Raw genomic sequence first — 113,812 nt, 5'->3', positions numbered from 1 at the left:
CACCCCGGCACGAGTACACAACTGGGTGATCTTCGCCTGCCGGAAGCCCGTCGAGGTGAACAGCTCCAGTGCGGCCGTCAGCAGCCGCTCCCGGCGCTCGGCGCGTCTCTGCTCCGGCGGGACGCCACCGTAGGTACGGGCCACCGGCCCTCCTTCCCGCCGCGCGCCGCCCAGAGGCGACACCGGCGTCCATCTTGTGAAAATCCCAATTACCGATCGAACGGACGCGGGAGCGCTCGAAAATTAATTCCGGTAATCGCGGTGGCCACTCCGCCGAGCACTCACGAAACGTGGCCCACGCGCACGGTCCGGCGGCCGGTCGCGCCGTCGAACCCGCGGCGATCACGGTATCGAGCAGCGGAACACCGGCTCGCGCAGGCCCCATCACAGGCGATCACCGAAAGCTAAGTCGTTGCCACGCCTGGGAATCGTCCCTGCACCTCGCGCTTGAACGCTGTTCTGCACCGGTGCGTCACGGCGGCACGCGCCGATCCGCGGTCCGGCGTGCACGACACAGCGCGGACGCCGCCGCGCGCTCGGTACCGACGTGGACTGGCAGGGCTTCCCCTCGCTGGAACACCGTGTCGGCGTTCCCGGTCGACGTGCGCTGGCTGGGCACGAAGTTTTAGCAGCCCAAGCGTTTCAAGGCAACAGTCGCAAGGCAACCACGGCGTCTTCCGCCAGCGCCGTGGTGAGCGTGACCCCGGCGGCCGGTGAGGTGCGCGCCCACCAGTCGCCCGAAGCCGTGGGACGCGCGGGAAAACCCACCTCGAGGTCCGTCGCGAGCACCCGCCTGCCCGCCAGCACGGCCAGTCCGCCGTCCAGCGCGAGGTCGCCGATCGTCTGCGTCTGGCGCAGCAGCGGCACTCCGCCGCGGAGCACGTGCGTGGACGTGGTGAGCCGGCCGGGCCGTTCGCCCGCGCGGCCCAGTACCAGGACTTCCCGCGTGTGGAAACGGGAATTTTCCCCCAGCCTCGCGCGCAGCACGGCCACGTGGTCCGCGCGGGCGGTGACGACCGTCGGCTCGGGCAGGTAGGCCAGCGAACCGCCGTCGGCCACCTCGATGTCCACAGTGGACGAACTGCGGCCGCCGGACGGCCCCGGCAACGCGAGCGTCGCGGCCACCCCGGACAGCCGCAGCACCGCGCCGGGCCCGACGTGGACGTCGAGCAGCAGCTCGTCGCCGCCCAGCGGCGCGGTGGCCGAACTGACGAGGTGCACCACGGCTTCCCGCCCGGTGCGGCGGCGCGGGAACAACGTCAGCGGCGCCATCGAGCGCAGCTCACGCAGCACCGTGCGGCCGTCCTCGAAGCACGCGACCACCCGCGCGTGGGCCTTCACCCCGCGCGCACCGGCAGCACCGACCGCACCCACTGCGCGACGGCGTGCGCGTCCGGCGTGTCCACGAGCGACTGCGCGATGACCGGCAGGTCGCCACGCATGCGGTGCGCGTCGGACGTCATCACGGCGAGGTCCGCGCCGACGAGGTGGGCGATGTCGATCTTGTTGATCACCAGCAGGTCGGCCGTCGTCACGCCCGGGCCGCCCTTGCGCGGCACCTTGTCGCCGCCCGCGACGTCGACCACGAACACCTGGCTGTCGGCGAGGCCGCGGCTGAACACGGCGGTGAGGTTGTCGCCGCCGCTCTCGATGATGACCAGGTCCAGCCCGGGGAAGCGCTCCTCCAGCTGCTCGACGGCGTCGAGATTGGCGGTGATGTCGTCGCGGATCGCGGTGTGCGGGCAGGCGCCGGTCTGCACGGCCGCGATGCGCTCGGGCGCGAGCACGCCGGCCTTGCGAAGGAAGTCGGCGTCTTCGGTGGTGTAGATGTCGTTGGTGACCACGGCCAGGTTGAGCTCACCACCGAGCGCGCGGCACAGCGCCGCCGTCAGCGCCGTCTTGCCGCTGCCGACGGGACCGCCGATGCCGATGCGGTAAGCGCGCCCGGCCGTCGGGGCCGGTTCGTAGTGGTCCGGTTCGGTCTCCGTCGGATCGAAGCTGACCGGATGGGTGTGACCGTGACCATGACCGTGGCCGTGTTCAGCTGGCAAAGAGACGCACCTCTTCCTCGTGGTGCCGGGCATGCGCCTCGGCGAACAGGTCCAATGCGGGTGAGCCCGGCGCGGGCAGGTCCGACGGGTCCAGCCCGGCGACGTCGGCGGCGGCCCCGGCTACGGCGCGCAGCTCGGCGCCGAGCCGGGCCACCACGGCGTTGACGGCGAACGGGTCGAGCCCCAGCAGCCGCACGGCCGCGCTCGCCGGCCCGCTCACGGCCAGGTACGCCACGGCCGCCGCGGCCTCGGCCGGCTCGCCACCGGCGATGCCCACCAGCGCTCCGCAGACGATCGGGTGGTGCGGCCGCGGCGTCTCGGCGAGCAGCGCGGTCAGCACCGGCGACGGCCACGCGACGGCCCCGGCCCGAGCGGTGCCACGGCCCTGGGCCCGCGACGACACGCGTTGGGCCAGAGAGGGCGTGCGCGCGTCGAGCTCCTGGTCCAGTCGCTGCCAATGTCCGCTATGGACGCCACGGCCGGCGGCGTGGGCCGAGGCCGCGGCGAACGCGGCTGACAGAGCGCCCGCCGTGCGCAGGCGGCTGAGCAGGAAGCCCGGCAGGTCGGCCTCGGTCGTCACAAGCTTGCGGCTCACGGCTTCCTCCAGGCCGCCGGAGTGCACGTGGCCGCCCCCGGGGAACCGGGAGTCGGCGAGAATCAGCGCGACTGAGTCCATCAAAGAAGCTCCATCAGAACAAGAAGTACCGTTGGGCCATCGGCAGCTCCGCCACCGGCATCGGCTCGATCAGCTCACCGTCCACGAGCACTGCGAAGCTGTCGGGCTCCACGCGCACGTCCGGGGTCGCGTCGTTGAGCACCATGTCGGCTTTGGTCCGCGCCCGCGTGTTCGCGACGGCGACCAGCGGCCGGTTGATGCCGAACGTCTCGACCAGTCCTGAACTGAGCGCCTCCGGCGCCACGAAATGGAGACTCGACGCGGCGGCCACCCGGGGCACGGCCCCGAACATCGGCCGCGCCAGCACCGGCTGCGGAGTGGGGATCGACGCGTTCGCGTCCCCCATCGCCGCCCACGCCGGGAAGCCGCCCTTGAGCACCACGTGCGGGCGCACGCCGAAGAACTTCGGTTCCCACAGCACGAGGTCCGCGAGCTTGCCGACCTCCACCGAGCCGATCTCGGCGTCCATGCCGTGGGCGATGGCGGGGTTGATCGTGTACTTGGCGACATAACGACGCGCGCGTAGGTTGTCGGCCGCGCCGTCGCCGGGCAGGGCGCCGCGGCGGCGTTTCATCACGTGCGCGGTCTGCCAGGTCCGGATGATCACCTCGCCGATGCGGCCCATGGCCTGCGAGTCGGAGCTCATCATCGAGATGGCGCCGAGGTCGTGCAGCACGTCCTCGGCGGCGATGGTGCTCGGCCGGATCCGGCTCTCGGCGAACGCCAGGTCCTCGGGCACCGACGGGTTGAGGTGGTGGCAGACCACGAGCATGTCGAGGTGCTCGTCGAGTGTGTTGACGGTGTGCGGGCGCGTCGGGTTGGTCGAGGACGGCAGGATGTGCGGCAGCGAGACGACCTGGATGATGTCCGGCGCGTGGCCGCCGCCGGCGCCTTCGGTGTGGTAGGCGTTGATCGAGCGGCCGCGGATCGCCTCCACAGTGGACTCGAGGAAGCCGGCCTCGTTCAGCGTGTCGGTGTGGATGGCCACCTGCACGCCGGACTCGTCGGCCACGGTGAGGCACGCGTCGATGGCGGCGGGCGTACTGCCCCAGTCCTCGTGCAGCTTGAACCCGCCGGCACCGCCGGCCAGCTGCTCGCGCAGAGCCTCGTGGCGCACGGTGTTGCCCTTGCCCAGCAGCAGGACGTTGACCGGGTAACCGTCCATTGCGGACAGCATGCGGCCGAGGTTCCACGCGCCGGGCGTGACGGTGGTGGCCTTGGTGCCCTCGTTCGGCCCGGTGCCGCCACCCACGAGCGTGGTCAGGCCGGCGGCGAGCGCGGTGTCCACGAGCTGCGGGCAGACGAAGTGCACGTGGCAGTCGATGCCGCCGGCGGTGAGGATTTTCCCGTTGCCCGACAGGACTTCCGTGGCCGGACCGATCACGAGCGCCGGGTCGACACCGTCCATCGTGTCGGGGTTGCCGGCCTTGCCGATGCCTACGATCCGCCCGTCGCGCACGCCGACGTCGGCCTTCACGACACCCCAGTGGTCAAGGATCACGGCGCCGGTGATGACCAGGTCGGGGGCCCCTTCCGCGCGCGTGGCCATGCCCTGGCCCATCGACTCGCGGATGACCTTGCCGCCACCGAAGAGCACCTCGTCGCCGGAACCCGACGAACCCGCCGACCGGTCTTCGGTCACCTCGATGAGCAGGTCCGTGTCGGCCAGCCGGATCCGATCACCGGTGGTCGGACCGAACAATTCCGCATAACGCTCACGATCGATTCGGGGCATTTCAGAACTCTCCAGCGCCTTCGACAAGCCGCCATTCGGCACGCAACCCAGGCACCCGCCGGTTTCCCCCCAGCGGAACAAGATCGACTTCTCGCTCCACGCCCGGCTCGAACCGCACCGACGTCCCGGCCGGAACGTCGAGCCGGTGCCCGCGCGCGGCTTCGCGGTCGAACTCCAGCCCCGGGTTCACCGCCGCGAAGTGGTAATGCGAACCGACCTGCACGGGCCGGTCACCGAGGTTGCGCACGAGCAGCCGCACCCTCTCCCGTCCGGGGTTCAGCTCCACGGGCTCGTCGCCGGGAATGATCTCGCCTGGCCGCACGCGCTTCTCCTAGACGATCGGGTCGTGCACGGTGACGAGTTTCGTCCCGTCCGGGAAAGTGGCCTCCACCTGCACGGAGTCGACCATTTCGGGCACTCCGGAAAGCACCTGCGCACGCGAGAGCACGCTGCGGCCGCTCGATGCGAGCTCGCTTACGGAAAGCCCGTCGCGCGCCCCTTCGAGCACGTGGTCGGTGATCAGCGCGACGGCCTCGGGGTAGTTGAGCAGCACGCCGCGGTCGAGCCTGCGGCGCGCGACATCGGCGGCGACGTGGACCAGCAGCTTGTCGCGTTCCTGCGGGCTCAGGTGCATGCGACAGGTGTATCACCGGCCCGCCGCGTCGCCGGGTTCGGAAACACAGGATTTACCTCCGGTACACCGCCCGTCTTCGGGCTCGGTCACAGCCCGTTGCCGAAGAACTTGCCGCGACACGCCTTCCTGGACTGAATCGTTCTCGGAATCGTGACCGAAACCACCACATCTTTCATTGCCCACGGCTCGGCGGAGGAGCAAAGTTTGTCCAACCGTGCGATGAGGCGCGCCGAGTTGCGTGTATCCCGTCAGCGCGAGTGGTCAGACAAAGCCGGGGAAATGCGCATCGAAAGGTTCGCGAAGTGACTACCTCCACCATCAAGCAGACGAACTCCGACCAAGCCGACGACGGCTTCCGCCCCGGCCTCGAAGGCGTGGTGGCGTTCCGCACCGAAATCGCCGAACCCGACCGGGACGGCGGCGCGCTGCGGTACCGCGGTGTCGACATCGAGGACCTCGCCGGCAAGGTGAGCTTCGGGGACGTGTGGGGCCTTCTCGTCGACGGCCGGTTCGGCAACGGGCTCCCGCCCGCCGAGCCGTTCCCGCTCCCGGTGCACACGGGCGACGTGCGCGTGGACGTACAGGCGGCGCTGCCGATGCTGGCGCCGATCTGGGGTTACGAACCGCTGCTCGACATCACCGACGAGCAGGCTCGCGACCAGCTCGCGCGCGCGTCGGTGATGGCGCTGTCCTACATCGCGCAGTCCGCGCGCGGCATTTCGCAGCCGGCCGTGCCGGAGTCGAAGGTCGACGAGGCCTCGACGATCACCGAGCGCTTCATGGTGCGCTGGCGCGGCGAGCCGGACCCGGCCCACGTGAAGGCGCTCGACGCGTACTGGGTCTCCGCCGCCGAGCACGGCCTCAACGCGTCGACCTTCACCGCGCGCGTGATCGCGTCGACCGGTGCCGACGTGGCCGCCGCGCTCTCGGGTGCCATCGGCGCGATGTCGGGCCCGCTGCACGGTGGGGCGCCCGCGCGCGTGCTGCCGATGATCGAAGAGGTCGAGCGGACCGGTGACGCCGCAGGCCTGGTCAAGGGCATCCTCGACCGCAAGGAGCGCCTGATGGGCTTCGGCCACCGCGTGTACCGCGCGGAGGACCCGCGCGCCCGCGTGCTGCGCCGCACCTGCCAGGAGCTCGGCTCCGAGCGCTACGAGGTCGCCGCGGCGCTGGAGCAGGCCGCGCTGACCGAGCTGCGCGAGCGCCGCCCGGACCACCCGATCGAGACGAACGTGGAGTTCTGGGCCGCCGTGATCCTGGACTTCGCGAAGGTGCCGCCGCACATGATGCCGGCGATGTTCTCCTCCGCGCGCACCGCCGGCTGGGCGGCGCACATCCTGGAGCAGAAGCAGACCGGCCGCCTCGTGCGCCCGTCGGCGAAGTACGTGGGCCCGGAGCCCCGCAAGCCCGAGGACGTCGAGGGCTGGGAAACCGTCACCAAGCACTGACCGGCGCTTGGCGTGAAGGGCATTTCGAGGACTCTCGAGGTGCCCTTCACGGCGTTTCACGGGGAAACGCGCGCCGGGTCGTGGGCGGCGGTCGTGGTGAGCATCGCCGTGAGCTGGTCGACGAGCCAGCCGTCGAGGATTTCGCGGGGCACGTCGCGTTCCTGAAGCCACGACAGCAGCGCGCCCTCGACCACGGCGGTCCAGCACCGCAGCGTGAGCAGCACCAGCGGCGACGGCTCGGCCAGGCCCAGCGCGTCGAGGATCAGCTCCACGGACCGGTTGCGCACCTCGTCGATGGCCGCGTCCGTCTCCGAGGTCGCGATCACGGAACCGCTGCGCAGCAAGGCGACGTAGCCCGCGCGGTAGTGGTCGGCCACGTCGATGAGCCCCCGCACGGCTGTACGCAGCCGGTCCTCCGGTGGCCCCTTCTCGAGGTGCGCGAGGCCGTCGACGAGGCCGTCGGTCACCGTGCGCAGCGCCTCGACCTGCAGCTCGCGCAGGCTCGGGAAGTAGCGGTAGAACAGCGGCCGCGACACCTCGGCGCGCGCGACGATGTCGTCCACCGTCACCAGCTCCGGCGCGCGGCTGCCGAACAGGTCCAGCGCGGCGGCGATCAGGTCGTCGCGCCGGGCCTGCGGGGTCATCCGGCGCGGGCGGCTCATGGCGTGACGTCCAGTTTCGCCGCCGCGCGCAGCAGGCCGGGCGTCAGGCGCGACAGGACCAGCGCGACCTTCGCTTCAGGAGTCGACGGCTGGATCGCGCGGTCGCGCTCGACGGCCCGCAGGATGTCGCGCGCCACCTTCTCCGGGCCGAAGCCGCGCCGCGCGTAGAGCTTCGTCGACGCCTTCTGCCGCCGCGCTTCCTCGTCCGGCGCGACGCCGACGAATCGCGTGGTGCTGGTGATGTTGGTGTTCACCAGACCCGGGCAGATCGCCGTGACGCCGATGCCGTCACCCGCCAGCTCCGCCCGCAGCCCGACGCTCAGCGCGAGCACCGCGGCCTTCGTCGTCCCGTACGCCGTGAGCACCTTCGACGGCAGGTACGCGGCGGCCGACGCGAGGTTCACGATCTGCCCGCCCTCGGCGCGCTCGACCATCATCGGCGCGAACGCGCGGCACCCGTGGATCACGCCCCACAGGTTCACGTCCACGACCTTCTCCCAGTCGGCGAGCGACGTGTCCAGAAACGGCCCGGACATCCCGATCCCGGCGTTGTTCACCACGATGTCGGGCACCCCGAACTCCGCGCGCACCTGCTCGGCGAACCGGGCCATCGCGTCGCCGTCGGCAGCGTCCACTGTGTACTCACCGGCTTCGACGCCCTTGTCCCGCGCCAGCTTCGCCGTCTCCGTCGCCGCGACCTTGTCCAGGTCGGTGACGATCACGTCGGCACCTTCGTCGGCGAACGCCAGCGCGGTCGCCCGCCCGATGCCGCTGCCGGCCCCGGTGACGACCACGAGCTGGTTGGCGAAGCGGCCACGCCCGGCGTCGCCGACGCGAGCGCGTTTCAACGCCCGGCTCTCCTCGCCGCCCTCGACGTGGTCGATCAGCTCCGCCGTAGCCGAGGCGATGACGTCCGGGTTGCTGCGCGCGATCCAGTGCGAACCCGTGAGCCGCCGCACGCGCAGGTCCGGCACCCAGCGCGAGATCTCCGTCTGCAGCGGCGTGGTCACGAACGCGTCGCCGGTCGGCGCGAGCACCTGCACCGGCACGTCGGCCGAACGCGGCGCGGGCCGGGACAGGCGCGTGAACATGTTGGCGCGGTAGAGCTTCAGGCCGTGCACGGCGTCGGCCGTCGAGACGTTTCCCGCGGCCGGGTCCAGCCGGCGGATCAACGCGGGCACGATCCCCGAGCGCCAGCCCAGCTCCGGCACGAGCGGGAGCTGGAAGAGCAGGATGTAGTACGAGTGCAGGAATTGCCTCAGTGCACGCGGCAGACCCGACGGCCGCCGCAGCTGCGCGCGGAACCACGCGCCGGCGTGGTCGAGGCTCGGGCCGGAGATCGACGTGTACGACGCGATCCGCCCGCGCAGCTCGTCGCCGGTGACCGCGTGCCAGGTCTGGATCGAGCCCCAGTCGTGGGCGAGCAGGTGGACCTTGCCGGTCGGTTGCACGGCGTCGATGACCGCGACGAGGTCGGAGGCGAGCTGGTCGAGGCGATACGCGCTGCGCGCCTTCGGCTTGTCGGACTCGCCCGCACCGCGCACGTCGTAAACCACGACGCGGTGGCGACGGCCGAGCTCGGCGGCCACGCCGTCCCACATCGAGCCGTTGTCCGGGTAGCCGTGGACGAGCACGACCGTGGGTCCGTCCGCGGCGCCGGTCACGCGGACCGAGAGGCGGACACCGTCACTGGCGGTCACCTGCTTGTGAGACATTCTGTCATGTTAGGCAATTTGTCAATAGTGGCGGTTCACCTCGGCGGCGGTTGCCGCTGCCGGGCGTTCGTGCAGCGGGTGATTTTCGGGGTTCGCAACGGCGTTTTCGCTGGTTCCACGGGAAACACCGGCTCTTGTCCACCGTTCGGTGGACAGCCGGATTCCACTGGCCGGACGTCCCGCGGCGACGGTGCGTGGCCGCAGGATTGACCCATGACCACAGCAGTGAGGGTGCGCGGACTGCGCAAGGAGTACCCCGGCCGCGTCGCCGTGGGTGGCCTCGACCTCGACATCCACCACGGTGAGGTGTTCGCGCTTCTGGGGCCCAACGGCGCGGGCAAGACCACGACCGTCGAGATCCTCGAAGGACATCGGCAGCGCACGTCCGGCGAAGCCGATGTGCTCGGCGAAGACCCCGGCAAGGCCGGGCGCGTATGGCGCTCCCGCCTCGGCATCGTGCTGCAGACCGCGACCGACGCGGCCGAACTGACCGTCACGGAAACCGTGCGGCACTTCGCGAAGTACTACCCCAACCCGCGAGACCCGGAGGCGGTGATCGACCAGGTCGGGCTCACCGAGAAGGCCGGCGCCCGCGTGAAGTCGCTTTCGGGCGGGCAGCGCCGTCGCGTCGACGTGGCGCTCGGCATCATCGGCCGGCCCGAGCTGCTCTTCCTCGACGAGCCCACCACGGGTTTCGACCCAGAGGCGCGGCGGCAGTTCTGGGGCCTGATCGAAGGTCTCGCGAAGGAGGGCACCACGATCCTGCTGACCTCGCACTACCTCGACGAGGTGGAGGCGCTGGCCGATCGGCTCGTGGTGATCGCCGAAGGCAGCGTGGTCGCCCAGGGGACCCCCGAAACGCTCGGCGGCCGCGGCCAGGCGGAGGCGATCGTGCGGTGGAGCGACGAAACCGGGGAGCACGAGGAACGCACCGCGTACCCGACGAAACTCGTCATGCAGGTGTCCGGTGGGACGAGGGAGCTCACCGGCCTCACCGTGACGCGCCCCAGCCTGGAGGACATCTACCTTGAACTGATCGGGGAGAAATCGTGAGCACCGCACTCGCCCTCCCGGGCACCTTCACCCTCGGCGCCGCGCGAGGCAGTTTCGAGCTGCGGCAGTTCTTCCGCAACAAGGAGCAGGTGGTCTTCACCTTCTCCCTGCCCGCGGTGCTGATGATCCTGCTCGGGTCCATTCTGGACGGACCGACCGGACAGGCCGGCGTCTCGTCGGGCCAGCTGCTCGCCGCGAGCATGATCGGCGCGGGCATCGTGTCGACGTCGTTCAACAGCGTCGGCATCGGGATCGCGGCCGACCGCGAGGTGGGCGCGCTCAAACGCCTGCACGGCACGCCGATGCCCGCCGCGTCGTACTTCATCGGCAAGATGATCATGGTGCTCGTGACGAGCGTGGCGCAGACGGTGATCATGTCCGCGGTCGCGATGCTGCTGTTCGGGCTGAAGCTGCCAACCGACGGCGAGAAGTGGGCCACGCTGGTCTGGGTGATGCTGCTCGGCGTGATCTCCTCGACGCTGCTCGGCATCTCGATCAGCTCGCTCACCCGCACGGCCAACGGCACGGTGGCCGTGGTGCAATTGGTCTACCTGGTACTGCAGTTCATCTCGGGTGTGTTCGTCACGCCGATCACGCACCTGCCGAAGATCATGGTCGACATCGCGTCCTTCTTCCCGCTGAAATGGATCTGCCAGGGTTTCCGGTCGGTCTTCCTCCCGGAGGCGGCCGCGAGTCAGGAGATGGCGGGGTCATGGGAACTTCCGACGGTGGCGCTGGTGCTCGGCGCCTGGTGCGTGGCTGGGCTCGTGCTCGCGCGGTCACGTTCCGGTGGACGAACGAACCGAAGTGAGCGCCCCGGACGACGCGTGGGAGCGCTCGTTCTGGGTCTGGGAGGTGCTGTTCGCGGTCGTCTACCTGGCGACCGCCCTCCTGGTGCTCTTCGACGACGTCTCCCTGGCGGAGAAGGTGGTCGCGGAGACGGCGCTCGCGGCGCTGCTGCTCAGCTATTTCGCTGCCGGGCGCCGGATCGTACGCACCGACGACAACCCCGTGCCCCGCATTGTCGCGACAAGTGTGCTGGTCGTGCTCGTGGCCACGGCGATCTTCTCGGACACCACGGCCTCGTTCATCCTGTTCATGGCGTGCCCGATGCTGTTCATGCTGCAGGAGATCCGCCCGGGCATCGTGCTCACGACGGTGCTGATCCTGCTGGACCCGGTGGCCGCCGTCGTCCGTGGCGGCTGGGAGAACCCGAGCCTGCCGATCCTGCTGCCGATGACCGCGATCCTCGTGGTGTTCAGCGTGCTGGCCGGCAAGTTCACCACCGACGTCATCAAGCAGAGCGCCGCGCGCGCCGAGCTCATCCGGCAGCTGGAAGACAGCCAGGCCGAGGTCTCGCGGCTCTCGCGCGAGGCCGGCACGGCGGCCGAACGCGAACGCCTGGCGCGCGAAATCCACGACACGCTGGCGCAGGGGTTCACCAGCATCGTCACGCTCACGCAGGCCATCGAGTCCGAACTGGACACCGACCTGGTGGCGGTCCGCCGGCACCTCGCGCTGGCGTCGGCCACGGCCCGCGAGAACCTCGCCGAGGCCCGCGCGATGGTGGCGGCGCTCGCACCTTCGGACCTCGCGGCCGGGACCCTCACCGACGCGGTGCGCCGCGCGGCCGAGCGCCTCGCCGACGAAGCCGGCCTGCACGTCGAGTACGAAGTGGACGATCCCCTGCCACCGCTGGCCATGGCCACCGAGGTCGTGCTGCTGCGCGGCGCGCAGGAGGCACTGGCCAACGTCCGCAAGCACTCGGGCGCGGACTCGGTGCTGGTGCGGCTGTCCGCTGTGGACGGAACGGTACGGTTGCGCGTGCGCGACGACGGCCGCGGCTTCTCCCCCGACGCGCCCACCGAGGGCTTCGGCCTGCGCGGGATGCGTTCGCGCGTGGAGCAGGTGGGCGGCCGGCTGAGCCTGCGCGGCGGCGCGGACGGCGGTACGGAACTCGAGCTGGAGGTGCCCGCGTGATCACGATCATGCTGGTCGACGACCACCCCGTGGTGCGCGAAGGCCTGCGCGGGATGCTCGAGGCCGAGGCCGATCTGACCGTCGTCGGCGAAGCGGGCTCGGGCCACGAAGCCATCGCGCTCGACCGCGTGAAGCAGCCCGACGTCGTGCTGATGGACCTGCGCATGCCGGGCCTCGACGGCGTCGGCGCGATCCGCGGCATCCTCAAGGAGACGCCGAAGCGGCGGATCGTCGTGCTCACCACGTACGAGACCGACGCCGACATCCTGAGGGCCGTCGAGGCGGGCGCGGCGGGGTACCTGCTCAAGGACGCGTCCCGCGCCGAGCTGGCCGGCGCGATCCGGGCGGCGGCGCGCGGCGAGACGGTGCTGGCGCCGTCGGTGGCGGGCAAGCTCGTGAACCGCGTGCGGAACCCGGAACCCGCGTCGCCGCTGTCGGCGCGCGAGGTCGAGGTGCTGCGGCTGGTCGCGAAGGGACTGACGAACGCCGAAATCGGGCGCTCGCTGCACATCGGCGAGGCAACGGTGAAAACGCACCTGCTGCGCGTGTTCGGCAAGCTCGGGGTGTCCGACCGCACCGCGGCCGTGACCACGGCGCTGGACCGGCAGCTGCTGGGCTGACCCGCGCGGGGCAGAATGGCCCGCATGCTCGCTTCCACCGAACTCGCCCTGTACCGCCGGCTCGCGCGGGAGCAGGCGTCCTCCCGCACGCCGTCCCTCCTCGCCGCCGTGGTGCGCGACGGGAACCTCGTGTGGTCCGGCGCGCGCGGCCGCGTCGGCTCCGCGCGCCCCGACGACGACACGCAGTACCGCCTCGGCTCGATCACCAAGACGATGATCGCCACGGCCGTGCTGCGCCTGCGCGACGAGGGCCGGCTCGAGCTCACCGACCCGATCGAGAAGCATCTGCCCGGCACGGCGTTCGCCACGGCGACGGTGGCGCAGCTGCTCTCGCACACCTCCGGCCTCACTTCGGAGTCGCCGGGCCAGTGGTGGGAACGCACGCCGGGCGGCGACTGGGCCGCGCTCGTGGCGAGCCTCGACAAGGACGCGACGAAACTGCGTCCCGGCTTCAAGTTCCACTACTCCAACGTCGGCTTCGGCGTGCTGGGCGAGCTCGTGGCTCGCCTGCGTGGGAAGCCGTGGTTCGACGTCGTGCGCGAGGAGATCCTCACGCCGCTGGGCATGACCCGAACGACGCCGCACCCCCAGGGCGCGCACGCCGAAGGCTTCGCCGTGCACCCGTTCGCCGACGTCCTGCTGCCCGAGCCCTCACCCGACGCCGGCGCGATGGCCCCGGCCGGCCAGCTCTGGTCGACGGTCAAGGACCTCGGCCGCTGGACCTCGTTCATCGGCGGCCACACCGGTGGCGTGCTGAGCGAGGACACCGTGGCCGAGATGCGGACGATGAACACCGTCGACGACGCCGAGGTCTGGACCACAGGCTTCGGCCTCGGCGTGATGGTGGTTCGCTACGAGGGCCGCCACCTCGCGGGCCACACCGGCTCGATGCCCGGCTTCCTCGCCGCGTCCCTCGTCGACGCCAACACCGGCACCGGCGCGCTGTGCCTCACCAACGCCACCGCGGGCGTCGGCATCACGCAGCTGACCCTCGACCTGCTCACGATGACCGACGAGCTCGAGCCCGCGCTGCCCGACGAGTGGGAGCCGTCCACTGTGGACCCGGCACTGCTCGCGCTCACGGGCCTGTGGCACTGGGGCCCGACGCCGTACCACCTGCGAGTGCTCGGGTCGGACCTCATCTCGCTCGACCCCGCCAACGGCGGCGGGCGCGCGTCCCGCTTCCGGTCCACTGGCCCGGACACCTGGCTCGGCCTCGACGGGTACTACGCCGGCGAGACCCTCATCGTCGGACGCGACGCGTCGGGCACGGCGAACCACCTCGACCTCGCGACGTTCATCTTCACCCGCACCCCGTACGACCCCGCCGCGCCGATTCCGGGCGGTGTCGACGAGAACGGGTGGCGCTGAGCGTTCCGGCCTGGGTGTGTCCCGTTCGCCGGGAGCGGCCGGGGTGTCCGATTCCACATGTCGGACACCTCCCCACCGCATTGAGCAGGCGCATCCCGACCTGAGAGACTGCCCACATGACCGACGCAGCGGAGTTGAGCATCCCCGAAGACCTCAAGCCGGCCGATGGGCGCTTTGGTTGCGGACCGTCCAAGGTCCGTGACGAGCAGCTCGCCAAGCTGGCTGAGTCCGGCCACACCTACCTCGGCACATCGCACCGCCAGAAGCCGGTGAAGTCGCTGGTCGGGCGCGTGCGCGCGGGGCTGTCCGAGCTGTTCTCCCTGCCGGAGGGCTACGAGGTCATCCTCGGCAACGGCGGCACCACCGCGTTCTGGGACGCCGCCGCGTTCGGGCTCGTGCGCGAGCGCGCGCAGCACTTCACCTACGGCGAGTTCTCCTCGAAGTTCGCGAGCGTCACGAACAAGGCGCCGTTCCTCGCCGACTCGATCATCGTGAAGGCGGACGCGGGCAGCGCGCCCGACATCGCGTACGAAACCGGTGCCGACCTCGTCGGCTGGGCGCACAACGAAACCTCGACCGGTGTCGCGGTGCCGGTGCGTCGCCCCGAGGGCAGTGACGGCGCGCTGGTCGCGATCGACGCGACGTCCGGCGCCGGCGGCCTGCCGGTGAAGGCCGAGGACTTCGACGTCTACTACTTCGCGCCGCAGAAGTCCTTCGCGTCCGACGGTGGCCTGTGGATCGCCCTCGCGTCGCCGGCCGCGGTCGAGCGCATCGGCGAGCTCGGCGGCGGTGACCGCTGGATCCCCGAGTTCCTGTCGCTCACCACGGCGCTGGACAACTCGCGCAAGGACCAGACGTACAACACCCCGGCCGTGGCCACGCTCTTCCTGCTCGCCGACCAGATCGAGTGGATGAACGGCCAGGGCGGGCTCGCCTGGACGACCGCGCGCACGCAGGACTCGTCGAACCGGCTCTACGAGTGGGCCGAGAAGACCTCCTACACCACGCCGTTCGTGAAGGACCCGGAACTGCGCTCGCAGGTCGTCGGCACCGTCGACTTCGCCGACGAGGTCGACGCCGCCGCTGTGGCCAAGGTGCTGCGCGCCAACGGCATCGTCGACACCGAGCCGTACCGCAAGCTGGGCCGCAACCAGCTGCGCATCGGCCTGTTCCCGGCCATCGACCCCGACGACATCACGAAGCTCACGCAGAGCATCGAGTACGTCGTCGAGCGGCTGGGCTGAGCTCCGCACCGCTGAGTTCCGCACACGACGGGCCCCTCTCACTCCGGGAGGGGCCCGTCGTGCGTTGCGCGACGAACACAGAACACCACTCATTCGTGACGGAACGTGGTCGGCGTGTCCCACGGGCTCCCGGTGAGCGGGCCCGGGAGGATGACGGAGACCGTCGCCAAAAAAGGTGACGGTTGGGTGATGCATCGGCGCGCCTCGCACGTCAAGCCGACGCGCCGTTCTAACGTGAGCACCCACAAAGGTGAAGATCGGGGAGGCGAGAAATGCGGGCGCTACGGGTGGTCGGGCTGCACGAGGACGGCAAGTCCATCGTGCTCGAGGACCCGGCGAGCCGTACCCGCTTCCTGCTCCCGGCCGATGAAACACTGCGAGCGGCGGCTAGGGGGGACATCGCCCGGCTGGGCCAGATCGAAATCGAGTTGGAGAGCCAGATGCGGCCACGCGAGATCCAGGCGCGAATCCGCGCCGGCGAGTCCGTCGAACAGGTCGCGAGCGGCGCCGGCGTCTCGGCGCAGCGCGTGGAACGGTACGCCTACCCCGTACTGCTGGAGCGCTCGCGCACGGCCGACCTCGCCCAGAGCGCCCACCCTGTCCGCGAAGACGGGCCCGACGTGCAGACGCTCGGTGAGGTGATCGCGTACGCGTTCGGCGTCCGTGGCCACGACTACAGCCAGGCCCGCTGGGACTCCTGGCGTGGCGACGACGGCAAGTGGGTCGTCGTGCTGCAGTGGAAGGCCGGGCGCTCCGACAACCGCGCCCACTGGTCCTTCTCGCCCGGCGCCCACGGCGGCACCGTGCACGCCCTCGACGAGAACGCCGAGGTGCTGCTCAACCCCAACTCCTACCGCCCGCCGCGCACGGTCCGCGCCCTCGACCCGGCGCGTGACGCCGTCGTGCAGCCGACGCTGGATTCGGCCGAGGACGAGCGGCTGGCGATCGAGGCGCCCGCCGAGCCGCACGAGGAGGACGACGACACCCGGGAGATCCCGCGCGTCCCGTCCGACGACGAGGCCGCCGACGACGACCAGCCGCGCGCGAAGCCCAAGAAGAACCACCCCATCGTGCCTTCGTGGGAAGACGTCCTGCTGGGCGTGCGTTCCCAGCGCGGCTAGTCCCCGAGGAGCACGGCCAGCGACTTCGGCGCGACCAGCCGGTAGGCGTCGCGCACGATGTGGTCGATCTCGGCCCAGTCGACGTCCACGTCGAGGCGCACGCCGAGCCAGCCGCGGTGCCCGACATAGGGCGGGCGGAAGAATCGTTCCGGCTCGGTGCGCACGAGGTCCTCCTGCGCACCGGGCGGCGCCGGGCACCAGAAGGCCAGGCGTCCGTCGTCGTGGTGGTGGTTCGCGAACGTCACGAACGTCTTCTTGCCGCGCACGAACCACGTCGGCTCGCCGTGGCTGAGCCGTTCGGTGGACTCGGGCAGCGCGAGGCACAGCTTGCGCAACTCGTCGAGGGGCGCCATCGGGCCAGTATCGGCCGGTCAGAGCACGATCGCCAGCACACCCAACCACGCCGCGATGATCCCCGCGCCCGCGCCGTACACCGCCCACCGCACGATCGGCAGCCGCCGCCCGAGCCACAGCGACGGCCCGATCCCGGCCGTCACCACGACCGACGCCACCACCGCGATCCACGCGCTCGTCTCGCGTGCGAGGGTTCCCGCCAGCGCGAGCATCGCCACGGCGACGAGCACCGCGGCGAACGCCGACACCGTCAGCCCGGTCAGCCAAGGCGTCGGCTCAGTCGCGGCTCCAGGCATCCCACGCCGCCGCGCCACCACGCGCGCGGGCGGGTCGATCACCGTCTCGACGCCGGACACCGGATCCACGAACCGCACCGTCGTCCCCATCACCGTCGCCAGCCGCCCGGCCAGCTGCCGCCCCCGCTGCGACACGACGGACGTCGCGACCTCCGCGTCGCCCCCCGCCCGCGACACCGCCGACGCGACGCGCGCCCACTCGTGCAGCGCCTGCGCCAGGTCCGGCCCGATCGCCAACCGCCGCGGGTCGACTTCGCGCGCACCCTCGCCACCCGGGCCTGCGAGCACTGCGCGCTCGCCCCGGATCCGCAGCTCCACTGACGTCCTCCCGCTGGGCATTTCCCACCCGCAGGTGCCTGCCGTCGAACGCGACTGCGTCTGCCCGCACCTGCCCGCAGCAGCGTAAGCCCCGCGAGCCTCCCGGCGGGACCGGCACCCGGCGCGGAAAGCGCCCGAACTCAGAGCCGCGCGTCGAGCAACTCCTCCACCGCCACCGGCGTGCCGCCCCCGCCGCCATCACACGCTGTGCTCGGCGTCGATCGGGTGCGCCGAGTTCGCGAACCCGGCCGCAGGGGCCTCGAAGTCGTCGGACTCCATGCCCAGATCAACAGCCGGCGAAATCCGGCTCACCCGAATGTTGATCACCGCGCGAAAATAGCCGCGCAGGCCCGCCGATGCCAAGGGTTGCCGCGCGGGCGAGGCCGGACGGACCAACGTCGTTGACCGATCGACATCTCCGCCGGTGGTTACCGGCGCGAAATGGGTATCCCGGAAGGGTGAGCACCTCCACGCGTGGCGGCGACCTCGTGGAACGCGACCGCGGCGGCGGTGGCGACGTTCAGCGAGTCGACGCCCGGCACCATCTCGATGCGCACGGCCAGATCCGCCGCCGTGATCGCCTCCTCGGTGAGCCCGGGTCCCTCGGCGCCGAGCATCAGCGCCACGCGCTCGCCGACCTTCTCGCGCAGTCCGCGCAGCGGAACGGATCCCGGCCGCGGTGTGAGCGCCGCCACGGTGAAACCGCTTTCCCGCAAGAGGTTCAGTCCGTCGGGCCACCCGTCCAGCGGAGCGAAGGGCACGCGGAGCACGTGGCCCATCGACACGCGCACGCTGCGCCGGTACAGCGGATCCGAACAACCCGGCCCGAGCAGGACACCGTCGACACCGAGCGCGGACGCGTTGCGGAAGATCGAACCGAGGTTCTCGTGGTCGCCGACTCCTTCGAGCACGGCGAGCACCTGCGCCCCGGCGATGATCTCCGAAACCGCGGGCGGCGCCGGACGATCGGCCACCGCCAGCACCCCGCGGTTGAGGTGGAACCCCACCACGGAAGCCATCGTCTCCGCCGAAGTCACATACGCGGGCGCGTCGACGCCGGAAAGGTCGAGGTCACGCACCCGCCGTTCCACGCCGAGCAACGCTCGCACGGGGTACCGCGAAGCGAGCATCCGCTCGACCACTACGGCGCCTTCCGCGATCACGAGTCCCCGCCCACCGGGACGGTCCGGTCGCCGGTCCGCAGTGGACAAGTCGCGGAAATCGTCGAGCCGGGGATCTTCGGGATCCTCGGTGAAGATCAGTTCAGCCACACCGCACAGTGTGACATCCGCATGCCGGGACCCTGCCCGGTACAAAGCTGGTCCGAACGACCGGATAACTCTGGTACGAATGGGCCATTTTTGCGCACAGTCAACCCCCCGTGACGGAGAGCACCAGTTTGGCCGCTAGCCCGGATGCGCCGCACTGTGCGACCGTGGGCGGCCTGGCAGTCCCCGCCCGGACACCTGCGGACAGCAGCCAAGGAGCGCGTCAGACATGGGTACCGATCTTTCGGCGAAACCGTTCGACCAGCTGGACCGAGGACGGTACCGCCGCAAGGTCCAGCGCTGTCTCGACACGCTCGCCCGGATGCTCACGGACGGCAGCTTTTCCTTTCCCCGCAAGAATATCGGGCTCGAGGTGGAGCTGAACCTCGTCGACGGGCAATTGCGCCCGTCGATGACCAACACGGCGGTGCTGGAAGCGCTCGACGACCCGTCGTTCACCACTGAACTCGGGCAGCACAACCTCGAGCTGAACGTGCCGCCGCGCCCGCTCGCCGGCGATTCGGCTCTGCAGCTGGAAGACGATCTGCGCGCATACCTCGGCAAAGCATCAGCCAAGGCCACCGACGCCGGTTCGACACTCGCGATGATCGGGATCCTGCCGACACTGCGTCAAGAACACTTCGATCAGAAATGGCTCACCAACAACGCACGGTATTCGTCGCTGAACGACCAGATCTTCGCCGCGCGCGGTGAGCGAATCGCGCTTTCCATGGACGGCGCGGCGCTTCCGGGCGAACAGCCGGAAAGGCTGCGCAGTTTCGCGGAATCCATCCTGCCGGAAGCCGCGTGCACGTCGGTTCAGCTGCATCTCCAGGTGGCGCCTGAGGAATTCGCCGCGCACTGGAACGCGGCGCAGTGCCTCGCCGGCGTACAGACGGCGCTGGCCGCCAACTCGCCCTTCCTGCTGGGCAAGGCGTTGTGGCACGAGACGCGCATCCCGCTGTTCCAGCAAGCCACCGACACCCGCCCGGAAGAGCTGAAGAACCAGGGCGTCCGCCCGCGGGTGTGGTTCGGCGAGCGGTGGATCACGTCGATCTTCGACCTGTTCGAGGAGAACGTGCGGTACTTCCCGGGCCTGCTGCCGCAGACCGACACGGAAGACCCGATCGAGACGCTGGAGTCGGGCCAGGCGCCGAAGCTCACCGAGCTGCGCATGCACAACGGCACGATCTGGCGCTGGAACCGGCCGGTGTACGACGTCGTCGACGGCCTGCCGCACCTGCGTGTCGAGAACCGCGTGCTGCCGGCCGGGCCCACGATCGTCGACATCGTGGCCAACGCCGCGTTCTTCTACGGCGCCCAGCGTGCGCTGGCCGAGCAGGAACGCCCGGTGTGGACGCAGATGTCGTTCCAGGCCGCGGAGGAGAACCTCTACGCGGGCGCGCGCAAGGGCTTCGATGCGCAGCTGTACTGGCCGGGCATCGGCTGGATCCCGCCAGACGAGCTCGCGCTGCGCGTGCTCCTGCCGCTCGCCCACGAGGGCCTGCGCCGCTCCGGCGTGTCCGACGAGGCCCGCGTGAAGTACCTCGGCGTGATCGAACGGCGCTGCCTCGCGCGGCGCAGCGGCGCCGCCTGGCAGCGCGACTACGTGCTGCGCGCGCAGGACCGCGGCGCCGACCGCGAGACGGCGCTCAACCGCATGCTGGGCCGCTACCTCGAGCTCTCGGCCGCCGGCGAACCCGTGCACACCTGGTCGCTCACCGACTGAGTACGAGCCCCCGTCCGGCCTTAGGGTGGCTGGAGCAGGTCTCAGGCAGGCAGGGGAACAACGGTGCCGAAGGTACTCGGCGGCTCGCTCGAAGCGCACCGGCGCGAGGTTCGCGCGCGGGTGTTCGAGGTGCTGCGCGCGCAGCTGTACGAGCGTGGCTTCGACGCGATCACGCTCGCCGGCGTCGCCGCCGAGGCCGGGCTGGGTCGGACCGCGCTGTACAACCACTTCCCCGACAAGGAAAGCCTGCTCGTCGCGTTCGTCGAGGACGAGGCGGCGCGTTACGTCGAGCGGCTGCGCGCGGCCGTGGAAGCCGAGACGGACCCGATCGCGCAGCTGGCGACGTTCGTCCGGCTGCAGCTGCACGTGCTCGCCGAGCACCACCTGCCGCCCGGCGGCGCGCTGGAATCGGCGCTCGCGCCCGCGGCCTACCGGCGCATCAGCGCCCACGCCGACCCGATCACCGGGCAGCTGCGCGCGGTACTGCTCGCGGGCGTCGGCGCCGGCAGCTGGCCCGCGCAGGACGTGGACGTGGTGGTCCCCATGATCACCGCGGCACTGGGGACACGGCAGGTGATCGACGTGCCCGCCGAGCGGCTGGCCGGCGTGATCGAGGCGGCCGTGCAGTTCGTCTTGCAGGCCGTCGGTTCGAGTGAACTTCCGGATCACGGTTCAATTTAGGGTAGCCTAAGCCCCCATCGTGGCCTACGCTCTATCTGACAGCTTGTCAGAAAGAGAGGTGCCGCCATGTCGGTGACCACTGAGCTCGAAGCCCGGCCGTTCTCCGGACAGCTGCGGGAGTCGACCAGGGGCGTGCACGACCGGGCCAACCACTCCACATACATGAACGCGCTGCTCGGCGGCGAGCTCTCGCTGGAGGGCTACACGCAGCTCGCGATCCAGTACTACTTCATCTACCAGGCCATCGAGCGCGTCAGCGACACGATGATCGATGACGCCGTGGGCCGCGAGTTCGTGTTCGACGAGCTGCGCCGGCTGCCCGCGCTCGAGCGCGACCTCACGCGCCTCGCCGGGCCGGCCTGGCGCACCGAGATCCGGCCGCTCGCCAGCACGGAGGCGTACGCCGCGCGCATCGCCGAAGCGTCGGCGTGGGCCGGCGGGTACGTGGCGCACCACTACACGCGCTACCTGGGTGACATCGCGGGCGGCCAGATCATCCGGCGGCTGCTGGAGAAGAACTTCGACCTCGCCCAGGCGGGTTCGCTGTTCTACCACTTCGACGAGATCGGCAGCGCGCCCGCGTTCCGCGACCGCTACCGCGCGAAGCTCGACGCCGCGCCGTGGGACGACGACGCCCGCGCCCGGGTGATCAACGAGACACTGGTCGCCTTCGAGCACAACGTCGCCGTGTTCGACGAGCTGGCACTCGGCCTGGACCGCTACCGGCTCGCCTGACGCCCGGGCGGATGAGGCTGATCACAAGAAGTTGACCTCCAGTTTGGTGGAGGTACAAAGCTCGGTTTCGCACAGTGCCCACCCGGGTACGCAGTGGCCGAACGAGTGGGTCCACCCAGTGGCACGGAGGCCGCCCCCGGTCGCCGCGAACCCGGGTGTGCTACTAGGTTCGGTAGTAGGAACTTGTGTCGAAGACTGAAGGAGGGCCAATGGCCCGGTACAACCTGCCCGATCTCGACTACGACTACGGCGCTCTCGCGCCCCACATCTCCGGTCAGATCAACGAGCTGCACCACAGCAAGCACCACGCGACCTACGTCAAGGGCGCGAACGACACGCTCGACAAGCTCGCGGAAGCGCGCGAAGCCGGCGACTTCGGCAACATCGTCGGTCTCGAGACCACGCTGGCCTTCAACCTGGCCGGCCACGCGAACCACGTCGTCTGGTGGAAGATCCTTTCCCCGGAAGGCGGCGACAAGCCGACCGGCGAACTGGCCGCGGCGATCGACGACGCGTTCGGCTCCTTCGACAAGTTCAAGGCGCAGTTCACCGCCGTCTCCACCACGATCCAGGGCAACGGCTGGGGTGCGCTCTCCTGGGACCCGATCGGCAAGACGCTGATCACCCAGCAGCTGCGCGACCACCACAACAACCTGATCCTGCCGACCACGCCGATCCTGCTGGTCGACGTGTGGGAGCACGCGTTCTACCTGGACTACAAGAACGTGAAGCCGGACTACGTCAAGGCCCTGTGGAACATCTTCAACTGGGGTGAGATCAGCAAGCGCTTCGACAACGCCGTCGCCGGCGGCAACGGCCTGCTGCTCGGCTGAGCCTGCCATCTCGGCAAAGCGGGGTTCTCCTTCTCGGAGGACCCCGTTTTTCGTTTCTCGCTTGACTTCGAGTGCACTCCAGGTGTGAGGCTGGGGTCATGGACGTCGACGCCTACCTCGCCCGCCTCGACCTCGCGTTGCCCGCCAAGGCCGACCTCGCGGCCCTTCGGCAGTTGCAGGAGCGCCACCTCGAACGCGTGCCGTTCGAAAACCTGAGCGTGCACCTCGGTGAACCCATCGAGCTGACCGAGGAAGCGCTGTTCGACAAGATTGTGCGCCGCCGGCGCGGCGGCTTCTGCTACGAGCTCAACGGGCTCTTCTCGGCCTTGCTGCGCGAGCTCGGCTTCGACGCCGCGTTGCGCGGCGCGCAGGTTTTCACCGACGAGGGCAAGCCCGGGCCGCCGCTGGACCACGCGGCCGTGGTCGTGGAGCTCGACGGCGAACAGTGGCTGGTGGACGTCGGTTTCGGCCGCTTCAGCCGTGGCCCGCTGCGCCTCTCGGCCGTAGAGGTCCAGGCCGATCCGGACGGTGAGTTCCTCTTCCTGGACGCCCCGTTCGGCGACGTGGACGTGGTCATGGACGGTGAGCCCGTGTACCGCTTGGAGGCGCGCACGCGGCCGCTGACGGACTTCGTGCCGATGGCGTGGTGGCAGTCGACGTCGCCGCTTTCGGGCTTCACCCGGCGGCTCACGTGCTCGCGCCCGACGTCTCAGGGCCGCGTGACGCTGTCGGGGAACCGGCTGATCGAGACGGTCGACGGCGTGCGCAACGAGCTGCCGCTGGGCACAGACGACGCCGTGCGCACCGCGTACCGCGTGTACTTCGGCCTGGAGCTCTCGCGGCTGCCGACCCCACCAGGTGAGTACCCCTTGACGGAGCCCGCGGCCGACCCGACCATGAACCCGTCCTGAGCCGGTGAAGGACGCTTTGCCCAAGACCCTCGTATATGAACGGAGCCCCGCTCCTGGGGTTCCCAGGTGCGGGGCTCCGTCCGTTCCCGAACTGACTGCCGCTCCCACCACGAAGCGGACGTGTATGAGGTTAGCCTAACCTCAGCAGCTCCGGCAAGCCCCCTCTTGCGGAGACCCACCTCTCACTCGTCCGGGTGAGGGCGTGAAAAGTCCCCGAAAAACGTGAAAGGCACCCCGGCGAACCGAGGTGCCCTTCGAAGCCGCAGGTCAGACGCGTTCGCGTTTGAGCACACGCAGGCCGTTGCCGAATCGGCGCACGGGCAGCGAGACGCCGCCGCGCCGGATGAGCACCAGCGCGCACACCACGGCGGCGATCAGGGAGATCGCACCGCCGATGTAGAACGGCGAGCGGCCGCCGAACGCGTCGGCCATCCAGCCGGTCATCGGACCGCCGATCGGGTTGCCGCCGATCAGCACCAGCACGTAGATGCCCATCACGCGGCCGCGCATCTCGGGCGAGACGGACGTCTGCACCAGCGCGTTGGCCGTGTTCAGGAACGTGATGGTGGCGAAGCCGAGCGGGATGAGGCCGAGGCCGAAGGTCAGGTACGTCGGCATGAACGCCGTGACGAACTCGAACAGGCCGAGCAGCGCGCCGGAGATCAGCATGAGCCGCACGCGGGGCCGGCTCTTGATCCCGCGGCGCGCGGACAACAGCGCGCCCACGAAGGTCCCCACGGCGACCAGCGTGGACAACAGACCGTAACCGTCGGCCTGGGTGTGGAAGACGTTGGCGGCGACGATCGGCAGCGACGTGAAGTAGGTGATCCCGAACGTGCTGACGAAGAACATCAGCACCATCACCGTGACCAGGTCGGAGCGGTGGCGCACGTAGCGCAGGCCCTCCATGAGCTGGCCCTTCGCGCGGGGGATCGCGGGGCCGCGGAAGAGCTTGGCGGGGTTCATCATCGCCAGCCCGGTGACCACGGCGATCGTGCTCACCGCGTTGGCGATGAAGAGCCAGCCGGTGCCCACCCAGGTGATCGCGAACCCGGCGATGGCCGGGCCGACGATGCGCGCCAGGTTGAAGATCGACGAGTTCAGCGCCACGGCGTTGGCGATCTGGTCGCGGCCCACCATCTCGGCCACGAACGACTGCCGCGTCGGCACCTCCATCGCCGAGGTGATGCCGAGCATCATGCACAGCAGGTACACGTGCCAGATCTGCACGACACCGGTCAGATTCAGTACGCCCAGCAGCGTCGCCTGCAAGCAGTTGACGCTCTGGATGAGGATCAGCAGCCGCCGCTTGTCCACGCGGTCCGCGATCACGCCGGCCTGCAGCGACAGCAGCAGTGTGGGCGTGAACTGGAACGCGACGGCGATCCCCAGCGCGACCGGGTTGTTGCCCGAGAGCTGGAACACCAGCCAGTCCTGGGCGATGCGCTGCATCCAGGTGCCGACGTTGGAGATGACCTGGCCGGTGAAGAACAGCCGGTAGTTGCGCACGCGCAGCGACGCGAACATGCCCTTGCCGCGCTTGGGCTCCGCGGGTCTGTCGGGTTCGGCCGGTTCCTTGCGCACGTGATCGGCGCCGTCGGGCAGGCTCGGGGTGCGCTGCGCTGGGGTGCCGGGTGGTCCGGACGCGGGCGGGCTGGCCGGCTGTGGCGCCGTGTCCCGGGTAGCAATGGTTTCGGTCGTACGCTCTGCTTCGCTACCCGTGGTCGCCACCGGTGTTAGTTCCCCGCCATCCTGTCGATGATCTCAGCGGCGCGGGAGAGCACTTCCAGCTCTTCCTCGCCGAGTTCGGCCAGTTGCCGATCCAGCCACGCCTCCCGGACGGAAATGGCCTTCTTCACGTAGGCCATGCCGCTGTCGGACAGCTCGACGATGGCCTGCCGGCCATCGGTCGGGTGCGGGCGCCGCTCGACGAACCCCATCTCCTCGAGCGCGGCGATGACCCTCGTCATCGAGGGCGGCTGGACGCCTTCCTTGGCGGCAAGCTGACCAGGCGTCAGCGGGCCGCACTTGTGCAAGGTGGACAGCGCCGCGGTCTGCGTCAACGTCACGTCGTCGCCCACGCGCTGTGCCCGGAGCCGGCGGTTGAGCCGGACCACCGCGAGACGCAGGCGGCTCGCTAGGGAGCGCTCATGCGTGTCGCCGGACATATAGTTAGCTTACCTCACGAAAATGGCGCCGAAGGGTGAACCCCGCCACCCTCCGCGATCACGCTCAGCTCAACGCCGCCTGGATCGGACCCACCGCGAAGTAGGCCACGAACGCCACCGCGATCACCCACATCAGCGGGTGGACCTGGCGGGCCTTGCCGGTGGCGGCGCGGATGACGACGTAGCTCACGAAGCCCGCGCCGATGCCGTTGGCGATGGAGTAGGTGAATGGCATGACGACGATCGTCAGGAAGGCCGGCAGCGCGATCGAGAAGTCCGTGAAATCGATTTCGCGGACCTGTCCCATCATCAGCGCGCCCACGACCACCAGCGCCGGCGCGGCGGCCTCGACGGGCACGATCTGGTAGAGCGGCGTCAGGAACATGGCGGCGAGGAAGAGCACGCCGGTGACGACGTTGGCGAGGCCTGTGCGCGCGCCCTCCGCGATGCCGGAGGCGGACTCGACGAAGACGGTGTTGGAGCTGGCCGAGCCGAAGCCACCGGCCGCGCCGGCGAGGCCCTCGACGAACAGGGCGCGCCCGACGTTGGGGAGCTGGCCGTCCTTGCCGATCAGGCCGGCTTCCTTGCCGAGGCCGGTCATGGTGCCCATGGCGTCGAAGAAATCGGCGAGCACGAGCGTGAACACGAGCAGCACGACGGTGATGATCGGCAGCCGCGTCCACGCGCCGAAGGACACGTCGCCGACCAGCGACAGGTCGGGGATGCCCAGAACGTTCGACGGAAGCGCCGGGTAGCCGAGGTTCCAGCCCTTGGGATTTGTGCCGTTCGACGGCCCGGCCTTCACGATCGCCTCGACGACGATGGCCAGCACGGTCGAGCCCAGCACGCCGATGAGGATCGCGCCCTTGACCTTCTTCGCCACGAGGATCGCGGTGAGCAGCAGGCCGACCACGAACACGGCCGTCGGCCAGGAGGCGACCGAGCCGTTGATGCCGAGGCCGACCGGGACGGTCGTGTGCGCGTCGTCGGGCAGGCGGCGCACGAAACCGGCGTCGACGAGCCCGATGAGGCAGATGAACAGGCCGATGCCGACCGCGATCGCCGACTTGAGCGCCGGCGGCACCGCGCGGAACACGGCCGTGCGGAAGCCGGTGAGGACCAGCAGGACGATGATCACGCCCTCGATCACCACCAGGCCCATGGCCTCGGGCCAGGTCATCTGGGGTGCGAGCGTGACGGCGAGCAGGCTGTTGAGGCCCAGACCGGTGGCGATGGCGAACGGGTAGTTGGCGATCAGGCCCATCAGGATCGTCATCACACCGGCGACCAGCGCCGTCACCGCGGCCACGGCCGGCACGGGCAGGATGTGGCCGAGCACGTCGGCATGGGCCGAGGGCGTGCCCGCGGCGAAGCTGCCGATGATGAGCGGGTTGAGCACCACGATGTAGGCCATGGTCACGAACGTGACGACGCCGCCGCGGATCTCCCGCCCGGCCGTGGAGCCGCGTTCGGTGATCTTGAAGAACCGGTCCAGAGTGGACACGGTCTCCCGCTCGCGCTGATCCGTCATGCCGTGCCCCTGTCTTGCTCGCTGCTGTCGTGCTCGTTCCGTGAACGCCCGGGGGTACCCTTCACCACGTGGATGAACCGATCAATCCCGCGGAGGTTACGGGCTCGTTGCGGCACACGCCGGACCTGCCCAAGCGCCTGACCGACCTGACCCCGGTGGTGATCGTAGGTACCTCGCTGTGGGCCGTCGCGCTGGTGGTGCTCTTTTTCGTCGCCGACGGGGTGTGGGTGTGGACGGCGTTCGCCGGGATCGTCCTGGGGTTCATCGGCTTCGGCATCATCTTCTGGCAGCGCGCGGCGGCCCGGCGGGGGTCAAAGTCGGCGCAACGTCTCTAGTTCGGCGCCACGTCTCCAGTTCGGCACCGCGGCTCCAGTTCGGTGCAACGGCTTGGTTCGACACAGCGCCTCTAGTTCAGGAACGTGTGCGGCGCCGGGTCGTCGAGCAGTGCGGTGATGCGGTAGCGCTCGGCCCAGTGGTCGGTGGCCCAGGCGAACGCGCGGGCCAGACCTTCCGACGTGTCGGCGGCGTGGAGCCGGTTGTCCTCGTCCGACCACCACGGGACGTCGGCGGTGGTGCCATCGACGGTCACGGTGAGCGCGTCGTGCAGCAGCGGGCCGCCCTCGGGCACGGTGAGGCCGAGCTGGTCGGCGACGAGGCGGATCGCGGGCAGGTCGGCCCAGGCCACGTACTCGCCGGCGCTGGTCACCTCGTTCGGCAGGGCGCCGGCGAGAGGGACGTCGAGCAGTTCGGCGAGGCGTTCGGGGTCTTCGGGGGCGGCGACGATCTTGGTCGCCGGCAGCGCGGACGCCGGCCACGGGACGTCGAGGACCACGGCTTTGTCGGCGTCTGCCACGCTCGCGTCGGCCGTGCGGACGCGGACCGGGGCGTCGAGGTCGTCGACGTCCACGGGCGATTGCACGAGCGCGCGGTGGGCGCGCGCGGCGAGGCCCGGCGTGAGCGTGCGGGCGGGGTCGCCGAGGCGGTCGAGCAGATCGGTGACGTCTTCGGCCGTCGCGAGGTCGAGCGTGGTCCGGACGCCGGCGGCCTGGAGCAGCTCGACGGTGAGCTCGAGGTCGGGCACCTCGTCGTAGAGGCCCGCGAGGTCGGCCGCGGCGGGCAGGCGCCAGGAGCCGGGGGCTTCGCCGGCGAGCAGGGCGTAGCGGGCGAGCCACCAGCCCGCGTGGCCTTCGGGCGTGTGCAGCGCCTGCCACGTCTCCGGGCGCGCGGCGATGAGGCGCAGCGCGGCGGGCCAGGCGTCGTCGGCGACGAGGTCGAGGTCTCTGATCGCCAGGACAGTCGTCGGTTCGGCCGAGTCCCACCACGTGTCTTCGTCGGGCAGACCGTGGTCGGGCTCGTGCGGCTCTTCGTCGCGGACGACGGCGAACGAGTCGAGCACGCCGACCGCTTCGAGTGTCGGCTGTGGCCAGTCCTCGGCGAACTCCTCGTCGAGAACGGACAGGGCACCGTCCTCTTCGAACACTTCAGGGTCGAACACGTCGAGAAGAGGAGACGAAGGCAGCACGAGCTCGTCGGCCCGGCGCCAGCCGTCTTCGGACGGGAGGGCGAGCGCACCGGCCCACTCCGGCGCGTCGTCACCGCACTCCGCGATCAGCCGCAGCACGGCGCCCGCGAGGTTCATCCCGTCCAAACCGGACCGGACGTCCTCCACGCTGCGTTCCACGGCGTACTGCACCTGCTCGGCTTCGAGCAGCTGGCGGGCGTCGGCGTGCTTGGCGCCCAAGCGTTCCAGCAACGGGTGCGCTGCGGCGGGGTGCACGAGCCGCAGTCCCGGAACGTCCACATCGGACAGGAGTTCGAGCAGCTCGTTTGACCCGTCGAGCAGCAATGTGCCGCGCGCACCGGGCAGCGTGCGTCCGTCGGACAGCGGCACCGGGAGCCCGTCGAGCTGTGCCGGCGACACGTCGTGCGTGTCCACGGCCACGGCGAGCGCCGCGTACAGCCGGTGCCACCAACCGGGTTCACGGTCGATCCCGGTGAGCACCTCCAGCACGTCCTCGACGCCGATCGCCTGCGCCGACACGGGCTTCAGCGCCCGCGCCGCCCCCGCCGGCGCGGCCACCAGGCCCGGCACGAGGTCGGCCAAGAGTGGCGGTAAGTCCGGCACGTCGACGTCGAGCACCTTCGCCTGCCGGCCGGACACCTCCTTGTTGTCCATTGTGGACAGCCATGGCTGCGTCGACAGCTCGGCGAAAACCTGATCTCTCAGCTGCGCATCCACTGTGGACCGCGGGAATCCGGCCTGGGGCACCAGCACGAACCGATGCTCCTGCGGCACAGCCCTGACGAGCCCGACGTATTTCTTCGCCGCCGCTGCGATCGCCTCGTCCAGCGCCGCCCCGGGCAACGCCCTCCGCCGCGACGGCTCCAGCGGCACGGGCGCGATCAACCGCGCCGGCAGCGACAACGCCTCATCCGTCGGCGTCGGCGCGTGCAACACGTCTTCGCCCAGCGGCTGCGGCACCCCGTCCGCATCGATCGGCACGGCCCAGCCCTCGTGCGTCAGCCACCTTCGGCTCTTCTCGGGCCCGGCGATCTCCACCTGATCCGTGCCGGTGCGCGTCCAAACGCGACCGTCCACTTCAGCCTCACCCAACCACGGCAAGGCGAGCAGAAGGTCGGAAATCTCTTCCTGGAGGGCGTCGAGCAGCGCCTTCCCACTCTCCGGCTCCCGCAGCGGCAGCCGCACCTCCGTGTCGAACCCCTCCGGCGGAGCCTCCTCGGCAGGCCACGGCAGCCTCAGCACGGGCACATCCCCGTCCCGCCCGGCCGCCTCCCGCGTGCGCTCCGCGGAGAACCGCACCCCACCTCGCGCCGAAACGACCCGCGGCTCGTCGGACACGGTCAACACCGCGGCAAACCCGACGCCAAACCGCCCGACCGTGTCCAGCCGATCCTTCGCCGACGCCCGCAACGACGCCAACGACTCCACACCGCGCGTATCCAGCGGCGCCCCGGTGTTGGCGAACCTCAGCTCACCGTCCACAACGGACACCCTGACCCGGCCGGGGGTCTCGGCCGCCTGCGCCGCGTCCGCCGCGTTCTGCGCCAGCTCCACGAACAGCCGATCGCGATACGCCCCAACCCTCAGATCGCGCTCGGCGTTGGTGTCCTCCACAAACCGCGTCGGCGAGTCCCGCCACGCGCGCAACATCGCCTCGCGCAGCCGCCCCGTCCCGAACGGATCCGCCCCCACGCCCTCACTCACCGGGGGCCGTCACCACTCTCAGCACCCAGGTCACCCTCGCCGGCCTGCACCTCGGCGGCCTGCACCTCGGCGGCGCGGTCCGCTTCGCCAACCTGTCCAGCTTCGGCGGCGTGGACTGCTTCGCCGGCTTCGACGGCTTCGGCGCCTTCGCGCGCTTCAGCGGCGTTGGTGGCTTCGGTCGCGTTCGTTGCGTCGGCGGGTTCCGCAGAATCGCCGGCAGCTTCCTCGAACGACTCCGCAGCCGACTCCTCGACCGTCGCCGCTTCCGGCGCCGCGCTGTCCGCGATCTCGTCTGCCGCGGAAACCGCCTGGGCCTCGGGCACCGCAAGGTCGGCGACCGCTGTGGTTTCCGCGCCCGCGCCATCCTGCGCTGCCGGCTCAGTGGCAGCGTCCTCAGAAGCTCCGGCGTGAACCTCGCCGGCCGGTTCCGAACCCTGCTCAGCGGTGTGATCAGCCCACAACCCCACCGCTTCCCAAGCCGCAGCAGCCGGCTTAGCGGGGGCAGCGGCCTCGGGCTCCGAGGTCACAACTGCGGAATCCTCAACCACATCGGCCGCCGGGGCAGCGGCGGGCTCAGCCGCCTGATCCGCCTGCGGCTCCGCAACTTCAGCGACCGAGTCAGCAGGCGCTTCTTCCACGGCCGACTCAGCAGCAGTCTCAACCTCAGCGGCCGGGGCAGCCGCAGCCACCGCATCGGCGGCGGGAGCCGCCTCCGAGGCCGCAGCCGCCGCGGCCGACTCGGTAGAGGCAGCCACCTCGGACTGCGAGGTCGCAGCCGCGGTCTCGGCGGCTGCATCCGGCGCAACCGGAGCCGACTCGGCCAAGGTCACCGAAGGCTCGGCGGCCGGTCCGGTGGCGGGAGCTGCCGCAGAAACCGGGGTCGCCGCAACCGGCTCGGTTGAGGCAAGCGCCGCAGGCTCCGAGGTCACAGCCGCGGCGTCGGCAGCTGCATCCGGAGCCGGAGTGACCGCAGTCGGTTCGGCGATCGAGTCGGCCGAAGCCTCCGCGAGCGACTCGGTGGCGGGAGCCGCCTGCGAAGTCGCAACTTCAACGGCCGAGTCCGCAGGCGCTCCTTCCACCGCCGGCTCGGCAGCCTCGACCTCGGGCAAGGCAGCCGGGGGCAACCCCGCCGCTTCGGAGGCGGAAGCCGCCTCCGGTGCAGAGGTCGTCGCTGCCGGTTCGGCCGAGGCAATCGCCTCCGGGTCCGCAGTTCCAGCCTCGGTCGAGGGAGTCGCCGTGGCCGACTCGGCAGAGACAGTCGCCTCAGGCTGCGAGGTCGCGGCCGCAGTGTCGGCGGGAGCCCCCGGAGCCGGGGCCGCCGCAGCCGGCTCCGCAGAGACAGTCGCCTCGGGCTGCGAGGTCGCGGCCGCAGTATCGGCGGGAGTCGCCCCCGGAGCCGGGGCCGCCGCGGTCGGCTCGGTGATCGAGTCGACCGAAGCCCCGGCGTCCTGTTCTGCGGGAGCCGCCGAGGGAGCTGAGGTCGTCGAAACCACCTCGGCTTCCGCCGGCACAGCCGCGGTGTCGGAATTTGCTTCCGGTGCCGGGGCAACCTCAGTCGGCTCGGCGACGGCGATCGAGTCCACCGCATCGGCGGCCGGCTCGGCAGAGACCGTGGCCGCGGGCTGCCCGGCGGCGGTCGTGTCCGAAGAAGCGGCCGAAGCCGTCTCCGCGGCCGCGTTCGTCGCGAGGGTTTCGGCGGCCGGGGTGATCCCAGCCGACGCAGTCTCCTCAAGCGCCACCTCAACAGCGGCAACCTCAGCAGCAGCCTCCGGCTCCACCGTCGCCACGGTGGAAGCCTCTTCAGCGGCAGCCGACGAAGCCTCCTCCGACGAAGCAGCAGCAGCCGCCGGCGAGGCCTCAGGCTCAGCATCCGAAACGAAGTCGATCAACGAGTCGTCATAAACCAGTTCCGCCACCGGGATCGACGAGGTGATCTCCACTTCCACCTCGGAATGCGCCCCGCACCCGTACTCGACGTCCACCACGTGGCCGTCGGCCGGGGCGATGTCGTTGGTGCACACCCCGAACGCGCCGCGCAGAGACCCGGCGAGCGGCACGAAAAACCCACAGGAGCCGCAAGTCGCCGGAGCACTCCGGGCCATGTCGGAGCGCGGGCCGAACTCGCCGCCGTGCCAGCGGGTGGCGGCGTCCTGGCGGCCGTAGCGGGACAGGACGTGGACGCGGCCCAAGCCGACGTCGTGGGCGACCTCTTCGACGGCCGGGTCGTCGGACAGCAGGTACGCGGGCGCGAGGCGCGGGTCGTCCTTGTCGGTGGGGAAGATGTCGCCCACGCCGAGGTCGCCGGCGCGCACGCGTTGCTCCCAGGGGACCCACGTGGGTGCGACCAGGGAGTCCGGGCCGGGCAGGAGGGCGAGCTCGCTCACGGTCACCGGCTCGTCCAGGCCGGCGACGGCGACCGTCACGGCCCAGCGCCAGCCGCGGTAGCCGGGCACCGACGCCTCGAACAGGTGGGTCGCCGAGACGGCGTCCTCGGAGGTCACGCCGACGTGCTCGCCGACCTGCTCGGCCGGGGCGTCCGCCAGCACAGCTTCGCGCGCAAAGTCTTCCGCGTCCGCGAGCTTCCGCTGGATAGAGCCGTCGTCCAGGGTCAACAGCAACGTCATGACGCCAATTGTGCCGCACGCATCCGCGCCGCCCGTGCCAGGCTGTTCCCGTGCGCACTCCCCCCACGCGAACCCGGTTGATCTGGCCGCTGCTGGCGGTGGCCCTGCTCGGCGGTTGCGCCGGCACGCAGGCGACACAACCCTCGCCCGAAGACCTCACTGTGCAGGTGCTGCAGACGCTGCCGCACGACACGTCGGCCTTCACCGAGGGCCTCGAGTTCGCCGGCACGACGCTGTACGAGAGCCGCGGCCTCTCCGGCGAGTCCGCGCTCACCGCCGGCCCCGCCGGTCAGACGTCCACCACGCGCGTGGCGCTGCCGTCGCCGCTGTTCGCGGAGGGCATCACGATCCTCGGGCCCAAGCTGTGGCAGCTGACCTGGCAGGACGGCTTCGCCATCGAACGCGATTCGAAAACCTTGGCGGAGCTGCGCCGCGTGCCCTTCAACGGCGAGGGCTGGGGCCTGTGCCACCAGCCCAGCGGGCGTCTGGTCATGAGCAACGGCACCTCGCAGCTCACGTTCCGTGACCCGCAGACGTTTGCGGTCACCGGGAGCGTCGACGTCGGAGTGGACCAGCTCAACGAACTCGAGTGCGTCGGTGACACCGTGTACGCGAACGTGTGGAAAACCGGCACCATCCTGCGCATCGATTCCAAAACCGGACACATCACCGGACGCATCGACGCCGGCGGACTTCGCACCCCGGTCAACCCCGGAGAAGACGTGCTCAACGGCATCGCGGCCGTCCCCGGCACCGACGAATTCCTCGTCACGGGCAAGCTCTGGCCCGCGATGTACCGGGTGAAGTTCGTACCCGCCGGCGCCGCCGGGACACAGAACGGCACGTGATCGGGCGGAACGGCACCCGGATGAGGCAGGATTGACGCGTGGCACTCTTCGGTTCGCACTCCGAACCCGACGGCACCTTCTCCGGGCGGTCGGGCAAGGGTCGCGGCCGGAAGTCCAAGCGCAAGTGGACGCCGGAGCCGAGCGCCGCCCAGGCCCGCTCCTGGCGCGACTCGCCGCAGCCCACCCACGTCGACCCCGCCGCGCACCCGGTCGAACCACCGACCCGGGGCGTCCCGGCGGAGCCCCCGACCCGGCGCGTCCCGGCCGACCCGCCGCGCGCCCGTCCTGAGCGATACGAAGAGCGGCACGAGCCCCGCGCCCGTCCTGAGCGATACGAAGAGCGGTACGAGCCCCGCCCCCGTCCTGAGCGCATCCCCGCCGAAGGCCGGGAGCCGCGCGCCCGAAGCCCGTTCTACGACGAACCCCGCACCCCGACGGCCGACGAGGCCCCCACCGGCACCGTCCCCCTCGGCCACCGGCCGCCGCCATCCAGGGGGGCGCGGCCGTACCCGCCGCAAGACCACCGCACCGAACCCGTCCGGCCACGCCAGGACAGTCCCCGGCCCGGCAGCGGCGAATACGAGCACTACGACACCGGCGGCTACGCCGGCGAGCCGCGCGTCGACCCCGAACGTGACGAAGAACTCCGCACCACCGCGGTCCCCGGTGCCGGCTCGATCCCGAAGCTGCCGAAGAAGATCACCGTCACGCGCGTCGCCGCGTTGCGCAGCCGGCAGCTGAGCGGACAGGCCATCGGCATGTTCCAGCGCGCCACCAAGGCCGACGGCGCGGACAAGTCGGGCCTCACGTCGCTGATGTACGCGGTGATGCTCAACTACGCCAGCGACGCCGCGATGGCCATCGCGCTCGCCAACACGCTCTTCTTCGCCGCCACCAGCGGCGAGAGCAAGGGCAAAGTGGCGCTGTACCTACTGATCACCATCGCGCCGTTCGCGCTCGTCGCGCCCGTGATCGGCCCGGCGCTGGACAAGATCCAGCGCGGCCGCCGGCTCGCGATGTGCGTGGCGTCGATCGGCCAGGGCCTCATGGCCGTGGTGATGGCGCTGCACTTCGACGACTGGCTGCTCTACCCCGCCGCGCTCGGGATGATGGTGCTGTCGAAGTCGTTCACCGTGCTCAAGGCCGCCATCACGCCCCGCGTGGTGCCGCCGGAGATCACGCTGTCGAAGACCAACGCGCGGCTCACGATCTTCGGCCTCGTCGCCGCAGGCGTGTTCGGCGGGCTGGCCAGCGGCGTCAACGCGATCAGCGGTTCCGCGGGCGCGCTGTGGTTCACCGCGTTGATCTGCGTGGCCGCGGCCGTGCAGTCGATGCGAATCCCGTCGTGGGTCGAGGTGACCGAGGGCGAGGTGCCCACGTCGCTGTCGGCGCGGCCCGAGCCGAAGCAGAAGAAACAACGCCAGCCGATGGGCCGCCACATCGTGGTCGCCTTGTGGGGCAACGGATCCGTGCGCGTGCTCACCGGGTTCCTCATGATGTTCGCCGCGTTCGCGGTGAAGGCGCAGACGGAGGGCACGGGCCACAGCCCGTTCATGCAGCTGCTCCTGCTGGGCATCATCGGCGCCGCGGCCGGAGCGGGTGGCTTCGTCGGCAACGCGCTGGGCTCGCGCCTGCAGTTCGGCGCGCCGGACCAGGTGATCGTGTGGTGCGTAACCGCGTGCACAGGTGTGACGCTCATCGCCACCCTCCTGCCCGGACTCGCGACGGCCGCGGTCGTCGGCCTCGTCGGCGCCACGGCGAGCGCGCTCGCGAAGATCAGCCTCGACGCCGTGATCCAGGAAGACCTGCCGGAGCAGTCGCGCGCGTCGGCGTTCGGGCGCTCGGAAACGGTGCTGCAGCTGGCCTGGTGCATCGGCGGTGCCGTGGGCCTGCTGCTGCCGCCGACGTACTGGATCGGCTTCCTCGTGGTCACGGTGCTGCTCGCCGTCGGCCTCACGCAGACCTATCTCGTGCAGCGCGGCGGTTCGCTGCTGCCGGGGCTGGGCGGAAACCGGCCACTGCGGCCCGAACCGACCGGCAGCTTCCCCGCGCAGGGTCTGCCGCGAGAGCGCCGGTAATCTTCGGACCATGCGACGTTCCCGATTGGTGGCCGTGCTCGCGGCCGGTGGTCTCGCCGTGGCCGGCTGCTCGGCGCCCGGGCCGGCCGAGGTGACGTTCTACGGCGATGGGCACACGATCAACGTCGGGCCCATCGGCAACTGCGACGTCAAGACCGGCATCTGCGCCGCCAACCCCGGCGCCGCGGGCACGCTGAAGCTGCGCCCGGGCAAGTCCGTGCAGATCTCCGTGCCGAAGGAGGTCGCGGAAGGTCCGTGGAAGGTGACGGTGCAGTTCGTCAACGGCAAGGGCCAGCCCCAGCCGTTGAAGGAAGACATCATCACCAGCGGCGACCGCTACGCCTACACCGCGACGCCGCCCACGAAGGACGACCAGATCGTGGTGGTGGAGATCGCGCAGGCCACCGTGGTCAGCCGCACGGGTGACCCCAACGATGCGGAGCCGATCACCTCGGCCCTGTGGTCGCTGCAGGTTCAGCCCGCCTGACGGCACGACGGGTGAAGGGCACCCGTCGAGATGCCCTTCACCCCAGCCTCCGACGCGGGTTTAGGGATCCAGGTCCCGGGCGACCGCGCGCAAGATCTCCGCGATCTGCTTGGTGTTCTTGCGATCCGGGTAGCGGTTGCGACGCAGGTCGGGCTGGACCTTCAGCTCGAGGAGCTTGATCATGTCCTCGATCAGGCCGTGCAGCTCCTCGGCGGGACGCCGGCGCGCTTCGGCGACCGACGGCGGCGGGTCCAGCAGCCGGACGGAGAGCGCCTGCGGCCCGCGACGGCCGTCGGCGACGCCGAACTCCAGTCGCTGCCCGGCCTTGAGCCCCTCGACGCCCTGCGGCAGCGCGGCCTTGCGGATGTAGACGTCGGCTCCGCCGTCCTGCGTGACGAACCCGAACCCCTTCTCCGCGTCGTACCACTTGACCTTGCCGGTCGGCACTTCCCTCACCAGTCCTTCTGCTGTGCTGCTCACGACGAACGCGCCCCGGGCGTACCCAGGGCGCGCGTCCGCTTAGCGTATCTCGCCACATGCCCTGGGGAGAAGCGGATACGGCCGTTACCCTCAGCGCCATGGACAACGCAGCAAAGCAGACCGCGGGCAAACCGATCCTCATGCGGATTGGGATCGGCCTGTTCGCCATCGGGCTGCTCGCCGTGCTGGCCGTGTTCATCATGTTCGCCGCCGGTCTGGAGAACCTGCCGGTGTGGCTCAGCGCGGTCGCCGGGGTGGTGACGCCACTGGGCCTGCTGCTCGGCCTGATCGCGCTGGTCCGCGAGGCGCGCGCCGGCAAGCACGGCTGAGCCTCAGAACGCGCCGGCGAACCACTCCGGGAACTGCGCCAGCGAGCCGAACACCACGTCGGCTCCCTCGGCGAGCAGTTCTTCCCTCGTGCACGGCCCGGTGGTGACGCCGACGGCGAGCGCGCCGGCCGCGCGGGCACCCCGGACGTCGCCGAGGTGATCTCCGACATACGCCCGCGCATCGTGCTCTTTGAGCGCCACGGCTTTCTGCGTGGACCACAGCTCGCCCACGAGCTCGTCGACCTCCAGCCCGAGCGCCTCGACGTGCAGGCGCGCGTTGGGCCCGTACTTGCCGGTGACCACGAGCGTGCGCCCGCCCGCCGCGCGCACGGCCTTCAGCGCTTCCGCCGCTCCTGGCAACGCGACGGTGCTCGGCACGACGAGGCCGGGGTACAGCGCACGGAACCGGTCCACGAGACCCGGGATCCGCTCCTCGGGCGCCTCGAAGCCGCGCAGGATGTCGTCGAGCGGCGGGCCGAGGTTGGCGGCGAAGTGCTCGCCGTCGAGCGACAGGCCCGACTCCACGCCCAGCGCGTTCATCGCCGCGACCATGCCCGGCCGCGGGTCGATCATTGTCATGTCCAGGTCGAAGCCCACGGTGATGCCCACGTCCGCCACGGTAGCGGGGACCACCGACAGAACCGCCCTGTACATCCGATCGTGGCCAGTAAACCTTCTTGACACGACCTCGATCTGTGTCAAGCTGGCGGTGTGACGAGCTTCACCGAGCGCACCAAGGCATCGCTGCGCGAAGCACTGCTCGACGCGGCCGCGGACCTGCTCCCCGACCGCGGCTACCAGGCGCTTCGCATGGCCGACGTCGCGGCGCGCGCCGGCGTGAGCAGGCAGACCGTCTACAACGAGTTCGGCAGCAAGGCGGCGCTCACACAGGCCGTGGCGCTGCGCACGGCGGCGGAGTTCCTCGACGGAATCCGCCGCCGCTTCGAGAACGCCGACGGGCTGATCCCCGGCATCCACGGCGCCGTCGTCTACACGATCGAGCACGCCCGCGAGAACCGGCTCGTCGCCGCCGCGCTCGGCACGGAGGCGGGCGAGGACCTGCTCCCCCTGCTCACCACCAAGGGCGAGCCCATCCTCACGGCCGCCGCCGACCTGGCGACCGAGCAGTACCGTTCGCTGGAGCCCCGCCTGTCGCAGAAGTCCGCCGCACTATTGGCGGAGACGGTGGTGCGGCTGTCCCTGAGCCACCTGGTGCTGCCGACGCACTCCGCGACCGAAGCGGCCGACGCCGTGGTGGCGGTTCTGGCGCCGGCGATCGAGAGCTTCCTGGCGGATTCGCCGACACGCTCGTCCACGAAATCGTCCACAGATTCGTCCACAACGGAGTGACACGAAAGGGCCGGACATGACGGACACGCTTCCCGAGCTGCGCAGCGGGTTTTCGTCGCTGCGCAAGGGTGGGCTCAACTGGGACTCGTTCCCGCTGCGCCTGTTCGTGAAGGGCAACAAGAAGTTCTGGAACCCCGCCGACCTCGACTTCAGCCGCGAACGCGAGGGCTGGGAAAGCCTGACGCCGGAGCAGCGCCGCTCGACGACGTACCTCGTGGCGCAGTTCATCGCCGGCGAGGAGGCCGTGACGGAGGACATCCAGCCCTTCATGCGCGCGATGTCCTCGACCGGCCGCTTCGGCGACGAGATGTACCTGACGCAGTTCTGCTTCGAGGAGGCCAAGCACGTCGAGGTCTTCCGCCGCTGGATGGACGCCGTCGGCCTCGACGACGATCTGCACCCGTACGTCGCCGAAAACCCCCACTACCGCAAGCTTTTCTACGAAGAGCTGCCGCGGTCGCTGCGCGCCCTGGAGGACGATCCCAGTCCCCTCAACCAGATCCGCGCGAGCGTCACGTACAACCACGTGATCGAGGGCAGCCTCGCGCTGACGGGCTACTACTCGTGGCAGCTCATCTGCACCCAGAACCAGATCCTGCCCGGCATGCAGGACCTCGTCCGCCACATCGGCGACGACGAACGCCGCCACATGGCGTGGGGCACCTTCACCTGCCGCCGCCACGTCGCCGCCGACGACTCGATGTGGGACGCCGTGCAGCAGCGCATGGGCGAACTGCTGCCCCACGCGCTCAACATGATCCAGTGGGTGCAGGACCAGTTCGAGGAAGTCCCCTTCGACAACGACCCGCAGGAGCTGCTCCAGTACGCGGCCGACCGCGCGCAACGGCGGTTGGGCGCCATCGAGTCGGCCCGCGGGACGCCGGTGGAGCAGATCGACCTGGACTACTCGCCGGAGCAACTGGAGGAGACCTTCGGGGAGGAAGACGAGAAGGCGCTGGCCGAGGCGGCCGCAGCGGCTTCCTGACGGACAGGCCGCCCCCGACCCCTTCGGGGACGGCCCGCCGCGTCACCTCCAGATCACGCCGTGCCAGATGACGCCGTCGGACATCTCCGCGGTAAGGCCGCGGGAGTTGATCAGCAGTGCCGCCGCGGAAGTGTGCCCGGGCCGCCGCGCGGGTTCGATCGGTCATGGCAGTGTCCGCTGGTGCGAGCACGGAGATCGCCGCCGCCACCCCCGCGACGAACGCTCTTCGACTGACCCTCACGTTGTTCCCCCTCCGTCGGTCTCCGAGGGAGGGGGAACGCGCGCGACTCTGTTGTCCGGTTGCCTGCCCTATGCGTGTTTCGCCGAAGCAGCGTCTTCGAGGCCCAGCAGCGTCACGGACTGCTCGCGCATCTCGACCTTGCGCACCTTGCCCGTCACGGTCATCGGGAACCCGTCGACGATGTGGACGTAGCGCGGGATCTTGTAGTGCGCCAGCTTGCCCTGCGAGAACTCGCGCACGGCCTCGGCGGTGAGCGGCCGCGCACCCTCGCGCATCTGGATCCAGGCCATGAGCTCTTCGCCGTACTTGACGTCGGGCACGCCGATGACCTGTGCGTCGAGCACGTCCGGGTGCGTGTAGAGGAACTCCTCGATCTCGCGCGGGTACACGTTCTCGCCGCCGCGGATCACCATGTCCTTGATGCGGCCGGTGATGTTGAGGTAGCCGGCCTCGTCCATCACGGCGAGGTCGCCGGTGTGCATCCAGCGCGCGGCGTCGATCGCCTCGGCCGTCTTGTCGGGCTGTTCCCAGTAACCGAGCATCACGGAGTAACCGCGCGTGCAGAGCTCGCCGGGCACGCCGCGCGGCACGGTGAGGCCCGTCTCGGGATCCACCACTTTGGACTCGAGGTGCGGCCCGACGCGGCCGACGGTGGACACGCGGCGCTCCACCGAATCGTCCGCGCGCGTCTGTGTGGAGACCGGCGAGGTTTCCGTCATGCCGTAGCAGATCGACACTTCCGTCATGCCCATCCGGTCGATCACCTGCTTCATCACCTCGACCGGGCAAGGCGAGCCCGCCATGATCCCGGTGCGCAGCGACGACAGGTCGAACTCGCCGAAGTCCGGGTGGTTCAGCTCCGCGATGAACATCGTCGGTACTCCGTACAGCGACGTGCACCGCTCCGCCTCCACGGCCTCCAACGTCGCGCGCGGGTCGAACGCCGGCGCCGGGATCACCATGCACGCGCCGTGGCTGGTGCACGCAAGGTTGCCCATCACCATGCCGAAGCAGTGGTAGAACGGCACGGGGATGCACACGCGGTCTTCTTCGGTGTAGTTGCAGAGCTCGCCGACGAAGTAGCCGTTGTTGAGGATGTTGTGGTGGGACAGCGTGGCGCCCTTGGGGAAGCCCGTGGTGCCGGAGGTGTACTGGATGTTGATGGGGTCGTCGGCGCTCAGGTTCTGCTGGAGTGCGCTCAGCTTGGCCGGGTCGCCACCCTCGCCCTTGGCCATGAGGTCCGTCCAGGCGTCGGTGCCCAACAGCACCACGAACTCGAGCCCCGCGCAGTTCGGCCGGACCTGCTCCACCATCGCCGCGTAGTCCGACGTCTTGAACTTGTCCGCCGCGACCAGCATCCGCACGCCGGACTGGTTGAGCACGTATTCGAGCTCGTGCGACCGATACGCGGGGTTGATGTTGACGAGGATCGCGCCGATCTTGGCCGTCGCGTACTGGAGGAGCGTCCACTCCGCGCGATTCGGCGACCAGATCCCGACGCGGTCCCCCTTGCCGATCCCGGTGGCGACGAGCCCGTGCGCGAGCTGGTCGACGTCTTTCCTGAGGTCGGCATACGACCACTTCGTGCCGGCCGCGCGGTCCACCATCGCGTCGCGCTCGGGGAACGCGGCCACGGTGCGGTCGAGGTTGTCCCCGATGGTGTCACCCAGCAGGGGGACGTCGGACGTCCCGGAGGCGTAACTGGGCAGGGCGGGCGCGTCGGGCATGGTTGCCTCCCGGTGGGGTCTTCGTCGACACCCGCGAGTCTAGGAACCCCACGGTTCGACGACCACCCGGCCGGAAACCCACCTTCCGCTACGCTCGGTGCGGGTTCGTTTCACGAGGGGTTGGGGTTGGGCCGTGCCGGAGGAGTTCTCCCTGAGCTGGACCGAAGTCGACGTCGCCGTCCGCCGGAGCGGCCTGCCGGCTTCGTGGCATCCCTTCGAGATCCGCAGCCCTGGCCTGACTCTTTCCGACCACGCGCGCCTGTCGGATGAGGCTTGGGACGCGCTGCGTTCTCGGGGGTTGGCTGTCTCCGACAAGCTGGACCATGACGTTCTGGCCACCTTGCAGGCTTGGACGCGGCCTGAGGTGTTGATCATCGTGCGTGCCGCGGAGCTTCCTTCGGGGACGGTGCTGTACCGGGCTTGTGTGGGTGAGGGGCTGGGGGTGTTTTCGTCCTCGTTTTCGGATGGGATCCGCTTCGAGCAGACGCGGCCGGATCGGCTGGTGGAGACGGTGTTGAGCATGTTCCCGGCTTACCCGCCGCTGCCGGTCGCTCCTGTTTCTCTTACGCAGGCGCCAGCTCGGCATTCATCTGCCTCGTCGGATGATTCGGACTTTTCGGACCGCGACTTCACCTCGGCTCCTTCTCGCCGCGATCGGGACGCTCTCGGCTCTTACTCCCAGTGGCCACTCCACCGTCACGGGACTGTAGAGCTCTCCTTGCGACCCCGCCACGGGGCGTTGCGGCCGGTGTCGACTGCCACCTTCGTCGACACCGACGGCGGCCGGTACGTCACGTTCTCGGAACCGCTCCGCGATGGCGGCTTCCGGCTGCGGTTCGTGCCTTCGGACGGGTCTCACCTGCGTAGGTGGCTGTTCGAGACGATTGAGGAAGGCATTCGCTGAGTCGTCTTATCGACTTGGCGCCGAGCCTCGTACCGGCCAATTCGCTCATCTTCTCGCGGGCTCTACGCGTCTACCCGTAGTGTTCACCAGGTGACTGGATCGATCACCCCACGCTGGTTTGGCCTCATCGGAGCCGTCGCGGTGGTAGCCACACTCTCGGCATGCGACAACACAGTGAACGGCAGCCCAACATCCGGAGCCACCACGCCGAGCAGCCCAACGTCGGCTCCATCCAGCAGCAATGGGTCGGATCCGTTCGTCGGCATGAACCCTTGCTCGCTTCTTGACCAAGCACTCGCTGGGCAAGGCTATCCGGCATCAGCACCGAGCACGGTGAACTCCGAGCACTCCTGCGACACCCACACCTCGGAGGCGACAGTCGGCCTAGCCCTTGAAAGCGACCGCACGATCAACGACGGGATCGCCAACCCCGCGAAGGCTCAGACCGGAGATGTAAACGGGCGGCCATCGGTCCTTGCTCCTGAGAACATCGGAGCCGAAGGTGACTGCGTCGTGATGATGGAGGTCACACACAGCGCACGCGCGACCATCATCGTAACCCTGACCAGCGGAAATACCGATCAAGCCTGCACCTCGGCCGGAAACGTGGCGACGAAGGTCGAGCCCCTCCTGCCTCCAGACCGGTGATCGCCCACACGTCGGTGAGCCAGCCAAAGCGCTGACATAGAGGCGTCAGCTCTTTACAGTGAGCAGTGAACGTTGAGGAGACAGGGAGGGTGGAGCACGCATGAGCACGGGAGCCCATTTCGGCGGACCGCCGCCAGCGACACCCGCGGCAAGCACCAGCGGCGCCAACTTCCTCGACACCCTCGCCGAAGGTGCAACGGATCCAGCCGCCGCCAAACAGATCAATGCCGGCGCCCAACAGTTTATGGACCTCGCCAAGAGCGGCGGGTTCGCGATCAATGAAGCTGGCCTCAAGAAGTACCTCAACGTCTGTGACACCTTTCTTCAGGGATATGACGAGATCAGGTTTCAGATGGAGGGCCTGGCGACTCGAGCAAGCATGGGTTCGAGCGACTACGCACAAAAAGTAGCCGCCTTCAACGTCAAGGTCGCAGTGGAAGACAAGCAATCGCTGATCCCGAACTTGGAACTACTCCGCAAGGGCATTGAACAAGTCAAACAAGCGCTGCAAATCGCACGCAACAACTACAACGAAACCGAGAACGCCCACGTTGACGCGCTGAACAGGTTCCGGAGCGCTGACTCATGACACGCGGACCTGCTGAGCATCGCCAGTACGAAGCTGACTACTACGCCGAAACGCAGCACACGCAACAGGAGGCCGCGCGGAGGTTCGGCGCCGAGGACCGCGCTGATGTCGAGGCCGGCGTCAAGCCCAGGACAGAACAAGCTGCTGCGCAATACTCAGTGTCGCAGGGCGACCACCTCCTGCAAGGCCAAAGCACACGAACCGACGCTCCGGCGCCAGACGCCAATTACGCGGCGCACGATCACCAGACCTTGTACAACATGGTTCACGTCGACATGAAACCAGGCGACCTCGACGACCGCGGCCATGTGGCGAACAACCTTGGAAACTGGCTCGCCGATGTCGCGAATGCCGTCAATGCAGCTGCTTCTTCGAGTGATGTCGATTGGCAGGGCTCTGCAGCCACCCAGGCCGGGTCGTTCTTCCAAAACACGGCGACATACGCCACGCAAACCGCGAACGCTGCCCAGCTGAGTTCCAATCGGTACTCCCAGCAAGCTGCCGCAGCCGACTACGCGCAGAAGAACATGCCGGAGCCCACCGGGTTCAACCAGCAGGCCGAGATGGACAAGGCGACGAAGCAGCTCGCCGGCGGGGACCCGACAGCCGCGGCGCAGACAATGACCGGCATCGCCGCGAAGCAGCAGCAGGCGGACGCCGCACATCAGCAAGCCGTGCAGGTGATGCAGGGGCTGGACAACACCTACCACGAAACAGCCTCGACGCAGCCTGCGTACACCGCACCCCCGCAGCTGGGCGGCGTGGACAACAGCACCCACGCCAGCAGCGCCACGCCCGGTGCCGGGATCGGCGCGCACGCGGGTGCCCTCAGCGGCGGTGGCAGCTTCGGCTCGCCCGGCGGTGGGGCACCCGGCGGAGGAGCGCCTGGTGGTGCAGGTGGTCCCGCAGGGTTCAGTGGCAACGCGTACACCCCGCCAGGAGTCAGCACCGGGGCTGGGTCGTTCGGAGGGCTCGGGACCGGCGGAGGTGGCGGAGGGTTCCGGCCGCCCATGAGTGGCGGCGGCTTCGGGCGGCTCTCGCCTGACGCGTTGGCGTTCGGCGGGGGCGGGCCTGGTGGTGGTGCCGGTGGCGCGGGCGAGGAGACACTGCGCGGCGGGCGGCCCGGGGCAGGCGGCGGTCGGTCCGGCGGCGGATTCGCAGGCAGCCGCGTATCAGGCGGCGGAGCCACAGCGAAGCCCGGCGAAGGCGAAGGCCCGGGGTCCGGCAAGGGCGCCGGCGAGCGGCTGGAGCGCGGGGCGACCGCGGCGGCCAACGCGGGCAAAGCCGGCAAGGCCGGTGCGGGCGGAGCGGCCGGCGCGGCTGGGGCCGGCAAGAAGAAGGAAGACGACAAGGAGCACAAGAACAAGCTCCCCAACCAGGAAGACCCCGACGAGGTGTTCGAGGTTCGCCCCGAACGCGGGCCCGACGGGGAGAAGATCACACCCCCGGTCATCGGCGGGTAAGTAGCGGCTGACAGAGCGCGGCGCCGCCTGCGGGTGGCGCCGCGTGGTGTTTCTGCCGCGGTCGAGCAGGCGCGGCAGGCTCGTGAACACAGCGGAACCGAGAGCCGAAGCCGACGGGGCCGACACTCGAACCTCACACAGGCGCCCACGACAGTCGCGCCGACCTGCGGCGGCGCGGCGGGCTTAACGGACGGTGTGGATCAAGCGCGAAAGGTGCGCGGCAACGCCTGACACCTCACAAATGACCCCTGCGGCGGCGAACCCGCGGCGTCCGCAAGGCGAACCTACAAAGCCAAGCTCATGCGCCGCCGCGGCGCAAAGCAGCGACCTGTGCGCTGCATAAAGCGAGGCCGCGACGTCGAGTGGTGCCACACAGGTCATCCCGCACGCGGGCGTGCGCGCCTGGGCGGCGAGCGAGCAAGCCAGGCACCTCAGCTCCAGCCCGAACCGCCCAAGTCGACAAAGCGACACCCCACAAAATCCAGGGTTAATCCCTGACACCCCCACCCACCCCGCCCCGGTACCGTCAACCCCATGCGGTTCTACGTGGTCGATGCGTTCACCGGGGAGGCGTTCGCCGGGAATCCGGCCGGGGTGGTGGTGCTGGAGGAGCCCCGGGACGACGCGTGGATGCAGCGGGTGGCGGCGGAGATGAAGCACTCCGAAACCGCGTTCGTCGAGCAGGGAAAAGGCCAGGGCACCACGAGCCTGCGGTGGTTCACGCCGGCCACCGAGGTCGACCTGTGTGGGCACGCGACGATCGCGGCGACCCAGGTCCTCGGCGGAACCCAGACCTACGAGACCCGCAGCGGCATCCTCCGGTGCACCAAGCACGAAGACGGCTGGATCGAGATGGACTTCCCCGTCGACGAGCCGCGGGAGACCCAAGAGGACGTCAGCCACATCCTCGCCGACGAGGGCGTGAAGCCCCTCTACGTCGGCCGCAGCAAGGAGAACCTGTTCGTCGAGCTCGAGAGGCCCGAGCAGGTCGCCCAGGCACAACCGGCGATGCAAGAACTCAAGAACACCTGGACCGGGCGCATGATCATCACCGCGAGCGGCGAAAGCGGCGACAACGCCGACTTCGTCAGCCGGTTCTTCGGCCCCGGCGTCGGCGTCGACGAAGATCCCGTCACCGGGTCCGCTCACTGCGCCCTGGCGCCCTACTGGGCCAGGAAGCTGGGCAGAAAAGACCTGACCGGCCACCAGATCTCCCGAAGAGGCGGGATCGTGAAAACCGAACTCGACAGCGACCGCGTCCGCATCAGTGGGCGGGCGGTCACTGTGGTGAGTGGGGAGCTGCACGTCTGATGCGCCTGCTGCTGAACATCATCTGGCTCGTGCTCTGCGGATTCTGGATGGCCGTGGGCTACGTCGTCGCGGGCATCGTGTGCTGCATCCTGATCATCACCATCCCGTTCGGGCTGGCGTCGTTCCGGATCGCGAACTACGCGTTGTGGCCGTTCGGCCGGACGGTGGTCGACCGGCGCGACGCGGGTGTCGGGTCGGTGCTGGGCAACATCATCTGGTTCATCTTCGCCGGCCTGTGGCTGGCGATCGGCCATGTGGTCACCGGCATCGCGTTGTGCATCACGATCATCGGGATCCCGTTGGGGATCGCGAACTTCAAGCTGATCCCCGTGTCGCTCATGCCGCTGGGCAAGGAGATCGTCGACGTCCCTACGACTCAGGTGTGAACGGCAAGGGCACCACGAGGCACGGGCCGCCCACGAACAAACCGCCGTCGATGCCCAGGGCCTTGCCGCCGGCGTACAGGTAAGGCCCCTCGATCTGCGCCGGGTGGATGCCCAGCTGGTCGGCGATCACGCTGTGGCCGTGGACGATCCGGGAACCGCCCAGGGCTTCCATCAACGCGTCCGCGTTCTCCTCACCGGCCGGGCCACGGAAGGCGTAGCGCGTGGTCATCCGGCGCCAGACGTCCCACCACGCCTCGATGTCGCTGCCGGTCAGGATTTCCCCCACCGACGCGTTGATCGACGTGATGTCCGAGCCCCAGTCGAGGTACTCCAGCGTGTCCGAGTGCATCAGCAGGTGGTCGTCGACCAGCGCCACCAACGGACGCGCCGAAAGCCACTCGATGTGTTCCGGCGTCAGGCGGTCCTGATCGGACAGCAGGCCGCCGTTGATCTCCCAGCTGCGCGCGAAGCTGCGCGGCCCGAAGTCCGACGGCACTTGGCGGTCGCCGAAGTGGTACATCCCCAGCAGCAGGATCTCGTGGTTCCCCAGCAGCATCTGCACGGAGCCGCCCGCCTCCGGCGCCTGTTCCTGCAGCGAACGCACGAAGTCGATCACGCCGACGCCGTCGGGACCGCGGTCCACGAAGTCGCCGAGGAACCACAGCTGGTCTTCGGCGCCGCTCCACTTGCCGTCGCTGTCGACGAGCCCCTCGGCGCGCAGTGCGTCGGCCAGGGCGTCGCGGTGCCCGTGGACGTCGCCCACCACATACACGCTCATCGTTCGACGATAGGCCCTGCTCCGGCGCACACGCCGGTCAGCCTTCGCCGAACGGGTCCAGGGTTCGCCCGATCAGGTCCGCGACCGAGTCGATCACCTTCGTCGGCCGGTACGGATAGCGTTCGGCCGACTCCGGAGTGGAAATCCCGGTGAGCACGAGGACCGTCTGCAGCCCCGCTTCGATGCCCGCGTGGATGTCGGTGTCCATGCGGTCGCCGATCATCAGCGTCGACTCCGAGTGCGCACCGAGCCGCCGCAACGCCGAGCGCATCATCAGCGGGTTCGGCTTGCCTACAAAGTACGGCGAACGCCCGGTGGCCTTCTCGATCAGCGCCGCGACGGACCCGGTGGCCGGCAGCGAGCCCTCCATCGTCGGGCCGGTCGCGTCCGGGTTGGTGGCGATGAACTTCGCGCCGCGGTCGATCAGGCGGATGGCGTTGGTGATGGAACTGAAGCTGTACGTGCGGGTTTCGCCCAGCACCACGTAGTCCGGATCGCGTTCGGTCAGCACGTAACCGACCTCGTGCAACGCGGTGGTCAGCCCGGCCTCGCCGATCACGAACGCCGTGCCGCCCGGACGTTGCGAGTCGAGGAACTGCGCCGTGGCCAGCGCGGAGGTCCAGATCGACTCCTCCGGGACGTCGAGCCCGGTGCGCAGCAGCCGCGCCCGCAGGTCGCGCGGGGTGTAGATGGAGTTGTTCGTGAGCACCAGGAAGCCGATACCGTTGTCCCGCAGCTCGCCGAGGAACTCGTCCGCGCGCGGCACGAGGTGCTCCTCACGAACCAGGACGCCGTCCATGTCGCTCAGGTACGTCCAGCCGCCTTCTGTCACCCTCGCCGTCCTCTGTTCTGCGGTACTTGATCGAAACAGGCGAACCGTACCACGGCACCCCGGCAGGCTGCCCCCGCAACGGATTTCCGTTGCGGCACAACGCAGTCAGGCTTGCGCGGGATGCACCGCCACCGTCGCGGCCTTCACCGACAGCGTCACGGACGAGCCCGGCTCCAGCTCCAGGTCGGCGACCGCCGCCGGCGTCAGGTCCGCGGTCAGGCCCTCGGCCCAGCCGCCGCCGGTCACGCGCAGCCGGATCACGGGCCCGTGCGGTTCCAGGGCCGCGACCGTGGCCTCGGCGGTGTTGCGCGGGCTGCCGTGGTGCTCGCCGTCGTGCGGGTACACGGCCACCGCGCTGGGCTCGAACACCGCGACCGCGGCCTCCCCCAGCACGGCGTCCGGCGAAAGCAGCCCCGACACCAGGTCACCCGACTTCGTGCGCAGCCCCTCGGCCTCCGCGACGCCCGCAACCAGGTTGAGCCCCGCGATCCGGGCCGTGAACGCCGTGCGTGGCGCGGCCAGCACCTCACGAGTGGGCCCGCGTTCGACGATCCGCCCGCCCGACATCACGGCCACGTGGTCGGCCAGCGCGAGCGCGTCGAGCGGATCGTGCGTGACCAGCACCGTCGTCGGCCCGTCACGCAGCACCCGCCGCAGCAGGCCGCGGATCGCGGGCGCCGCGTCCACGTCGAGAGCGGCGAACGGCTCGTCGAGCAGCAGCAACGACGGCGCCGAAGCCAGCGCCCGCGCGATCGCCACCCGCTGCTGCTGGCCGCCCGAGAGCTGGCCGGGCCGCCGGCGCGCGAACGCCGCCGCGTCCACCTCCGCCAGCCACATCTGGGCCACTTCCCGGGACTTCACCCTGCCCGCACCGGCCGAACGCGGGGCGAAAGCGACATTGTCCAAAGCGGACAGATGCGGGAACAGCAACGCGTCCTGCGACAGCAACCCGATCCCCCGCGCGTGCGGCGGCAGGTTCACCTTGTCCCCCGCCAGCACGCGGCCGGACAAAGTGATGTCGGCCGACATCACGGGCACGAGCCCGGCCAGGCCACCGAGCACAGTGGACTTTCCCGAGCCGTTCGGGCCGAGCAGCGCCAGCACCGTTCCCTCGGGCACGGTGAACTCGACGTCGAGGGAGAACGTGCCGCGCGAGAGCGCGATCCGAGCCGAGAGCGTCACCGGAAACCACCTTCGAACGACCGCGGCCGCGCCACCGCGATGACCACGATCGCCACCACGATCAGCAGCAAGGCGAGCGCCACCGCACTGTCGACGTCCACCTCGGCCTGCGTGTAGACCTCCAGCGGCAGCGTCCGCGTGACGCCTTCCAGGCTACCGGCGAACGTGATGGTCGCGCCGAACTCGCCCAGCGCGCGGGCGAAGCTGAGCACCACACCGGAGCCGAGCGCCGGCAGCAGCAGCGGCAGCGTCACGCGGCGGAACACCGTCCACGGCCGCGCGCCGAGCGTCGAAGCCACCTGCTCGTAACGGTCACCGGAGCCGCGCAGTGCCCCTTCGAGGCTCACGACCAGGAACGGCATGGCCACGAACGTCTGCGCGATCACCACGGCCGCGGTCGTGAACGGGATCTGCTGCCCGGTCAACGCGCCGATCAGGATGCCGAGGAAACCCTTGCGTCCCAGCAGGTACAGCAGCGCGAGGCCGCCGACCACGGGCGGGAGCACCAGCGGCAGCAGCACGATCGAGCGCAGCAGCCGCGTGCCGCGCACGCGCGAACGAGCCAGCACCACGGCCAGCGGCACACCGAGGATCACGCACGCCACCGTCGAGAGCAGCGCCGTGATCATCGACAGCCTGAGCGCGGCCAGCGAAGACGCCGAGATCAGGAGAGACGGGAACCGGGCGACGTCCGAGCGCACGAGCAGCCCGACGACGGGCAGCACCACGAGCGCGAGCGCCACCACGGCGGGGATCCAGAGAACAAGGGGAACCCGCGAATGCGGCGGCCGTTGCTCGGCCGCCACACCGCGTCGCCCCTTACTGAGCCGGGCCAAACCCGATCTTGGTCAGCTCGGCCTTGCCCTGCGCGCCGAGCACGAAGTCGTTGAACTCCTTGGCCAGAGCGGCCTGCGGAGCGTCCTTCACGACGGCGATCGGGTAGCTGTTGATCGCGCCGGAAGCCTCCGGGAAGTCCACCTTGTCGACCTTGTCCGCGGCCGAGGTCGCGTCGGTGACGTAGACCAGGCCCGCGTCGGCGTCACCCGACTGCACCTTCGCCAGCACCTGCTTGACGTCGGTCTCCTCGCTGGCCGGCTTCAGCGTGACGTGGGTGTTGTCCTCGACCTTCTTGGTCGCCGAGCCGCACGGCACCTGCTGCGCGCAGACGACCACGGTCAGGCCGCCCTTGTTCAGGTCCGCGAAGGTCTTGATGCCCTTGGGGTTGCCCTTGGCCACGGCGATCGCCAGCTTGTTGGTGGCGAACACCGTCGGCTGCCCGTCGATCACGCCGCCCTGCACGGCCTTGTCCATGTTGGCCTGGTCGGCGGAGGCGAACACGTCGGCCTTGGCCCCGTTGTCCAGTTTCTGCACGAGCGCCGACGAGCCCTCGTAGTCGAACTTGACGGTGACACCCGGGTGCGCCGCCTCGAACTCCTTGCCGAGCTCGTTGAACGACTCGGTGAGCGACGCGGCGGCGAACACCGTGAGCGTGCCCGTCGCGCTCGAGCCGGCGGGCGAGGGCACCGCCGGGCCGCCGGAGCCCGGACTGGTGCTGGCCTCGTCGTTCGCGCTGCACGCACCGGCCAACAACGCGACCGCCGCTACGGCGATGGCGAGCTTCTTCATCTGTTTCCTTCCGGGGTCTCCACCACGACGGTGGTCGCCTTGACAACGGCCACCGCGAGCACACCCGGGCGCAACCCGAGCTCGCGGACGGCTTCTGAACTCATCAGTGACACCACTCGGTGCGCCCCGCACTGCAGCTCGACCTGGGCCATCACCTTGTCGGCGATGACCTCGGTGACGAGCCCCACGAAGCGGTTGCGGGCGGAGCGGCCGACTGCCGACGGGTCCTCGGGACCGGCGGCCTGCGCGCGGGCGAACCCCGCCAGCTGGGCACCGTCGACGACCTTTCGGCCGGCGGCGTCGTCCGTCGCGGTCAACTGACCGCCGCGGACCCAGCGCCGGACGGTGTCGTCACTGACGCCGAGGAGCCGAGCGGCCTCGGACAACCGAAATTGCGGCATGACCGGAAGATTATCGCCGCAGTTGAGGAAAAGCTATGTGAAACGTGAATTGTCGAGCACTTCGTTGTGCAACTCCTTGATTATTGCGTTCTGATAACGCTCGAAGTTTTCACCGGGCCCGCCCGGAGAGCCCCAGGAGCCGTCCGCGACCGACCACGGCCACCGTCGCCCACGCGGGCGGATGACCCGCGTCACAGCCGGTGTGGACAGTCGCGGCGGCTGCGTAATCCACGTCACCACCAGGGGTTCTGCGGTGCATCCCGCGAGGCCGGAGGCGGTGCGGTCGATTCCGGCCAGTCCTCACGGAGCCGGCGCGCGCACCGTCTGCCGCGGCCCGTGCGCGGACCGTCACGCGCAGGTCACGACACGCCGCCGGAAGTCCGTTCCCGGGAGCGTCCGAGGATAAGGACGGGTCGGCTTTTCCGGCGTTCACGAGTTAAGCTGTGAGTAATGACGGCAGTACATCTCGGGTTTCCTCGCGTCCCCGGTACACGAGGTTCGTCCGGCGCGCCCTCGGCGCCCCGCCCCGATCATCCGGGCCTGCTCGACCAGTTCGGCCGCGTGGCCACGGATCTGCGGGTTTCGCTCACAGACCGCTGCAACCTGCGCTGCACGTACTGCATGCCCGCCGAAGGCCTCGACTGGATGCCCGGCGAGCAGGTGCTCAGCGACGACGAGCTGGTGCGGCTGATGCGCATCGCCGTCGAGACGCTGGGCGTCACCGACATCCGCCTGACCGGCGGCGAGCCGTTGCTGCGCCCGGGTCTGGAGGACATCGTGGCGCGCATCACCGCGCTCGAGCCTCGGCCGCGGGTTTCCATGACCACCAACGGGATCGGGCTCGCGAAGCGGGCGAAGCGCCTCGCCGAGGCCGGCCTGGACCGGATCAACGTGTCGCTCGACACCGTGGACCGCGCCCTGTTCGAGCAGATCACCCGCCGCGACCGCCTGTCCCACGTGCTGGCGGGCCTCGCCGCCGCGCGCGACGCGGGGCTGGCGCCGGTGAAGGTCAACTCCGTGCTGATGCGCGGGATCAACGAGCACGAGGCCGTGTCGCTGCTGCGGTTCTGCCTCGACGAGGGCTACCACCTGCGGTTCATCGAGCAGATGCCGCTCGACGCGCAGCACGGCTGGAACCGCGGCGAAATGATCACGGCCGAGGAGATCCTGCGCATGCTGGGCGAGGAGTTCTCGCTGTCGCCGTTCCCGGCCGCCCGCGGCGGCGCGCCGGCCGAGCGATGGCTGGTCGACGGCGGACCCGGCGACGTGGGTGTGATCGCGTCGGTGACCAGGCCGTTCTGCGCCGCGTGCGAGCGCACCCGGCTCACGGCCGACGGCGCGGTGCGCTCCTGCCTCTTCTCCAACGACGAGACGGACCTGCGCGCCCTCGTGCGCGCGGGCGCGCGCGATGAGGAGGTGGCGGACGCGTGGCGGGCCACGATGTGGGGCAAGCTCGCGGGCCACGAGATCAACGAAGCCGGGTTCGCGCAGCCGATCCGGCCCATGAGTGCGATCGGCGGATGACATGTCACCCCCATCCCTGGAACCGATGACCGTGCTGGTCCGCTACTTCGCCTCCGCCCGCGCGGCGGCGGGAGTGGAAGAGGAGAAGCTGAAGCTTCCCGAGGGCTCGACCGTCGCGGACGCCGTCCGCCTGGTGCGCGAGCTGCATCCGGGACCGCTGCCGCGCATCCTCGACGCGGCGAGCTTCCTGTTGAACGAGGTTGCCGTCCGTAATCAGAATCGCGCCCTCAGTGACGGAGCGCAACTCGACGTACTCCCGCCCTTCGCCGGCGGCTGACCCTCGCGAGACCCCGTCAGACCCGGCTCAGTGGCTCACTGGGCTCTCGAACCCTCCTGTCCGGCCATTTGGTCCGGACCACGCCGAGCGGCGCTCAAGGCGCCGTGAGCGGCCATTTTCGTCAATACCTACTCTCCGGAGTAGTTCGCTCACGGCGTATTCCCGGACCCCAACAGAACCACTCGGCGAGCACTGGCGGACTTCGCACTGAGTGGTTTAAGGTGCCCGACTCAATGGCTGCGCGAATGGACCGTTGACGCCTTATCGACGTGATCCAAGCCTCACGATCCGTGAAATATCCCTGGCAGAAAACGGGCAGATAACGGCCCTCTGACCTGCGCAAACATGCCGATCGCGAGAGGTTGCGTGCTGTTACTATGACGTAGGTCACATGCCGAATAATTTCCGATCACGGCTCTCATTACGTACCGTCGCTTTTCGGTTGGCCCCGACCGACCGAGCAAGACCGGGAATCCGTAGTGCCTAGCCCTGTCCAGCGGATCCCCGGACCCATACCCCGAGCGAAAGCATTTCCGGACAGGGACGAGGGGACGAAGACCGCGCGTCGTGCGCTGTCCGCGTCTGCCGCCCGGCAACGGGCGGACGGGCTCCCAACCCGGCCCTCAGCCTTCGGGCTCGTAGGCGCAGGAAAACCGAGAAGTATTCCCATGTCTTACCGAGGCAAGCACCGCAAGATGTCCGCCGCCACCCGCACCATCGCCCGCGTCGCTGTCGCGGGTATCGCGGTCGGCGCGCCCATCGCGATCGCCGCGACCCCCGCGTCGGCGACCAACTGGGACGCTGTCGCGCAGTGTGAGAGCAGCGGCAACTGGAACACCAACACCGGCAACGGCTACTACGGCGGCCTGCAGTTCACGCAGAGCACCTGGAAGGCCTACGGCGGCACCGGCAGCGCGGCGAACGCTTCCCGCGAGCAGCAGATCGCCGTGGCCGAGCGCGTTCTCGCGGGCCAGGGCGGCGGCGCGTGGCCGAACTGCTACGGCAAGGGTGCCGGCGGCTCGACCGCCGCGCACAAGTCGACGAAGTCGACCAAGTCGACCTCGAAGTCGACCACCAAGAAGGCGACCCCGAAGAAGAGCACGAGCGCCCCCAAGAAGGTCGCCAGCACTCCGGTCACCGGCGTGCCGAGCTCGAACCCGAACGGTGACTACACCGTCGTGTCCGGCGACAGCCTGTCGAAGATCGCCAAGCAGCTCAACGTTCAGGGTGGCTTCTCGAAGCTGCAGAACCTGAACAAGGCCTACATCCCGAACCCCGACCTGATCCTGGTCGGTCAGAAGATCGCCACCAAGTGACTCCTGACCTCCTCGTGAGGTCGTGAAGTCCTTCAGGGCGCAGCGTTCGGTTGGCTGTGATCCGACGAAAGGGCCCCACCGCGAATTTCCCCCGGCGGTGGGGCCCTTCGTGGGGTCTGACGAACGGCCACGGCCGCGGCGGATCAGGGTGAGTTGACCCATTCGTCGGAGCCGTCGGTGAAGTGCTGGTGCTTCCAGATCGGGAGCCGGGCCTTCACCTCGTCGACGAGCTCCGCGCAGGCCGCGAAGGCCTGGCCGCGGTGTTCGGCGGCGACAGCGCACGCCAGCGCCACGTCGCCGATGGCGAGCGGGCCGACTCGATGGCTCACGGCCACGGCGCGGACGCCCGTCCAGCCCGTGGCGAGCTCGGTGACGACCTGGGCGAGCACCTCGCCCGCGGTGGGGTGGCCCTCGTAGACGAGGTCGAGCACGCCCTTGCCGCCGTCGTGGTCGCGCACGACCCCGCCGAAGGTGACGACGGCGCCGGCCGCGTCGTCCTCCACGAGGCGGGCGTGGTCGTCGACGGACAGCGGCTGGTCGCTGACCTCCGCGCGCAGGATGCGGACCGCGGGTGTGCTCGGGGTTTTGGCTTCGAGCGGATCCGCCGGGAGCGAGTCCGCCGCGAGCGCGTCGGCGACGGAAGCCGAGTTTTCCGTGGACTCCGCGGCTTGTTCGGCCTTGGCCAGCTCTTCTGAAGCAGGCCGCGAGTGGTCGCCGCCGGCGAGCTGGTCCACGGCGTGGTCGAGGATTCCCTCCAGCACGCCCAACCCGTCCTTCACGCCGCCGCGCGAGCCGGGCAGGTTGACGACGAGCGTGCGGCCAGCGACACCCGCGAGGCCGCGCGACAACACGGCCGTCGGCACGTGCGGCAGGCCCGCGGAGCGAATCGCGTCCGCGACGCCCGGAAGCTCGTAGTCCAGCACTTCGCGCGTGACGTCCGGAGTGCGGTCCGTCGGCGAAATGCCCGTGCCGCCTGTGGTCAGGACCACCGCGACGCCCTCGGAAACCGCCGCGCGCAAGGCGATCCCCACCGGTTCGCCGTCCTCGACGACCGCCGGGTCGGGCACCGCGTAACCGTGCGCCGCGAGCCACTCCACGAGCACCGGCCCGGTTTTGTCCTCGTAGACGCCCTTCGCGGCGCGGTTGGACGCCACGATCACTCGTGCCTCGCTCATGACTTCCGCTCCCACGTGCCGGTCTTGCCGCCGTCCTTGCGGATCAGGCGGACGTTGTCGAGCGTCGCCGCCGGATCCACGGCCTTGATCATGTCGTGCAGCGTGAGCCCCGCGACCGCGACCGCCGTGAGGGCCTCCATCTCGACGCCGGTGACGTCGGTGGTCTTCGCCGTCGCGCTGATGTGGACGGCGCTCCCGTCCAGGTCGAACTCCACTTTCACGCCGGACAACGCGATCTGGTGGCACAACGGGATGAGTTCCGGCACGCGCTTGGCGCCCATGATGCCGGCGATCCGGGCCGTCGCCAATGCGTCGCCCTTCGGCAACCCGTTGGCGGACAACAGATTCACCACTTCGGCGGTGGTGTGCACCGTGCCGCCGGCGAGCGCCGTGCGCGCAGTCGCCGTCTTGCCGGATACGTCGACCATCCGCGCGGCGCCGGTTTCGTCGACGTGGCTGAGTTCACTCACCCCAGGAGGCTATGCCAGCGGTGTCCGGCCGACAAAAAGGCCCCGTCACCGCGGTTGGCGATGACGGGGCCTCCTGGGGTCTGAGAAGCTCAGCCAGCCGTGGCTTCCGCGCGGACGGCCGCCTTCACGGCCTCCGCGACGGCCGGGGCCACCGCGTTGTCGAAGACGCTCGGCACGATGAACGACGCGTTGAGCCGGCTCTGGTCCACCACGTCGGCGATCGCATCGGCGGCCGCGAGCAGCATGTTGTCGTCGATGTTGTGCGCGGCTGCGTCGAGCAGGCCGCGGAAGACGCCGGGGAACGCCAGCACGTTGTTGATCTGGTTCGGGAAGTCGCTGCGGCCGGTGGCGACCACGGCGGCGTGCTGCTGCGCCTCGAGCGGGTCGATCTCCGGGTCCGGGTTGGCCAGCGCGAAGACCACGGCGTCCTTGTTCATCGTCGCCACCTGGTCGGCGCCGAAGAGGTTCGGGGCGGAAACGCCGATGAAGACGTCCGCGTTCACAAGCGCCTCGTGCAGCGTGCCGGCCTGCTTGTCGCGGTTGGTGTGGTTCGCGATCCAGGTGAGGTTGTCGTCGAGGTTGCCGCGGTCGGGGTGGACGATGCCGTCGATGTCGGCGGCCACGATGTCACCCGGGTTCTTGCGCAGCAGCAGCCGGATGATCGCCGAGCCGGCCGCGCCGACGCCGCTGACCACGATCTTGCAGTCCTCGATCTCCTTGCCGACCACGCGCAGCGCGTTGCGCAGGGCCGCGACCACGACGATCGCCGTGCCGTGCTGGTCGTCGTGGAACACCGGAATGTCGAGCTGCTCACGCAGGCGCGCCTCGATCTCGAAGCAGCGCGGCGCGGCGATGTCCTCGAGGTTGATCCCCGCGTAGACCGGAGCGATCGCCTTGACGATCTTGATGATCTCCTCGGTGTCCTGCGTGTCCAGGCACACCGGCCACGCGTCGACGCCCGCGAACTTCTTGAACAGCGCCGCCTTGCCCTCCATCACGGGCAGCGCGGCGGCCGGGCCGATGTTGCCGAGGCCGAGCACGGCCGAGCCGTCCGTGACCACGGCCACGGTGTTGCGCTTGATGGTCAGGCGGCGCGCGTCCTCGGGGTTCGCGGCGATCGCCTGGCACACTCGGGCAACACCCGGCGTGTACGCGCGGGAGAGGTCGTCACGGTTGCGGAGCGCGACCTTGGGCGTGACCTCGATCTTGCCGCCGAGGTGGATCAGGAACGTCCGGTCGGAGACCTTGCGGACCTTCACGCCCGGCAGCGAGTCGAGCGCCTGGGTGATGTCCTGCGCGTGGTTCTCCGACAGCGCGTTGGCACTGATGTCGACCACGATCGTGTCGGCGTGCGACTCGACGACGTCGAACGCCGTGAGCACCCCGCCGACACGGCCGACGGCGGTGGTGAGGTCACCGGCGGCCGTGGAGGAAGCCGGGGCCTCGACCCGGACGGTGATCGAATACCCGGGACCGGGAACCGGCATGGCACTAACTCCCCGCTGGGAAACCTGTGGCTAGGACACTTCGAACACTAGCCCCGTGACCGCCGCCACCCGACCCCAACCGGGTGACCGACCAGTAACTACGGTCGTTTCCCGAGAAGTCGGGAATCAGCGGTTGATTTCCGTGTCCGGGTGCACGTAGGGCACCGTGTCGAGAGGGAAGGTCAGGTCGCCGAAGGGCGACAGCGCGCCCTGACGGTCGGACGCGAGCTCCGACACGGGGTGCTCACCGTCTTCCGCCGGCCAGGTGGGGTCGATGCCCTTTTTCCTGCCGTTCTCGCCCTTCGCCACAACGCCCTCCATTGACCTGGTGCCGCCGGTTCGCCCACAGTCTGCCCGAACACCCCCGGCGCCCGCTCACCCGCCCGGTATCCTGGACGTCTATGCCCGCGACCTCTCTGGCGGACTGGCTGCGTGCGGAGTCCGACGACGCACTCGCCGACCTGCTGCGCACCCGTCGCGATCTGTCGACCCCGCCGCCTTCCGACACCACCGTGCTGGCCACGCGCGCCGGCACACCGGGCTCCGTCGCGCGCGCTTGCGAGGACCTCGACACGTTCACGTTGGCCGTGCTCGACGGCTTCCTCGTGGCGGGAGCGGACACCGCGCCGGTTTCGCTGGCTTCTGTCGCAACACTGCTCGGAACAGACATTTCGGGCCCGCTGGCGCGGTTGCGTGCGCGGGCGCTGGTGTGGGGCGCGGACGACGAGCTGAGGGTGCCCCCGGCGGCGCGCGACGCGCTGGGGCCGTTCCCGGCGGGCCTCGGGGCGCCGTCGCCGGCGTTGGCGGCTTCGGACTTGGCCGCGCGGCTGGCGGAGGTCGGCGAGGACGAGCGCAAGGTGCTCACGGCGCTGGCCGCGGGCCCACCGATCGGGCGCACGCGTGACGCGAGCTTCGACGTCTCGCTCTCCGATGCGGCCACGCCCGTGCAGAAGCTGCTAGCGCGCTCGCTGTTGCTGCGCCGCGACGACCAGACGGTGGAGCTGCCGCGCGAGCTGGGGCTGTTGCTGCGCGGCGGGGTGGCGTTCGAGGCGGCCACACTGGTCGAGCCGGAGCTGCCCGTCCATCCACATCAGACGGACACTGTGGATTCCACGGCGGCCGGCGAGGCGATGGAATTGTTGCGGCAGACAGAAACACTGCTGCGTTCGTGGTCGGTCACACCGCCGCCCGTGCTCAAGTCCGGAGGGCTGGGCGTGCGGGAGTTGCGGAAGCTGGCGAAGGACCTGGAGTCCGACGAGGCGCGCGCTTCCTTCGTCGCGGAGCTGGCCACGGGCGCCGGCTTGGTGGCCGACAGCGAGGCGACGACGCCCGAGTGGGTGCCGACGACGCTCACGGACTCGTGGCTCGCGTCGCCGACGGTGCAGCGCTGGATGACCCTCGCGCAGGCGTGGCTGGAGCTGCCGCGGCTGCCCGGGCTCGCCGGCGGGCGAGACGCGAAGGACAAGCCGATCGCGCCGTTGTCGGAGGATCTGCGTCGCCCGCTCGCGCCGGTTTCGCGTCGCCGGGTGCTGGTTGCTTTGGGGGATTTGGCGCCTGGGTCCGGCGTGAAGAGCGTGGACGAGCTGGTGGCCGTGCTCGCGTGGCGCGCGCCGCGACGGGGCGGACGGCTGCGGGACGAGACCGTGCGCTGGACGATGGCCGAGGCGTCGGCGCTGGGCCTGGTCGGACTGGGCGCGCTGACCACCGCCACGCGGCTGCTGCTGGAGGACGACCGCCCCGGCGCCGTCGAGGCGATGCACGACGCGCTGCCCAAGCCCGTCGACCACGTGCTGGTGCAGGCGGACCTCACGGTCGTCGCGCCGGGACCGCTCGAGCCCGAGCTGGCGACCGCCATGGCCGCCGTCGCCGACATCGAGTCGGCCGGGCACGCGACGGTCTACCGCGTCACCGAGCCGACCGTGCGCCGCGCCCTCGACACCGGCCGCACCGCCGACGAGCTGCACGCGCTGTTCCGCGCCAAGTCCGCCACCCCCGTGCCGCAGTCGCTCACCTACCTGATCGACGACGTCGCCCGCCGCCACGGCCGCCTCCGCGGCGGCGCCGCCGGGTCGTTCCTTCGTTGTGACGATGAGGCCTTGCTGGCCGAGGTGCTCGCCCACCCCGTCGCCGCGGAGTACGACCTGCGCATGATCGCGCCGACCGTCCTCATCAGCCCCGTGCCACTCGGCGAAGTCCTGGAAGCCTTGCGCGGCGCGGGTTTCGCCCCCGCCGCCGAAGGCCCCGACGGCCGCGTCGTCGACATCCGCCCGTCCGGCCGCCGCCTCCCCGCGCGCGCCCGCGCGGCCCGCGCGCGCCCCGGCGAGCAGGCCGTCCTCACCGACGACCAGGCCACGCGCATCGTCGCCAACCTCCGCGCCGGCGACGCCGCCACCGCCCGCCGCCGAGGCTCCGCCGTCCGCGCCCCCTCCGGCGGCGGCGCCGACACCACCTCGACACTGGAACTGCTCTCCCGCGCAACCCTCGAACGCCGCGAAGTGTGGATCGGCTTCGTCGACTCCCGCGGCACGGCCAGCCAGCGCGTCGTGCGCCCGGTCCGCGTCGGCGGCGGCGTGCTGGAGGGGACGGATCACGAGCGGTACCCGTTGCACCGGATCACTTCGGCCGCGTTGGTGGAGGAGTAGGCCCTCCACCGCCCTCGCAGGTTGCGCAGGTCCTGCATCACACGGATGGTCTGCCCCGTTCGAGCAGTCGGCTCAGCTCGCCGGCGAGGGCGACCGATGCCTCGATCTCGGCCTTGCGGATGGACACGCTTTCAACCAGGAACCCGAAGGGCAGACCGAGTTTGCGGCAGAAGGCGATCAGGTCACGGGCGGTCGCCAGGCAGTGCTGGTAGGACTCGGCCAGCGTGTCATCGGCATGACGCAGCGAGTTTTCCAGCCAGCGCGGGACGTGGACGCCGAGCCACTTGAGGAAGGCCAGCGTCTTCACCGAGCCACACACCGAGAGCGTGAACACCACGGGCTTCGGTTCCAGGTGCTGCTCGCGGCAAGCGTAGAAGTAGTCGGAGACCATGCTCTTCGCCGCGTCGGAGCTGTAGATCACCTGCGAAATGAAATACGCACAGCCCGCCTGCTGCTTGGCGATCAGCCGCCGATGCTCGTCGCGGCGTTCAGTGATGGCGATACCGCCCAGCAGCAGGTCCGGGCGAGCGTCCCGGCGCAGCGCCTGAGCCCGCGACAGGCGAGTCCGCACCTCCTTGTCCTTCGAAGACGCACCGACGAACACACTGAGCACCCTGTCCGCCTCGGCCGTCTGCAACCAGGCCCGCAACTGCGCCTCGGTGTACTTGCCCACACAGCGGTAGACGACCACCGCACGGTTCCACTCGCCGAGGTATTCCGCGTGATACACAGCGGGATCAAGGGTCGGCAGGTACGGAAACGGCCGCTCCGCCGGGTTACGGTCACTCTCGTCGTCAATGTCGTACAACGCCAGACCGTCCACCTCCAAGGAGCCCAACCGCGCCAACGTCGCCGCGGTGATCTCCCGGATCCGCTCGGGATCAGTACTCAGACGGGGCGGCGTAATCCCGAACAACAAGATCTCGCTGCCCGCATCGGTCACCAACGTCCGAAGAGCCGCTCTGTCACTGTCGTCCACCATGCCCGGAAGCTAGCAGCTTCATCCGTCGCGCGGCGCTCCCCCGTCAGAGGTTGCGCAGGCCCTGCAGGACGCGCTCCATGAAGTCGCGCGAGGAGCGGTCGCCCAGGACGAGTTCGGTTTGGTGGATGAGGACCAGGCCGATGTCGGCCATGTCGCCGACCAGGATTTTCACCACGCCGAGTGGCAGGTGGAGGTGGGCGGCGATCTCGGCGACCGAGCGGGTGTCCAGGCAGAGGTCGCAGATGCGGCGGTGCTCGATGGAGCGCACGCCCCGGTAGCGGCGACCGTCGTCGCTGGTGGAGACGAGGGCTTCGAGGGCGAGGTTGTGGTCGGAGCGGGTGCGTCCGCGGGTGCGGGCGTAGGGGCGGACGCGGGATTTGGCCGGTTTTGCCGCTGGGGGCGGGTCTTCGCGGGACCACGTCTGTTCGGACTCAGGCGAGTACGGCCCGGCCGCGTACTGATCCTGTTGTGTCGTAACGGATTCAGCCGCGTACTGCTCGGCTTCAGGCTGGTACGCGGCAGGCTCGGGCGAGTACGGCTCAGCCGGGTACGAATCATGCTGCGGCGCAACGGGTTCGGGCGCGCGGCGGCGGCCGGTGGTGCGCTCCGGGGGTTCGGCGAGGCGGTGCTGGTTGTCGGCCGGCGGGAGGTAGCCGACGTCGGCCGGGGTGGGGCGGTAGGGCCGATCGCGGTCGGCGGTGTCGACGGCGGCGCGGCGGCCACGCTGGTCCGAGTGCGAAGGCGCCACGACGGCGTGGCGGCCGGTCGACTCGGAGGCAGGCGCTTCGAAGTAGCCCGAGGAGTACTCGGTGGCAGGTGCCTGGTGGCGCTCGGCGGGGTGCGAATCCGGTGCGACAGCACGGGTGTACTCCGTCGGATAGTCCACGTCAGCAGCAGGCAGCTGGTGGTAGCCAGCGGAATACGGCTCAGCGTGCTGGTACCCCGAGGCGTAAGGATCCGAAGCGGAAGCCTGGTGGTACCCCGATGCGTAAGCATCCGCAGTAGGAGTCGGCTGGTACCCCGACGCGTAAGCATCCGAAGCCGGCACCTGGTGATAACCCGAGGCGTACGCGGCATCCGAAGCAGGCGTCCGCTCGTAGCCGGCGGACTCCGGAACAGGCTGGTACCCCGACGCATGAGCAGCATCCTGCTCGTACCCGGCCCCACCAGCCGGCTCCTCCACCGCAGCCAAATGCCGCCGCTCCGGAGCCTGGTAATAAGCCGAGTCCTCCGGAACCTGACGGTCCTCGTGCGTCAAGTACGACTCGGCGTCGTAGTACCCCGAGGAGGTCCCGGTCTCCTCCCAGTACCCCGACTCGCCGTCCTCGACCCACTCGTACCCGTCATCGTCGTAGTAATCAGAAGACGAAGAAGACGAAGACCCGGGAGAAGCAGGAACAGGAGCAACCGGACGAACAGGCGCAGGCGGCGGCACAGCGGAAGCAGCCGGCCGCCGGTGCGGCAGCATCGTCTTCAGCGTGCTCAGCTCGAAATGGCTCGGCGAGTCCACGCCTTCGCGGTCGGTGCCCTTGTGCAGCGCGTCCCAGGCGCCCGTGTCCTGCTCGCCGAAGCCGGAGATCCTCATGTACTAACCACGCACCCCGCCCTGGAGCTGGGCGCGCAGTTCGGGCGTGATCTGCTGGCCGACGCGCTCCACGAGCAGCGTCATCTCGTACGCGACCGTGCCGATGTCGCACGTGGGGGCGGCCAGCACGGCCAGCGACGACCCGTCGGACACCGACATCAGGAACAGGTACCCGAGCTCCATCTCGACCACGGTCTGGTTCACACCACCGGCCTCGAAGCACCGTGCGGCGCCCTGAGTGAGGCTCACGAGGCCCGACGCGACGGCCGAGAGCTGCTCGGCGCGCTCCTGCGGCAGACCTTCCGACGGCGCGAGCAGGAGACCGTCAGCCGACACCAGCACGGCGTGGGCGGCGCCGGCCACCCGGCGCACGAAATCCGTGATCAGCCAGCTGAACGTGCCCTGGCCTTCCTGGCCGGAAACGGTCACTGTCCCTCCAAACTGGTCGAACACCGCCGAACACCGCCATGATCGCCGAGCGGGCGTGAAGAACCCGTTCCAGCGTATTCACCCGCCCGACACTGTCGAGCCCGCGTCGGGCGAGCGCCCGTGCACTGTGCGTACTCATACGCACGCGCATCGCGCGAACCCATACGGGACCACGCATACGTGGGTCACTCGGTGGTGGCGCCGGCAACTGTGCGCAGCGGGGTGTCTGCGCAGGTCACCGGCCGTTCGGCTGCCCGTTCGGGCCTTGCCGGCCCCGACCGTACCGAAGAGCGAGCGGGGAGCCCTACCCCGGTCGGAGGCACCACTCCCCGAAGCGGGTGAAGCACGTGGAGTTCACTCCAACGGCCGCACCCGGTTTCGGGTACTCGGGTTCTAGCCTGCCCTCAGTGCCGTGTCGTGAGCGATGGCGTGCTGCACGACCGAGATCAGCACCTGCTTGGCGGAGTCACGCTCGCGCGCGTCGCAGGCCATGATCGGCACCGACGGGGAGATCGTCAGCGCGTGCCGCACGTCTTCGATCTGGTGGTGCAGCAACCGGTCGAAGCAGTTGATCGCGACCACGTACGGCAGTTTCCGGTTCTCGAAGAAGTCGATGGACGGGAACGCGTCGGCGAGCCGCCGCGTGTCCACCAGCACCACGGCGCCGATCGCACCGACGGCGAGGTCGTCCCACATGAACCAGAACCGGTGCTGGCCCGGCGTGCCGAACACGTACAGCACGAGGTCCGAGTCGAGCGAGATCCGGCCGAAGTCCATGGCGACCGTGGTGGTCGTCTTGTTCGGCGTGGCCGAAGTGTCGTCGTGGCCGACACTCGCCTCGGTCATCATGGCCTCGGTGGTCAGCGGGTCGATCTCCGAAATCGCCCCGACCATTGTCGTCTTGCCCGAACCGAACCCACCCGCGACCACGATCTTGGCCGACGAGGTCGGACCTGTCACCTGCGGTGTGTTCGCGTCGGAGTCAAATTCTCCGAAGCCCACTGAGCACCCTTTCCATGAACTCGATACTGGGGCGGTCGCCCGAGGTCGTGCTGCTGCTCGTGTGCACCAGCACCAGTCCGAGACCCGCCACGTCACCAATGAGCACCCGCACGACGCCGAGCGGCAGGCGCAGCAGCGCCGCCACCTCGGCCACCGACCGGGTGTCGATGCACAGATCGCAGATGGACCGGTGCTCGGGCACGCGCACGCGGTCGAGCACGCGCCCCTGCTCGCTGGTCGAGACCAGTGCCTCGATCGCGAGGTCGTAGGTCGGCTTCGTCCGGCCGCGCGTGCGGAAGTACGGGCGCACGAGCCCGGACGTCTCCACCTCGGCCACCGGAGGTTCGTCCACGTACTCGCCCGCGGCCTGCTGCGGCAGGGCTTCGGCGAGCTCATTGGACGACGGTCCCGGCGAGCCGTCGCGCTGCGCGCTGAACGCCGCGAACTCCGCGGAGTCGTACAGCGGCCCGCTCGCGCCGCCGAACAGTTCGGCGCCCGGACCACCCAGGAGGCGGTCGCGGTACTCGCCGGTGATCGGCTGCTGCCCGGCGTTTGAGTCCGTCAGCCAGTTCGGCGGCTCCCGCACCGGGTCCGCGTCGGATCCCGTGGCGCGCCGGGCGCGCCACTCGCGGTCCACTCGATCCCGGAAGGACTTCCAGTCCTCCCGGCCATCGCCGGCCTCGGCCCAACCGCCGGTGAAATCGTCACCGAGCCGGCCATCGCCCCTCAAGCGCCCGTCGTCCACGGTCTGCTCCTGAAGTTCCCGATCCGCCTAGCGGCGGATCGCAGCGCCCTGCAGTTGCGCGCGCATTTCCGGCGTCAGCTGCTGGCCGACTCGTTCGACCAGCAACGTCATCTCGTATACGACGAGACCGATGTCGCTGTCCGGCGCGCCCAGCACCGCGAGGCACGAGCCGTCGGAGACCGACATCAGGAAGAGGAAGCCGTTGGCCATCTCGACCACGGTCTGCGCGACCGGGCCGCCTTCGAACACCTTCGCCGCGCCGCGCGCCAAGCTGGTCAGCCCGGAGGCGACCGCCGCCAGCTGGTCGGCCCGGTCCTTCGGCAGCCCCCGCGAAGCCGCGAGCAGGAGCCCGTCGGCCGAAACGACCACCGCGTGGGCCGCGCCCGGAACCCGGTGGACGAAGTCCGTGATCAGCCACGCGAAGCTGCCCGCCACGCCGCCGCCGGCCCTGCCGTTCGGCTGCGCCGAGCCGCCCCCCGGCTGCACTGCACCCGCCCGTGTCACTGTCGCTCCTCACTGCTGTCGCTCACATACCCGGACCCGGTGACTCGTACGCCTTCGTCGTCGAGCCGGGCTTCGTCGGCCGGCCGTTCCTTCAAACTGTGCCGTCCGGAGGTGTACCCACGCTGGAAGCTTGCCATCCTGTTGCGGGCCGCGGCGGCCGAGCGGGTGATAGCACCCGTTCCGGGCAGACCGGAAGTCGCGTCGGTGAACGAATTGTGCTGGTCATTCGGTGCGGAGTCACCGCCGATCGAGCCCGGCACGAGGTACGCGTTGGGCACCCGCTTGGGCAGGCCCGCCGGCGTGATCTCCTCGGCCTTCTTCTCCAGCAGCGACTGCGCGGCCTGCCAGCCCTCGTCCGACGCGCTGCTCCAGCCGTCGTCGGAACCGGGGTAGAGAGGCGTTGCTTCGATCGGCTCCTCCTCACGGCTGTCGAAGGCGCCGCCGATCCCGGCCGGCTCCTCAGCCGCCACCGAGGCAGCCGAGGATCCGTTGGCCGCTGCGGCCTCGCGGGCCCCGGCGGCTTCCGGTTCGACCGGAGCCTCGGCCAGAGCCGCTTCGGCTGCCGGGGCGCCGAGCTCGTCGGCCGCACCGGGTTCGCCGTCGTCGCTGCCCTCGCTGAACCACCGCGAAAGCACCGACTGGTAGATCGGCAGGCGCCGCGTGGGCACGTCGTCCTCGAGGGCCGACGCGCCGTCGTCCACGGCCGGCTCCTGCCGCTGCGGCTCCTCCGGCGCGACGTACTTCGGTTCGCGCTTCGGGAGCACCAGCGGCGGGAACTGGGTCTCCGCCAGGCTCGCACCATCCCCGTTGGGCTGCTGGGTGAGCGGGGCGAGATCCTCCGCCGTCGGCCACGCCGGCGCCTCGGGCAGCGACGCCTCCGGGCTCAGGAACGGCCCGGCAGCGCGGTTTCCGGCCACGAGGTCGTCGAGGCTGATCGGCTGGTCGAGCGGCACGAGGCCACCGTTGGACTGCGCCGGCACGGCCGGTGCGGGCGGAGCCGCGGGCGGTGCCGAAGGGAGCGGTGGCGTCGAGTCGAACTGCGAGTCGAACTGGTCGAACTGCTGCCGGTTGACCGGCGGCAGGCTCGGGTGCGAGACCTCGTTGCGGTTCAGCGGCGGCGGCGTGTGGCGCGGCATGGGGTTGGCCACGCGCAGCTGCGTGAGCAGCTCGGCCGGCACCACCACGCGGGCGATCACGCCGCCCTCGATGTCCTCGTTCTCGCGCAGCCGCACCTCGATGCCGTGGCGCTGGGCCAGGCGCGCGACCACGTACAGACCCATTCGCCGCGTCACCGACACGTCGAGGTCCGGCGGGTCGGCCAGGCGCTGGTTGACCTCGGCGAGGCGGTCCTCCGTCATACCGACGCCGTGGTCGGTGATCTGGATGGCCAGCGCCTTCTTGCGCGTGACGACCGCCCGCACTGTGACCTTCGTCTCCGGCTCGGAGAAGTAGGTCGCATTGTCGAGCAGTTCGGCGAGCACGTGCACGAGGTCGTGGATCGCGAGGCCCTGCACGGCGACCTCGGGGACGATGCCGACCTCGATGCGGGCGTACTGCTCGATCTCCGACACCGCGGCGCCGATCACGTCGGCCGCCGGCACCGGCTTGGGCACGGACTTCGCCAGGCCGGCGCCCGAGAGCACCAGCAGCGATTCACCGTTGCGCCGCAACCGGGTGGCGAGGTGGTCGAGCTCGAACAGGCTCGCCAAGTGGTCCGGGTCCTGCTCGTCGGCCTCGAGCCGGTCGATCACACCGAGCTGGCGTTCCACCAGCCGCTGCGACCGCCGCGAGAGGTTCACGAAGATGCCGTTGACGTTCTCGCGCAGCAGAGCCTGTTCGGCGGCCATCTTCACGGCCTGGCCGTGGACCACGTCGAACGAGCGCGCCACTTCACCGATCTCGTCGCGTGAGGTCACCGGCACCGGGTCGACGGCCTTCTTGGAGGCGTTGACCGGATCCGGATCGTCCAGAATGGACTGAACCGTCTCCGGCAGCCTCGTGTAGGCCACGTCGAGCGCCGTGGTCCGCAGCACGCGCAGCGGCCGCAGCATCAGGCGGGCGATCACGAGCATGAGGATCAGCGCCGCGATGAGGGCCGCGAGCACGATCACACCGCCGACCCACGCCGAGCGCACGGCCGAGCTGGCCAGGTCGTCGGCTTGGGTTCGCAGCTGCGTGAGCAGGTTCGTCTCGACCGCGCGCATCTTGTCGGAGGCGACGGTGCTGTCCTGCCCGAGCTGCGTCGGGTCGATGTTGAGCGCTTCGCCTTGCTGCGCGAAGGAGAACGCCTGCGTCTGGATGCGGCGCCGGTCGTCGACCTCCGGGCCCGAGACCGTGTCGGAGTACAGCTGCACCTGGTCGTCGGTGGCGTTCGCGAGGAACGCCGCGATCGACGCGTCGCCACTGGCTTCGGCGGCGCGCGTCTCGTCGAGGAGGTCGCCGGGGAAACCGTTGCGGAAGGCCGCGATCTCCAGGGCCGTGTCGCCGCGGAGCGTGAACTCCTTGGCCTCGCTGATGGCCTGCGTGCTGTTGCCCAGGCGCAGCAGGTCCCGGTCGGTGACCGCGGTGGTCACCTCGCGGCCCAGCTGGATCAGCGAGTTGAGGATCGAGGAGTAGGTGTCCAGCACCGCGACGTCCGAGTAGGAAGAGGAGCCCACGGCCGCGCGCAACGGGCGCAGCGCGTCGAGGCGCTGGATTCCGCGGGCGTACCGATCAGCGGTGGCCTGGTCATCGGGATTCAAGTTGACCAACGAGTTGCGCAGGTCCTCGACGTCGTGGTCGACCTTCGCGATCTGCGCGTCGAGCCCGGTCTGGCGCAGCGCGTCGCCGGAGGAGATCCGGGCGACGGCGAGGCTGCGCTCGCCCTGCAGGTCGTGGATGACCGCGGTCACCTTGCCCGCGAACGCGACCTGGTCCGCGGTGTGGCCGAGCTGCACGGCCTGCTGCGCGTCGTCCGCCACCCGCAACGCGCCGAGCACCAGCGCGGTGAGCGTCGGGATGATCAGGATCAGGGCGAGCTTCGAGCGAAGCCGCCAGTTGTTCAGCGCGAAGACCGAACCCCGTCGTGCGGGATTCGCCCCGCTTTCGCGCGCAGGGGCCCCTCCCACCCCCGCGGTGTCTTCGTTCGGCACCGCCGCATCACCATCTTCGTCCGGGCCCGAGGGACCTTGTGAGTTGAAGCCTGCCGTGCCCGCGACCACTACCCGCACGCTCCCGGCAGGCCGCCCGGCACCTCAGCGGCCCGGTCGGCCTGGGCCATTACACCCTTTCGGGGTAAAAGATCCACTTCCAGGTGCGGTTTCGCGCCGCCCTGGACGCGGAATCGGTTCAGTACTTGCATGGCGTTCGGTCCCCGCACTGGTCGATCACTGGTCCATTAGGCCTAAGCCACCAGTTCGCCGACGAGCGTCGGCCTGTGCAGAGTGCCTCTCAGCGAGGCTGACTCTCACTACATCGGTGGTCCACACCTCACACTGCCGGAGCAGAGGGTAGCGAACGACTCGGTGATTTGTAACCCTCTTGACAGCCGATCCAGAACACCCAAGTAGCGGATCAAGCCGATTCGTAGTTGGCTCCGACGTGCCGGATGATCTTCAACTCGACCACCTCGATCCCCTGATCGAGTGATTCGCGCCACTGTCGGACCGTTGATGAACACCCATTGTGATGGATGCGGCGCTTCTCTACAGTAGCCGCGTGACTCCGGACAATGAGCCACACCCACCAAACCCAGCACGGTCAACACCCATGTGACCTCATTCTCCAAGGAGTGGCATTGTTTGAAACAGCCGGGAGCAGCCAGGCAAGACTCGGGCGCCGTGGCTTCCTCTCCCTCGCCCTGGCGAGCGGCGTCGCACTGACCGCGAGCGGCTGCGGCCTGCTCGGGGGTTCGGACGACTCGGGCAGCACCAACGGCGCGTCGGGACTCGAGAAGACGAAGATCAAGGTCTCGATCATGCCGACGATCGACGTCGCGCCGTTCCACCTCGCCGTGCAGAACGGCTACTTCAAGGACGAAGGCCTCGAGGTCGAGTCCGTCGACGCCGCCAGCGGTGACGCGTCCGTGACGAAGCTCCTGTCCGGAGAGGTCGACGTCGCGTACGCGAGCTACACGCCGTTCTTCATCGCGAAGAGCAAGGGCAACGCAGACATCAAGTTCGTGTCCGACGCCTCCTCGGCCGGCCCGAAGAGCACCGAGATCGTGGCCATGCCCAACGGCTCGGTGAAGAGCGTGCGCGACCTGGCGGGCAAGAAGATCGCCATCACCGCGCAGAACACCATTTGCGACACCCTGACCAAGTCCGTGATGCGCGACAACGGCGTGGACTTCTCCAAGGTGCAGTGGGTTTCCCTGCCGTTCCCGAGCATCGGCGCGGCCGTGAAGCGCGGCGACGTGGACGCGGGCTTCCTCACGGAGCCGTTCATCACCGGCTCGGCGAAGACCAACGGCACCGTCCCGATCATCGACACCGCGACCGGTGCCACGCAGGACTTCCCGACCGCGGGCTACGGCTCGCTGGGCAAGTTCACCTCGTCGAGCCCGAAGACCGTGGCGGCGTTCCAGCGGGCGATGCTGCGCGCCACCAAGGAATCCGCGGACCGCTCGAAGATCGAGCCGCTGATGGTGCAGTTCTCGAAGGTCGACGAGGCCACCGCCTCGCTCACCGCGCTGCTCACCTTCCAGTCCACTCTGGACGCCCGTCGTCTGCAGCGCGTGCCGGACCTGCTGCAGCAGTTCGGGTCGATCCCGGCCAAGATCGACGTCGCGCAGATGATCGTGGCGCAGCCGAGCGCCTCCTGACGTGCGAATCGTTCGGAACCTGGTCGGCCTGCTCGGCTTCCTCCTGATCTGGGAGGTCGCCGTGCGGGCCGGCCTGATCGACCAGAACGACGTGCCGCCGCCCACGGTGGTGTTCGCGCGCATCGGCGAGCTGTTCGGCGACACCGAGTTCGTGCGTGATGTGATCGCGTCGGTGCTGGCGTGGCTGATCGCGATGGCCGTGTCCATCGCTGTCGCAGTGCCGGCCGGGCTGCTGCTCGGCAGCGTCCGCTGGCTGCGCGACGCGACCAAGGCGATCGTCGAATTCCTGCGGCCCATCCCGTCGGTGGCGTGGATCCCGCTGATCCTGATCGTGGTCGGCGGCGGGCCCGAGTCGAAGATCCTGCTCGCGGTCTACGCGGCGGTGTGGCCGATCCTGTTCAACACCATCTACGCGATGGCCGAGATCGACCCGGTGCTGATCGAGACCGCGCGCTCCTACGGCACGCCGAAGTCGCGGCTGCTGACCTCGGTGGCACTGCCGCACGCGGCGCCGTTCGTGTTCACCGGCATCCGGATGTCGGCGGCGATCTCGCTGATCCTGGTGATCAGCACGGAGTTCCTCGCCGGCGCGAAGCTGGGCATCGGGCAGTTCGTGCTCGAGGCGTCCTCCGGCTCCGGGCGGATGGACCTGGTGCTCGCGGGCACCGTCGTGGCCGGGGTGCTGGGTTTCCTCGCCAACGAAGGGCTCGAACGGCTGGGCAAGCGGCTGTTCCGCTGGAGCAGCAACGACGAAGGGGACGTCGCGTGACCGTCGTCGGCAAACCGGTAAGCGCCGCGCGCGGCCGCGTGAGCCGCGGCCTGAGCGGCTTCGCGCGCAAGTGGCTGCTGTTCGTGGTGCTCGTGGTGATCTGGCAGGTCATCACGCAGTTCACGGAAAGCGTGTTCTTCCCGCCGCCCACCAAGATCGTCGCGGCGGCGGTGAAGCTGTGGTTCTCCGGCCCGGCTTCGCACGTCTTCCTCGGCCAGGCGGTGTTCGACCACGTCCTGCCCAGCCTCGCGCGGGTGCTCGGCGGCTGGCTGCTCTCGGTGGTGCTGGGTGTCGCACTGGGAACAGCGCTCGGGCGCTCGAAGACCGGCATGGACTACGTGGGCCCGCTGTTCGCCTTCTTCCGCGCGATCCCGCCGCCCGCGCTGGTTCCGGTGTTCATCGTGTTGTTCCACATCGGACCGGGCATGCAGATCGCCACGATCATCTTCGGTTCGGTGTGGCCGATCGTGATGAACACGGTGGACGGCGTGCGTTCGGTCGACAAGGTGAAGGTGGAGACCGCGCGGGCGTTCCGCACGCCGCGGTTCTACTGGATCACCACGGTCGTGCTGCCGGCCGCGATGCCGAAGATCTTCGCGGGTCTGCGGCTCTCGCTGTCGATCTCGCTGATCCTCATGGCGATCTCGGAGCTCGTCGGCTCGCTCAACGGCATCGGCTACGCGCTGATCGCCGCCCAGCGCGCGTACGACTTCGACCAGATGTGGGCGTGGATCGTACTGCTGGGCATCCTGGGTTACGGGTTCAACGCGGGCCTGCTCGCCGTCGAGCGCCGGGTGCTCAAGTGGCAGCCCGGCCGTCACTAGAACTTTCCGGAAGGTAGTCAGAATGTCGACCATGCTCGAGGTCTCCGACCTCAGCCACCGCTACGGCACGGGCGACAAGGCGCACGTCGCCGTGAACGACCTGTCGTTCACCGTCGAGGCGGGCCAGCTGGCGTGCATCGTCGGCCCTTCGGGGTGCGGCAAGTCGACGCTGCTGCGCGCGATCGCGGGCCTGCTGCCGCCGTCTTCGGGCACCGTGAGCCTGCACGGCGACCTGGTCACCGGCGTGCCCGACGACCTCGCCGTGGTGTTCCAGGACTACAGCCGCTCGCTGTTCCCGTGGCTGACGGTGGGGAAGAACGTCGAGTTCCCTTTGCGCTGGACCAAACTCGAAAAGGCCGAGCGGCGCAAGCGGGCCGCCGCGGCTCTGTCGGCTGTCGGTCTGGACGGGGTTGGGGCGAAGTTCCCCTGGCAGCTTTCGGGCGGGATGCAGCAGCGCGTGTCGATCGCGCGGGCGCTGGCTTCGCGGCCGGCACTGCTGATCATGGACGAGCCCTTCGCCTCCGTCGACGCGCAGACGCGCTTCGAGCTGGAGGACCTGCTGCGGCGCGTGCAGCGCGAGCAGGGCACCACGGTCCTGCTGGTGACGCACGACATCGACGAGAGCGTGTACCTGGGCGACCGGGTGCTGGTGCTGTCGAAGTCGCCGGCGTCGATCGTCGCCGACCTACCCGTGGACCTGCCGGCGGAGCGGGACCAGATCACGACGCGGGAGTCTCCGGAGTTCGTGACGCTGCGCGGCGAGGTGGCTCGGTTGCTGCACGGGCCGGCTTCAGCGGCGGTGGCGGACGAAGCCGAGCGTGAGCTGGTGGAGTCCGAGGTTGCCGAAGAGGCCACGGTGAAGGCCGAAGCCAAGAGCTGAGGCTGTTCTTGCTGAACGGGGCACCCAGGCCTGGGTGCCCCGTTCTCGCGTCTCAGGCCTTCGCTCGCGAGTCCGGCCCGGTCTCGTCGGGGCCGATCTCCGGCAGCGTCCGCACGCCGAGCACGTTGGCGCCCACCAGCTTGCGCGTGGCGAGGTTGCCCATCGGCATGAACGTGCTCGCCTGCACGTCGCGCCACATCCGCTCGAACGGCAGCTTCTTCGTGTACGACATGCCGCCCAGCACGTCGACGAGGCGCTGCATCACCTGCACGGCGTTGTTGGCCGCCACGTACTTCACGACGGCGCAGCGGGCCACTCCGTCCTGCACGTCGCCGGTGAAGAGGCGCCGTGACATCACGTCTTCGGCGTGGCCGCGGATCAGCGCCCGCGAGCTGTCGAGGAGGATCTGGCACTCGCCGATCACGTCCTGCAGCACCGGGTCGCCCGTCTTGCCGCGCTTGCGCAGCGAGCGGACGGTCCAGTCGAGCGCACCGGCCGCGACTCCCGTGTAGACGGCCGAGAACGCCGGCATCGCCCACGACCACACGGTTTCCAGTACCCGCGCGTCGAGGTGCTTGACCGGCAGCGAGTGGACGACGGCGCTGTCCTCGACGAACACCTTGGTGAGCTCGACGTCGTTGCTCTGCGTGCCGCGCATTCCCATGGTGTCCCAGGTCTGGTGGATCCGGACCCCGGGCTGGTCGAGGGCGATCTGGCACAGCAGCAGCCGCGGGCCGCCTTCGGCGTCTTCGTAACGCGCGGTGGTGGAGCAGTGCGTGGCCACGGCCGTGTTGGTGGCGAAGCTCTTGCGGCCTGTGAGCTCGAACCCGCCCTCGACGCGGACGGCCTCGGTGTTCGAGTCCGTCATGTCGTTGCGCAGGCCCGTTTCGCTGGTCACCGACGCCCAGATCAGCCGGCCCTCAGCCGCTTTCGTGAGCAACTCGGCCAGGCGCGGCGACTGCGTGCGCCGCCAGACGCTCGCCCACTGCCCCAGCGGCGAAAGGTGCATCGTGAACGCCAGCGCGGTGGCGCCGTCGCCCATCGCCAGCCGCTCCAGCACAGGCAGGATCTCCGGCAGACCCGCGCCGAAGCCGCCCAGCTCCTCCGGCACGGACAGGCGCAGGAAACCCGCTTCCCGCAGGTCGTCGTAGTTCTCGTGAGGGAAGGAGTTCTCGCGGTCGTGCAGGCTGGCGCGCTCGGCGAAGACATCGGCGAGCTTGCCGGCCTGTGCGACGAGTTCCTGCTGTCCGGGATTCAGTAGAGGCTGCACCCGGTCATCCAAACAGCGTCACCCGGTCGGGTCAATCGCGAAGATCAATACAGTTTCTGCGGGTTCGGGTCCACCTTGACGTGCACGAGCGCGGGACCGTTTTCGGCGAGAGCTTCCGCAAGCGCGTCGCGCAGGTCGGCGCCTTCCTCCACGGTCCGCGCCGGCACGCCCATGCTCTGCGCGAGCTGGGCGAAGTCGATGCCGCCGAGCTCGGTGCCCGGCACCTTCTTGCCACCGGCCGACTCGCCGAGGATCCGCACGGCCGCGTACTGCGCGTTGTCCAGCACCACGAAGGTGACCGGCACGTTCTCGCGCGCGGCCGTCCACAGTGCCTGCACGCAGTACATGCTGGAGCCGTCGCCGAGGATCGCGACGACCTTGCGGTCGGGCCGCCCCAGCGCCGCGCCGACGGCCGCCGGGAGGCCGTAACCGAGCGTGCCGCTCGCGACCGTGAGGAACCCCGTGTCGGTGGACGTGATCGGCAGGTGGTCGTGGAGGCAGTTGCGGTGGCTCGGCGTCTCCTCGACGACGATCGCGTTGTCCGGCAACAGCTCCGCGACGGTGGCGTAGGCGAAGTCCGGCGAGATCGGCGTGGTTTCGGCGGGCTTGGCGGACTTTGCTTGCCGGGCTGGGATTTCCCGGCTCTTCGCGGTGACTTCTTGGGCGAGCGCCTGGATTGCCAGCTTCGGCGTGGAGCGGATGCCGGTGCCGTTGCCCGCCCGGGCGAGGATCTGCTCGTCGTCGCTCACGAGGTACAGCGGCGGCAGCGGCTCCTCCGGCTCGCCGCGGTACACGTGGTAGGTGAACGCGGGCGCGCCCAACACCACCACGACGTCGTGCTCGCGCAGCGCCTCGGCCACCGCCTTGCGCTCGGGCTGCAGGAAGCCGAGGAACAGGTCGTGGTCCTCGGGGAACGAGCACCGCGACGACATCGGCGCGGCCCAGACCCCGGCCTTGAGCTTCTCGGCGAGCGCGACCACGTCCGGCACGGCGCCGTCCCCGTCCACACTGGCACCGACGACGAGGGCCGGGTTTTCCGCGTGGTCCAGGACTTTCGCGAGCTCCTGCAGCGCCGCGGGGTCGGGCGCGAAGCTCTGTGTCCTGCTGCCGACGGGCAGCGGCATGGTCGCCTCGGCGTCCCAGTCGTCCACGGGCACCGAGACGAACACCGGACCCTGCGGCGCCTGTGTCGCGATGTAGTAGGCGTGCGCGATCGCGGCCGGCACGTCCTGCGCCCGCGCCGGCTCGATGCTCCACTTCACGTAGGGCTTCGGGAAGTTCGCCGCTTCGACGGCCCCCAGGAACGGCTCGTCCGGCAGCAGCGAACGCGTCTGCTGCCCCGCCAGCACGATCAGTGGCGCCCGGTCGCGGAAGGCGGTGAACACGTGGCCCAGCGAATGGCCCACGCCACCCGCCGAGTGCAGGTTCACGAGCACCGGCCGGCGCGTCGCCTGCGCGTACCCGTCCGCCATCGCCACCACGGCCGACTCCTGCAGCCCGAGGACGTAGGTGAAGTCGTCGGGCCACTCGGTCAAGAACGCGATCTCCGTGGTGCCGGGGTTGCCGAACACCGTGGTCAGGCCGAGGTTCCGGAGCAGTTCCCGCGTGGCGTCGCGAATCGTGCGCATGATCCGGAGGTTATCCCGGCTCCCGGCGCGTTGTCTCACCCACCCGAGTGAACGTTGCGGGTGGTGTTCCCGGCCGGGAACGCCGGTCAGCGCGTGCCACTCACGTAGAGCACGTTGCTCAGGCGCAGGGAGTCGTCGTCGAGGGGCAGGCCGTTGGTGGAGAGGAGTTCCGCGATGGTGGCGCCGCTCAGCTCCCAGCCTCGACTGGTCAGGTAGGGACCCGCTTCGTTGCGCGCGCCGTAGTAACGCACCTTCGCCATGTCGGTGTCGAAACCATGCTCACGCCAGCGTTGTGCGATCTGGTTCAAGCCGGCTTTGGTCTTCTCTTCGTCACCCGGTTTCGGGTTGGGCCGGCTCTCGGTGGCCACGCGGCTGCCCGGCGCGCTGAGCTCGGTGATGGTGTCCAGCAGCCGGTCCTGCGCCTCCGGCGGCAGGTACCCCAGCAGGCCCTCGGCGCTCCACGCGGTCTTTTCGGTCGCGTCGAACCCCTTGCCCCGCAGCGCGGCCGGCCAATCCTCCCGCAGATCAACCCCGACGACTCGGCGCTCCGCGGTCGGCTCCGCGCCGAGTTCGCCCAGGGCCCGGGTCTTGAACTCGATGACCTCGGGCTGGTCGAGCTCGTACACGACCGTTTCGGATGGCCACGGCAGCCGATAGGCGCGCGAATCCAGGCCGGCGGCCAGGATCACGGCTTGCTTGATGCCCGCTTTGGTCGCTTCTCGGAAGAAATCGTCGTAGAACTTCCCGCGCACCTTGGCGACCTCGATCGCCACCCGCCCGACCAGGTCTCCCGGCGGCTCTTCGCCACTCGCCAGCCGCGTCAGCAGGTCGATGCCCACCGCCCGCACAAGCGGCTCGGCGAACGGATCCGCGAACAGTGCGCTGCCCTCGCGCGTCGCGATCGCCCTCGCCGCCGCGGCCATGGTCGCTGTCGCGCCCACGCTGGACGCGAGGTCCCAGGTGTCTCCGTCTCTCCGGGTGGAAGTCATGCGCCGCCTTTGCCTTTCCGTTAACCCACAAGCCTTCTCTTGCACCGGGGGCAGCCACCCGCCGACACAAACCCCCGCCCTCCCTAGGGGGCGCGCCCATGTCCAGCCTATCGGCCACCCCCGACAAAAACCGGGCCGCAAGCGGTTGAGGCATCGAGTTGTCCACAACTCGCGATCGCTGTGGACAGCTGGGTCACAGTCGGCGGTCAGCCCAGCGGAACGCGGCAACCTTCGAGCCCTCCTTTCGGGCCTGGTGTCGCCCGCCGTAAACAGCGAAGCGGGGCCCCTCCCAACCGGAAAGGGCCCCGCCGCAACGAAAAGAAGGAAACTCAGCCGATCAGACCCGAAAGCCCAGTGCCCTTGAACGAGCCCCAGCCAGTCACCTGGTCATAACCCGTACCGGCCGTGAAACCGGTGGTGCCGTTGAAGGTGTTGTTGCCGGTGGTCACGTCGTGGAAGCCCGTGGAGTACGAGGAACCGTTACCGATGCCGTAGAAGGTCGGGTTCAGGTTGCCGAGCGAGCCGCCGTGGACCTGGTTCTGCAGGGCGGTGAAGGCGGCCCACAGCGGGGCCGCGCCGGAGGTGCCCCAGACGTTGCCGCTGCTGCCCTCGCTGACGATGGTGTACGCGGAGCCCGAAGCGGCGTCGCCGGCCACGTCGGGGACCTTGCGCTTCGTGGTGCTCTGGTGCGACTGCCAGGACGGCGCGTTGAACAGCGTCGAGATGCCGCCGCCGCCGGCGCCGGCCGAGGCGCCGTCGTTCCAGGCCTTCTCGCTGCTGTAGGCGTTGGTCGAAGTCACGGTGAGCTGGGTGCCGCCGACGCCGGTGACGTTGGGGCTCGACGCCGGGAAGTCGACGGCCTTCGACAGGCTGCCGGTCTGGCGGGCGCAGTCGGTGGTGCCGTCGTCGCCCGCGGCGGCGAAGTACGTGATGCCCTCGGCGGTGCCGGAGGCGATCGCGTTGTTCACGCTGTTGGCGGCCGACGAACCCTCGGCCGGCTCGCACGAGCCCCACGAGATGGAGACGACGTTGACCCGCGCGTCCGACGCGATCTTCTGGTACATCGCCAGCTCGCCGGCGTTGGAGTTCGGGGCCTCGTAGACGTACGAGCTCACCTTCGACGCGAGCGCGTGCACGACCTCGATGTCCAGGTCGACCTCGACCTCGCCGTCGCCCGGGCTCGAGTCGTAGTTGGCGCCGCTCACCGGGACGGTGGTGACAGTGCCGCCGGACAGGCCGTACTTCGAGTCGTAGCTGGTGATGTCGGACTTGCGGTAGCCGTCGAACTCGACGAAGCCGACGTTCACGCCCGAGCCCGTGGCCGAGAGGCCGCTGGTGGAGTACGCGGTCTTCAGGATGCTCGGCGTCACGGCCTTCACGACCTTCGGAGCGGCGGTGGTGGCCGAGTGCTCCTTCACGGCGTGGTTGTCGAGGCCGACCACGGCCTGCACCACCGAGGAAACGGACGCGGGCAGAGCGGGGGCGGAGTCGTTGGCGAAGAACTTGCGACCGTTGGTGGTGTCGGTGTAATTGCCGAGGCGGGTGTGGAATGTCGATTCAAGCTGTGCGGCCGAACCGGTGAACGTGATCGCCTGCCGGTTACCGGAAACCTCGATTCCCTTCGCGCCGTTTTGTTTCAGGAATGAAACGGCCTTCGCCACGTCGGCCTGCGTTGGGCCGAATGCCGTATTGAATTGCTCCGGAGTGAGGAAGTGGTGGTACTGCGGCGAGGCCGGGTTCTGGACGTCGGAGAGGAACTGCTGGAGGGCCTGCTGGTTGTGCAGCTTGAGCGACAGGGCGGCGTTGATCTGCTGACCAGCGTCGACGTCGCCACTGCGGGCGCTCGACGCGAGCGGCGCGGTGTTGGCGCTCATGGTGATCAAGGGATCGGCGTGGGCCACGCCGGCCAGGGAAAGGCACAGCAACGCCGGCAGCGGGACCGCTGCGGCGACGAGCTTGCGCAAGCGCATGGCAATTCCTCTCAAACGGTGGGGGACCTGGCCGAAACACATCGTGTCCCGACCCGGAAGGAGCATAAGCCGCCGAGGAACCTACTTTTGGCTGAGCTTTTCACAGTCCGTTTATGTTTCACGGGAGCAATTTCGCGACGTTTATGACAGTACCGATCGGTAACTCCCGTATTGCCGCTTTACTCGTTATTGACGCTTTTGTCGGATCCTTCGCCGGTTGCCCGATGAGCCTCCCCGGCCCTGGCCAGACGAGCCATCCACGGCTGGGATGGCGCCCAGGCCAACGCGCGGCACATCGAGCCCGACGACGGCAGCGTCGACGCTTTCGCTCGCGAACTCACCCGGGCCGGGAGGCCGAAGCGATTCGTCTGGCGGATCCGGGGGATACCTCTGGCCGCGCGGAATCCTCTGACGTCTTCGCGGAAGGCGCGAAAACACGCGAGTTCTCGAGGTCGTTTTGCATTGGACAATCCGGGCCCCGCAGAGCAGGCTTTCGTTCGGCCCGCAAAGCGTCCCCAGCCCCCGGTTGTCGAGCGTGCTCTCCCGTCGCGGCGCTCCGGTCCGGCGGCCCGCTCGACCTGGGAAACGATGTGGATGGCCACCGACGAGCGCGCGCCCTCGCCGCGTCCGGACAGCCGGCTCGTCGCGGCTGCCGTGGCGGGCAATCGCGCCGCGGTGGCCGAGCTCGTGAAATTCTTACGTCCCTTCGTGCTCCGTTATTGCCGCGGCCGGCTCGGCATGCGCGGAGCCGACGGGGGCGCCGAGGACTGCGCGCAGGAGGTGCTGCTCGCCGTGCTCGTGGAGCTGCCGCGCTACCGCTACGAGACCGACAGCTTCCTGCCGTTCGTGTTCGGCATCGCGGGCCACAAGGTCGCCGACGAATTCCGCCGCCGCTCCCGCAACCGCGCCGACCCGGTCGCCGACGCGGGCGACGAAGACAGCCCCGGCCCCGACGAGTTCGCCCAGACCGATTCCCGGCTGCAGATCGAGGAGTTGCTGGGCCACCTGCCGCCGGAGCAGCGCGAGCTGCTGACCCTGCGCGTCGTCCTCGGCTACTCGGCGGAGGAGACGGCGGCCGCGCTGGGCCTGCCGAGCGCCGTCGCCGTGCGCGTGAGCCAGCACCGGGCGCTCACGAAGCTGCGTCGCCTGATGCACAACGAGCCGGCGCCCAAAAAGAAGGACGACTGACCCGTCAGCGCCGGCTCCAAGTCCGGTGGTGCGAGAGCCTTCGGATCAGCCGCATACCCACCACAAGTGGGTGCGCCGCGATCGAGGAAACCCCTCGCCGATTCCTCGAGCGCACACCAAAGCTGATCCGCACGGCCATCACGCGCCTCCCCGCACCTGCCGGACCGGAACTGATTTCCGCCGGGGTCCAGGACGAAGCAACCGACGTTAGCGCCGAAACGCCGCCGTGCACTCCACCGACCGGTCGAAACGTTTCAGTGCACGGGCGGCGTTTGGAACAGCTCGCGCGCGCTCTCGGACCGGTTCACGACGTCGGCCGCCACCGCGCTCAGCTTGCGGCTGGTGCGCCGCGCGAACCGCCGCAGCAAGGCGAACGCCTCGTCCGTCTCCAGGTTCAGCCGCTCCGCGATGAACCCCTTCGCCTGTTCGATCACGACCCGGCTGCTCAACGCGGTCTGCAATTGCTCGACCAGCACCTCGTGCTGCTGGATCGTGCGCGCCTGCAGCAGGCCGATGGTCGCGACGTCGACCATCGCGCGCGCGATCCGCAGGCTTTCCTCCGACAGCTCGCCGGGGCCTACCGAGAAGAGGTTCAGCGCGCCGATCACCTCGGAGCGCAGCAGCATCGGCAGCGCATGCACCGCGCGGAACCCGTGCCCGAGCGCGGCCACGGCGAACGACGGCCAGCTCCCGGTGTCGCGAGCCAGGTCGGGAACGGTCACGGAGCTACGCTGCCGGTATGCGTCGAGACAAGGTCCTTCGTCTCGCTGGAGCTGGAAGAGCTCCAGCATCCGTACCTCCTCGTTCGAACTCGCGACGAGCTGCAGGTCACCGGCCGGGCCGGCGACGAGGAGCCCCGCTGCGTCGATCGGCAGCAGCTCCACGCTGCGCGCCGTCAGCAGGTGCAGGAAGTCGATCACATCGAAGTCGTCCGTGAGCGTGTCCGCCAATTCGACGAACGTGTCGACCAGGCGTCCGTCAATCACCGGCACCATCTCCCACCACACCACGCCACGCACAACACGCGACCATCATCGGGTTCCCCCCTCGCGTTCGAACCTAAACCGTCTGGCCACTACATCTGCCGCAACTTCCGATAGGGGACGCTGCTCGGCGAACGCCCGCGCGCGCAGTGCGGCAAATGCGTCGTCGAGACTCACGTCGAGTTGCGCCGCGACCATGCCGGTGGCCTGGTGCACGTACGTGGATTTCAGCGAGAGGCCGACGGGTTCCGTATGCGCCGCACCGGACTGTTCATCAAGCAGGAGCAGGAGCATTAGTTCACCGTAGGCCAGCGCGTCGGCCAGCAGAACCGGTTCCAGCGGAGCTGGGTCCTTTCGGTGGAACACAAGTGTCCCGACATCGATGAGACCGACGCGCAATGGCAGCACGAACTGGGCGTGGACGCCCGCCTGCACGGCGAGCGGAGCGTACAACGGCCAGCGGCGCGACTGCTCGGCGCCGTCGAAGTCACCCACGAGTACCGGCGAACCGAGTTTGCGGGCACTGCGCATCGGTCCCTCCCCGACCGTGGTCTCGAGCTCGGCGAGCACTGCGGCGAGGTTGTCGGTCGCCACCCTCACTTCCTGTGTTCCCGGTCCGGTATTAACCAACAAACAGCCACCCTCAACACCGAGCCACGAGACCGCCGATCGGCACAAGATCGACACGTTGACATCGCTGCGCAGCCGCCGCGCCTGCTCATTGACCCGCTTCCAGGCACGAGAAAGTGCGGTCTCGTTGCTTCGCCCGTGCTGACTCGCCTCCACAGCCCGCGCTTTCGGCTCGATTACCCGGATGCCCCGGAGAACTGCCGAAACTTTAGCTCAGCCCCTGACCAATTCGGCCCACTCGCGAACGGCGGCGACACCTACGGGGGACCCCCAGCCATCCGGGCGAACGGCGCTGCCGACGTGGAACCCGCGGACGCCCCCGGCGCGCAAGAGGTGCACCTGCTGCGCTCTCAGGCCACCCCCGACGAGCAGTGCGGGGCCATCAGTCCGCCGCGCGAGCTGCTGCAACACCGACAGCCCGCTGCCGACACCGTGCGGGCTGCCCGCCGCCAGCACCGTGTCGCAGCCGAGCTCGGTGAGCACGTCGAATGCGGCGAGCGGGTTGTGCGCGCGGTCGATCGCGCGGTGAAAAGTCCAAGGCGAGCCGTCGATCTCCTTCAGCAGCGCTTGGCACGCGTCGATGTCGATCTCGTTGTCCTCGGTGAGGAACCCGAACACGAACTCGCGCGCACCGGCGGCCACAAGCTTGGCGGTGTCGGCGCGCAGCGCGTCGAGATCACCGGCCGCGAAACCGGCGCCACCACGCAGCATCACGCGCACCGGCAAGTCGGTGGCGGCGAGCACGTCGCGCACCGTCTGCTCCGAAGGCGTGAGCCCGTCCTGGGCCATGTCCGCGACCAGTTCGAGCCGGTCCGCCCCGCCTTCCTGAGCGCGCTGCGCGTCTTCCGGCCCCAGCGCGATCACTTCCAGCAGGGCGGTCTTCGAGCTCATGAGTCATCCGTTCGATCAGGTCGTGGGGTTCTCGTCCCCCCGGGCGTGGCGACCACGCCTGAACCCGCCTTGAAGGCTCGTCATCCGCTCGCGCACCGCTTCGGGGGAAAGCGAGAGTATCGGCCGCTGCTCGGGCACCTGCCCGGGGCTGGCCTCCATGCCGTCCTCGCCGTCTTCCCCGCCTGCGTTTTCGACATCGGAGACGCGCAGGAACGGCCAGGTTTCCTCGGCGCCGTCCTCCTGCGCCAGCTCGTCCGACGTCGGCCATTCCGGCGGGAAGGGGTTCTCGTCGGGGTCCGTGGTGGGGAACTGCTCGGCCGGGAACGCGGGTTCGGAGTAGCCGGGTTCCGGCGCGGCGCGGGCGTGACGCGCGGGTTGCTCGGGTTGTGGGAGGGCTTCCGGAGCTGGGGATTCCGGCACTGGTTCCGGCTGCGGTTCCGGCCGGCGTACCGGCTGCGGTGCGAGTCCGCGTTCCGGCTGCGGCGCGAGTACCGGCTGCGGTGCGGGTGCCGGCTGCGGTTCCGGCCGGCGTTCCGGCTGCGGTGCGGGTTCCGCCACCGGCAGCGGTTCCGGCGGCGCGGGCGCGCGTCCCTCGGGCGGCGGCGCGGCGGCGTCGAACCACCGCGACAACACGTCCCGGTAGGCGGGCATGCGTTCGGTGGGCGCGTCGAGATCGAGATGCGACCGGTCCTCGGGCGCCGGCCACGGCGTGCTCTCCACCACCGGCGCGCGCCGCGGCGGGCCGGGCTCCAGCACGGGAACGATCGGCGCCTCCGCGGGCGGCTCGGGTTCTTCTTCCTCGACGACGGGCGCCGCGACCAGCGGAGCGAGCGGCGGCAGCAGGTCCGGAGCCAGTTCAGGTTCGGCGGCGACGGGCGCGGGCGGCTCGGGCAGCGGCGGCGCGTCGACGATCAGTTGGGTGGGCACGAGCACCGTCGCGGTGATGCCGGTGCCTTCGGCCAGCCGCAGCGAGACGTCGATGTGGTGGCGCTGAGCCAGCGTCGCGACCACGTACAGGCCCATCCGGCGCGAGACCTCGACGTCGACGTCCGGCGGGTTGGCCAGGCGCGCGTTGGTGCGGTCGATCTCGGCCTGCGGCATGCCGGCGCCGCGGTCGGTGATCTCGATGCGCCAGCCGCCGTCTTCGGTTTCCGCGCTCTCGACGGTGACGCCTGCGCGCTCCGAGGAGTAGCGCGTGGCGTTCTCGAGCAGCTCGGACACCACGTGCACGAGGTCGTTCACGGCCTCGCCGCGCACCGCGAGCGTCGGCGCGGAGCCGAGCTCGATGCGCTGGTAATCCTCCACTTCGGACAGTGCGGCGCCCACGATCTCGTCGGCCACCACCGGCCCGCTGTCCTCGCGCACGAGGTCGGTGCCCGAGAGCACCAGCAGGTTCTCGCTGTTGCGGCGCATACGCGTGGCGAGGTGGTCGAGCTCGAACAGGCCCGCGAGCGTGTCCGGGTCCTGCTCACCGGCCTCCATACGGTCGAGCACGGACAGCTGTCGTTCGACGAGATCTTGGCTTCGCTGTGAGAGGTTGACGAACATCGAGTTGACGTTCTCGCGCAGCATCGCCTGCTCGGCCGCCAGCCGCACGGCCTCGCCGTGGACCGCGTCGAACGCGCGCGCGACCTGGCCCACCTCTTCGCGCGTGAACACCGGCACGGGCGCGACGGCCGCGCGGTGGCGCAGGTTCTCCGGCGCCGGATCGGGATCGGTCAACAGCCGCTGGACGGCCTCGGGCAGCCGGTGGTCGGCCACGTCCAGCGCCGTGCGCCGCAGCACGCGCAGCGGCCGCAGCAGCGAGCGCGCGATGACCACGGACAGGATGCCGGCCACGAGCAGCACGGCGAGGACCACGCCGCCGTCCCAGATCGTCGACGTGCGGGCGCGCGCGGCGAGCGAATCGGTCTGCTCCTGGAGCTGCACGAGCAGCGCTTCCTGCACCTGGTGGGCGAGGTTCACGGTGTAGGTGGCGGCGGTGTCCCACTGGTTGGGGTCCAGACCTTGCAGCGACTGGCCGTTCTCCGCGCGGGTGAGGGCCGATTCGACCATGTCGTTGCCGATGTCGACGACGAGGCCGATCACCGTGTCGTCGTACATCCGCTGCTGGTCGGGCGAGGCGAAGGTGCGGTAGTCGTTGCGGGCCGCGTTGAGCTCGGCCTCCGCGCCGAGCAGCGCGCGCGTCCGGTCGCGGTTGAGGCTGCCCTCGGCGAGCGCCTCGGACATGATCGCGCGCTTGACCGACATCTGGTCCTTGATCCGCGCGAGGGCGTTACCGGCCAGGCGAAGCCGGGCGAGATCGGGATCGGACACGTCGGCGGCGGCCATGTCGCTGATGTCGAGCAGGCCGGAGATCAGTTCGCTGTAGGAGCGGAGCACGGCATCGGCGGGGAACGCGGAGTGCTCGGCGGAGTAGCGCAGGCCGCTGAGCACGCGCAGCCGGTCGTCACTCTGCTGCAGGCTGCTGGCAGCCACGGCGTCGAGGCGCGGCTTGCTGTCGGCGAGCGTCTTCTCGAACGTGCCGATCGCCTGGTCCACGCGCGTGCGCTGGCCCGTGAGGTCGGTGGTGGCGCCCTGGCGGTTGCCGGCGACGAACCGCACCGTGACGTCGCGCTCGCGCTGCAGCTGGTGCAGGACCTCGGCCACGGTGCTGTCCACGCGGCCGCGGGCGGCGAACTCGGCGAGCTGCTGGGCGTCGCGCAGGTCCGTGCTCACGCGCAGGCCGACGAGCCCGATCACGGCGAGCGCGGGAATCAGCAGGACGACGAAGAGCTTGGTCCGCAGGTGCCAGTTGCGAAGGCGCCAGCGGCCCCCGACCTGTCTGGCGGCAGCGGGATCCGTCGCGTCGCCCGTTCGGGGACGCTGGTCGCGACGGCTCACCTAAGCTTCCTTTTCCACCGCGGCACCTCATCCGCGGACGACATCGGGGGTGTCCGAATCGAGTCTACTCGGCAGTAACTTGGCTCGATCGGATCGGGAAGCCGCACTGGCGGGGTCACGGCCCTGTCGGGGATCGTATGGGCAGCGGCCCATACGATCCAGCGTGATGCCGAGATTCTCCCGGTAGGTGAGAGCGGATGAACGTGCGTGCACTGGTGTTGCCGCTGGTGGCGGTCTTGCTGGCCATCAGCGGCTGCTCGCTGTTCGATTCCGGTGACGCAGCGGCGCCGGCGCCATTGGAGCGGACCACTCTGCGCGTGGGCGTCGGCGGGCCGATCGACACCGCGCCGCTGCGCATCGCGGCGGCCGCCGGGAAGTTCCGCGATGCAGGGCTGAACGTGACGCTCGTGGACCTCGGGACCCAGGACGGCCTGGCAAAACTCAACGCCGGGCAGCTGGACGTGACGTTCGCCAGCGACGTGTCGCTCTTCCGCGCCGCCAACGCCGGAACCGCGTTGCAGCTGCAAGGCGAGGCGTACACGTCGGGCAACAACACGATCGCGCTGGTGACGCTGCCGGACTCCGACTACACCGAGCCGACGGCGAAGAAGTCGCCGAAGATCGCGGTGGACGATCTCGACGACATCGGCGCGTTGACCGCGCGTTCCGTCCTCGCGACCGCGGGCGTCGACGCGGCGAAGATCCACTTCGTGCCCAAGCCTTTCGACCGGATGCCCGACGCGCTGCAGGCCGGCGACGCCGACGCGGCGCTGATGGTGGAGCCGTACATCACCCGGGCGGAGAAGGAGCTCGGCGCGCAGATCCTCGCCGACGGGTCCAGTGGCGCCACCCTCGACTTCCCGGCTTCGGGCTACGCGGCGACCGGCGCGTTCGCGCGCGACAACCCGCGCACGCTGGCCGTTTTTCGGCGCGTGCTCATGCAGGCGCAGCAGACGGCCGCCGACCCGGCGATCGTCCGCGACGCGCTGCCCACGTTCTCCGACATCGACCCGACCACGGCGGCGCTGATCTCGCTGGGCACCTACCCGACCACGTTGTCGGGCATCCGGTTGCAGCGCGTGGCCGACCTCATGCACACCTCGGGCCTGCTCCCGAGCCGGCTCGACGTGCAGGCGATGCTGCCGGAGGAGGACCAGCCCTAGGGCCTGCCTCAAAGGGGGTGTGGTGGTCTGCTTTGATCTTCGATCGTGGTGCGCAGGCATGAGTTGACCGATGAGCAGTGGCAGGTAGTCGAGCCGTTGCTGCCGGTGTCGGGGGCGAAGGGGCGTCCGCGGGTGGATGACCGTCGGGTGATCAACGGGATGCTGTTCAAGGCCAAGACCGGTGTCGCGTGGCGTGACCTGCCGGAACGGTACGGGCCATGGAAGACGGTCTACAACAGGTTCTGGCGGTGGTCGCGCACCGGCACCCTGTCCACGCTGGTGGCGACGGTCCGCGTGATCGCCGAGGCGATCGACGAACTCGACCGGGAGGTTTCGGTCGACTCCAGCATCGTTCGTGCGCATCAGCACGCTGCCGGCGCCCGCCGCATGACCGCGTGCCACACAGGAGGAAGCAGGCTCGTGCGGCGAACACAGCGAGCCAGATGATCATGCCATCGGCCGGTCCCGCGGCGGACCCACCACCAAGATCCACCTGGCCTGCGACGGCCACGGACGGCCCTTGTCGGTCGTGTTGACCGGCGGCAACGTCAACGACTGCACCATGTTCATCCAGGTCATGGCGGGAATCGAGTTCCGTCGGCCGGGTTCAGGTCGTCCGCCGACCCGGCCGAGCAGGGTACTGGCGGACAAGGGCTACTCCAGCCGAGCGATCCGCTCCTACCTGCGCCGACGGCATATCCCGGCGACGATTCCCGAACGCCGCGACCAGCAAGCCAACCGGCTGCGCCGCGGACGAGCCGGTGGACGTCCACCGATCTTCGACCGCACCGCCTACAAACGCCGCAACATCGTCGAACGCTGCTTCAACCGTCTCAAGCAGTTCCGTGCCATCGCCACCCGCTTCGACAAGACCGCCCTTTCCTACCGAGGCATGATCGACCTTGCCACCCTGCTCCTCTGGCTTTGAGGACACGCCCTAGATGTTCTCGCCGGCGGGCTGCAGGCAGACCGTGCGCTCGGGTGGGCCGGCGTAGACGAGGGCGGTGTCGGCGGCGCCGCACGAGTCCTCGTCGCTGCTGCCCTGGTGGACGACCGCGCGGGCCTCGGCGTCGGGGTCGCTGCAGGTGACCTTGCTGATCTCGGCCTCGTCGTCGACGTCGCGCAGGCAGTCGCCGGACGAGACGTTGAGCGCCAGGCACAGCGTCTCGCGCGGTGCGCTGGTGCGGCTCGAACTACTGGAGCTGCTGGTGCCGCGGAAGAGCTGGAAGCGCACGTAGTCGCCGCCGTGGCAGCTCGAGGTGCCGTCTTCGACGTCGTCGACGCGGTAGGTGGCGCGCTGCTCGGAGCAGCTCACGCCGTGGTAACTCTGCGTGCTGACGCTCTCGTCGGACAGGTACAGGCAGCTGCCGGCCACCGGCGTGCCCGATGAGCGGGCGATCGCGGCCACGCCGAACGCGGCGAGCACGCCCACGCCGAGCGCCACCACGATTCCAGCTGCGACCAGCACCTTCGCGGTGCTCGAGAACGCTCGGGGCGCGCCAGGCCGAGGCGGCTTGAACGAGCCGGTGCCCGGCGGCTGGAACGGGTTGGCGGCGGACGGCACGCCGAACGGTGGTGTGGTCAAAGGTCCCCTCCAGCTTTTCCTGCCGATCATCTTGGCACCCGGACGGCCGCGACGGGAGGGGACGGCTCGGGGGAACGTATAAAGGACGGGTGACTGATGGCCCCCTGATCGTCCAGTCCGACAAGACCGTGCTGCTCGAGGTCGACAACCCTCAGGCCAACGACGCGCGGATCGCCATCGCGCCGTTCGCCGAGCTGGAACGCGCGCCCGAGCACGTGCACACGTACCGCATCACGCCCCTGGCGTTGTGGAACGCGCGCGCCGCCGGGCACGACGCGGAGCAGGTGGTGGACGCGCTCACCACGTACTCGCGCTTCCCCGTGCCGCAGCCGCTGCTGATCGACGTGGTCGACGTGATGGGCCGCTTCGGGCGGCTGCAGATCACCAACCACCCGGCCCACGGCCTGGTGATGTCGACCACGGACCGCGCGGTGCTGGAAGAGGTGTCGCGGCACAAGAAGATCAGCCCGATGCTGGGCGCCCGCATCGACGAGGACACGATGCTCGTGCACCCGTCCGAACGCGGGCGGCTCAAGCAGGCGCTGCTGAAGGTCGGCTGGCCCGCGGAGGACCTCGCGGGCTACGTGGACGGCGAAGCGCACCACATTGATCTCGACGAGCAGGACTGGCACCTGCGCGACTACCAGCGCCAGGCCGCGGAGGCGTTCTGGGCCGGCGGCTCGGGCGTGGTGGTTCTGCCCTGTGGCGCGGGCAAAACGCTGGTGGGCGCGGCGGCCATGGCGCACGCCAAGGCGACCACGCTGATCCTGGTGACCAACACCGTCGCGGGGCGGCAGTGGAAGCGCGAGCTGGTGGCGCGCACTTCGCTGACCGAGGACGAGATCGGCGAGTACTCCGGTGAGAAGAAGGAGATCCGCCCGGTCACGATCGCGACGTACCAGGTCGTGACGCGCAAGACCAAGGGCGAGTATCGGCACCTGGAGCTGTTCGACTCGCGGGACTGGGGCCTCGTTGTGTACGACGAGGTCCACCTGTTGCCGGCGCCTGTGTTCCGCATGACGGCGGATCTGCAGTCGCGCCGTCGCCTGGGTTTGACGGCAACCCTGGTGCGCGAGGACGGCCGTGAGGGTGACGTCTTCTCGTTGATCGGACCCAAGCGGTACGACGTTCCCTGGCGGGACATCGAGGCGCAGGGGTGGATCGCGCCCGCGGAGTGCACCGAGGTCCGCGTGACCCTGACGGACGCCGAGCGGCTCGCCTACGCGACTTCGGAGCCGGACGAGCGGTACAAGCTCGCGGCGACGGCGATGACGAAGATGCCCGTGATCAAGTCCATTGTGGAGCGCCACGTCGGCGAGCCCACCCTGGTGATCGGGGCGTACCTGGACCAGCTGGAGATGCTGGGCGCGGAGCTGGACGCACCCGTGATCCAGGGATCGACGCGCAACAAGGAGCGGGAGGAGCTGTTCGACCGCTTCCGCCGCGGTGAGCTGCGGACCCTCGTGGTGTCGAAGGTGGCGAACTTCTCGATCGACCTGCCGGAAGCGTCGGTGGCCATCCAGATCTCGGGCACCTTCGGCTCCCGGCAGGAAGAGGCGCAACGGCTCGGCCGGCTGCTGCGCCCCAAGGGCGACGGACGGCAGGCGCACTTCTATTCGATCGTTTCCCGGGACACAGTGGACACCGAGTACGCGGCGCACCGGCAGCGGTTCTTGGCGGAGCAGGGGTACGCGTACCACATCGTGGATGCGGAGGACCTGCGCCGACCGCTGTAGTCACCGGTTCGGCGTGAGCAGGACGATCGGGATGACGCGCTCGGTCTTCTGCGCGTATTCGTTGTACAACGGGAAGATCTCGGCCATCTTCGGCCAGAGCTTCGCGCGCTCTTGGTTGCCGGCGATCCGGGCGCGCGCGTCGAACCTCCGCGCACCGACCTGCACGCCGACGCTCGGCTCGGCCTCGAGGTTCTTGAACCAGGCCGGGTGGTCGTCGTCCCCACCCTTGGAGGCGACCACGACGAAGTCCTCGCCGCTAGTGCCGTAGATCAGGCAGGTGCGGCGGGGCTCGCCGGTCTTGCGGCCGGTGGTGGCGAGGATGAGGGTGTAGACGCCGTTCTGCTCGTGCCCCTCCCGGCCGCCCGAGCTCACGTACTTGCGCGTCTGCTCGGCCACCCAGTCCCACTTCGAGTCGGTAGCGCGTTCGATGTCCTCGGCGACGGCCATGGTGGTGGTCCTTTCGTGTTGCTCTGGGTTACGGCCTCGGCAGCCGTTCGTGTCCGGGAGACGGAGCCGGTGGCGGGTTCTCGACATCGGGTGGACGGGAAATTACCGGTTCTTTGCTCGTGGTGATCGGGGATCGCGCCGGCCTGTGGGTTGAGTTGGCGCTTGTCGTTCGGTTGGCCTGGGCGGATGGTGTTGTGCGGGTCCGGGCTCGCGCGCGCATGGGCGTGGACGTGGAAGCCGAACTCGCGGTGGTGAACGAAGATCGGAGTGCCCCTCGCCGCGCTGGTGCCACTCCGCGACTTGCCTGTGGTCGCGCCCCACGCACCATTGGTCGGCCCTGCCCTGCCCGCGCCGCGCACCCCACTCGCCATGCCCACACCGCTCGCCGCCGCGCACCCCACCTGCCATGTCCCACACCCCTCACCGCCGCGCACCCCACCCGCCAAGCCCCACACCGCTCGCCATCGCGCACCCCACCTGCCATGCCCCACACCCCTCACCGCCGCGCACCCCACCCGCCATGCCCCACACCCCTCACCGCCGCGCACCCCACCCGCCAAGCCCCACACCGCTCGCCATCACGCACCCCACCCGCGATGAACGCGCCAGCACCGCGTCGCACTCGCCGCGCCGCGGTGCCTCACAGCGCCTAGCCGCCGGTGAACATCGAACTTTCGCGTCACCCATCTGCCGCAGTGACCTCATCGGTCACAGCAGCCCCTCGCGACTCACCCCGACCTGCACTTTTCCACATTCACTCGAACGGATGAGCGAAACTCTCCCTGGAAATTGTCGGTCCCTCGAACTACTGTTCGACATGCAGGACCGAACACCAGTTCGAGGGGAAGCTCATGACGATCGCACCGTTCCGCCCCGGCCTCGGGGCACCGCCGGTCCAGACGTTGCCACCCGGGCAGTGGCACGGGCGCATCTGGGTGTCCGAGGAGCCGCTCGCGCGGCCGCACCGGTACCTGGAGTGCGTCGCGGAGTTCGAGCGCTCCGGGCTCTGGCCCGTGCTCATCCCGCACGACCAGCGGTTCGCCGCACGCGGGGAAGACTGGCTCGACGACCGCGGCCGCCTCGCCCCGGCGGGCCACCGCGTCGACTCCGTGGACCCCGCCGACGCCCTCGCGCGCTGGTGGGACACCTCGTGCTGCGACGGCGCGTGCCTGCGCCCCTTCGGCGCCCGCTTCCCCGGCCTCGCGCGCCGCTCGCACCGCCGCGCCGACCCCCTCGCCGAGGCGGGCAACACCGGCTCCATCCTGGCCAACCGCAGCGCCCACCGCCTCGGCCTGGTCCAGACCGACCGCCCGGCCGACATCCCCGCCCTCCTCGGCTGGACGGGCATGATCAAGTCCACCGATCAGGTCGCCGAGCTCTCCGCCGTCCTGCGCAGCTGGGAAGACCGCTTCGGCGCCACCCTGCTTTCCCTGGGCTTCGACTCCCTCACGCTGTCCGTCTCCGCCCCGCCGCGGACGCAGGCCCGCGCCCTCACCGTGGCGGCCGAGCATCGCGCCTTCAGCCTCCCCACGTACCTCTCCCAGCCCGGCACCCTTCGCGAGTACGCCAGCGGCCTCGTGCAGACCCGCCTGTGGACCTTCTCGTGGGCCTGACACCACCCCACCCGCGCCGGCCGGGCCTCCTGGTCCCCGAGGCCCGGCCGGCGCACCCAACGTCGCCGTCGTTTCCCGGCGGCGGGGCGAGGCGGTCCACCGCACTTTCCACCACACTGAGCAAGACAGGACGTGAGACAGATGTCCTCTCGGTTGGGTCGGCTGTCCCGAAGTCCGGTGCGGGTGTCCGGGCGGCGGTTGCGCGGGCGGGTTTACCGGAATCTGCCGAGGGGAATCACGCCGCGGAGGAAGGCGGTGAGGGAGATCGCCGGGATTCGGATCGGGACGTCAGGGTGGCGGTACCCGCCGTGGCGCCGCGAGTTCTACCCCGAGGGGCTGGCGCAGCGCCGCGAGCTGGAGTACCTGTCGCGGCGGCTGAACTCCGTGGAGCTCAATGGGTCGTTCTATTCGTTGCAAACTCCCGACCGCTACCGCGCCTGGGTCGACCAGACCCCAGCCGATTTCGTGTTCGCCGTGAAGGGCGGGCGCTTCATCACGCACCTCAAGCAGCTGCGTGACGTCGAGCCCGCCGTCGCCAACTTCTTCGCCTCCGGCGTGCTCGCGCTCGGCGCAAAACTGGGCCCGGTCCTGTGGCAGCTGCCCGCGCGGCTGGAGTTCGACCCCGACCGCGTCGAGACCTTTCTCGGCCTGCTGCCCCGCACCACCACCGAAGCCGCCGCGCTCGGCGCGAAGCACGACGACAAGCTCAAGACCCCGCCCCACCTCGAACCCGGCAAGAACCGGCCCATCCGGCACGCGCTCGAAGTCCGCCACCCCAGCTTCGTCACGCCGGAAGCCCTCGACCTGCTGCGAAAACACGACGTCGCCCTCGTCGTCGCCGACACCGCAGGCCGCTGGCCGTACCGCGAGGACCAGACCACGGACTTCACCTACGTCCGCCTCCACGGCGACGTCGAGCTCTACACCAGCGGCTACACCGATTCCGCCCTGCGCGCCTGGGCCACCAAGATCACCGCCTGGCACACCGACGGCCACCGCGACGTCCACGTCTACTTCGACAACGACGTCAAAGTCGAAGCTCCCCGCAACGCCATCACCCTCTCGAACCTCCTGCACCTCAAGCCGCCACCGGCACAGTGAGCGCACAGTGAGCGCCATCCGGTTGGCTGAGGCGTACGGGTGCAGGTGGTCTGCCTGCTGTCTCTGGGGGTCGGCACGCAGACCACCGCACCACGTGCCCCTGGCAACTTGCCACTCCCCACGGCAATCCCCACCATGATCCGGCAACTCGCAACCCGAACCGTCAATCCACGGCAAGCCCTGGCAAGCGCCAATGCCCCCGGCAACATGCCAGACACCGCGGCAACTCCCACCGCCTGACAAACCAGCGGCAGTCGCCAAGCCCGGTCGCAATTTGCCAAACCCCACAGCAACATTCCCCGCTGACCGGCACATCGCCTGCACCGGCGGCATCTCGCCACATCGAACGGCACGCTCGCCGCTCACCGCGATACATCCCGGCCAACTTCGCATGAACGCCGGACGGCGGCATGGGAGCGAGTGGCACCACGCCGCACCAAATGGCAAGCCGGCCGCCACCGGCAGCTCGCCCCGAGACCACCACCGCCAGCTCCGCCCAGACGTCTGCCGCGGCGACGCCAGGAGCACGTGGCATCTCGCCACACTCAATGGCAAGCCCAGACGCTCGCTCCGAAGCAACTCGGCCAAGTTCGGGTGCACGTCGGCCGCGGCCTGGCGCGAGCGGATGGCATCCCGCCGCACCGACCGGCACGCCAACCACAGCCGACAACTCACCCCGAGACATCGCCGCCAGCTCCACGTGACCTACAACCCCAGCAGCACAGGAGCGACCGGCATCCCACCACACCGAACGACACCCCAGCCACAGCCGACAACTCACCCCGAAACCATCGCCGCCAACTCCGCGCGACCTACGACCCCAGCAGCACACGAACGACCGGCATCCCACCACACCGAACAACAAGCCAGCCACAGCCGACACCTCACCCCGAAACCATCGCCGCCAGTTTGGCCCGGACGTCGGCCGCGTCGGGGTGGGCGAGGTCGGTGAGGAGGTGGACCGAGCGGAGCCAGCAGTCGCGGGCGGCGGCGGGGTGGCCGAGGCGCAGGTGGGCCGTGCCGAGTTGGGACAGGACGTCGGCGGCTTCGTAGTGCTCGTCCATCGCGAAGAACATGTCCACGGCGTCCGACATGCACTCGATGCCCTCAGCCGACCGGCCCACGCCGAGGAGGGCTTTGGCGCGGGTGGTCAGGGAGAAGCGGCCGTCACGAGGAGAAGGCGACAAGGCCAAGGCCTCGTCTGCCAAAGCCAGGGCTCGCGGGAAATCCCCGAACCGGCAGCACAAATCCCCCAGCGCGCGCAGCACGTTGGCCTCGAAGCCGGTCATCCGCAGGTCCCGCACGATCTCCAGCGCCCGCGTGCCGTGGGCGGAGCGCCGCGGGGAAGTCGGCCGACGAATCGGCCGCCATGGCCAGGTTGTACAGCGCCCGCGCCTCGCCCTCGCGCGAGCCGAGCTCGCGTTGCAGCACCAGCGCCTGCTCGAGGTACCGCCGCGCCGACGCGTAATCGCGCACGACCCCGTCGATCACGCCGAGACAGTTGAGGATCCCGGCCTCGCCAACCCGATCGCCGGACAGCCTCGTGCCCCGGAGGGCCAGCTCGTTGAGCGCCCGCCAGTCGTCGGCGCCCGCACGGCCGGCGAAGTAGGTGAACATCAGCCAAGTGAGCTTCCAGCAATGCGCGTATTCCCGCAGCCGGAACGCCAGGTGCACTGCCGCGACGAGGTTCCCGTACTCCGCGGCGAACCACGCCAGCCCGGCGTGGTAGTCGGCGAACTCGAGGCCACCGTCCACACGCAACTCCAGCGACCCGTAGATCCGCTCGGGCCGCATCGCTCGCGAAGCGTTCAACGCCGAAGAAAGGTAGAAATCCAACAGTCGCAACCGCGCCGCCGACGTCTCCTCCGAACTGTCCACATGGTACGCGAGCTCTGCCGCGTACGCCCGAATCAGATCGTGGAACTGGTAGCGCCCCGGCTGCGGCTGAGTAAGGAGGTGCGCGGACACCAGGGCGTCCAGAGCGAACCCCGGCGGCGACCCCAGCAGCACCGCGGCGACGGCGGGCGTCGCATCCGGGCCCGAAGGCAGGCCCAGTAGCCGCAACAACCGCGCGGCATCCGGCGGCAACGCCCGGTACGAGTAGGAGAACACCGAGCGGATGTTCGTCTCCTCGCCATCACCGAGGTCGAACAACCCGAGCCGGTCAGGCTCGGCGTCCAGCGCGTCCACAAAGGAACCCAGCGGGTAGTCCGGGAACTGCGCCGCCCGCACGGCCAGGATCCGGATCGCCAGCGGCAGCCCACCGCAGTACTCCACAAAGCGTGACGTGGCACCAGGATCCGCGTTGACCCGGTCGACGCCGATCGCCGAGGCCAGCAGCTCGACGGCGCCCGCCTCGTCCAGCTCCTCGAGCGCGATCCGGCGCGCGCCGTGCGTCGCGACGAGGCCGCGCAGCTGCCAGCGGCTCGTCACCACGACCAGGCAGCCCGGCCCCGGCAGCAGCGGCCGCACCTGATCGGTGCTATTGGCGTTGTCCAGCACCACGAGCAGCCGCCGCCCCGCCGTGTGCGTGCGCCACGTCGCGGCGCGACCGTCCACATCGGCCGGCATCTGGTCACCGGGGACACCCAGCGCCGACAGTAAAGTTTCCAGCGCCGACAACGGTTCCACCGGCTCGCCAGGGCCGTACCCGCGCAGGTTCAGGAACACCTGTCCACCCGGGAACGCATCCGCTATCTCGTGTGCGAAGTGTACGGACAGCGTGGTTTTCCCCATGCCACCCATGCCTTCCACGGAGGCGATGGGCGTCGACGTGCTGTCCTCCGCCGGAAGCAAAGCACGCAGCGCCTTCAAATCCGCCTCACGACCGGCAAAAGCGCCGAGGTCGGCCGGCAACTGGTGCGGCACCTGCGGCTCCACCGCCGGCTGATAAGGCGCCCCACCCAGCACGAGCCGGTGCACGCGCTGCAGGCCGGCGCCGGGATCGAGGCCCAGCTCCTCGGCGAGCACCGCGCTGATCCGCCGGTACACCTCCAACGCCTCGGCCTGCCGTCCGGAATGGAACAACGCGAGCACGAGCTGCTCGTGCAGCCGTTCCCGTAACGGGTGTTCCCGGGTCAGCCGCGTCAGCTCCGGCACGACGGTGCCGAACTCGCCGACGGCGATCAGCGCGTCGGCCCACAGCTCGCGCACCCGGATGCGTTCCTCGGCGAGCTGGCCGGCCTCATCGCGGTGCAGGGCGTCGGACTCGACGTTCTGCAGCGCCGGCCCGCGCCACTCCGCGAGTGCGTCGGCGAACAACCCCGCGGCACGACGGTGTTCGCCTTGTTCGAAAGCTGCCCTCCCCCGGGCGGCGAGTGTGCGAAAACGACCAAGATCCGTTGCCAACGGATCAAGCTCCAGCAGATAACCACCACGCTCTGTGCGAATCGCAACACCCGGGCCCAGCGCGCGCCGCAGCCTCAGCACGTACGTCTGAAGGGCGCCCTTCGAACGGCGCTGGTCGTCGTCCCACAGCCAGCGGCCGAGCTCGTCCACGGACACCACGCGGTTGGCGCGCAGCAGCAGCCCGGCGAGCACGATCAGCGGGCGGCTCCCGCCGAGCGGCACGGCTCGGCCCCCGGCCACGACCTCGGCCGGGCCGAGCACCCGGAAGTCGAGGCCGTCCACACGTCTCATTCTGGCCGGTCGCCGCCCGATCGGCACGTGACTTCGCCAGTGGCATGATCTGCGGTGATGAAGGTCTACGCGCTGCCCCTGCACAACCGGTTCCGGGACATCACCGTCCGTGAAGGCGTCCTGCTCGAAGGACCCGCCGGGTGGGGTGAATTCTGCCCGTTCGCGGACTATTCGGACGCCGAGAGCGTGCCGTGGCTGGCGAGCGCCCTGGAGGCGAGCGAGCAGGGCTGGCCCGCCGCGGTGCGCGAACGTGTCGAGGTCAACACGACCGTCCCCGTCGTGCCGCCGGACCGCGCCCACGCGCTGGTCCGCGCCTCCGGCTGCCGCACGGCGAAGGTGAAGGTCGCCGACAAGCGCTCCACGCTCGCCGACGACTGCGCCCGCCTCGAAGCCGTCCGCGACGCCCTCGGCCCGGCCGGCGCCATCCGCGTCGACGCCAACACGGCCTGGGACGTCGACACCGCCGTCACCGCGCTCGCCGCCCTCGACAAGGCGGCCGGCGGCCTTGAGTACGCCGAACAGCCGTGCCGCACCATCGACGAGCTGGCCGCCGTCCGGCGCCGCGTGTCCGTGCGCATCGCCGCCGACGAGTCGATCCGCCGCGCCGAGGACCCGCTGAAGGTCGCTGTCGCCGGGGCCGCCGACATCGCCGTGCTGAAGGTCGCCCCCCTCGGCGGCGTGCGGCGCGCGCTGGAGGTGGCCGAGGCGTGCGGGCTGCCGTGCGTCGTGTCGTCCGCCGTGGAGACCAGCGTGGGCCTCGCCGCCGGCCTGGCCCTCGCGGGCGCCCTCCCGCAGCTCGACTTCGCCTGCGGCCTGGGCACGATGTCCCTGCTGAACGGCGACGTCAGCACGACGTCGCTGTCCCCTGTAGACGGTTACCTCCCGGTCCTGCCGCAGGCACCGGTGCCGGATCGGTTCGAGGAATTCGCCGCAGCGCCGGACGTCACCGAGGCCTGGCTGGCGCGGTTGGACCGGGTGCGCGCGCTGCGCTGACCTTCAGCGCCACCGGCCCGGGTGAGCACGGGCCCCCGCCCACTCCTGGTCCGGCTCCTCCGCCAGCGGAGACGCACCGGCGCGGCGGCGGGCCTTGGTGCGCACGCGAATTTCCCTGACCTCACCTCAGGGTCGGAGTCCAGGGTCGGCCTCCGGGCCGTTCCCCGATGTGCCGAGGGGCCGCGCGGCGGAGTATTCATGGCATGACGAACAGCGTGTACACCCCGGAAACCAAGAAGCTCTTCCGCAGCCGCACCGACCGGATGTTGACCGGGGTGTGCGGGGGTTGGGCCGACTACCTCGGCGTCGACCCGACGATGGTCCGCATCGCGGTCGTGGCCGCGACGGTGCTGTCGGCCGGGATCATGTTGCCGGTTTACGTCGCCGCTGCCGTGCTGACGCCCGAAGCGACCCAGCCGACCGAAGCCGCCTGACCCACCGCGGCCGGGGAGGGCCGCGGCACTGGGGGAACGGGGTGGCACAACCAAGGGGGACGGCAAGACCCGGGCGTGGGGAGCGCCCGGGTCTTTTCGTATGTCCACATCGGACGAGACGCGCGAATGCGCCGGCCGGCCGGCCGAACACCAGACGACACGAACCGACTCGCCTCGCCGGCTTGCGTGTCACTGCCGCCGACGACCCGATCGATACCGGCCGATCTCGCACCCACACAATGCCAGGTAACCCGCACATCGGCACCGACGACGACCGACCTCCGCCGGCCGACTGCCTCACCGCCACCACCCGCAACCGACCCACGGCAGTCAAACCCGCGCCCACCCGCAACACCACACGGGCCGACGCGCACATCGGAACGGCTCACACGCCACAGGCACCAGCCAGACCAACGCCCATGCCCACAGCCGACCGCTACATCGCGCCGCAGGACCGGCACCGATCGAAGCCGCCGAAGCCCGACCGCAGGCACGAAACCGTGGCCGACAAAGGGAAAAGCCCGGCCCACCGAAGTGGACCGGGCTTTTCCGGATCTAGCGTCGAACAGCAGCCGAACTCAGAAGTCCATGCCACCCATGCCGCCGGACGGGTCGGCCGGAGCGGCGGAAGCCTTCTCCGGCTTGTCCGCGACGACAGCCTCGGTGGTCAGGAACAGCGCCGCGATGGAGGCGGCGTTCTGGAGCGCGGAGCGGGTGACCTTCGTGGGGTCCGGCACGCCGGCGGCGAGCAGGTCCTCGTAGACACCGGTGGCGGCGTTGAGGCCGTGGCCCTGCGGGAGGGACTTGACCTTCTCCGCCACGACGCCGCCCTCGAGGCCGGCGTTGATGGCGATCTGCTTGAGCGGAGCCTCGACGGCGACCTTGACGATGTTGGCACCAGTGGCCTCGTCGCCCTCGAGCTTCAGGCCCGCGAAGGCAGCCTCGGCGGCCTGGATCAGAGCCACGCCACCACCGGCGACGATGCCCTCTTCCACGGCGGCCTTGGCGTTGCGCACCGCGTCCTCGATGCGGTGCTTGCGCTCCTTGAGCTCGACCTCCGTCGCGGCACCGGCCTTGATGACGGCGACGCCGCCGGCCAGCTTCGCGAGGCGCTCCTGCAGCTTCTCACGGTCGTAGTCGGAGTCCGAGTTCTCGATCTCCGCGCGGATCTGGTTGACGCGACCCTGGATCTGGTCGGCGTCGCCCGCACCCTCGACGATCGTGGTCTCGTCGCGCGTGATCACGGCCTTGCGGGCGCGGCCCAGCAGCGACAGGTCCGCGTTCTCCAGCTTGAGGCCGACGTCCTCCGAGATCACCTGGCCACCGGACAGGATCGCGATGTCCTGCAGGATGGCCTTGCGGCGGTCACCGAAGCCCGGGGCCTTGACGGCGACGGACTTGAAGGTGCCGCGGATCTTGTTGACGACCAGGGTGGCCAGGGCTTCGCCCTCGACGTCCTCGGCGATGATCAGCAGCGGCTTGCCGGACTGGATGACCTTCTCCAGCAGCGGCAGAACGTCCTTGACGTTCGAGATCTTGGAACCGAAGAGGAGGATGTAGGGGTCCTCCAGCTCGGCTTCCTGGCGCTCCGGGTCGGTCACGAAGTAGCCCGACACGTAGCCCTTGTCGAAGCGCATGCCCTCGGTGAGCTCGAGCTCGAGGCCGAAGGTGTTGCTCTCCTCGACGGTGACGACGCCTTCCTTGCCGACCTTGTCCAGCGCCTCGGCGATCAGCTCGCCGATGGTGCGGTCAGCGGCCGAAATCGAGGCGGTAGCAGCGATCTGCTCCTTGGTCTCGATCTGGACGGCCATCTTGTGCAGCTGCTCGGTGATGGCCTCGACGGCCGCCTCGATGCCGCGCTTCAGGCTGATCGGGTCGGCACCCGCGGCGACGTTGCGCAGGCCCTCGCGCACGAGCGCCTGGGCGAGCACGGTGGCGGTGGTGGTGCCGTCACCCGCGACGTCGTCGGTCTTCTTGGCAACTTCCTTGACGAGCTCGGCCCCGATCTTCTCCCACGGGTCCTCGAGCTCGATCTCCTTGGCGATGGAGACACCGTCGTTGGTGATCGTCGGCGCGCCCCACTTCTTTTCGAGCACGACGTTGCGGCCACGCGGGCCGAGCGTCACCTTGACGGCTTCGGCGAGGGTGTTCAGGCCGCGCTCGAGACCGCGGCGGGCGTCCTCGTCGAACGCGATCAGTTTGGCCATTGCGGTGTGGTCCTCCGGTATTGGGCGCCACCGCCGCGCTGTGTCGTCAAACGACTGTCAGCGGCGGCAGCAGGACACGTCCTCGGCCAGGCTCGGTGCCCGCGACGGACGACTGACCTGGGCCAGCCTCACCGTCCCGACCTTCAAGCGCGCAGTCGGTGACCGCGTGCTTGGCACTCAACGGCGTCGAGTGCCAATGCCGTGTTTAGCACTCCCACGGTGAGAGTGCAAGAACCGCAGGTCAGTGGCGGCTGATCTCGCTCGTCAAGGTCACCATCGGCGATGGTCGTCGAGTTGGCGGGCCGTCCGGGTCAGCTATCGGTGCACGAGGGCCATTTGTCTGCCGCCCACTCCAGCCAGCTCGGCCAGCCCGCCGGTGCGGTGGGAATCTCGCCGCCGTCGAGTTCGGCGGCGTCAGGCACCTGGAACTGCTCTCGCCACGCACCCAGGTCGGCCTCGCTCATCGGGAACGTCTGATGCGGTGTCGTTTCCTGGCGGTGCACGATCCGGGCGAGCTGGACGTCCTTGTCCACGGGCAGGTAGACCACCTGGCATGACGCCCCGACCGACCGGGCCAGCCAGCGCAGTGCCGACCGTTCATCGCGGCTCCAGAGCCCGAAGTCGAGTACGACGCTGGTCCCCAGCCGCAGCGCCTGAAGGGCGACCGAGATGAGCCGCCCTTCGAGCACCCAGCGCTTGCCGTCGGCCATCGAATCGCCGAACAGCGGGATCATCCAGTGATCCGGGGTCAGCCGCAGCGCCCGCCGGGTTGCGGCGAGCTCTTTGGCACGGGTGGTTTTCCCAGCACCGGGGAGCCCGACCATCAGGAGCAGGGTGGCGGCACGCAGGTGCTGTGCAGTGCTGGGTCCGGCTGTGTGCGGGTGCTGTGAATCGAAGCGCTGCGACTGAGACATGACTTCCCTGATCAGGCAGGATGACCCGGCATCACAGGAATACGAGTGACTGCCGGCAGGACACTGATCCGGCGGTACGTCATGGCGCTGCCCCGCGCGAGGGGGCAGGCAATGGCCGCGGTTGCAGCAACCGCGGTACCGCCGCTAAGCGGCGGTTGTCGTCGTGGGTGCGCAGCAGCACATGCCTTGACCATAGCGGACAGCCGATCCTGTGGGGACGGATATCTGCCCTGTGCTTGCCGCAGGTCAGTGATCACGCTTGTCAGGGCGTGACGATGGCGAAGCCCGGGTCGTCCGAGTCCAGGAGGGCGAGCAGGCGCCCGAGGACCGCGGGGTCGCCGGTGTGGTCGAGGTCAGCCGGGTCGCCGCCGGACAGGAGGCCGAGCAGCTGTTCCTTGGTCAACGTGAGGGTCAGGTCGACGTCCGCGGCGGACGTCGGGTTCGCGGTCTGGATCAGCGCCCCGTTGGACAGGGTGGTGCGGATCGTGGTGGCGAGGTCGGTGAAGCGCCACTCGATGGTGAGCGGGTCGGCGGCGGCGCGGGGACCGTCGACGCGGATGGCGAGGGAGTCGAAGAGCTGCTCGACCGTGAGCGCCGCCGTCATGCCGCTGCCGATGTCGAGAGGCGGCGGGGTGATGCCCTTGCGGAGCTCGAGCGCGCCCACGAGGTAGAAGTTGCGCCAGGTCGGGTTCTCGGCGCCGTAGCCGAGGCGCTGGTAGACCTCGGCCAGCGCGTTCTTGGCGACGGAGCTGTCCGGGTCGGCGAACACGGCGTGCTTGAGCAGTTCGGCGGCGAAGCGGAGGTCGCCGGCGTCCGCGTACTCCTGAGCCTTGCCGAGGACGGCGGGCACCCCGCCGAGGACGTCCACGTAGCGCGTGGCCAGCGCCTGCGGCGGGTGCTGCCACAGCGACGTGGGGTGGCCGTCGAACCAGCCGAGGTAACGCTGGTAGATCGCCTTGACGTTGTGGCTGACCGAGCCGTAGTAACCCCGCGCGTGCCACGCGTTCTCCAGTGCCGGCGGCAGCGTGAAGGCCTCGGCGATCTCGATGCCGGTGGCGCCCTGGTTGAGCAGGCGCAGGGTCTGGTCGTGCAAGTACGCGTAGAGATCTCGTTGCTGTGAAAGGAACTTCACCACGCGGGCGGTGTCCCAGGTGGGCCAGTGGTGCGAGGCGAACGCCACGTCGGTGCGGGCGCCGAAGAGCTCGACCGCCTCGTCCAGGTAGTGGGCCCAGACGCGCGGGTCGCGGACCAGAGCGCCGCGCAGCGTCAGGAGGTTGTGCAGGTTGTGCGTGGCGTTCTCGGCCAGGCACAGGGCGCGGTGGTCCGGGAAGTGGAAGTTCATCTCGGCCGGTGCCTCGGTGCCCGGCGTGAGCTGGAAGACGACGCGGACGCCGTCGAGTACCTCTTGCTGCCCGGTCGCGGTGATGTCGACGGTGGGCGCGAGCAGCCCGGGCCGGCCCGTCGACGTGGCGATGCCGAGCCCGCCGCTGACCTGGCCGGTGGTGCTCACGTCGAGGGTGATGCCGTACATGTAGGTGGCGCGGCGGCTCATCGCCGTGCCCGCGTACACGTTCTCCGCCACGGCGTTTTCGAGGAAGCCCGCCGGGGCGAGGATCGGGACGTCACCCGCGCCGCCGGGCAGCACGCCCAGCACGCCGCCGAAGTGGTCGACGTGTGAGTGGGTGTAGATGACGGCGGTGACGGGCCGGTCACCGCGATGGGCGCGGTAGAGGGCGATCGCGGCCGCCGCGCATTCCTCGGAGATCAGCGGGTCGATCACGATCACGCCGCGCCCGCCTTCGACGAGCGTCATGTTGGAGATGTCGAAGCCGCGGACCTGGTAGATGCCGGTGGTCACCTCGTACAGCCCGTTGGTGCGGCACAGCTGCGCCTGCCGCCACAGGCTGGGGTTCACCGTGTCCGGGCAGTCGCCGTCGAGGTAGGCGTACGGGCGCAAGTCGAACACCGCGCGGCCGTCGGCGCCGGTGATCGTGACGGGGTCGAGCGTCGCGACGAGCCCGCGGGCGGCATCCTCGAAGTCCTGCCGGTCACCGAAATCCATGGCTGGCCCCCTCGACCTCCGGCGTGTCCCGGGAGTCGAACACAGCCGGGATTCGAGGTGGTCACCTGCCGGAGATGAGATCGCGGGTCAGCGGCTCGGCTGGATGGGGATCGACGCGGGCGGCGGCTTGAGCGACGGCGAGCCGGACTGCGAACCGCTGGGTCCGCCGGGGCCGACGGGGATGTTCGGCGCGGTCGTGGGGGTGGTCGTGCCGCCGCCGCTGTCGTCGCCGCCGAAGAGCAAGATCGCGCCGACGATCAGGCCGGCGAGCACGACGATCCCGAGGCCGATCCACAGCCACTTCCGGCCACCGCCGCTGCGCGACTGCTGGAACGCACCGGCGCCACCGGCGGGCGACGGCGGACGCAGCCGCATCGGGTCGCCGGGCGGGCCGTAACCCGGGTGCATGCCGGGGTAACCCTGTTGCTGGTTGGGGTAGTTGCCGTAGCCGGGCGGTGGGCCGGGTTGTCCCGGGTGACCGTGCTGGCCCGGATATCCTTGCGGTACTTGATGTCCTTGCGGCGGCAGGCCGGGGTAGCCGTAGCCGGGCGGTGGGCTTTGCGGCGGGGCGCCGTGGGGCTGACCGGGGTTCTGCGGGGCGCCGGACCAGCCGCCGGGGCCGCCCCACGGGTTTCCGTCGCCGGGTCCACCTTGCCCGAGTCCACCTTGGCCGGGTGTGCCCTGGCCACCGGGTCCGGTTTGGCCTGGTCCACCTGGGACACCAGGTCCGCCGGGACCGCCCTGGCCGCCGGGTCCCGACCACTGGGCGCCGTGCGCCGGGTCGTTCGCCTGACCACTCTGACCACCCTGACCACCAGGCCCACCGGGACTCTGCGGGCCGCCTTGGCCGTATCCCGGTTGCTGTCCGAAGGGCAGCATGCCGGCTCCCTCCCCCTGAGGACCGGGAGCACCCTGACTGCCCTGGCCGGCCTGACCACCGGCCGCACCCGGACCACCGAGAGCACCCAACCCGGCCAGTCCGTTCTGTATCCCGGCCCCGCCCGAACCCGGCGGCCCCGGCGGCGTGTCCGACGTCGCGAGCGGTCCCAGCGCCACGCGGGCGGCGGCGATCATCGCCACGCAGTTCGGGTACCGGTCGGCGGGGTTCTTCGCCATGCCCTTGCGGATCACGTCGTCGACGGCGGCCGGCAGCGCGACCACTCGCGAAACCGAGGGCGGCTCGCCGTTGAGGTGGCCCTTGATCACCGTCGGCACGTCGCCCTTGAACGGCGGGGTGCCGGTGAGGCACGCGTAGAGCACGCACGTGAGGGCGTACTGGTCGGTGCGCCCGTCGAGGGGCTCGCCGCGCAGGTGCTCGGGCGCGGCGTAGGTCGGGGAGCCCAGGAAGTCGCCGCCGCGCGTGCGGTGGCCGGTGGCGCCGCGGCGGGTGAGGCCGAAGTCGGCGACGTAGACGTGCTCGCGGGAGGTTTCCTTGCTGGTGACGAGCACGTTGGCGGGCTTCACGTCGAGGTGCACGAGGCCGCGGTTGTGCAGGGTGTCCAGCGCGTCGGCGACCTGGTCGAGCAGCGCCAGGGCGCGCGCGGGCGCGATCGGGCCCGAAGAGATCAGCCCGGCGAGGTCGCCGCCGTCGACCATGCGCATGGCGATGTAGAGCATGCCTTCGAGCTCGCCGAAGTCGTACAGGGGCACGATGTTGGCGTGGTCGATCGCGGACGTGTTGCGGGCTTCGTCCACGAACCGCTCGCGGAACTCGGCGTCGGTGCCCAGGTGGTCGCCGATGACCTTCAGCGCCACCTTCCGGCCGAGCCGCACGTCGGTGGCCTGGTAGGTCACGCTCATGCCGCCCTTGCCGAGCACCGAGTCGATGCGGTAGTTGCCCAGCCGGCGACCGGTGAGGTCCCCCGACACATCGCCTGTCACGCTGCGCAGCTTAACGCCCTGCATTCCGCAGCGATGGGCGGTTCGCCCAACCGGTCGGCTACCCCGGAATCAGGAGACCTTGCGGACGTCCGCGGCCTGACTGCGGCCGTCGCGGCCGGACTGGACCTCGAACTCGACCCGGTCCCCTTCGTCGAGCGTCCGGAATCCTTCGGCCTGGATCGCCGAATAGTGGACGAACACATCAGGCCCTTCGGCGGATTCGATGAACCCGTAGCCCTTTTCCGAGTTGAACCATTTGACGGTGCCGACAGCCACGGCGCCCTCCCTCAGGACAAGATCCGCTGTCCGTAGCGGCTGGAAGTGCAGTTCACGCTACCGGAATTACGCCCTTCGGCAATGGTTGATTCGCAGATTCGTCAGCCCCGGGAAACCCGCCTGTTACGCGCTTGCACGAGAACGGTGCCCGGTCCGGCGAAATCGAGGACCAGACCTTCGCCGGTGCGCAGCGACTGCGGGCCGCTCGGGTCCACGGCGCGCAGCCGGCACTGCAGCGTGTCCGGGTAGGCCAGCACGTAGTCCGGCCGCACGGTGACCAGCTCACCGGCCGACAGCTCGAACGAGTCGACGGGTCCCGGCGCGGTGAGCACGAGTGGACCGGTGCCGCTGTAGTGGTCGAGGAACCCGGCGTCGGCGCCGAAGAGCTGCTGCAACGGCGCCCACGTCTGGTCGTGACGCACGGAAGACGGCCGCGCGAGCACGGCGTCGCGGTGCACCGACCAGCCGGTATTGCCCGTGAGCTCCAGCGGGTAGACGTCGCCGGGCCCGAGCGGGGCGAGGTCGACCCAACCGCCCTCGACGGGCGCGGTGAACACGGAAACGCCGGGCTTGCGCGCGCCGCCCCGCGCCGACGGCGGAGCGCCTTCACGCACGCCGAAGCTGGTGGCCAGCATCGTGTCCGACGCCGACTGCACGGCCTCGCCTGGCGCGAGGTGCACTCGCGCGACGCCGAAGTTCGGGGTGTGCCTCGTGTGTACGCGCATGTCAGCGGGAGGGGACGTGCGAAAGGATCCAGCTGATCAGCGAAGACGGGTTGCGCGTCTGCGTGAGGATCTGGCCTGGGCCGGCGAAGTCGAACACGAAGCCTTCACCACTCTTCATCGACTGGATCACGCCCTGCGCGACCTTGCGGAGCTGGTACTGGACGGTGTCGGCGTAGGCCACCACGTGACCGGTGTCGACGGTGATCGCCTCGCCCGGCTGCAGCGTGATGACGTCGAGGGCGCCGTAACACGAGACCAGCACCTGGCCCTGGCCGGTGGCGTGCGACAGGAAGCCGCCTTCACCTCCGACCAGGTTCTTCATACCTCCCCAGCGCGTCTCCGTCTTCACGCCGTGCGACGAGGCGAGCCAGGAGCCGCGCGTGACGCACCAGCCGGTCTGGCCGTCGAGGGTCACGACCTGGATGTCGCCGGGCAGGTTGGCCGCGACGTCGACCCAGCCGCCGTTCTGGGGTGCGGTGTAGGTGGAGATGAAAAACGACTCGCCGCCGAGGAACGCGCGGCCGAGGCCCTTCATGATCCCGCCGTTGGCCTGCGACTGGACGGTCACGCCGTAGCTCGTCGCCATCATCGCGCCCGACTCGACCTGCACCGGTTCGCCCTGCGCCAGCTCCAGCCGCGCAACCGCGAACGACGGCTGGTGGCGGACTCGTACTTGCATCAGAACTCCCCTGATCCCCGACTCTTGCCGCGGGAGAGTGTTGCACGCCCGCGCGCGAGGGGGAGGATGGTCCGCGTGATCTCCGTCGATGCCTACCGCGAGACCGTGACCGAACTGCTCGGCCGCACGCCCGTGACGACCCTGCCCCTCGCCGAAGCCGCCGGGTTCGTCCTGGCCGAGGACGTGCACGCGGGGGTGTCACTGCCGCCGTTCGACAACTCCGCGATGGACGGCTACGCCGTGCGCGCGGCCGACGTCGCGGGCGCCGGGGCCGAGTCGCCCGTGACGCTGCCCGTGGCCGACGACATCCCCGCCGGGCGCGTGGACGTCGCGACGCTGGAGCCGGGCACCGCGCACCGGATCATGACAGGCGCGCCGTTGCCGCCGGGGGCCGACGCGATCGTGATGGTGGAGGACACCGACGGCGGCACTGTCGACGTGCGGATCGCCAAGGCCGCGACCTCGGGCGACCATGTGCGGCGTACCGGCGAGGACGTGGAGCACGGCGTGGTGGCCCTGCGCGCCGGCACCGTGCTCGGCCACTCGCAGCTGGGCCTCGCGGCGGCCGTCGGCCTGGCCGAGCTCGCCGTGCACCGGCCGCTGTCCGTGCTCGTGGTGTCGACCGGCACGGAGCTCGTCGAGGCGCCGAACCCGTTGCGGCACGGGCAGATCTACGAGTCCAACAGCGTGATGCTCGCCGCCGCGCTGCGCGAGCTGGGCTGCCACGTCGCCGTGGTGCGCAGCGTGGTGGACGACGTCGAGGAATTCCGCAAGATCATCGAGCCGAAGCTCGCGGACGCCGACTTGCTGATCACTTCGGGCGGCGTCAGCGCCGGCGCGTACGAGGTGGTCAAGGACGCGCTGACGGGCCAGGGTGTGCGGTTCCAGAAGATCGCCATCCAGCCCGGCGGGCCGCAGGGCTGCGGCCACTGGAACGGCGTGCCGGTGGTGACGCTGCCGGGCAACCCGGTGAGCGTGCTGGTGTCGTTCGAGGCCTTCCTGCGGCCGGCCTTGCTGTCGGCCATGGGCCACACCGACGTCGACCGCCGCCGGGTGCGCGCGCGGCTCTCGGAGGCCATGACCTCACCCAGCTCGCGACGTCAGTTCCGCCGTGGCTTCTACACGCCCACCGAGGGTGAGGTGACCGGCGTCGTCGGACCGCGGGGCGGGCCGGGCTCACACCTGCTGGCGGCGTTCACCCAGGCGAACTGCCTGATCGTGCTGCCGGAGGGGGTTGGTGAGGTGGCTGAAGGGACTGAAGTGGACGTGCTGCTGCTGTAGGGAAGTCCCTGTCGCGGCGCAGCGGGCTCCTGAGGAGGATCACCAGAGAGGCGAGCTGGACGCCGGCCATGATGAGCATCGTCTCGCGCACACCCAGCGCTTCGCCGAGGACACCGCCGAGGAACGCGCCCAGCGGGATGGTGCCGTAGTTGACGACGGCGGAGCTCGCGGTGATGCGGCCGAAGAGCTCGGGTGGGCAGTAGGTCTGGCGGAAGGTACCGACGAGCACGTTCGACCCGACGATCCCGGCGGCGACGCCCATCCCGGACAGCACGAACACCGTGAGCCCGGCGCCCGGGGTGGCAAACGGCCCGAGCAGCATCGCCGGCGCGGCCAGCGCTTCGCAGAGCAGGAACGCGCGCGCCGCCCCGACGCGCTTGCCCAGCCGCGCGGCCAACGGCGCGCCGGCGACACCGCCGACTTCCGCGATTGCCAGGACCACCCCCACGGCTCCCGGCCCGGTGCCCAGGTCGCGGACGAGGAACACGACCTGAATGGCGGCGTACCCGTCGAGCGCGAGGTTCGCGACGGCGGCGGCTCCGATGAGGGACCGCAGGTACCGGTCGCGCGCGATGAAGCCGATACCCTCGGCGATCTCGGTGCGCAGGCGTTGCCTGCCACGGGGCTTCGGGGTTTCCTTCGCCCGCACGGAACACAGGCACAGCACAGAAATTCCGAAACTCACAGCGTCGGCCAGCACCCCGGTGACAGATCCCGCGACGGCCGCGAGCAGCCCCGCCAGCCCGGGCCCACCCACCTGCGCGGCGGACTCGCTGCCCTGGAGCTTCACGTTGGCCTCGAGCAACTGCGCTTTGGTCACGATCACCGGCACGTAACTGCGGTAGGCCAGCGAGAAGAACACCTTCGCGAACCCGCCGACCAGCGCCGCGCACAGCAGGTACGGCACCGTGAGCCACCCGGCCACGTACCCGACCGGGACGGCCGCGAACGCCACCATCGACACCACGTTGCAGGTCACCATCACGCGCCATTTGCGCCACCGGTTCACCCAAGCCCCGGCCGGCAGCCCCACCACCAACCACGGCACCCACGCGACCGCGGTCAGCAGCGCCACCTCGAACGTCGAGGCGTGCAGGACCAGCAACGCGACGAGCGGCAACGACGTGCCGGCGACTGCGCTGCCGAGGGTGCTGATCGTCTCGCCGGTCCAGATGAGGCGGAAGTTGCGGTCTCGCCGTAGGGCTGTGGTCATTTTCGCGTCAGTCATGGGTTATCGGGGTGGTTCGGGCGGTTGCGGACCTTTTGCTGCTTGGTGTGGATTCGGTTGGTCGCCGAGGGTTTTGTGCGGATGGGCGGTATTTGCGTGCCTGCAGGGTGTTGCTCGCTTCGGCGGCTTTGTCTGCCTGAAGGGCTTTGCTGGGTCGAAGGGCTTTGCTGGGCCGAGCGACTTTGCGCGGCAGAAGGGTCTTGCGCGCGAGCGGCTTTGCGGACCCGAAATGCGCCGTCGGCCCGAATGGCCTTGCCCTTTCAGGTTTGCCCATCCAAAGGAGTTCGCTGGTGGGAGCGTGAGTGCCCGGGGGCCGCCGGAGCAAGCGGCTTTGCCCGCCCGCGGCATTCGGTACTCGAAGGGCCTCGCTGGAGCAAGCGGCTTTGCCCGCCCGCGCAGCTTCGCGTACTCGAAGGGCCTCGCTGTTGCACGCGCCTTGCCCGCCTGCGCGCGGTTTGGCGTACCCGAAGGGCGTCCATGGCGCGACCGCCTTTGCCCGCCTGCGCCGCTTGGCGTATTCGACGGGCCTCGCCCGAGCAAGCGGCTTTGCCCGCCCGCGCAGCTTGGGGTGCCCGCAGCGCCTCGCCGGAGCCATCGGCTTTGCTCCCCAACGGGCTTCGCCCGCCCGACCGATGTTGCGTACCCGAAGCGGTTCCACCAGCCCGAACGGCTTTGCCAGCCCGAAGGGGTTTTGCGCCATCACCAATCGGCTTCGCCCAACTGACGAAGCTTTTCGAGCGAAATCGCGGCCGAGCCGCTTATGCCCCCAGTAACTCACCTTGGGAAAGCCCCCACCCATCCTCGGGGGAGCGGCCCTTGGCCAGTCTACCGCCCCCCATCGACAAAACGATCTCCGAAGCCGAGTTGTCCACAGCGAACCCCGAGTTGTGGACAACAACAGAAAACCCGACCCCGCAACAAAAAACACACCGACACAACACCGATCACGGTTGCGCAGGAAAGCCTCGGGCGAAAAGGAAGACCGGGCGGCGCTCGGCGGAGTCGTCAGGGGCGGGGCGGTCGGTGTACTCGGCGAACAAGGCCAGGATGCGGGAGCTCAGCTCCATCACCTCCGCAGGAGACAAGCGCGCCCAGGTTTCGTTGGTGAACCAGGCGTCGCGCCACTTGGGGGGTTCCGTTTCCAGGTCCGAGAGCCACGAGCGGGACAGCGAAGCCTGCCGGTCGAGCGCGACGACCTCGGCCGCGTCGCCCACGGGATCGCCGACGAAGTCCGAAGTGGACCAGGACAGGCTTCGGGAAGGGCGGCGCCACCAGCGTTCGCGGCGGTCGCGGGCGAGTTCGGGGGCCTCTTCGACCAGGCCGGCGGCCGAGAGGACCTTCAGGTGGTGCGAGATGTTGCCGACGGCGGAGGTCGTGCGTTCGGCCAGCATCGACGCGGTGGCTGGGCCGTCGAGCTTCAGGACGTCGAGGAGGCGCCGGCGCAGAGGGTGGGACATCGCGGCCAGCACGTGGGAGTCGCGGATCTGCTGGACGTCAACGGGATCAGACACAATCCACAAGAGTAGTTGCACAACCAGCATTGCACAACACCCCTTGTGGAACCGCGTCCCAGGTATCCTCACCCGCATGGGCTTCTTCACCTGGATCGTCTTCGGTGCGCTGGTCGGCTGGCTCGCGAACCTGGTCGTCGGCGGGCCGGACCGGCGCCGGCAGGGGTGCCTGGTCAGCGTGCTCGTCGGGGTGCTCGGGGCGGCGCTCGGCGGCTTCATCTACCGGCTGGCGACGGGTGAGCAGCAGCGCTTCGAGTTCGACTTCCCGAGCTTCGGCGTCGCGATCCTGGGCGCGATCGTCCTGCTGGCGGTGCTGCGGCTGGTCAGCTCGATCGGCCGGCGGTCCCGGCGCGACGACTATCCGCACGACAACTACCGGCGAGACAACTACCGGTAACGGTTTACACACGAACCGTCAGTAACCCCCGGAAACCGCCTAAACTGATCAGTTCCGCGTCCGGGTGCATGCGTCGTCGGGGGACGCATGCACCCGGCCCGCCCGGATCGCCTCCCGGACCACGCGCACAGCGTGCGCCGTGTCCACCAGCACAGGCATGGGCGCGGCGGAGATCTCTCGTCGCCAGGCGCACAGCAGCTCGGTGAGCGGATCGGGTACGGACATCGCTTCCTCGGCGGACTCAGGCCCGGGCACGGCTCCCGAACGGCGGGTACTACTGAGAGTTGTCGAGGAATTCGATCAGTCGTTACCGGTTTGTGGGCACGCCCACCCGCGTCGGGGAAACCCTTGCGGGGGAGCCGCCACCGGCCCTGGACGTGTCCGTCCGCCGACGGGCGGTAGCGTGGTGATTCCCAAATCGGACGTGAAACCCGTCCTCTCCCTCCGAACGCAACGAACAGCGGGGAACCGATCCATGAGCGGCAAGCCCACCGGCAATCCCCTCACGCACGCAGTGCAGCTCGCGCGGGAGACCATCCCGCCGATGCACCCCGCCGGACGCCCGTTCGTGTTCGGCGGGCTGGCGGCAACGCTGGTGCTGCGCCGGTTCTCCAAGCGCCTCGGTCTGGTCGGCGCGCTCGCGACCGCGGCCACCGCCGCGTTCTTCCGCGAGCCCGCCCGCGTCGCGCCGCAGCGGGACAACATCGCGGTGGCCTCGGCCGACGGTCTGGTGTCGCTCATCGAGGAGGCCGTGCCGCCGCCTGAGCTGGAGCTGCCCGCCGAGCCGCGGATGCGCGTGAGCGTGTTCCTGTCGGTGTTCGACGTGCACGTCCAGCGGATCCCGGCCCCCGGCGTCATCGAGAAGGTGGCCTACCGGCCGGGCAAGTTCCTCTCCGCGGACCTGGACAAGGCGAGCGAGGACAACGAGCGCAACTCCGTGCTCATGCGCACCGTCGACGGCCACGAGCTCGTCGTCGTGCAGATCGCCGGCCTCGTCGCGCGCCGAATCCTGTGCGAGATCCACGAGGGCGACAAGGTGGCCGCGGGTGCCACCTACGGCATCATCCGGTTCGGCTCCCGTGTCGACCTCTATCTGCCGCCCGGCAGCCGCGTGCTCGTCGAGAAGGGCCAGCGCACGGTCGGCGGCGAGACGGTGATCGCCGAACTCCCGGCACTGGCAGAAGGCTGATCTCATGGTCCGCGTGACCACCCCGAGCATTCGGCTGCTGCCGAACGCCATCACGGTGCTGGCGCTGTGCGCCGGGCTGTCGTCCGTGCAGTTCGCGCTCACGGGCAACTACGCCATGGCCATCGCGGCCATCGGCATCGCGGCGGTGCTCGACAGCCTCGACGGGCGCATCGCGCGCCTGCTCGACGCGACGTCGAAGATGGGCGCCGAGCTCGACTCGCTGTCCGACGGCATCTCGTTCGGCGTGGCGCCGGCGCTGGTGCTGTACGTGTGGCAGTCGCACGGCGACCGCATCGGCTGGGTGGCTTCACTGATCTTCGCCGTCTGCATGATCCTGCGCCTCGCGCGCTTCAACACCCTGCTCGACGTCACCGACAAGCCGCCGTACGCGGGGGAGTTCTTCGTCGGCGTGCCCGCGCCGGCCGGCGGCCTCGTCGCCATGCTGCCGCTCATCGCGACGCTGCAGTGGGGCGAGGGCTGGTGGTCCGAGCAGTACGTGGTGATCGTCTGGACGATCGCCGTCGCCGCGCTGCTGATCAGCCGCATCCCGACGTTGTCGCTGAAGACCGTCAAGGTGCCTGCCAGGGCCATCGCGCCGCTGCTGGTGGGCGTCGGCCTGCTGGCCGCCGCGATCATCCAGTTCCCGTTGGTGGCGCTGGCCATCGCGCTGGTGCTGTACCTGCTGCACATCCCGTACGCGGTGTACCGGAACCGTTGGCTCGCCGCGCACCCCGAGGCGTGGACGGTCCCGCCGCGCGAACGCCGCGCCATCCGCCGTGCGCGTTCGCAGCGGCGTCTGCGGCTGCGCCCGGCGTCTCGCCGCGTCGCGGGCGCGGCGATGCGCGCGGTGCGGCTGCCGCGCAACAGCTCGGACTTCGTGCGGGCAACGCGGGCGTTGCGGGACCGGGACCACTCGGGCACCGGCAACTCGAGCTCGAGCTCGACTTCCGGCCCGAACCAGCGCCGCCGCAGCTGGCGGCGGATCGGGATCCGGCGCCGCTGAGGCCCGCGACCGACCTAGTGGTCTGTGTTTGAAGTGGTCTGACGGTTGGATTTCTTGAGGATCTCGTCGGCGGTTTTGGTCCAGATGAAGGGGTGGCAGCGTTCGTTCCAGCCGTCGATGAAGGCGCGGATCTTGGCGTTGAGGTCGTGGACGGAGCGGAAGCTGCCGCGGCGGATGGTGTGGCGTTCGATGATGCCGAACCAGACCTCGACCAGGTTGAGCCAGGAGCCTGAGGTCGGGGTGAAATGGACGTGGATTCGCGGGTTCGCCGCGAG

Annotated in this window: 106 protein-coding genes and 3 pseudogenes (1 of these 109 cut by a window edge); 47 read left to right on the top strand and 62 right to left on the bottom strand. The window is 69.8% G+C overall.

Annotated elements, in window-relative coordinates; translation table 11 throughout:
* From AB0M56_RS26525 to AB0M56_RS26495, 7 genes are all read right to left on the bottom strand, one after another.
* On the bottom strand, positions 1–144 hold the 5' end (the start) of the coding sequence (locus AB0M56_RS26525; protein WP_364180374.1) for a TetR/AcrR family transcriptional regulator. It extends 474 nt beyond the left edge of the window; only the first 144 of its 618 coding nucleotides appear in the window; its start codon is at positions 142–144; its stop codon lies off the left edge, out of view.
* A gap of 498 nt (positions 145–642) precedes the next feature.
* Positions 643–1,341, bottom strand: coding sequence for an urease accessory protein UreD (locus AB0M56_RS26520; protein WP_364180372.1), 699 nt, complete (start codon positions 1,339–1,341; stop codon positions 643–645).
* A complete protein-coding gene (gene ureG, locus AB0M56_RS26515) occupies positions 1,338–2,084 on the bottom strand; it encodes an urease accessory protein UreG (protein WP_364180370.1) in 747 nt (248 codons plus the stop codon). The genes AB0M56_RS26520 and ureG overlap by 4 nt, the downstream gene beginning before the upstream one ends.
* Positions 2,041–2,727 (bottom strand): urease accessory UreF family protein, encoded by a 687-nt coding sequence (locus AB0M56_RS26510; protein ID WP_364180368.1) that lies wholly within the window; start codon positions 2,725–2,727, stop codon positions 2,041–2,043. The genes ureG and AB0M56_RS26510 overlap by 44 nt, the downstream gene beginning before the upstream one ends.
* A gap of 13 nt (positions 2,728–2,740) precedes the next feature.
* Entirely contained in the window at positions 2,741–4,462 is a 1,722-nt protein-coding gene (locus AB0M56_RS26505) for an urease subunit alpha (RefSeq protein ID WP_364180366.1), read from the bottom strand.
* A 1-nt stretch (position 4,463) separates the two neighbouring features.
* Complete coding sequence (locus AB0M56_RS26500; RefSeq protein WP_364180364.1) at positions 4,464–4,784, bottom strand: urease subunit beta; 321 nt, start codon at positions 4,782–4,784, stop codon at positions 4,464–4,466.
* 9 nt (positions 4,785–4,793) lie between these two features.
* Positions 4,794–5,096, bottom strand: a complete 303-nt coding sequence (locus tag AB0M56_RS26495) for an urease subunit gamma (RefSeq protein ID WP_220244579.1) — start codon at positions 5,094–5,096, stop codon at positions 4,794–4,796.
* Positions 5,097–5,246: 150 nt separating this feature from the next.
* On the opposite strand from AB0M56_RS26495, the gene AB0M56_RS26490 reads away from it, so the two are divergent.
* A complete protein-coding gene (locus tag AB0M56_RS26490; RefSeq protein ID WP_364180362.1) occupies positions 5,247–5,402 on the top strand; it encodes a hypothetical protein in 156 nt (51 codons plus the stop codon).
* Complete coding sequence (locus AB0M56_RS26485; RefSeq protein WP_364180360.1) at positions 5,399–6,544, top strand: citrate synthase 2; 1,146 nt, start codon at positions 5,399–5,401, stop codon at positions 6,542–6,544. Before AB0M56_RS26490 ends, AB0M56_RS26485 begins: the two co-directional genes overlap by 4 nt.
* A gap of 56 nt (positions 6,545–6,600) precedes the next feature.
* On the opposite strand, the gene AB0M56_RS26480 is transcribed toward AB0M56_RS26485, so the two are convergent.
* Entirely contained in the window at positions 6,601–7,188 is a 588-nt protein-coding gene (locus AB0M56_RS26480; RefSeq protein ID WP_364180528.1) for a TetR/AcrR family transcriptional regulator, read from the bottom strand.
* Between the two features lie 14 nt (positions 7,189–7,202).
* Positions 7,203–8,906: an SDR family oxidoreductase gene (locus AB0M56_RS26475; protein WP_364180526.1), complete on the bottom strand. Its 1,704-nt coding sequence runs from the start codon at positions 8,904–8,906 to the stop codon at positions 7,203–7,205.
* Between the two features lie 228 nt (positions 8,907–9,134).
* On the opposite strand from AB0M56_RS26475, the gene AB0M56_RS26470 reads away from it, so the two are divergent.
* From AB0M56_RS26470 to sepH, 7 genes and pseudogenes are all read left to right on the top strand, one after another.
* A complete protein-coding gene (locus tag AB0M56_RS26470) occupies positions 9,135–9,974 on the top strand; it encodes an ABC transporter ATP-binding protein (RefSeq protein ID WP_364180358.1) in 840 nt (279 codons plus the stop codon).
* Positions 9,971–10,785, top strand: a pseudogene (locus tag AB0M56_RS26465) (ABC transporter permease). Before AB0M56_RS26470 ends, AB0M56_RS26465 begins: the two are co-directional and overlap by 4 nt.
* Complete coding sequence (locus AB0M56_RS26460) at positions 10,782–11,954, top strand: sensor histidine kinase (RefSeq protein WP_364180357.1); 1,173 nt, start codon at positions 10,782–10,784, stop codon at positions 11,952–11,954. The pseudogene AB0M56_RS26465 and the gene AB0M56_RS26460 overlap by 4 nt, the downstream one beginning before the upstream one ends.
* Positions 11,951–12,574: a response regulator transcription factor gene (locus tag AB0M56_RS26455; protein WP_220244584.1), complete on the top strand. Its 624-nt coding sequence runs from the start codon at positions 11,951–11,953 to the stop codon at positions 12,572–12,574. The genes AB0M56_RS26460 and AB0M56_RS26455 overlap by 4 nt, the downstream gene beginning before the upstream one ends.
* Before the next feature lie 24 nt (positions 12,575–12,598).
* A complete protein-coding gene (locus AB0M56_RS26450) occupies positions 12,599–13,945 on the top strand; it encodes a serine hydrolase domain-containing protein (RefSeq protein WP_364180355.1) in 1,347 nt (448 codons plus the stop codon).
* A 116-nt stretch (positions 13,946–14,061) separates the two neighbouring features.
* On the top strand, positions 14,062–15,189 hold the full coding sequence (serC, locus tag AB0M56_RS26445) for a phosphoserine transaminase (RefSeq protein WP_364180354.1): 1,128 nt from the start codon (positions 14,062–14,064) through the stop codon (positions 15,187–15,189).
* A gap of 272 nt (positions 15,190–15,461) precedes the next feature.
* Entirely contained in the window at positions 15,462–16,310 is an 849-nt protein-coding gene (sepH, locus tag AB0M56_RS26440) for a septation protein SepH (protein ID WP_364180352.1), read from the top strand.
* Here the strand turns inward: sepH and AB0M56_RS26435 are convergent.
* The 4 genes from AB0M56_RS26435 to AB0M56_RS26420 form a co-directional block, all read right to left on the bottom strand.
* Complete coding sequence (locus tag AB0M56_RS26435; protein ID WP_364180350.1) at positions 16,307–16,663, bottom strand: MmcQ/YjbR family DNA-binding protein; 357 nt, start codon at positions 16,661–16,663, stop codon at positions 16,307–16,309. The two genes, sepH and AB0M56_RS26435, sit on opposite strands and share 4 nt — an antisense overlap.
* Before the next feature lie 18 nt (positions 16,664–16,681).
* Positions 16,682–17,278, bottom strand: a complete 597-nt coding sequence (locus AB0M56_RS26430) for a DUF2537 domain-containing protein (RefSeq protein ID WP_364180524.1) — start codon at positions 17,276–17,278, stop codon at positions 16,682–16,684.
* Positions 17,279–17,476: 198 nt separating this feature from the next.
* The gene (locus AB0M56_RS26425; protein ID WP_364180348.1) at positions 17,477–17,605 is read right to left on the bottom strand and encodes a hypothetical protein; all 129 of its coding nucleotides are present in this window, start codon (positions 17,603–17,605) and stop codon (positions 17,477–17,479) included.
* 101 nt (positions 17,606–17,706) lie between these two features.
* On the bottom strand, positions 17,707–18,549 hold the full coding sequence (locus AB0M56_RS26420; RefSeq protein ID WP_364180347.1) for an RNA methyltransferase: 843 nt from the start codon (positions 18,547–18,549) through the stop codon (positions 17,707–17,709).
* Positions 18,550–18,775: 226 nt separating this feature from the next.
* On the opposite strand from AB0M56_RS26420, the gene AB0M56_RS26415 reads away from it, so the two are divergent.
* The 5 genes from AB0M56_RS26415 to AB0M56_RS26395 all read left to right on the top strand — a co-directional run bounded on the left by AB0M56_RS26415 (position 18,776) and on the right by AB0M56_RS26395 (position 23,435).
* A complete protein-coding gene (locus AB0M56_RS26415) occupies positions 18,776–20,275 on the top strand; it encodes a glutamate-cysteine ligase family protein (protein ID WP_364180345.1) in 1,500 nt (499 codons plus the stop codon).
* 63 nt (positions 20,276–20,338) lie between these two features.
* On the top strand, positions 20,339–20,956 hold the full coding sequence (locus AB0M56_RS26410; RefSeq protein ID WP_364180344.1) for a TetR/AcrR family transcriptional regulator: 618 nt from the start codon (positions 20,339–20,341) through the stop codon (positions 20,954–20,956).
* A gap of 66 nt (positions 20,957–21,022) precedes the next feature.
* A complete protein-coding gene (locus AB0M56_RS26405; RefSeq protein ID WP_364180342.1) occupies positions 21,023–21,691 on the top strand; it encodes a biliverdin-producing heme oxygenase in 669 nt (222 codons plus the stop codon).
* Positions 21,692–21,900: 209 nt separating this feature from the next.
* Positions 21,901–22,524: a superoxide dismutase gene (locus tag AB0M56_RS26400; RefSeq protein WP_364180340.1), complete on the top strand. Its 624-nt coding sequence runs from the start codon at positions 21,901–21,903 to the stop codon at positions 22,522–22,524.
* Positions 22,525–22,622: 98 nt separating this feature from the next.
* The gene (locus AB0M56_RS26395; RefSeq protein WP_364180338.1) at positions 22,623–23,435 is read left to right on the top strand and encodes an arylamine N-acetyltransferase; all 813 of its coding nucleotides are present in this window, start codon (positions 22,623–22,625) and stop codon (positions 23,433–23,435) included.
* Between the two features lie 267 nt (positions 23,436–23,702).
* Here AB0M56_RS26395 and AB0M56_RS26390 read toward each other — a convergent pair whose 3' ends face one another.
* The 3 genes from AB0M56_RS26390 to AB0M56_RS26380 form a co-directional block, all read right to left on the bottom strand.
* Complete coding sequence (locus AB0M56_RS26390; protein WP_220247182.1) at positions 23,703–24,962, bottom strand: MFS transporter; 1,260 nt, start codon at positions 24,960–24,962, stop codon at positions 23,703–23,705.
* Between the two features lie 209 nt (positions 24,963–25,171).
* Positions 25,172–25,603, bottom strand: coding sequence for a MarR family transcriptional regulator (locus AB0M56_RS26385; RefSeq protein WP_364180336.1), 432 nt, complete (start codon positions 25,601–25,603; stop codon positions 25,172–25,174).
* A gap of 64 nt (positions 25,604–25,667) precedes the next feature.
* On the bottom strand, positions 25,668–27,134 hold the full coding sequence (locus AB0M56_RS26380; protein WP_364180334.1) for an NCS2 family permease: 1,467 nt from the start codon (positions 27,132–27,134) through the stop codon (positions 25,668–25,670).
* Between the two features lie 107 nt (positions 27,135–27,241).
* On the opposite strand from AB0M56_RS26380, the gene AB0M56_RS26375 reads away from it, so the two are divergent.
* Entirely contained in the window at positions 27,242–27,469 is a 228-nt protein-coding gene (locus tag AB0M56_RS26375) for a DUF2530 domain-containing protein (RefSeq protein WP_220247183.1), read from the top strand.
* Positions 27,470–27,540: 71 nt separating this feature from the next.
* Here AB0M56_RS26375 and AB0M56_RS26370 read toward each other — a convergent pair whose 3' ends face one another.
* Entirely contained in the window at positions 27,541–30,306 is a 2,766-nt protein-coding gene (locus AB0M56_RS26370) for a molecular chaperone Hsp90 (protein WP_364180522.1), read from the bottom strand.
* Positions 30,307–32,240: 1,934 nt separating this feature from the next.
* A pseudogene (locus AB0M56_RS26365) lies at positions 32,241–32,984 on the bottom strand (DUF3027 domain-containing protein); the annotation flags it as partial.
* 50 nt (positions 32,985–33,034) lie between these two features.
* Between AB0M56_RS26365 and AB0M56_RS26360 the strand changes: the two are divergent.
* From AB0M56_RS26360 to AB0M56_RS26350, 3 genes are read left to right on the top strand one after another with little or no spacing between them, the layout of a single operon-like run.
* Positions 33,035–33,832: a glutaminyl-peptide cyclotransferase gene (locus AB0M56_RS26360; RefSeq protein WP_364180332.1), complete on the top strand. Its 798-nt coding sequence runs from the start codon at positions 33,035–33,037 to the stop codon at positions 33,830–33,832.
* 38 nt (positions 33,833–33,870) lie between these two features.
* A complete protein-coding gene (locus AB0M56_RS26355) occupies positions 33,871–35,910 on the top strand; it encodes an MFS transporter (protein ID WP_364180330.1) in 2,040 nt (679 codons plus the stop codon).
* A 10-nt stretch (positions 35,911–35,920) separates the two neighbouring features.
* A complete protein-coding gene (locus tag AB0M56_RS26350) occupies positions 35,921–36,397 on the top strand; it encodes a DUF2771 family protein (RefSeq protein WP_220244599.1) in 477 nt (158 codons plus the stop codon).
* Positions 36,398–36,457: 60 nt separating this feature from the next.
* On the opposite strand, the gene AB0M56_RS26345 is transcribed toward AB0M56_RS26350, so the two are convergent.
* A complete protein-coding gene (locus AB0M56_RS26345; RefSeq protein ID WP_364180520.1) occupies positions 36,458–36,844 on the bottom strand; it encodes a cold-shock protein in 387 nt (128 codons plus the stop codon).
* Positions 36,845–36,975: 131 nt separating this feature from the next.
* Here AB0M56_RS26345 and AB0M56_RS26340 point away from each other — a divergent pair, with 131 nt between their 5' ends.
* Positions 36,976–37,206, top strand: coding sequence for a hypothetical protein (locus AB0M56_RS26340; protein WP_285972115.1), 231 nt, complete (start codon positions 36,976–36,978; stop codon positions 37,204–37,206).
* A gap of 3 nt (positions 37,207–37,209) precedes the next feature.
* Here the strand turns inward: AB0M56_RS26340 and AB0M56_RS26335 are convergent, their stop codons facing one another.
* Positions 37,210–37,815, bottom strand: a complete 606-nt coding sequence (locus AB0M56_RS26335; RefSeq protein WP_364180328.1) for an HAD hydrolase-like protein — start codon at positions 37,813–37,815, stop codon at positions 37,210–37,212.
* 102 nt (positions 37,816–37,917) lie between these two features.
* Here AB0M56_RS26335 and AB0M56_RS26330 point away from each other — a divergent pair, with 102 nt between their 5' ends.
* Together AB0M56_RS26330 and AB0M56_RS26325 are read left to right on the top strand one after the other, a co-directional pair.
* Positions 37,918–38,556 carry a TetR family transcriptional regulator gene (locus AB0M56_RS26330; RefSeq protein WP_364180327.1) on the top strand — a complete coding sequence of 213 codons (639 nt, stop codon included), beginning with the start codon at positions 37,918–37,920 and terminating at the stop codon, positions 38,554–38,556.
* A 16-nt stretch (positions 38,557–38,572) separates the two neighbouring features.
* Positions 38,573–39,541 (top strand): R2-like ligand-binding oxidase, encoded by a 969-nt coding sequence (locus AB0M56_RS26325; protein ID WP_364180326.1) that lies wholly within the window; start codon positions 38,573–38,575, stop codon positions 39,539–39,541.
* Between the two features lie 309 nt (positions 39,542–39,850).
* On the opposite strand, the gene AB0M56_RS26320 is transcribed toward AB0M56_RS26325, so the two are convergent.
* On the bottom strand, positions 39,851–41,509 hold the full coding sequence (locus AB0M56_RS26320; RefSeq protein WP_364180324.1) for an AMP-binding protein: 1,659 nt from the start codon (positions 41,507–41,509) through the stop codon (positions 39,851–39,853).
* Positions 41,510–41,642: 133 nt separating this feature from the next.
* On the opposite strand from AB0M56_RS26320, the gene AB0M56_RS26315 reads away from it, so the two are divergent.
* From AB0M56_RS26315 to AB0M56_RS26305, 3 genes are all read left to right on the top strand, one after another.
* The gene (locus AB0M56_RS26315) at positions 41,643–42,413 is read left to right on the top strand and encodes an ESX secretion-associated protein EspG (RefSeq protein ID WP_364180323.1); all 771 of its coding nucleotides are present in this window, start codon (positions 41,643–41,645) and stop codon (positions 42,411–42,413) included.
* Between the two features lie 90 nt (positions 42,414–42,503).
* Positions 42,504–43,061: a DUF3558 family protein gene (locus AB0M56_RS26310; RefSeq protein ID WP_364180321.1), complete on the top strand. Its 558-nt coding sequence runs from the start codon at positions 42,504–42,506 to the stop codon at positions 43,059–43,061.
* Positions 43,062–43,161: 100 nt separating this feature from the next.
* Positions 43,162–43,650: a hypothetical protein gene (locus AB0M56_RS26305; RefSeq protein ID WP_364180319.1), complete on the top strand. Its 489-nt coding sequence runs from the start codon at positions 43,162–43,164 to the stop codon at positions 43,648–43,650.
* A 155-nt stretch (positions 43,651–43,805) separates the two neighbouring features.
* Here the strand turns inward: AB0M56_RS26305 and AB0M56_RS26300 are convergent, their stop codons facing one another.
* Positions 43,806–43,958, bottom strand: coding sequence for a hypothetical protein (locus AB0M56_RS26300; RefSeq protein WP_364180317.1), 153 nt, complete (start codon positions 43,956–43,958; stop codon positions 43,806–43,808).
* Between the two features lie 219 nt (positions 43,959–44,177).
* Here AB0M56_RS26300 and AB0M56_RS26295 point away from each other — a divergent pair, with 219 nt between their 5' ends.
* The 3 genes from AB0M56_RS26295 (at position 44,178) to AB0M56_RS26285 (ending at position 46,810) form a co-directional block, all read left to right on the top strand.
* Complete coding sequence (locus tag AB0M56_RS26295; RefSeq protein WP_364180315.1) at positions 44,178–45,113, top strand: hypothetical protein; 936 nt, start codon at positions 44,178–44,180, stop codon at positions 45,111–45,113.
* Between the two features lie 534 nt (positions 45,114–45,647).
* Entirely contained in the window at positions 45,648–46,424 is a 777-nt protein-coding gene (locus tag AB0M56_RS26290; RefSeq protein ID WP_364180313.1) for a PhzF family phenazine biosynthesis protein, read from the top strand.
* A complete protein-coding gene (locus tag AB0M56_RS26285; protein ID WP_364180311.1) occupies positions 46,424–46,810 on the top strand; it encodes a YccF domain-containing protein in 387 nt (128 codons plus the stop codon). The genes AB0M56_RS26290 and AB0M56_RS26285 overlap by 1 nt, the downstream gene beginning before the upstream one ends.
* Here AB0M56_RS26285 and AB0M56_RS26280 read toward each other — a convergent pair.
* From AB0M56_RS26280 to AB0M56_RS26255, 6 genes are all read right to left on the bottom strand, one after another.
* A complete protein-coding gene (locus AB0M56_RS26280) occupies positions 46,794–47,588 on the bottom strand; it encodes a metallophosphoesterase family protein (protein WP_364180310.1) in 795 nt (264 codons plus the stop codon). The two genes, AB0M56_RS26285 and AB0M56_RS26280, sit on opposite strands and share 17 nt — an antisense overlap.
* A gap of 37 nt (positions 47,589–47,625) precedes the next feature.
* The gene (locus tag AB0M56_RS26275; RefSeq protein WP_364180308.1) at positions 47,626–48,420 is read right to left on the bottom strand and encodes an HAD-IIA family hydrolase; all 795 of its coding nucleotides are present in this window, start codon (positions 48,418–48,420) and stop codon (positions 47,626–47,628) included.
* A 105-nt stretch (positions 48,421–48,525) separates the two neighbouring features.
* Positions 48,526–49,602, bottom strand: coding sequence for an ABC transporter ATP-binding protein (locus AB0M56_RS26270; protein WP_364180306.1), 1,077 nt, complete (start codon positions 49,600–49,602; stop codon positions 48,526–48,528).
* Positions 49,599–50,408 (bottom strand): ABC transporter permease, encoded by an 810-nt coding sequence (locus tag AB0M56_RS26265; protein ID WP_364180304.1) that lies wholly within the window; start codon positions 50,406–50,408, stop codon positions 49,599–49,601. The genes AB0M56_RS26270 and AB0M56_RS26265 overlap by 4 nt, the downstream gene beginning before the upstream one ends.
* A 13-nt stretch (positions 50,409–50,421) precedes the next feature.
* On the bottom strand, positions 50,422–51,228 hold the full coding sequence (gene modA / locus AB0M56_RS26260; RefSeq protein WP_364180302.1) for a molybdate ABC transporter substrate-binding protein: 807 nt from the start codon (positions 51,226–51,228) through the stop codon (positions 50,422–50,424).
* Positions 51,225–51,629 carry a TOBE domain-containing protein gene (locus tag AB0M56_RS26255; RefSeq protein ID WP_364180300.1) on the bottom strand — a complete coding sequence of 135 codons (405 nt, stop codon included), beginning with the start codon at positions 51,627–51,629 and terminating at the stop codon, positions 51,225–51,227. The genes modA and AB0M56_RS26255 overlap by 4 nt, the downstream gene beginning before the upstream one ends.
* A gap of 450 nt (positions 51,630–52,079) precedes the next feature.
* On the opposite strand from AB0M56_RS26255, the gene moaA reads away from it, so the two are divergent.
* The 3 genes from moaA (at position 52,080) to AB0M56_RS26240 (ending at position 54,746) form a co-directional block, all read left to right on the top strand.
* A complete protein-coding gene (gene moaA, locus AB0M56_RS26250) occupies positions 52,080–53,153 on the top strand; it encodes a GTP 3',8-cyclase MoaA (RefSeq protein ID WP_364180298.1) in 1,074 nt (357 codons plus the stop codon).
* Positions 53,154–53,178: 25 nt separating this feature from the next.
* Entirely contained in the window at positions 53,179–53,430 is a 252-nt protein-coding gene (locus tag AB0M56_RS26245; protein ID WP_220244621.1) for a MoaD/ThiS family protein, read from the top strand.
* A 668-nt stretch (positions 53,431–54,098) separates the two neighbouring features.
* A complete protein-coding gene (locus AB0M56_RS26240) occupies positions 54,099–54,746 on the top strand; it encodes a transglycosylase family protein (RefSeq protein WP_364180296.1) in 648 nt (215 codons plus the stop codon).
* Between the two features lie 143 nt (positions 54,747–54,889).
* Here the strand turns inward: AB0M56_RS26240 and AB0M56_RS26235 are convergent, their stop codons facing one another.
* The 4 genes from AB0M56_RS26235 to AB0M56_RS26220 form a co-directional block, all read right to left on the bottom strand.
* Complete coding sequence (locus AB0M56_RS26235) at positions 54,890–55,921, bottom strand: molybdenum cofactor biosynthesis protein MoaE (RefSeq protein WP_364180294.1); 1,032 nt, start codon at positions 55,919–55,921, stop codon at positions 54,890–54,892.
* Positions 55,918–56,391: a cyclic pyranopterin monophosphate synthase MoaC gene (moaC, locus tag AB0M56_RS26230; RefSeq protein WP_364180292.1), complete on the bottom strand. Its 474-nt coding sequence runs from the start codon at positions 56,389–56,391 to the stop codon at positions 55,918–55,920. The genes AB0M56_RS26235 and moaC overlap by 4 nt, the downstream gene beginning before the upstream one ends.
* Before the next feature lie 89 nt (positions 56,392–56,480).
* Positions 56,481–57,878, bottom strand: a complete 1,398-nt coding sequence (locus AB0M56_RS26225; protein WP_285972095.1) for an NAD-dependent malic enzyme — start codon at positions 57,876–57,878, stop codon at positions 56,481–56,483.
* 126 nt (positions 57,879–58,004) lie between these two features.
* On the bottom strand, positions 58,005–58,187 hold the full coding sequence (locus AB0M56_RS26220) for a hypothetical protein (protein ID WP_364180290.1): 183 nt from the start codon (positions 58,185–58,187) through the stop codon (positions 58,005–58,007).
* Between the two features lie 92 nt (positions 58,188–58,279).
* Between AB0M56_RS26220 and AB0M56_RS26215 the strand changes: the two genes are divergently transcribed.
* Entirely contained in the window at positions 58,280–60,520 is a 2,241-nt protein-coding gene (locus AB0M56_RS26215; protein ID WP_364180288.1) for a helicase-associated domain-containing protein, read from the top strand.
* Between the two features lie 37 nt (positions 60,521–60,557).
* Here the strand turns inward: AB0M56_RS26215 and AB0M56_RS26210 are convergent, their stop codons facing one another.
* The 7 genes from AB0M56_RS26210 to AB0M56_RS26180 all read right to left on the bottom strand — a co-directional run bounded on the left by AB0M56_RS26210 (position 60,558) and on the right by AB0M56_RS26180 (position 68,898).
* On the bottom strand, positions 60,558–61,502 hold the full coding sequence (locus AB0M56_RS26210; RefSeq protein ID WP_364180287.1) for a 5,10-methylenetetrahydrofolate reductase: 945 nt from the start codon (positions 61,500–61,502) through the stop codon (positions 60,558–60,560).
* 43 nt (positions 61,503–61,545) lie between these two features.
* A complete protein-coding gene (locus AB0M56_RS26205) occupies positions 61,546–62,250 on the bottom strand; it encodes a DUF742 domain-containing protein (RefSeq protein ID WP_364180519.1) in 705 nt (234 codons plus the stop codon).
* An 840-nt stretch (positions 62,251–63,090) separates the two neighbouring features.
* A complete protein-coding gene (locus AB0M56_RS26200) occupies positions 63,091–63,516 on the bottom strand; it encodes a roadblock/LC7 domain-containing protein (protein ID WP_364180285.1) in 426 nt (141 codons plus the stop codon).
* 393 nt (positions 63,517–63,909) lie between these two features.
* Positions 63,910–64,518, bottom strand: a complete 609-nt coding sequence (locus AB0M56_RS26195) for an ATP/GTP-binding protein (RefSeq protein WP_220244630.1) — start codon at positions 64,516–64,518, stop codon at positions 63,910–63,912.
* Complete coding sequence (locus AB0M56_RS26190; protein ID WP_364180283.1) at positions 64,499–65,263, bottom strand: DUF742 domain-containing protein; 765 nt, start codon at positions 65,261–65,263, stop codon at positions 64,499–64,501. Before AB0M56_RS26190 ends, AB0M56_RS26195 begins: the two co-directional genes overlap by 20 nt.
* 27 nt (positions 65,264–65,290) lie before the next feature.
* A complete protein-coding gene (locus AB0M56_RS26185; RefSeq protein ID WP_220247186.1) occupies positions 65,291–65,749 on the bottom strand; it encodes a roadblock/LC7 domain-containing protein in 459 nt (152 codons plus the stop codon).
* Between the two features lie 14 nt (positions 65,750–65,763).
* Positions 65,764–68,898, bottom strand: a complete 3,135-nt coding sequence (locus tag AB0M56_RS26180; protein WP_364180281.1) for a nitrate- and nitrite sensing domain-containing protein — start codon at positions 68,896–68,898, stop codon at positions 65,764–65,766.
* A gap of 707 nt (positions 68,899–69,605) precedes the next feature.
* Between AB0M56_RS26180 and AB0M56_RS26175 the strand changes: the two genes are divergently transcribed.
* From AB0M56_RS26175 to AB0M56_RS26160, 4 genes are read left to right on the top strand one after another with little or no spacing between them, the layout of a single operon-like run.
* On the top strand, positions 69,606–70,568 hold the full coding sequence (locus AB0M56_RS26175; RefSeq protein ID WP_364180517.1) for an ABC transporter substrate-binding protein: 963 nt from the start codon (positions 69,606–69,608) through the stop codon (positions 70,566–70,568).
* A 1-nt stretch (position 70,569) separates the two neighbouring features.
* Positions 70,570–71,337 carry an ABC transporter permease gene (locus tag AB0M56_RS26170; protein WP_364180280.1) on the top strand — a complete coding sequence of 256 codons (768 nt, stop codon included), beginning with the start codon at positions 70,570–70,572 and terminating at the stop codon, positions 71,335–71,337.
* Positions 71,334–72,161: an ABC transporter permease gene (locus AB0M56_RS26165; protein WP_364180278.1), complete on the top strand. Its 828-nt coding sequence runs from the start codon at positions 71,334–71,336 to the stop codon at positions 72,159–72,161. The genes AB0M56_RS26170 and AB0M56_RS26165 overlap by 4 nt, the downstream gene beginning before the upstream one ends.
* A gap of 22 nt (positions 72,162–72,183) precedes the next feature.
* Entirely contained in the window at positions 72,184–73,041 is an 858-nt protein-coding gene (locus tag AB0M56_RS26160) for an ABC transporter ATP-binding protein (RefSeq protein WP_364180277.1), read from the top strand.
* A gap of 52 nt (positions 73,042–73,093) precedes the next feature.
* Here the strand turns inward: AB0M56_RS26160 and AB0M56_RS26155 are convergent, their stop codons facing one another.
* From AB0M56_RS26155 to AB0M56_RS26140, 4 genes are all read right to left on the bottom strand, one after another.
* Entirely contained in the window at positions 73,094–74,311 is a 1,218-nt protein-coding gene (locus AB0M56_RS26155; RefSeq protein WP_364180275.1) for an acyl-CoA dehydrogenase family protein, read from the bottom strand.
* Between the two features lie 44 nt (positions 74,312–74,355).
* The gene (mdlC, locus tag AB0M56_RS26150; protein WP_364180273.1) at positions 74,356–75,939 is read right to left on the bottom strand and encodes a benzoylformate decarboxylase; all 1,584 of its coding nucleotides are present in this window, start codon (positions 75,937–75,939) and stop codon (positions 74,356–74,358) included.
* A gap of 86 nt (positions 75,940–76,025) precedes the next feature.
* The gene (locus AB0M56_RS26145; protein ID WP_364180271.1) at positions 76,026–76,928 is read right to left on the bottom strand and encodes a class I SAM-dependent methyltransferase; all 903 of its coding nucleotides are present in this window, start codon (positions 76,926–76,928) and stop codon (positions 76,026–76,028) included.
* Positions 76,929–77,257: 329 nt separating this feature from the next.
* Positions 77,258–78,898, bottom strand: a complete 1,641-nt coding sequence (locus tag AB0M56_RS26140; protein WP_364180269.1) for a S53 family peptidase — start codon at positions 78,896–78,898, stop codon at positions 77,258–77,260.
* A 594-nt stretch (positions 78,899–79,492) separates the two neighbouring features.
* Between AB0M56_RS26140 and AB0M56_RS26135 the strand changes: the two genes are divergently transcribed.
* Entirely contained in the window at positions 79,493–80,086 is a 594-nt protein-coding gene (locus AB0M56_RS26135; protein ID WP_364180267.1) for a sigma-70 family RNA polymerase sigma factor, read from the top strand.
* Between the two features lie 254 nt (positions 80,087–80,340).
* On the opposite strand, the gene AB0M56_RS26130 is transcribed toward AB0M56_RS26135, so the two are convergent.
* The 4 genes from AB0M56_RS26130 to AB0M56_RS26115 are packed head-to-tail and all read right to left on the bottom strand — an operon-like array spanning position 80,341 to position 85,473.
* Positions 80,341–81,081, bottom strand: a complete 741-nt coding sequence (locus AB0M56_RS26130) for a GAF and ANTAR domain-containing protein (protein ID WP_364180265.1) — start codon at positions 81,079–81,081, stop codon at positions 80,341–80,343.
* Positions 81,082–81,117: 36 nt separating this feature from the next.
* Positions 81,118–81,855, bottom strand: a complete 738-nt coding sequence (locus AB0M56_RS26125; protein WP_364180263.1) for a GAF domain-containing protein — start codon at positions 81,853–81,855, stop codon at positions 81,118–81,120.
* A 57-nt stretch (positions 81,856–81,912) separates the two neighbouring features.
* The gene (locus tag AB0M56_RS26120) at positions 81,913–82,590 is read right to left on the bottom strand and encodes a copper homeostasis protein CutC (protein ID WP_364180261.1); all 678 of its coding nucleotides are present in this window, start codon (positions 82,588–82,590) and stop codon (positions 81,913–81,915) included.
* Between the two features lie 15 nt (positions 82,591–82,605).
* A complete protein-coding gene (locus AB0M56_RS26115; protein ID WP_364180259.1) occupies positions 82,606–85,473 on the bottom strand; it encodes a nitrate- and nitrite sensing domain-containing protein in 2,868 nt (955 codons plus the stop codon).
* A 197-nt stretch (positions 85,474–85,670) separates the two neighbouring features.
* Here AB0M56_RS26115 and AB0M56_RS26110 point away from each other — a divergent pair, with 197 nt between their 5' ends.
* Together AB0M56_RS26110 and AB0M56_RS26105 are read left to right on the top strand one after the other, a co-directional pair.
* Positions 85,671–86,636, top strand: coding sequence for an ABC transporter substrate-binding protein (locus AB0M56_RS26110; protein ID WP_364180257.1), 966 nt, complete (start codon positions 85,671–85,673; stop codon positions 86,634–86,636).
* A 48-nt stretch (positions 86,637–86,684) separates the two neighbouring features.
* Positions 86,685–87,564 (top strand): IS5 family transposase gene (locus AB0M56_RS26105; RefSeq protein WP_364180516.1). Its coding sequence is split into 2 segments (ribosomal slippage): positions 86,685–87,028 and positions 87,027–87,564, totalling 882 coding nucleotides; the frame shifts between segments, so codons are not numbered across the junction.
* A gap of 9 nt (positions 87,565–87,573) precedes the next feature.
* Here AB0M56_RS26105 and AB0M56_RS26100 read toward each other — a convergent pair.
* Positions 87,574–88,221 carry a hypothetical protein gene (locus AB0M56_RS26100; protein WP_364180255.1) on the bottom strand — a complete coding sequence of 216 codons (648 nt, stop codon included), beginning with the start codon at positions 88,219–88,221 and terminating at the stop codon, positions 87,574–87,576.
* An 89-nt stretch (positions 88,222–88,310) separates the two neighbouring features.
* On the opposite strand from AB0M56_RS26100, the gene AB0M56_RS26095 reads away from it, so the two are divergent.
* On the top strand, positions 88,311–89,957 hold the full coding sequence (locus tag AB0M56_RS26095; protein WP_364180253.1) for a DNA repair helicase XPB: 1,647 nt from the start codon (positions 88,311–88,313) through the stop codon (positions 89,955–89,957).
* Here the strand turns inward: AB0M56_RS26095 and AB0M56_RS26090 are convergent, their stop codons facing one another.
* Complete coding sequence (locus tag AB0M56_RS26090; RefSeq protein WP_364180251.1) at positions 89,958–90,404, bottom strand: nitroreductase family deazaflavin-dependent oxidoreductase; 447 nt, start codon at positions 90,402–90,404, stop codon at positions 89,958–89,960.
* 851 nt (positions 90,405–91,255) lie between these two features.
* Between AB0M56_RS26090 and AB0M56_RS26085 the strand changes: the two genes are divergently transcribed.
* Together AB0M56_RS26085 and AB0M56_RS26080 are read left to right on the top strand one after the other, a co-directional pair.
* Positions 91,256–92,017 (top strand): DUF4253 domain-containing protein, encoded by a 762-nt coding sequence (locus tag AB0M56_RS26085; protein ID WP_364180249.1) that lies wholly within the window; start codon positions 91,256–91,258, stop codon positions 92,015–92,017.
* A gap of 255 nt (positions 92,018–92,272) precedes the next feature.
* Positions 92,273–93,118: a DUF72 domain-containing protein gene (locus AB0M56_RS26080; RefSeq protein ID WP_364180247.1), complete on the top strand. Its 846-nt coding sequence runs from the start codon at positions 92,273–92,275 to the stop codon at positions 93,116–93,118.
* Between the two features lie 884 nt (positions 93,119–94,002).
* Here the strand turns inward: AB0M56_RS26080 and AB0M56_RS26075 are convergent.
* Positions 94,003–94,305: a hypothetical protein gene (locus AB0M56_RS26075; protein WP_364180245.1), complete on the bottom strand. Its 303-nt coding sequence runs from the start codon at positions 94,303–94,305 to the stop codon at positions 94,003–94,005.
* Positions 94,286–96,748 (bottom strand): BTAD domain-containing putative transcriptional regulator, encoded by a 2,463-nt coding sequence (locus AB0M56_RS26070; RefSeq protein ID WP_364180243.1) that lies wholly within the window; start codon positions 96,746–96,748, stop codon positions 94,286–94,288. Before AB0M56_RS26070 ends, AB0M56_RS26075 begins: the two co-directional genes overlap by 20 nt.
* Before the next feature lie 66 nt (positions 96,749–96,814).
* On the opposite strand from AB0M56_RS26070, the gene AB0M56_RS26065 reads away from it, so the two are divergent.
* Together AB0M56_RS26065 and AB0M56_RS26060 are read left to right on the top strand one after the other, a co-directional pair.
* A complete protein-coding gene (locus AB0M56_RS26065; RefSeq protein WP_364180241.1) occupies positions 96,815–97,750 on the top strand; it encodes an o-succinylbenzoate synthase in 936 nt (311 codons plus the stop codon).
* Positions 97,751–97,953: 203 nt separating this feature from the next.
* Positions 97,954–98,184: a PspC domain-containing protein gene (locus AB0M56_RS26060; RefSeq protein ID WP_364180239.1), complete on the top strand. Its 231-nt coding sequence runs from the start codon at positions 97,954–97,956 to the stop codon at positions 98,182–98,184.
* 578 nt (positions 98,185–98,762) lie between these two features.
* On the opposite strand, the gene groL is transcribed toward AB0M56_RS26060, so the two are convergent.
* The 7 genes from groL to AB0M56_RS26025 form a co-directional block, all read right to left on the bottom strand.
* Positions 98,763–100,391 carry a chaperonin GroEL gene (gene groL, locus AB0M56_RS26055; protein ID WP_326566586.1) on the bottom strand — a complete coding sequence of 543 codons (1,629 nt, stop codon included), beginning with the start codon at positions 100,389–100,391 and terminating at the stop codon, positions 98,763–98,765.
* Between the two features lie 311 nt (positions 100,392–100,702).
* Complete coding sequence (locus tag AB0M56_RS26050) at positions 100,703–101,215, bottom strand: ATP-binding protein (protein WP_364180237.1); 513 nt, start codon at positions 101,213–101,215, stop codon at positions 100,703–100,705.
* A 352-nt stretch (positions 101,216–101,567) separates the two neighbouring features.
* Positions 101,568–103,367, bottom strand: a complete 1,800-nt coding sequence (locus tag AB0M56_RS26045; RefSeq protein WP_364180235.1) for an alkyl sulfatase dimerization domain-containing protein — start codon at positions 103,365–103,367, stop codon at positions 101,568–101,570.
* Positions 103,368–103,454: 87 nt separating this feature from the next.
* On the bottom strand, positions 103,455–105,248 hold the full coding sequence (locus AB0M56_RS26040) for a serine/threonine-protein kinase (protein WP_364180233.1): 1,794 nt from the start codon (positions 105,246–105,248) through the stop codon (positions 103,455–103,457).
* Between the two features lie 69 nt (positions 105,249–105,317).
* Complete coding sequence (locus AB0M56_RS26035; RefSeq protein ID WP_204093028.1) at positions 105,318–105,524, bottom strand: cold-shock protein; 207 nt, start codon at positions 105,522–105,524, stop codon at positions 105,318–105,320.
* Between the two features lie 101 nt (positions 105,525–105,625).
* Entirely contained in the window at positions 105,626–106,249 is a 624-nt protein-coding gene (locus AB0M56_RS26030; protein ID WP_364180232.1) for an AIM24 family protein, read from the bottom strand.
* A 1-nt stretch (position 106,250) separates the two neighbouring features.
* Positions 106,251–106,928 carry a TIGR00266 family protein gene (locus AB0M56_RS26025; protein ID WP_364180230.1) on the bottom strand — a complete coding sequence of 226 codons (678 nt, stop codon included), beginning with the start codon at positions 106,926–106,928 and terminating at the stop codon, positions 106,251–106,253.
* Positions 106,929–107,003: 75 nt separating this feature from the next.
* On the opposite strand from AB0M56_RS26025, the gene glp reads away from it, so the two are divergent.
* The gene (gene glp, locus AB0M56_RS26020; protein WP_364180228.1) at positions 107,004–108,209 is read left to right on the top strand and encodes a gephyrin-like molybdotransferase Glp; all 1,206 of its coding nucleotides are present in this window, start codon (positions 107,004–107,006) and stop codon (positions 108,207–108,209) included.
* Here the strand turns inward: glp and AB0M56_RS26015 are convergent.
* Both AB0M56_RS26015 and AB0M56_RS26010 read right to left on the bottom strand, forming a co-directional pair.
* Positions 108,124–109,437, bottom strand: coding sequence for an MFS transporter (locus AB0M56_RS26015; protein WP_364180226.1), 1,314 nt, complete (start codon positions 109,435–109,437; stop codon positions 108,124–108,126). The two genes, glp and AB0M56_RS26015, sit on opposite strands and share 86 nt — an antisense overlap.
* A 944-nt stretch (positions 109,438–110,381) precedes the next feature.
* A complete protein-coding gene (locus tag AB0M56_RS26010; protein WP_364180224.1) occupies positions 110,382–110,948 on the bottom strand; it encodes a helix-turn-helix domain-containing protein in 567 nt (188 codons plus the stop codon).
* Positions 110,949–111,024: 76 nt separating this feature from the next.
* Here AB0M56_RS26010 and AB0M56_RS26005 point away from each other — a divergent pair, with 76 nt between their 5' ends.
* Positions 111,025–111,345 (top strand): GlsB/YeaQ/YmgE family stress response membrane protein, encoded by a 321-nt coding sequence (locus AB0M56_RS26005; protein WP_354875252.1) that lies wholly within the window; start codon positions 111,025–111,027, stop codon positions 111,343–111,345.
* Positions 111,346–111,393: 48 nt separating this feature from the next.
* Here AB0M56_RS26005 and AB0M56_RS26000 read toward each other — a convergent pair whose 3' ends face one another.
* Positions 111,394–111,570 carry a hypothetical protein gene (locus tag AB0M56_RS26000; RefSeq protein ID WP_354875250.1) on the bottom strand — a complete coding sequence of 59 codons (177 nt, stop codon included), beginning with the start codon at positions 111,568–111,570 and terminating at the stop codon, positions 111,394–111,396.
* Positions 111,571–111,820: 250 nt separating this feature from the next.
* Here AB0M56_RS26000 and AB0M56_RS25995 point away from each other — a divergent pair, with 250 nt between their 5' ends.
* Together AB0M56_RS25995 and pssA are read left to right on the top strand one after the other, a co-directional pair.
* Positions 111,821–112,534 carry a phosphatidylserine decarboxylase gene (locus AB0M56_RS25995; RefSeq protein ID WP_364180223.1) on the top strand — a complete coding sequence of 238 codons (714 nt, stop codon included), beginning with the start codon at positions 111,821–111,823 and terminating at the stop codon, positions 112,532–112,534.
* Positions 112,535–112,538: 4 nt separating this feature from the next.
* Entirely contained in the window at positions 112,539–113,537 is a 999-nt protein-coding gene (pssA, locus tag AB0M56_RS25990) for a CDP-diacylglycerol--serine O-phosphatidyltransferase (protein ID WP_364180222.1), read from the top strand.
* 14 nt (positions 113,538–113,551) lie between these two features.
* Here the strand turns inward: pssA and AB0M56_RS25985 are convergent.
* Positions 113,552–113,812, bottom strand: a pseudogene (locus AB0M56_RS25985) (IS630 family transposase); the annotation flags it as partial.

Origin of the sequence: Amycolatopsis sp. NPDC051372 (assembly GCF_040682095.1) — a bacterium.
Classification (GTDB): Bacteria; Actinomycetota; Actinomycetes; order Mycobacteriales; family Pseudonocardiaceae; genus Amycolatopsis.
The sequence above is the reverse complement of the archived record's forward strand: the minus strand, read 5'-3'. Positions and strand labels throughout refer to the sequence as shown.

Excerpts from the sequence above, each read along its gene's own strand:
- AB0M56_RS26370 (WP_364180522.1), bottom strand. The coding sequence starts at position 30,306 with ATGTTGCGCGCGTGGCGGGACTCGCCGACGCGGTTTGTGGAGGACACC.
- AB0M56_RS26450 (WP_364180355.1), top strand. The coding sequence starts at position 12,599 with ATGCTCGCTTCCACCGAACTCGCCCTGTACCGCCGGCTCGCGCGGGAG.
- AB0M56_RS26225 (WP_285972095.1), bottom strand. The coding sequence starts at position 57,878 with ATGCCGGTTCCCGGTCCCGGGTATTCGATCACCGTCCGGGTCGAGGCC.
- AB0M56_RS26285 (WP_364180311.1), top strand. The coding sequence starts at position 46,424 with ATGCGCCTGCTGCTGAACATCATCTGGCTCGTGCTCTGCGGATTCTGG.
- AB0M56_RS26085 (WP_364180249.1), top strand. The coding sequence starts at position 91,256 with ATGACGATCGCACCGTTCCGCCCCGGCCTCGGGGCACCGCCGGTCCAG.
- AB0M56_RS26295 (WP_364180315.1), top strand. The coding sequence starts at position 44,178 with ATGCCGGAGCCCACCGGGTTCAACCAGCAGGCCGAGATGGACAAGGCG.
- serC (WP_364180354.1), top strand. The coding sequence starts at position 14,062 with ATGACCGACGCAGCGGAGTTGAGCATCCCCGAAGACCTCAAGCCGGCC.
- AB0M56_RS26235 (WP_364180294.1), bottom strand. The coding sequence starts at position 55,921 with ATGAGCGAGGCACGAGTGATCGTGGCGTCCAACCGCGCCGCGAAGGGC.
- AB0M56_RS26000 (WP_354875250.1), bottom strand. The coding sequence starts at position 111,570 with ATGTCCGTACCCGATCCGCTCACCGAGCTGCTGTGCGCCTGGCGACGA.
- AB0M56_RS26290 (WP_364180313.1), top strand. The coding sequence starts at position 45,648 with ATGCGGTTCTACGTGGTCGATGCGTTCACCGGGGAGGCGTTCGCCGGG.
- modA (WP_364180302.1), bottom strand. The coding sequence starts at position 51,228 with ATGAAGAAGCTCGCCATCGCCGTAGCGGCGGTCGCGTTGTTGGCCGGT.
- AB0M56_RS26090 (WP_364180251.1), bottom strand. The coding sequence starts at position 90,404 with ATGGCCGTCGCCGAGGACATCGAACGCGCTACCGACTCGAAGTGGGAC.
- AB0M56_RS26215 (WP_364180288.1), top strand. The coding sequence starts at position 58,280 with ATGCCCGCGACCTCTCTGGCGGACTGGCTGCGTGCGGAGTCCGACGAC.
- AB0M56_RS26300 (WP_364180317.1), bottom strand. The coding sequence starts at position 43,958 with ATGGCCGCGGTCGTCGAGGTCGCCTGGTTTCATGTCGACGTGAACCAT.
- AB0M56_RS26385 (WP_364180336.1), bottom strand. The coding sequence starts at position 25,603 with ATGTCCGGCGACACGCATGAGCGCTCCCTAGCGAGCCGCCTGCGTCTC.
- AB0M56_RS26140 (WP_364180269.1), bottom strand. The coding sequence starts at position 78,898 with ATGCGCTTGCGCAAGCTCGTCGCCGCAGCGGTCCCGCTGCCGGCGTTG.
- AB0M56_RS26305 (WP_364180319.1), top strand. The coding sequence starts at position 43,162 with ATGAGCACGGGAGCCCATTTCGGCGGACCGCCGCCAGCGACACCCGCG.
- sepH (WP_364180352.1), top strand. The coding sequence starts at position 15,462 with ATGCGGGCGCTACGGGTGGTCGGGCTGCACGAGGACGGCAAGTCCATC.
- mdlC (WP_364180273.1), bottom strand. The coding sequence starts at position 75,939 with ATGCGCACGATTCGCGACGCCACGCGGGAACTGCTCCGGAACCTCGGC.
- AB0M56_RS26505 (WP_364180366.1), bottom strand. The coding sequence starts at position 4,462 with ATGCCCCGAATCGATCGTGAGCGTTATGCGGAATTGTTCGGTCCGACC.
- AB0M56_RS26240 (WP_364180296.1), top strand. The coding sequence starts at position 54,099 with ATGTCTTACCGAGGCAAGCACCGCAAGATGTCCGCCGCCACCCGCACC.
- AB0M56_RS26015 (WP_364180226.1), bottom strand. The coding sequence starts at position 109,437 with ATGACTGACGCGAAAATGACCACAGCCCTACGGCGAGACCGCAACTTC.
- AB0M56_RS26130 (WP_364180265.1), bottom strand. The coding sequence starts at position 81,081 with ATGGTGCCGGTGATTGACGGACGCCTGGTCGACACGTTCGTCGAATTG.
- AB0M56_RS26030 (WP_364180232.1), bottom strand. The coding sequence starts at position 106,249 with ATGCGCGTACACACGAGGCACACCCCGAACTTCGGCGTCGCGCGAGTG.
- AB0M56_RS26470 (WP_364180358.1), top strand. The coding sequence starts at position 9,135 with ATGACCACAGCAGTGAGGGTGCGCGGACTGCGCAAGGAGTACCCCGGC.
- AB0M56_RS25995 (WP_364180223.1), top strand. The coding sequence starts at position 111,821 with ATGAGCGGCAAGCCCACCGGCAATCCCCTCACGCACGCAGTGCAGCTC.
- AB0M56_RS26280 (WP_364180310.1), bottom strand. The coding sequence starts at position 47,588 with ATGAGCGTGTATGTGGTGGGCGACGTCCACGGGCACCGCGACGCCCTG.
- AB0M56_RS26510 (WP_364180368.1), bottom strand. The coding sequence starts at position 2,727 with ATGGACTCAGTCGCGCTGATTCTCGCCGACTCCCGGTTCCCCGGGGGC.
- AB0M56_RS26145 (WP_364180271.1), bottom strand. The coding sequence starts at position 76,928 with ATGACTTCCACCCGGAGAGACGGAGACACCTGGGACCTCGCGTCCAGC.
- AB0M56_RS26325 (WP_364180326.1), top strand. The coding sequence starts at position 38,573 with ATGACGGACACGCTTCCCGAGCTGCGCAGCGGGTTTTCGTCGCTGCGC.
- AB0M56_RS26495 (WP_220244579.1), bottom strand. The coding sequence starts at position 5,096 with ATGCACCTGAGCCCGCAGGAACGCGACAAGCTGCTGGTCCACGTCGCC.
- groL (WP_326566586.1), bottom strand. The coding sequence starts at position 100,391 with ATGGCCAAACTGATCGCGTTCGACGAGGACGCCCGCCGCGGTCTCGAG.
- AB0M56_RS26050 (WP_364180237.1), bottom strand. The coding sequence starts at position 101,215 with ATGGTCGGGCTCCCCGGTGCTGGGAAAACCACCCGTGCCAAAGAGCTC.
- AB0M56_RS26340 (WP_285972115.1), top strand. The coding sequence starts at position 36,976 with ATGGACAACGCAGCAAAGCAGACCGCGGGCAAACCGATCCTCATGCGG.
- AB0M56_RS26060 (WP_364180239.1), top strand. The coding sequence starts at position 97,954 with ATGACGAACAGCGTGTACACCCCGGAAACCAAGAAGCTCTTCCGCAGC.
- AB0M56_RS26245 (WP_220244621.1), top strand. The coding sequence starts at position 53,179 with ATGACCGTGCTGGTCCGCTACTTCGCCTCCGCCCGCGCGGCGGCGGGA.
- moaA (WP_364180298.1), top strand. The coding sequence starts at position 52,080 with ATGACGGCAGTACATCTCGGGTTTCCTCGCGTCCCCGGTACACGAGGT.
- ureG (WP_364180370.1), bottom strand. The coding sequence starts at position 2,084 with ATGCCCGGCACCACGAGGAAGAGGTGCGTCTCTTTGCCAGCTGAACAC.
- AB0M56_RS26120 (WP_364180261.1), bottom strand. The coding sequence starts at position 82,590 with ATGAGCTCGAAGACCGCCCTGCTGGAAGTGATCGCGCTGGGGCCGGAA.
- AB0M56_RS26415 (WP_364180345.1), top strand. The coding sequence starts at position 18,776 with ATGGGTACCGATCTTTCGGCGAAACCGTTCGACCAGCTGGACCGAGGA.
- AB0M56_RS26110 (WP_364180257.1), top strand. The coding sequence starts at position 85,671 with ATGAACGTGCGTGCACTGGTGTTGCCGCTGGTGGCGGTCTTGCTGGCC.
- AB0M56_RS26005 (WP_354875252.1), top strand. The coding sequence starts at position 111,025 with ATGGGCTTCTTCACCTGGATCGTCTTCGGTGCGCTGGTCGGCTGGCTC.
- AB0M56_RS26480 (WP_364180528.1), bottom strand. The coding sequence starts at position 7,188 with ATGACCCCGCAGGCCCGGCGCGACGACCTGATCGCCGCCGCGCTGGAC.
- AB0M56_RS26350 (WP_220244599.1), top strand. The coding sequence starts at position 35,921 with ATGCGACGTTCCCGATTGGTGGCCGTGCTCGCGGCCGGTGGTCTCGCC.
- AB0M56_RS26405 (WP_364180342.1), top strand. The coding sequence starts at position 21,023 with ATGTCGGTGACCACTGAGCTCGAAGCCCGGCCGTTCTCCGGACAGCTG.
- pssA (WP_364180222.1), top strand. The coding sequence starts at position 112,539 with ATGGTCCGCGTGACCACCCCGAGCATTCGGCTGCTGCCGAACGCCATC.
- AB0M56_RS26065 (WP_364180241.1), top strand. The coding sequence starts at position 96,815 with ATGAAGGTCTACGCGCTGCCCCTGCACAACCGGTTCCGGGACATCACC.
- AB0M56_RS26045 (WP_364180235.1), bottom strand. The coding sequence starts at position 103,367 with ATGGATTTCGGTGACCGGCAGGACTTCGAGGATGCCGCCCGCGGGCTC.
- AB0M56_RS26160 (WP_364180277.1), top strand. The coding sequence starts at position 72,184 with ATGTCGACCATGCTCGAGGTCTCCGACCTCAGCCACCGCTACGGCACG.
- AB0M56_RS26210 (WP_364180287.1), bottom strand. The coding sequence starts at position 61,502 with ATGGTGGACGACAGTGACAGAGCGGCTCTTCGGACGTTGGTGACCGAT.
- AB0M56_RS26135 (WP_364180267.1), top strand. The coding sequence starts at position 79,493 with ATGGCCACCGACGAGCGCGCGCCCTCGCCGCGTCCGGACAGCCGGCTC.
- AB0M56_RS26390 (WP_220247182.1), bottom strand. The coding sequence starts at position 24,962 with ATGTTCGCGTCGCTGCGCGTGCGCAACTACCGGCTGTTCTTCACCGGC.
- AB0M56_RS26380 (WP_364180334.1), bottom strand. The coding sequence starts at position 27,134 with ATGACGGATCAGCGCGAGCGGGAGACCGTGTCCACTCTGGACCGGTTC.
- AB0M56_RS26395 (WP_364180338.1), top strand. The coding sequence starts at position 22,623 with ATGGACGTCGACGCCTACCTCGCCCGCCTCGACCTCGCGTTGCCCGCC.
- AB0M56_RS26025 (WP_364180230.1), bottom strand. The coding sequence starts at position 106,928 with ATGCAAGTACGAGTCCGCCACCAGCCGTCGTTCGCGGTTGCGCGGCTG.
- AB0M56_RS26435 (WP_364180350.1), bottom strand. The coding sequence starts at position 16,663 with ATGGCGCCCCTCGACGAGTTGCGCAAGCTGTGCCTCGCGCTGCCCGAG.
- AB0M56_RS26255 (WP_364180300.1), bottom strand. The coding sequence starts at position 51,629 with ATGCCGCAATTTCGGTTGTCCGAGGCCGCTCGGCTCCTCGGCGTCAGT.
- AB0M56_RS26400 (WP_364180340.1), top strand. The coding sequence starts at position 21,901 with ATGGCCCGGTACAACCTGCCCGATCTCGACTACGACTACGGCGCTCTC.
- AB0M56_RS26320 (WP_364180324.1), bottom strand. The coding sequence starts at position 41,509 with ATGCCCGACGCGCCCGCCCTGCCCAGTTACGCCTCCGGGACGTCCGAC.